The sequence below is a fragment of the Nocardioides sp. genome (assembly GCF_047602075.1).
In the GTDB taxonomy this organism is placed as follows: Bacteria; Actinomycetota; Actinomycetes; order Propionibacteriales; family Nocardioidaceae; genus Nocardioides.
This window is the reverse complement of the sequence record NZ_JASGIF010000001.1, coordinates 1073441-1188783: the sequence shown is the minus strand read 5'-3', so window position 1 is coordinate 1188783 and position 115343 is coordinate 1073441. Positions and strand designations below refer to the sequence as shown.

General features: G+C 69.7%; 99 protein-coding genes, 1 tRNA gene and 2 pseudogenes (2 of these 102 running past the window's edge). 77 read left to right on the top strand and 25 right to left on the bottom strand.

Going from position 1 to position 115343, the window contains the following annotated elements; all coding sequences use genetic code 11:
* Positions 1-68, bottom strand: partial view of an alpha/beta hydrolase gene (locus QM714_RS06030; RefSeq protein WP_415098558.1) — the beginning only. It extends 703 nt beyond the left edge of the window; 68 of the gene's 771 nt are visible here — the first part of the coding sequence; the start codon lies at positions 66-68; its stop codon lies beyond the left edge, outside the window.
* A 178-nt stretch (positions 69-246) separates the two neighbouring features.
* Here QM714_RS06030 and QM714_RS06025 point away from each other — a divergent pair, with 178 nt between their 5' ends.
* From QM714_RS06025 to QM714_RS06005, 5 genes are read left to right on the top strand one after another with little or no spacing between them, the layout of a single operon-like run.
* Complete coding sequence (locus tag QM714_RS06025; protein ID WP_415098556.1) at positions 247-999, top strand: lysophospholipid acyltransferase family protein; 753 nt, start codon at positions 247-249, stop codon at positions 997-999.
* Between the two features lie 14 nt (positions 1000-1013).
* Positions 1014-2183, top strand: coding sequence for a MacS family sensor histidine kinase (gene macS, locus QM714_RS06020; RefSeq protein WP_415098554.1), 1170 nt, complete (start codon positions 1014-1016; stop codon positions 2181-2183).
* Between the two features lie 11 nt (positions 2184-2194).
* On the top strand, positions 2195-2854 hold the full coding sequence (locus QM714_RS06015) for a response regulator (RefSeq protein ID WP_415098552.1): 660 nt from the start codon (positions 2195-2197) through the stop codon (positions 2852-2854).
* The gene (locus QM714_RS06010; protein ID WP_415098550.1) at positions 2851-3726 is read left to right on the top strand and encodes an arylamine N-acetyltransferase family protein; all 876 of its coding nucleotides are present in this window, start codon (positions 2851-2853) and stop codon (positions 3724-3726) included. The genes QM714_RS06015 and QM714_RS06010 overlap by 4 nt, the downstream gene beginning before the upstream one ends.
* On the top strand, positions 3723-4685 hold the full coding sequence (locus QM714_RS06005) for a hypothetical protein (RefSeq protein WP_415098548.1): 963 nt from the start codon (positions 3723-3725) through the stop codon (positions 4683-4685). Before QM714_RS06010 ends, QM714_RS06005 begins: the two co-directional genes overlap by 4 nt.
* A gap of 9 nt (positions 4686-4694) precedes the next feature.
* Here the strand turns inward: QM714_RS06005 and glpK are convergent, their stop codons facing one another.
* Entirely contained in the window at positions 4695-6164 is a 1470-nt protein-coding gene (gene glpK / locus QM714_RS06000) for a glycerol kinase GlpK (protein WP_415098546.1), read from the bottom strand.
* Positions 6165-6281: 117 nt separating this feature from the next.
* On the opposite strand from glpK, the gene QM714_RS05995 reads away from it, so the two are divergent.
* The 5 genes from QM714_RS05995 to QM714_RS05975 all read left to right on the top strand — a co-directional run bounded on the left by QM714_RS05995 (position 6282) and on the right by QM714_RS05975 (position 11064).
* Entirely contained in the window at positions 6282-7193 is a 912-nt protein-coding gene (locus QM714_RS05995; RefSeq protein ID WP_415098544.1) for a hypothetical protein, read from the top strand.
* 158 nt (positions 7194-7351) lie between these two features.
* Positions 7352-8380 (top strand): 6-phosphofructokinase, encoded by a 1029-nt coding sequence (locus tag QM714_RS05990; protein WP_415098541.1) that lies wholly within the window; start codon positions 7352-7354, stop codon positions 8378-8380.
* 65 nt (positions 8381-8445) lie between these two features.
* Entirely contained in the window at positions 8446-9792 is a 1347-nt protein-coding gene (locus QM714_RS05985) for a class II 3-deoxy-7-phosphoheptulonate synthase (RefSeq protein ID WP_415098539.1), read from the top strand.
* 25 nt (positions 9793-9817) lie between these two features.
* On the top strand, positions 9818-10810 hold the full coding sequence (locus QM714_RS05980; protein WP_415098537.1) for a threonine aldolase family protein: 993 nt from the start codon (positions 9818-9820) through the stop codon (positions 10808-10810).
* 101 nt (positions 10811-10911) lie between these two features.
* A complete protein-coding gene (locus QM714_RS05975; protein WP_415098535.1) occupies positions 10912-11064 on the top strand; it encodes a hypothetical protein in 153 nt (50 codons plus the stop codon).
* A 170-nt stretch (positions 11065-11234) separates the two neighbouring features.
* On the opposite strand, the gene QM714_RS05970 is transcribed toward QM714_RS05975, so the two are convergent.
* On the bottom strand, positions 11235-13358 hold the full coding sequence (locus QM714_RS05970; RefSeq protein WP_415098533.1) for a M1 family aminopeptidase: 2124 nt from the start codon (positions 13356-13358) through the stop codon (positions 11235-11237).
* Between the two features lie 167 nt (positions 13359-13525).
* On the opposite strand from QM714_RS05970, the gene QM714_RS05965 reads away from it, so the two are divergent.
* Complete coding sequence (locus tag QM714_RS05965; protein WP_415098531.1) at positions 13526-14887, top strand: helix-turn-helix transcriptional regulator; 1362 nt, start codon at positions 13526-13528, stop codon at positions 14885-14887.
* A gap of 64 nt (positions 14888-14951) precedes the next feature.
* Here QM714_RS05965 and aroF read toward each other — a convergent pair whose 3' ends face one another.
* The 4 genes from aroF to QM714_RS05945 form a co-directional block, all read right to left on the bottom strand.
* The gene (gene aroF, locus QM714_RS05960) at positions 14952-16001 is read right to left on the bottom strand and encodes a 3-deoxy-7-phosphoheptulonate synthase (RefSeq protein ID WP_415098529.1); all 1050 of its coding nucleotides are present in this window, start codon (positions 15999-16001) and stop codon (positions 14952-14954) included.
* Between the two features lie 299 nt (positions 16002-16300).
* Positions 16301-17194 (bottom strand): DMT family transporter, encoded by an 894-nt coding sequence (locus QM714_RS05955; RefSeq protein ID WP_415098527.1) that lies wholly within the window; start codon positions 17192-17194, stop codon positions 16301-16303.
* Positions 17191-18123 carry a deoxyribonuclease IV gene (locus QM714_RS05950; protein ID WP_415098525.1) on the bottom strand — a complete coding sequence of 311 codons (933 nt, stop codon included), beginning with the start codon at positions 18121-18123 and terminating at the stop codon, positions 17191-17193. The genes QM714_RS05955 and QM714_RS05950 overlap by 4 nt, the downstream gene beginning before the upstream one ends.
* Before the next feature lie 63 nt (positions 18124-18186).
* Positions 18187-20676 carry a PASTA domain-containing protein gene (locus QM714_RS05945; RefSeq protein ID WP_415098523.1) on the bottom strand — a complete coding sequence of 830 codons (2490 nt, stop codon included), beginning with the start codon at positions 20674-20676 and terminating at the stop codon, positions 18187-18189.
* Positions 20677-20856: 180 nt separating this feature from the next.
* Here QM714_RS05945 and QM714_RS05940 point away from each other — a divergent pair, with 180 nt between their 5' ends.
* Positions 20857-21225, top strand: coding sequence for an Rv2175c family DNA-binding protein (locus QM714_RS05940; protein WP_415098521.1), 369 nt, complete (start codon positions 20857-20859; stop codon positions 21223-21225).
* A gap of 100 nt (positions 21226-21325) precedes the next feature.
* The gene (locus QM714_RS05935) at positions 21326-21760 is read left to right on the top strand and encodes a barstar family protein (protein ID WP_415098519.1); all 435 of its coding nucleotides are present in this window, start codon (positions 21326-21328) and stop codon (positions 21758-21760) included.
* Between the two features lie 130 nt (positions 21761-21890).
* On the opposite strand, the gene QM714_RS05930 is transcribed toward QM714_RS05935, so the two are convergent.
* A complete protein-coding gene (locus QM714_RS05930; protein WP_415098517.1) occupies positions 21891-22982 on the bottom strand; it encodes a polyprenyl synthetase family protein in 1092 nt (363 codons plus the stop codon).
* A 64-nt stretch (positions 22983-23046) separates the two neighbouring features.
* Here QM714_RS05930 and metF point away from each other — a divergent pair, with 64 nt between their 5' ends.
* Positions 23047-23937: a methylenetetrahydrofolate reductase [NAD(P)H] gene (metF, locus tag QM714_RS05925; RefSeq protein ID WP_415098515.1), complete on the top strand. Its 891-nt coding sequence runs from the start codon at positions 23047-23049 to the stop codon at positions 23935-23937.
* Positions 23938-23976: 39 nt separating this feature from the next.
* Entirely contained in the window at positions 23977-24585 is a 609-nt protein-coding gene (locus tag QM714_RS05920; protein WP_415098513.1) for an SIMPL domain-containing protein, read from the top strand.
* Positions 24586-24832: 247 nt separating this feature from the next.
* Here the strand turns inward: QM714_RS05920 and QM714_RS05915 are convergent, their stop codons facing one another.
* The 3 genes from QM714_RS05915 to QM714_RS05905 form a co-directional block, all read right to left on the bottom strand.
* Positions 24833-26140 carry a phytoene desaturase family protein gene (locus QM714_RS05915; RefSeq protein ID WP_415098511.1) on the bottom strand — a complete coding sequence of 436 codons (1308 nt, stop codon included), beginning with the start codon at positions 26138-26140 and terminating at the stop codon, positions 24833-24835.
* A gap of 81 nt (positions 26141-26221) precedes the next feature.
* Complete coding sequence (locus tag QM714_RS05910) at positions 26222-26812, bottom strand: DUF4126 domain-containing protein (protein ID WP_415098509.1); 591 nt, start codon at positions 26810-26812, stop codon at positions 26222-26224.
* Positions 26813-27017: 205 nt separating this feature from the next.
* Positions 27018-27491 carry a YbaK/EbsC family protein gene (locus tag QM714_RS05905; protein ID WP_415098507.1) on the bottom strand — a complete coding sequence of 158 codons (474 nt, stop codon included), beginning with the start codon at positions 27489-27491 and terminating at the stop codon, positions 27018-27020.
* Positions 27492-27561: 70 nt separating this feature from the next.
* Here QM714_RS05905 and QM714_RS05900 point away from each other — a divergent pair, with 70 nt between their 5' ends.
* From QM714_RS05900 to QM714_RS05890, 3 genes are all read left to right on the top strand, one after another.
* Positions 27562-28068, top strand: coding sequence for a hypothetical protein (locus QM714_RS05900; protein WP_415098505.1), 507 nt, complete (start codon positions 27562-27564; stop codon positions 28066-28068).
* 43 nt (positions 28069-28111) lie between these two features.
* Positions 28112-28876: a methyltransferase domain-containing protein gene (locus tag QM714_RS05895; RefSeq protein WP_415098503.1), complete on the top strand. Its 765-nt coding sequence runs from the start codon at positions 28112-28114 to the stop codon at positions 28874-28876.
* 153 nt (positions 28877-29029) lie between these two features.
* Complete coding sequence (locus tag QM714_RS05890) at positions 29030-29389, top strand: DUF3040 domain-containing protein (protein ID WP_415098501.1); 360 nt, start codon at positions 29030-29032, stop codon at positions 29387-29389.
* Between the two features lie 35 nt (positions 29390-29424).
* On the opposite strand, the gene QM714_RS05885 is transcribed toward QM714_RS05890, so the two are convergent.
* From QM714_RS05885 to QM714_RS05875, 3 genes are read right to left on the bottom strand one after another with little or no spacing between them, the layout of a single operon-like run.
* Positions 29425-31800 (bottom strand): transglutaminaseTgpA domain-containing protein, encoded by a 2376-nt coding sequence (locus tag QM714_RS05885; RefSeq protein WP_415098499.1) that lies wholly within the window; start codon positions 31798-31800, stop codon positions 29425-29427.
* On the bottom strand, positions 31797-33080 hold the full coding sequence (locus QM714_RS05880) for a DUF58 domain-containing protein (protein WP_415098497.1): 1284 nt from the start codon (positions 33078-33080) through the stop codon (positions 31797-31799). Before QM714_RS05880 ends, QM714_RS05885 begins: the two co-directional genes overlap by 4 nt.
* Entirely contained in the window at positions 33073-34059 is a 987-nt protein-coding gene (locus QM714_RS05875; protein ID WP_415100997.1) for an AAA family ATPase, read from the bottom strand. The genes QM714_RS05880 and QM714_RS05875 overlap by 8 nt, the downstream gene beginning before the upstream one ends.
* 411 nt (positions 34060-34470) lie before the next feature.
* Here QM714_RS05875 and mraZ point away from each other — a divergent pair, with 411 nt between their 5' ends.
* The 25 genes and pseudogenes from mraZ (at position 34471) to QM714_RS05750 (ending at position 63212) form a co-directional block, all read left to right on the top strand.
* Positions 34471-34899: a division/cell wall cluster transcriptional repressor MraZ gene (gene mraZ / locus QM714_RS05870; RefSeq protein ID WP_415098495.1), complete on the top strand. Its 429-nt coding sequence runs from the start codon at positions 34471-34473 to the stop codon at positions 34897-34899.
* Between the two features lie 327 nt (positions 34900-35226).
* Positions 35227-35391, top strand: coding sequence for a hypothetical protein (locus QM714_RS05865; protein ID WP_415098493.1), 165 nt, complete (start codon positions 35227-35229; stop codon positions 35389-35391).
* 9 nt (positions 35392-35400) lie between these two features.
* Positions 35401-36393, top strand: coding sequence for a 16S rRNA (cytosine(1402)-N(4))-methyltransferase RsmH (gene rsmH / locus QM714_RS05860; protein ID WP_415098491.1), 993 nt, complete (start codon positions 35401-35403; stop codon positions 36391-36393).
* On the top strand, positions 36393-37013 hold the full coding sequence (locus QM714_RS05855; protein ID WP_415098489.1) for a hypothetical protein: 621 nt from the start codon (positions 36393-36395) through the stop codon (positions 37011-37013). Before rsmH ends, QM714_RS05855 begins: the two co-directional genes overlap by 1 nt.
* 62 nt (positions 37014-37075) lie before the next feature.
* Positions 37076-38896 (top strand): peptidoglycan D,D-transpeptidase FtsI family protein, encoded by a 1821-nt coding sequence (locus QM714_RS05850; protein ID WP_415098487.1) that lies wholly within the window; start codon positions 37076-37078, stop codon positions 38894-38896.
* A gap of 12 nt (positions 38897-38908) precedes the next feature.
* A complete protein-coding gene (locus tag QM714_RS05845; RefSeq protein WP_415098485.1) occupies positions 38909-40450 on the top strand; it encodes a UDP-N-acetylmuramoyl-L-alanyl-D-glutamate--2,6-diaminopimelate ligase in 1542 nt (513 codons plus the stop codon).
* The gene (locus tag QM714_RS05840) at positions 40447-41877 is read left to right on the top strand and encodes a UDP-N-acetylmuramoyl-tripeptide--D-alanyl-D-alanine ligase (RefSeq protein ID WP_415098483.1); all 1431 of its coding nucleotides are present in this window, start codon (positions 40447-40449) and stop codon (positions 41875-41877) included. The genes QM714_RS05845 and QM714_RS05840 overlap by 4 nt, the downstream gene beginning before the upstream one ends.
* Positions 41874-42983 (top strand): phospho-N-acetylmuramoyl-pentapeptide-transferase, encoded by a 1110-nt coding sequence (gene mraY, locus QM714_RS05835; RefSeq protein ID WP_415098481.1) that lies wholly within the window; start codon positions 41874-41876, stop codon positions 42981-42983. Before QM714_RS05840 ends, mraY begins: the two co-directional genes overlap by 4 nt.
* A gap of 7 nt (positions 42984-42990) precedes the next feature.
* Positions 42991-44430, top strand: coding sequence for a UDP-N-acetylmuramoyl-L-alanine--D-glutamate ligase (murD, locus tag QM714_RS05830; protein ID WP_415098479.1), 1440 nt, complete (start codon positions 42991-42993; stop codon positions 44428-44430).
* 303 nt (positions 44431-44733) lie between these two features.
* A complete protein-coding gene (gene ftsW / locus QM714_RS05825) occupies positions 44734-46005 on the top strand; it encodes a putative lipid II flippase FtsW (protein ID WP_415098477.1) in 1272 nt (423 codons plus the stop codon).
* 5 nt (positions 46006-46010) lie between these two features.
* Entirely contained in the window at positions 46011-47078 is a 1068-nt protein-coding gene (gene murG, locus QM714_RS05820) for an undecaprenyldiphospho-muramoylpentapeptide beta-N-acetylglucosaminyltransferase (protein ID WP_415100995.1), read from the top strand.
* Complete coding sequence (gene murC, locus QM714_RS05815) at positions 47075-48508, top strand: UDP-N-acetylmuramate--L-alanine ligase (RefSeq protein ID WP_415098475.1); 1434 nt, start codon at positions 47075-47077, stop codon at positions 48506-48508. The genes murG and murC overlap by 4 nt, the downstream gene beginning before the upstream one ends.
* Complete coding sequence (locus QM714_RS05810) at positions 48495-49235, top strand: cell division protein FtsQ/DivIB (protein WP_415098473.1); 741 nt, start codon at positions 48495-48497, stop codon at positions 49233-49235. The genes murC and QM714_RS05810 overlap by 14 nt, the downstream gene beginning before the upstream one ends.
* A 383-nt stretch (positions 49236-49618) precedes the next feature.
* Positions 49619-50564 (top strand): annotated as a pseudogene (gene ftsZ, locus QM714_RS05805) (cell division protein FtsZ); the annotation flags it as partial.
* Positions 50565-50822: 258 nt separating this feature from the next.
* Positions 50823-51602 (top strand): polyphenol oxidase family protein, encoded by a 780-nt coding sequence (locus QM714_RS05800; protein ID WP_415098471.1) that lies wholly within the window; start codon positions 50823-50825, stop codon positions 51600-51602.
* Positions 51599-52300 carry a YggS family pyridoxal phosphate-dependent enzyme gene (locus tag QM714_RS05795; protein WP_415098469.1) on the top strand — a complete coding sequence of 234 codons (702 nt, stop codon included), beginning with the start codon at positions 51599-51601 and terminating at the stop codon, positions 52298-52300. Before QM714_RS05800 ends, QM714_RS05795 begins: the two co-directional genes overlap by 4 nt.
* A 60-nt stretch (positions 52301-52360) precedes the next feature.
* Complete coding sequence (locus tag QM714_RS05790) at positions 52361-52840, top strand: cell division protein SepF (protein ID WP_415098467.1); 480 nt, start codon at positions 52361-52363, stop codon at positions 52838-52840.
* A gap of 151 nt (positions 52841-52991) precedes the next feature.
* Positions 52992-53759: a DivIVA domain-containing protein gene (locus QM714_RS05785; protein ID WP_415098465.1), complete on the top strand. Its 768-nt coding sequence runs from the start codon at positions 52992-52994 to the stop codon at positions 53757-53759.
* Positions 53760-53927: 168 nt separating this feature from the next.
* On the top strand, positions 53928-54719 hold the full coding sequence (locus QM714_RS05780) for a TraR/DksA family transcriptional regulator (protein WP_415098463.1): 792 nt from the start codon (positions 53928-53930) through the stop codon (positions 54717-54719).
* The gene (lspA, locus tag QM714_RS05775) at positions 54692-55306 is read left to right on the top strand and encodes a signal peptidase II (RefSeq protein ID WP_415098461.1); all 615 of its coding nucleotides are present in this window, start codon (positions 54692-54694) and stop codon (positions 55304-55306) included. Before QM714_RS05780 ends, lspA begins: the two co-directional genes overlap by 28 nt.
* Positions 55303-56235 (top strand): RluA family pseudouridine synthase, encoded by a 933-nt coding sequence (locus QM714_RS05770; protein ID WP_415098459.1) that lies wholly within the window; start codon positions 55303-55305, stop codon positions 56233-56235. Before lspA ends, QM714_RS05770 begins: the two co-directional genes overlap by 4 nt.
* 16 nt (positions 56236-56251) lie before the next feature.
* Positions 56252-56950, top strand: a complete 699-nt coding sequence (locus QM714_RS05765; protein WP_415098457.1) for a GNAT family N-acetyltransferase — start codon at positions 56252-56254, stop codon at positions 56948-56950.
* 404 nt (positions 56951-57354) lie between these two features.
* Positions 57355-60909 carry a DNA polymerase III subunit alpha gene (dnaE, locus tag QM714_RS05760; RefSeq protein ID WP_415098455.1) on the top strand — a complete coding sequence of 1185 codons (3555 nt, stop codon included), beginning with the start codon at positions 57355-57357 and terminating at the stop codon, positions 60907-60909.
* A gap of 38 nt (positions 60910-60947) precedes the next feature.
* A complete protein-coding gene (locus QM714_RS05755) occupies positions 60948-61451 on the top strand; it encodes a hypothetical protein (RefSeq protein ID WP_415098453.1) in 504 nt (167 codons plus the stop codon).
* A 39-nt stretch (positions 61452-61490) separates the two neighbouring features.
* Positions 61491-63212, top strand: a complete 1722-nt coding sequence (locus tag QM714_RS05750; RefSeq protein ID WP_415098451.1) for a DUF3352 domain-containing protein — start codon at positions 61491-61493, stop codon at positions 63210-63212.
* Positions 63213-63322: 110 nt separating this feature from the next.
* Here QM714_RS05750 and QM714_RS05745 read toward each other — a convergent pair whose 3' ends face one another.
* Entirely contained in the window at positions 63323-63988 is a 666-nt protein-coding gene (locus QM714_RS05745; RefSeq protein WP_415098449.1) for an LON peptidase substrate-binding domain-containing protein, read from the bottom strand.
* A 107-nt stretch (positions 63989-64095) separates the two neighbouring features.
* On the opposite strand from QM714_RS05745, the gene hisD reads away from it, so the two are divergent.
* From hisD to hisF, 6 genes are read left to right on the top strand one after another with little or no spacing between them, the layout of a single operon-like run.
* Positions 64096-65394, top strand: a complete 1299-nt coding sequence (gene hisD / locus QM714_RS05740) for a histidinol dehydrogenase (protein WP_415098447.1) — start codon at positions 64096-64098, stop codon at positions 65392-65394.
* Entirely contained in the window at positions 65391-66503 is a 1113-nt protein-coding gene (locus QM714_RS05735) for a histidinol-phosphate transaminase (protein ID WP_415098445.1), read from the top strand. The genes hisD and QM714_RS05735 overlap by 4 nt, the downstream gene beginning before the upstream one ends.
* Positions 66500-67099, top strand: a complete 600-nt coding sequence (gene hisB, locus QM714_RS05730) for an imidazoleglycerol-phosphate dehydratase HisB (protein ID WP_415098443.1) — start codon at positions 66500-66502, stop codon at positions 67097-67099. Before QM714_RS05735 ends, hisB begins: the two co-directional genes overlap by 4 nt.
* Positions 67100-67110: 11 nt before the next feature.
* The gene (gene hisH / locus QM714_RS05725; RefSeq protein WP_415100993.1) at positions 67111-67761 is read left to right on the top strand and encodes an imidazole glycerol phosphate synthase subunit HisH; all 651 of its coding nucleotides are present in this window, start codon (positions 67111-67113) and stop codon (positions 67759-67761) included.
* A complete protein-coding gene (gene priA / locus QM714_RS05720; RefSeq protein WP_415098441.1) occupies positions 67761-68516 on the top strand; it encodes a bifunctional 1-(5-phosphoribosyl)-5-((5-phosphoribosylamino)methylideneamino)imidazole-4-carboxamide isomerase/phosphoribosylanthranilate isomerase PriA in 756 nt (251 codons plus the stop codon). Before hisH ends, priA begins: the two co-directional genes overlap by 1 nt.
* Positions 68513-69274 (top strand): imidazole glycerol phosphate synthase subunit HisF, encoded by a 762-nt coding sequence (gene hisF / locus QM714_RS05715; RefSeq protein WP_415098439.1) that lies wholly within the window; start codon positions 68513-68515, stop codon positions 69272-69274. Before priA ends, hisF begins: the two co-directional genes overlap by 4 nt.
* A 173-nt stretch (positions 69275-69447) precedes the next feature.
* On the opposite strand, the gene QM714_RS05710 is transcribed toward hisF, so the two are convergent.
* Positions 69448-70083 (bottom strand): TIGR03085 family metal-binding protein, encoded by a 636-nt coding sequence (locus QM714_RS05710; protein ID WP_415098437.1) that lies wholly within the window; start codon positions 70081-70083, stop codon positions 69448-69450.
* Between the two features lie 136 nt (positions 70084-70219).
* Between QM714_RS05710 and QM714_RS05705 the strand changes: the two genes are divergently transcribed.
* The 13 genes and pseudogenes from QM714_RS05705 to pyk all read left to right on the top strand — a co-directional run bounded on the left by QM714_RS05705 (position 70220) and on the right by pyk (position 87113).
* Positions 70220-72028 (top strand): ABC transporter ATP-binding protein, encoded by a 1809-nt coding sequence (locus QM714_RS05705; protein WP_415098435.1) that lies wholly within the window; start codon positions 70220-70222, stop codon positions 72026-72028.
* The gene (locus QM714_RS05700; protein ID WP_415098433.1) at positions 72025-73827 is read left to right on the top strand and encodes an ABC transporter ATP-binding protein; all 1803 of its coding nucleotides are present in this window, start codon (positions 72025-72027) and stop codon (positions 73825-73827) included. The genes QM714_RS05705 and QM714_RS05700 overlap by 4 nt, the downstream gene beginning before the upstream one ends.
* Positions 73828-73903: 76 nt before the next feature.
* Complete coding sequence (gene hisI, locus QM714_RS05695; protein WP_415098431.1) at positions 73904-74254, top strand: phosphoribosyl-AMP cyclohydrolase; 351 nt, start codon at positions 73904-73906, stop codon at positions 74252-74254.
* Positions 74244-74846: a Trp biosynthesis-associated membrane protein gene (locus QM714_RS05690; RefSeq protein WP_415098429.1), complete on the top strand. Its 603-nt coding sequence runs from the start codon at positions 74244-74246 to the stop codon at positions 74844-74846. The genes hisI and QM714_RS05690 overlap by 11 nt, the downstream gene beginning before the upstream one ends.
* A gap of 55 nt (positions 74847-74901) precedes the next feature.
* On the top strand, positions 74902-75090 hold the full coding sequence (locus tag QM714_RS05685; RefSeq protein ID WP_415098427.1) for an HGxxPAAW family protein: 189 nt from the start codon (positions 74902-74904) through the stop codon (positions 75088-75090).
* A complete protein-coding gene (locus QM714_RS05680) occupies positions 75090-75530 on the top strand; it encodes a DUF2752 domain-containing protein (RefSeq protein WP_415098425.1) in 441 nt (146 codons plus the stop codon). The genes QM714_RS05685 and QM714_RS05680 overlap by 1 nt, the downstream gene beginning before the upstream one ends.
* A gap of 127 nt (positions 75531-75657) precedes the next feature.
* A complete protein-coding gene (gene trpC / locus QM714_RS05675; protein ID WP_415098424.1) occupies positions 75658-76461 on the top strand; it encodes an indole-3-glycerol phosphate synthase TrpC in 804 nt (267 codons plus the stop codon).
* Positions 76458-77687: a tryptophan synthase subunit beta gene (gene trpB / locus QM714_RS05670; RefSeq protein ID WP_415098422.1), complete on the top strand. Its 1230-nt coding sequence runs from the start codon at positions 76458-76460 to the stop codon at positions 77685-77687. The genes trpC and trpB overlap by 4 nt, the downstream gene beginning before the upstream one ends.
* On the top strand, positions 77684-78490 hold the full coding sequence (gene trpA, locus QM714_RS05665; protein ID WP_415098420.1) for a tryptophan synthase subunit alpha: 807 nt from the start codon (positions 77684-77686) through the stop codon (positions 78488-78490). The genes trpB and trpA overlap by 4 nt, the downstream gene beginning before the upstream one ends.
* Positions 78487-79350: a prolipoprotein diacylglyceryl transferase gene (gene lgt / locus QM714_RS05660; protein ID WP_415098418.1), complete on the top strand. Its 864-nt coding sequence runs from the start codon at positions 78487-78489 to the stop codon at positions 79348-79350. Before trpA ends, lgt begins: the two co-directional genes overlap by 4 nt.
* A 155-nt stretch (positions 79351-79505) precedes the next feature.
* Positions 79506-84057 (top strand): annotated as a pseudogene (gene gltB / locus QM714_RS05655) (glutamate synthase large subunit).
* Positions 84050-85507, top strand: a complete 1458-nt coding sequence (locus tag QM714_RS05650; RefSeq protein WP_415098416.1) for a glutamate synthase subunit beta — start codon at positions 84050-84052, stop codon at positions 85505-85507. The pseudogene gltB and the gene QM714_RS05650 overlap by 8 nt, the downstream one beginning before the upstream one ends.
* Before the next feature lie 154 nt (positions 85508-85661).
* Positions 85662-87113 (top strand): pyruvate kinase, encoded by a 1452-nt coding sequence (pyk, locus tag QM714_RS05645; RefSeq protein ID WP_415098414.1) that lies wholly within the window; start codon positions 85662-85664, stop codon positions 87111-87113.
* Between the two features lie 27 nt (positions 87114-87140).
* On the opposite strand, the gene QM714_RS05640 is transcribed toward pyk, so the two are convergent.
* Positions 87141-87214 (bottom strand) — tRNA-Leu (locus QM714_RS05640).
* 38 nt (positions 87215-87252) lie between these two features.
* Here QM714_RS05640 and QM714_RS05635 point away from each other — a divergent pair.
* From QM714_RS05635 to QM714_RS05605, 7 genes are all read left to right on the top strand, one after another.
* The gene (locus tag QM714_RS05635) at positions 87253-87852 is read left to right on the top strand and encodes an ANTAR domain-containing response regulator (protein WP_415098412.1); all 600 of its coding nucleotides are present in this window, start codon (positions 87253-87255) and stop codon (positions 87850-87852) included.
* A 189-nt stretch (positions 87853-88041) separates the two neighbouring features.
* Entirely contained in the window at positions 88042-89190 is a 1149-nt protein-coding gene (locus tag QM714_RS05630; RefSeq protein WP_415098410.1) for a branched-chain amino acid ABC transporter substrate-binding protein, read from the top strand.
* 85 nt (positions 89191-89275) lie between these two features.
* Positions 89276-90277, top strand: coding sequence for a branched-chain amino acid ABC transporter permease (locus QM714_RS05625; RefSeq protein WP_415098408.1), 1002 nt, complete (start codon positions 89276-89278; stop codon positions 90275-90277).
* On the top strand, positions 90274-90708 hold the full coding sequence (locus tag QM714_RS05620) for an ABC transporter permease subunit (protein ID WP_415098406.1): 435 nt from the start codon (positions 90274-90276) through the stop codon (positions 90706-90708). Before QM714_RS05625 ends, QM714_RS05620 begins: the two co-directional genes overlap by 4 nt.
* Positions 90698-91468 carry a branched-chain amino acid ABC transporter permease gene (locus QM714_RS05615; RefSeq protein ID WP_415098404.1) on the top strand — a complete coding sequence of 257 codons (771 nt, stop codon included), beginning with the start codon at positions 90698-90700 and terminating at the stop codon, positions 91466-91468. Before QM714_RS05620 ends, QM714_RS05615 begins: the two co-directional genes overlap by 11 nt.
* Complete coding sequence (locus QM714_RS05610) at positions 91461-92261, top strand: ABC transporter ATP-binding protein (RefSeq protein WP_415098402.1); 801 nt, start codon at positions 91461-91463, stop codon at positions 92259-92261. Before QM714_RS05615 ends, QM714_RS05610 begins: the two co-directional genes overlap by 8 nt.
* Positions 92251-92970, top strand: coding sequence for an ABC transporter ATP-binding protein (locus QM714_RS05605; protein ID WP_415098400.1), 720 nt, complete (start codon positions 92251-92253; stop codon positions 92968-92970). Before QM714_RS05610 ends, QM714_RS05605 begins: the two co-directional genes overlap by 11 nt.
* 17 nt (positions 92971-92987) lie before the next feature.
* Here QM714_RS05605 and QM714_RS05600 read toward each other — a convergent pair whose 3' ends face one another.
* Positions 92988-93734 carry a DUF554 domain-containing protein gene (locus QM714_RS05600; RefSeq protein ID WP_415098398.1) on the bottom strand — a complete coding sequence of 249 codons (747 nt, stop codon included), beginning with the start codon at positions 93732-93734 and terminating at the stop codon, positions 92988-92990.
* A 115-nt stretch (positions 93735-93849) separates the two neighbouring features.
* On the opposite strand from QM714_RS05600, the gene QM714_RS05595 reads away from it, so the two are divergent.
* Positions 93850-94425 (top strand): GNAT family N-acetyltransferase, encoded by a 576-nt coding sequence (locus QM714_RS05595; protein WP_415098396.1) that lies wholly within the window; start codon positions 93850-93852, stop codon positions 94423-94425.
* A gap of 8 nt (positions 94426-94433) precedes the next feature.
* Here the strand turns inward: QM714_RS05595 and QM714_RS05590 are convergent, their stop codons facing one another.
* Positions 94434-94892: a PaaI family thioesterase gene (locus QM714_RS05590; RefSeq protein WP_415098394.1), complete on the bottom strand. Its 459-nt coding sequence runs from the start codon at positions 94890-94892 to the stop codon at positions 94434-94436.
* Between the two features lie 68 nt (positions 94893-94960).
* Between QM714_RS05590 and polA the strand changes: the two genes are divergently transcribed.
* Positions 94961-97678 (top strand): DNA polymerase I, encoded by a 2718-nt coding sequence (gene polA / locus QM714_RS05585; RefSeq protein WP_415098392.1) that lies wholly within the window; start codon positions 94961-94963, stop codon positions 97676-97678.
* Between the two features lie 10 nt (positions 97679-97688).
* Here the strand turns inward: polA and QM714_RS05580 are convergent, their stop codons facing one another.
* On the bottom strand, positions 97689-98504 hold the full coding sequence (locus QM714_RS05580; RefSeq protein WP_415098390.1) for a hypothetical protein: 816 nt from the start codon (positions 98502-98504) through the stop codon (positions 97689-97691).
* A 522-nt stretch (positions 98505-99026) separates the two neighbouring features.
* On the opposite strand from QM714_RS05580, the gene QM714_RS05575 reads away from it, so the two are divergent.
* Genes QM714_RS05575 through QM714_RS05555 form a run of 5 tightly spaced genes read left to right on the top strand, consistent with a single transcriptional unit; the run spans position 99027 to position 103958 of the window.
* The gene (locus tag QM714_RS05575; protein WP_415098388.1) at positions 99027-99893 is read left to right on the top strand and encodes a decaprenyl-phosphate phosphoribosyltransferase; all 867 of its coding nucleotides are present in this window, start codon (positions 99027-99029) and stop codon (positions 99891-99893) included.
* On the top strand, positions 99886-101226 hold the full coding sequence (locus tag QM714_RS05570) for an FAD-binding protein (protein ID WP_415098386.1): 1341 nt from the start codon (positions 99886-99888) through the stop codon (positions 101224-101226). The genes QM714_RS05575 and QM714_RS05570 overlap by 8 nt, the downstream gene beginning before the upstream one ends.
* 30 nt (positions 101227-101256) lie before the next feature.
* On the top strand, positions 101257-102012 hold the full coding sequence (locus QM714_RS05565; protein ID WP_415098384.1) for a decaprenylphospho-beta-D-erythro-pentofuranosid-2-ulose 2-reductase: 756 nt from the start codon (positions 101257-101259) through the stop codon (positions 102010-102012).
* A 43-nt stretch (positions 102013-102055) separates the two neighbouring features.
* Positions 102056-103753, top strand: a complete 1698-nt coding sequence (locus tag QM714_RS05560; RefSeq protein ID WP_415098382.1) for a hypothetical protein — start codon at positions 102056-102058, stop codon at positions 103751-103753.
* Between the two features lie 37 nt (positions 103754-103790).
* Positions 103791-103958 (top strand): hypothetical protein, encoded by a 168-nt coding sequence (locus QM714_RS05555; protein ID WP_415098380.1) that lies wholly within the window; start codon positions 103791-103793, stop codon positions 103956-103958.
* Here QM714_RS05555 and QM714_RS05550 read toward each other — a convergent pair.
* Both QM714_RS05550 and QM714_RS05545 read right to left on the bottom strand, forming a co-directional pair.
* Positions 103940-105127 (bottom strand): glycosyltransferase family 4 protein, encoded by a 1188-nt coding sequence (locus tag QM714_RS05550; RefSeq protein WP_415098378.1) that lies wholly within the window; start codon positions 105125-105127, stop codon positions 103940-103942. The genes QM714_RS05555 and QM714_RS05550 overlap by 19 nt on opposite strands.
* A 55-nt stretch (positions 105128-105182) precedes the next feature.
* Positions 105183-107096 (bottom strand): CotH kinase family protein, encoded by a 1914-nt coding sequence (locus tag QM714_RS05545; protein ID WP_415098376.1) that lies wholly within the window; start codon positions 107094-107096, stop codon positions 105183-105185.
* Positions 107097-107240: 144 nt separating this feature from the next.
* Here QM714_RS05545 and QM714_RS05540 point away from each other — a divergent pair, with 144 nt between their 5' ends.
* Positions 107241-111422 carry an alpha-(1->3)-arabinofuranosyltransferase family protein gene (locus tag QM714_RS05540; protein WP_415098374.1) on the top strand — a complete coding sequence of 1394 codons (4182 nt, stop codon included), beginning with the start codon at positions 107241-107243 and terminating at the stop codon, positions 111420-111422.
* Here the strand turns inward: QM714_RS05540 and QM714_RS05535 are convergent.
* The 3 genes in view from QM714_RS05535 to QM714_RS05525 are tightly spaced (at most 19 nt apart) and all read right to left on the bottom strand, a layout consistent with a single transcriptional unit that may run on beyond the window.
* The gene (locus QM714_RS05535; RefSeq protein ID WP_415098372.1) at positions 111337-112533 is read right to left on the bottom strand and encodes an acyltransferase family protein; all 1197 of its coding nucleotides are present in this window, start codon (positions 112531-112533) and stop codon (positions 111337-111339) included. The two genes, QM714_RS05540 and QM714_RS05535, sit on opposite strands and share 86 nt — an antisense overlap.
* On the bottom strand, positions 112530-114362 hold the full coding sequence (locus QM714_RS05530; RefSeq protein WP_415098370.1) for a hypothetical protein: 1833 nt from the start codon (positions 114360-114362) through the stop codon (positions 112530-112532). The genes QM714_RS05535 and QM714_RS05530 overlap by 4 nt, the downstream gene beginning before the upstream one ends.
* 19 nt (positions 114363-114381) lie before the next feature.
* Positions 114382-115343 carry the 3' portion of a hypothetical protein gene (locus tag QM714_RS05525; protein WP_415098368.1) on the bottom strand. Its footprint extends 802 nt past the window's final position, so only the last 962 of its 1764 coding nucleotides appear in the window; its start codon lies beyond the right edge, outside the window; its stop codon occupies positions 114382-114384.

Below are 115343 nucleotides of genomic sequence, written 5' to 3'. Positions count from 1 at the left end.
GAGCGTCCGCCGGTGAGGTCGGGCTGCGCCGGTCGGGACAGGGGGGCGGCGTGCGGAGAGACGGCCATGAGGGCATTGTGCCCGCTGGCTGGTCACGAGGCGAGTGGCCGGGCGGTGCCTGCTGCCTCCATCAGGCCGAACGGTCTAGTCTCGTGCCAGAGCGGCCGAACGTGCGACGGCTCGGGTGAGGGTCACCAGCAGAGGAAGGCTTGGCGGGCGTTGTACTGGTTCTTGAAGTGGATCGCGGTGGGCCCCTGGCTCAAGCTGGTGTTCCGGCCGCGAGTCGAGGGCGCCGAGCACGTCCCGGTCGAGGGCCCGGCGATCCTGGCCAGCAACCACCTGTCCTATGCCGACTGGCTCTTCATGCCGCTGACCCTGCCGCGTCGGGTGACCTTCGTAGCCAAGGCGGAGTACTTCACCACCCCAGGGCTCAAGGGCTGGTTCCAGCGGCGCTTCTTCTCCGGCACCGGCCAGGTTCCCATCGACCGGTCCGGGGCCACCGCCGCCGAAGGCGCGCTCACGTCCGCCAAGCGGATCTTGGACCAAGGTGAGCTGTTCGGCATCTATCCCGAGGGCACTCGGTCCCACGACGGGCGGCTCTACCGGGGGCGGACGGGAGTCGCCCGGCTCGCGCTGGAGACCGGGGTGCCGGTGATCCCGATTGCCGTGATCGGCACCGATGTGGTCGCGCCGCCCGGCAAGAAGTTCGGTGCCTGGACCCGGCCGCTGGTGCGCTTCGGGGCGCCGCTGGACTTCTCCCGCTACGAGGGGATGGCCGGCGATCGCTACATCCTCCGCTCGGTCACCGACGAGATCATGTACGAAATCATGCGGCTGTCCGGTCAGGAGTACGTCGACCAGTACGCCTCCAAGGCGAAGGAGGCCGCCAAGGAGTCGGCTGCCAAGGCCAAGAGCGAGCTGCGTCGGGTCGAGCGGGAAGCCGCCGCCGAGAAGGCTGCAGAGAAGGAGGCCGCCGGCGAGGAGAAGAAGGCATCCTGAGCGCTCTATCCGGCGTGGAGGCCGAGTCGGTGTGGCGCTCGCCAGCGGCGGTCGCCGTGGCGGATCGCCTGTTCCGGGCGCTGGCGGTGCTGCGTGTCGTCGTCCTGGTCAATGCGATCGGGCTCAACCTGTGGCGGGCGCAGAACTTCGAGCATCCGACCGCCGGTGTCGTGGTGGTCCTCGCGCTGGTGGCATGGACGGCGTTCGTAGTGTGGGCGTACGGCGCCCCTGCTCGTCGTGCCTCCTGGCTGTTGATCGCCGACCTCGCTGTTGCCGTGGCGGCGATCGCCGCCTCCCCGATCGTCAAGGGCGACGCGATGCGCGCCACCATCCCGGGCTTCTGGGTGATGGGTGCGCTGCTGGCGTGGGCCATCCACTGGCGCTGGCAGGGCGGCCTGATCGCGGCCACGGTGCTCTCGGTGGCCGACTGGTCGGTCCGACCGGAGTTCACCCAGAACAACTACGGCAACACGTTCTTGCTGATGATCGGCGGACCGATCGTCGGCTACATGGCCGGCTCGCTGCAGCAGATGGCCGCCGAGCGCGATCTCGCCGAGCGGCGCGCCGCCGCTGCGGCGGAGCGGGCGCGGCTCGCCCGTGCTGTCCACGACGGTGTGCTCCAGGTGCTCTCCTTGATCCAGCGCCGGGGCGGGGAGCAGGGCGGCGACCTCGCCGACCTGGGCCGACTCGCCGGCGAGCAGGAGGAGGCGCTGCGATCGCTGATCCGCCAGCAGGACGCGGTCGGGGTTCCTGGCGGTGCATCTTCTCGCGATGCTGCTGGTGCGGCGCCGGTGGACCTCGCGGCCGAGCTCGAACGGCTGGCATTGGTGCGGCCGCCGGTGGTCTCGGTTGCCACCCCGGGGGGACCGGTCATGCTCCCGGCCGATCGGGCCCTGGAGCTGGTGGCCGTCGCCCGGGCCTGCCTCGACAACGTCGCCCGACACGTCGGCAACGATGCCGCCGCCTGGCTGCTGCTGGAGGAGGTCGGCGACGAGATCGTGCTCAGTGTGCGTGACGAGGGCCCCGGCATCCCCGAGGGACGCCTCGCCGCCGCGGAAGCCGAAGGTCGGCTCGGGGTGTCCCAGTCGATCCGCGGTCGGATCGTCGACCTCGGCGGCCGCGCCACGCTGAGCACCGGCAGCTATGGCACCGAGTGGGAGCTCACCATCCCCCGCTCCGGGTAGGGTCGGCCGACATGGGAGACGCCGCGATCCGGGTGATGGTGGTCGACGACCACCCCATGTGGCGAGATGCGGTCGAGCGCGACCTGATCGAGGCCGACTTCGACGTCGTGGCGGTCGCGGCGTCCGGGGCGGAGGCGCTGGCTCGGTTCCCCGCGGCCCGACCCCAGGTGGTCGTGCTGGACCTGCAGATCCCTGAGCCCAACGGCGTGCAGGTGACCACCGAGGTGGTCGCCATCGACCCCTCCTCGCGGGTGCTGATCTTGTCCGCGTCGGGGGAGCAGGCCGACGTGCTGGCCGCGGTCAAGGCTGGCGCGACCGGCTATCTGGTCAAGTCGGCCTCCCGCGAGGAGCTGATCAGAGCCGTGCACCGGGTGGCACAGGGCGACACCGTGTTCACCCCCGGCCTGGCCGGCCTGGTGCTAGGCGAATACCGCCGCCTCTCCGAAGGCCCGCCCTCCGACCCGGACACCCCGCGCCTGACCGAGCGCGAGACCGAGGTGCTCAAGATGGTGGCCAAGGGGATGAGCTACAAGCAGATCGCCGAGCGCCTGTTCCTCTCCCACCGCACCGTGCAGAACCACGTGCAGAACACACTGCGCAAGCTGCAGATGCACAACCGGGTGGAGCTGACCAGGTATGCCATCGAGCAGGGTCTCGACCAAGACGAATGACCACCTCGTTCCATCCCGACCGCGCCCCGCGCTTGAGCGCAGGGCTGGCGTCGTACCTCTCGATCCTCGGCTACCAGAGCTCGCCACCACCCACGTGGGAGGTCCTGGTCGCGCTGCATCGCAGGCATCTCGCCACGGTCCCCTACGAGAACCTCGGCATCATGCTGGGGCGGCCGCCTTCGGTGGCGGTCGATGCAACGCTGGATCGCGTGGCGTCGCAGGGTCTGGCCGGCTACTGCTTCCACCACAACGGCGTTTTTGCGGCGCTGCTCGAGGCGTTGGGCTTCTCGATCGAGCTGCGGCACGGACATGTCTACTCCGGCGCCGGCGACCGCGCCGACCACTCGCTCAACCACCTCGTCGTCGTGGTGTCGGACCTGCCCACCGACAGCAACCCGACCGGGCGATGGTGGGCCGATGTCGGCCTCGGTGAGGGTTTCGTCGACCCGCTGCCGCTGGTCGACGGGGAGCACCGGCAGGGCGTCTTCTGCTACCGGCTGAGTGACGTCACCGAGGACGGCTGGTCCTTCCTGCACACCCCGGAGGGGTCGTTCGACGGCGTCGAGATCTCACACCGTCCCCTTGAGATCGAGGCGGCGCACCGCGAGGTCGCCTCCTCCACGTCGTTCACCCGCTTCCTCGTGGTGCAGCGCCGAGACCTGACCGGCTGGGACAGCCTCCGTGGCTGCGTGCTGCAACGGTGCGGGCCCGAACCGGGGAGAACCGAGCTCACGACGTACGACGAATGGCGCGCGACGCTCGCCGACCGATTCGGGCTGCACCTGGACCATGTCGACCAGGACGAGCTCGGCGCCCTGTGGGATCGCACGCTGGCGGGCCACCGCGCCTGGGTCGACGCCAGGCGACCATGACCGGCGCCGGGGGGCCGCCCGAGGGTCTGCTGGAGGAAGCGGACGGCCTCTACGCACTGCCGCTGGGCGAGTTCACCTCGGTCCGCGACGCCCGCGCCAAGGAGGTGAAGGGCACCGATGCCGCGCTGGCGACCGCGGTGAAGGCACTCCGCAAGCCGACCGTCGCCGCTTGGGTGGTGAACCTGCTGGTGCGTCGCGACAGCGACCAGGTGGAGCAGATCCTCACCGTGGGCGCCGCCCTGCGTGAGGCGCAGGCGAGCCTCGACGGCTCGGCGCTGCGTGAGCTGACTCGTCAGCGTCGACTGTTGACGTCGGCGGTGACCGCGCGGGCCAGGACGCTCGCTGCCGAGGACGGGCAGCGGATCACCGACACCGTGGCCGAGCAGGTCGAGGCGACCCTCACTGCGGCGATGCTCGACGAGACTGCGGCGCAGACCCTGCGCAGTGGGCTGTTGGTCGCGCCACTGCGAGCCACCGGCCTAGGGGCAGCCGAGGTCGGGCCGTCGCTTGCCATCCCTGGGTCGCTGGGCTTCACCGCCACTTCCCGCGCGGAGGGGTCAGTCGACGGGGACGGCCGCGGCTCGGCTCCCACGTTGTCCGTCATCGACGGGAGAGCCGGCGACGACGCCGGTGAGGCTCGGGCCGCGCGCCGTGCGCGAGAGCAGTCTCGCCGGGAGGCCAAGGAGGCGCTTCTCGACGCTCGCGCCGCCTTCTCCCGGGCGCAGCGTGCCCGAAAGCGAGCCGTCGCCGAGGTCGACGAGCTCGAGGCGACGGCACTGAGGCTGGCCTCGGAGATCGACGAGCTGCGTCGTCGTACTGCCACGCTCGAAGCAGAGACCGAGGACAACGACGAGCGCTTGGGCGATGCGCGTGAGGCGCTCGCCGGAGCGGACGAGGAGCTCGCCGCTGCCGAGTCGGCTCAAGACGAGGCCGAGGCGCACCTCGACTCACTCGACTGAGAGCCGCCCCTACTGTGCCCAGCCCTTGGAGCGGGCGACGGCGTCGGTCCAGCGGGCATAGGCGGCATCGGCGGCCGCGCGGTCAGTCGAGGGCTCGAAGCGCCGATCCAGGGCCCAGGTCCGGCGCAGGTCGTCGGGAGAGCCCCAGACGCCCACACCGAGCCCGGCCAGGAAGGCGGCCCCCAGGGCGGTGGTCTCCACGATCTTCGGTCGCTCCACCGGCACGCCCAGCTGATCGGCCTGGATCTGGCAGAGCAGGTCGTTGGCGGCGGCGCCACCGTCGACCCGCAACGTGTCGCCGAGCTGCATGGTCGCGAGCACGTCACGCACCTCGAAGGTGATGGCCTCCAAGGTCGCGCGCACCAGGTGGGCTCGGGTGGTGCCGCGGGTCAGCCCGATGATCAGCCCGCGTGCCTGCGGATCCCAGTGCGGTGCACCGAGACCCGTCAGCGCCGGCACGAACACCACGTCGCCGGAGTCGGGCACCGAGGAGGCCAGGGCCTGCGTCTCCCGGGCCGAGCCGATGATCTGCAGTCCGTCCCGCAGCCACTGGACCGCCGCCCCGGTGACGAAGATCGAGCCCTCCTCGGCATAGGTCGGCACCCCGTCGGGCGAACGCCATGCAGCGGTGCTGAGCAGTCCAGCCTGGGAGTGGCGCACGGTCGTGCCGGTGTTGGTCAAGATGAACGATCCGGTGCCGTAGGTGCACTTGGAGTCCCCGGGGTCGAGGCAGGTCTGCCCGAACAGCGCCGACTGCTGGTCGCCGGCGATGCCCGCGATCGGCAGGGAGAGGTCACAGAACGTCGCCGGGTCGGTCGTGGCGATCTCGCCCCAGCTGGGCACGAGCTCGGGGAGCGCGTCGCGCGGCACACCGAACAGCTCACACATCTCGTCGGACCAGTCGCCCGCTGCGAGATCGAACAGCAGCGTGCGTGACGCGTTGGACACATCGGTGACGTGCCAGGTGCCGCGCGACATCCGGGCGATCAGGTAGGAGTCGACGGTGCCGAGCGCATACCTGCCGGACTCCACGAGCGCCCAGGTGTGCGGCTCGTTCTCCCGCAGCCAGGTGAGCTTGGTGGCGGAGAAGTAGGGGTCCAGCCGGAGCCCGGTCACCTCCGCGACCCGCTCCTCGTGACCTGCCTCGCGCAGACCGAGGCAGATGTCAGCCGTGCGCCGGTCCTGCCAGACGATCGCGCGACGCGGCGAGGCCAGCGTCTCGCGATCCCACAGAGCGATCGTCTCGCGCTGGTTGGTGATGCCGACGGCCCGCAGCTGGCTGGCGTCGTACGATGCCAGCGCCTCACGGGTGGCCGCCAGCGTCGCCTGCCAGATCTCCTCGGGCTCGTGCTCGACCCAGCCGGGGCGCGGGAAGTTCTGAGTGAACTCCTGATAGCCCTTGACGGCGATCGTCCCCTCGTCGGTGACGATGACCGCGGTGACACCGGTCGTGCCGGCATCGATGGCCAGGATGCTCATTGCTCCTCCTCAGGTGGTCTCCGCGCAGGATCGGGCGGCCCTGGTCGGAGCGTAGTGGGCTGCCGCCTCCCGCAGGAGTTGGGCTGGCGCCCTCACAAGTCGCCGTCACAATGGGGTGTGGTCGATCACGAGCGAGCGCGGACCCTGTCGCGGCGGGGTGTGCTGCTCGCTGCCGGATCGAGCGTGCTGGTGGGCTGCACGGGGAAGGGGGGTCCGAACTCGACGACATCGCCAGGCGGGAGCGAGTCGTCGGACACTCCGGCCGGATCTCCGTCCTCGGCCGAGTCCTCCCCAGCAGGACCGACGCTGCCAGCTGTCGAGCGCTGGCAGCCGAGCCCGGGGGACCTCGAGCCCGAGTGCAAGCTCGCGGCCGTCCGCCACCTGGAGGAGCTCGGCAACGGGCCGCGCATCGCGACGCAGGTGATCATGGCGCAGTACGGCGGGCTCCTCGCCGACTCAGCCAGTGTGCTGGTCCCGTGCCGGTCCTGGCGGTTGCTGCGCCGACGAGTGGCCGAGGGCGGCCGGACCTACGACGTGAGGCTGACGCGGGTGAGCGCGTCTCGTTGGCGGGTCACCGGGGTGCGCCCGTCCCGGCCCGGACCGCCTTTGGCGAAGCCGTCGACGCTGGCCCAGGAGGTGGTCACCCACGACCGGATCGACCTGCCGCCCGCGGCCCGAGCCGACGTGCTGTCGGGTCAGATCCACGATGCGGTCCTGTCGACCATGCTCGTCCTCGCCAAGCCCTATCGGATCGGGGTGTCGGTGCTGCGGTCGGGGCACCCGACGTACGTCTTCGGCACCGACCGACTCAGCGATCACCCCCAGGGCCTGGCCTTCGACACCTGGCGGATCAACGACCGCGCGGTGGTCGACCCGGACACCCCCGAGCGTCTGGTCACAGCCTTCATGCGGGCCGCGGCCGAGGCGGGCTCCGACAACGTCGGAGGCCCCTACCTGCTCGGCGCTGCGCCGCAGTTCTTCAGCGACGACACCCACCACGACCACGTGCACGCCGGCTTCCCCGGCTGACCTCACCCGGCCAGCCACCACGCGGACCGGGTGACCGGGCCGTCGACGGGGACCACTAGGCTCGTGAGCGGGCCCAGAGAGCAGCCGGACGATCCCGGACGCCCTCGGATTCGCAGGCCCAGATCGATCCCATCGACCTTCATGATCAGGAGCGCACCATGCGAGTGGGAGTCCTCACCGGAGGCGGCGACTGCCCCGGCCTGAACGCGGTGATCCGCGGCGCCGTACGCAAGGGTGTCGACACCCACGGCTTCGAGTTCGTCGGGTTCCGCGACGGCTGGAAGGGCCCGCTGGAGAACCTCACCATGCCGCTCGGCCTCGAGCAGGTGGACGACATCTTGGCCCGTGGTGGCACCATCCTCGGCTCCTCCCGCACGAACCCGTTCAAGCTCGACGGCGGCGTGGAGCGGATCAAGGACAGCCTGGCGGCGAGCGGGGTCGACGCCCTGCTCGCGATCGGCGGCGAGGACACCCTCGGCGTCGCCACCAAGCTGGCCGAGCTGGGCGTCAAGGCCGTCGGCGTCCCGAAGACGATCGACAACGACCTCAGCGGCACCGACTTCACCTTCGGCTTCGACACCGCGGTCAGCATCGCCACCGAGGCGATCGACCGGGTCCGGACCACCGCGGAGTCCCACCACCGCGTCCTGGTCATCGAGGTGATGGGCCGGCACGCGGGCTGGATCGCGCTGCACTCCGGCATGGCCAGTGGCGCCAACGTGGTGCTGATCCCCGAGGTCCCCTTCGACATCGAGGACGTCGCCGGGCTGGTCGAGAGCCGCTTCGCGACCGGGCACGCACCGCTCGTCGTCGTCTCCGAGGGCGCTGTGCCGCGGGAGGGCGGCGCGATGACTCTGCAGTCGGGCGAGGTCGACGCGTTCGGCCACGTTCGCCTCGGCGGGATCGCCGACCGGGTCGCGGAGGAGCTCGAGGCGCGCACTGGTCTGGAGTCCCGCTCCGTGGTGCTGGGCCACCTCCAGCGTGGCGGCACGCCCACCGCGTTCGACCGCTGGCTTGCCACCCGCTTCGGCCTGCACGCCAGCGACGCCATCGCCGAGGGCGACTTCGGCAAGATGATGGCGCTGCGCGGCACCGACATCGCGCGGGTGCCGCTCGCGGAGGGCACCAGCGAGCTCAAGCTGGTCACCCCGGAGAAGTACGCCGAAGCGGCCGTCTTCTTCGGCTGATCGCGTCCTCTGACGCACCGTCGGCGGATGCCGCTCGGAGGGACGCCAGCGCGTACCCTGTTCCGGTGACCATCCCCGACCTCGACACGCTGCATGCGCTCGGTCCCGCCCAGCAGCCGACCTACCCCGACCGCGCCCAGCGGGACGCGGCGGTGGCCAAGCTGCGGACCATGCCGCCGCTGGTGTTTGCGGGGGAGTGCGACGAGCTCACCGAGAAGATCGGCGCCGTCGCTCGGGGGGAGGCGTTCTTGCTCCAGGGCGGCGACTGCGCCGAGACGCTCTCGGGAGTGACCGCGGACAACGTCCGCAACAAGCTCCGGGTCCTGCTGCAGATGGCGGTGGTGCTCACCTATGCCGCGTCGGTGCCGGTGGTCAAGGTCGGCCGGCTCGCGGGCCAATACGCCAAGCCCAGGTCCTCCGACGTCGAGACCCGCAACGGTGTCTCGCTGCCGGCCTACCGCGGCGACGCCGTCAACGGCTTCGAGTTCACCGAGGAGGCGCGCCGCCCCGACCCCCAGCGGCTTCTCGACGTCTACAACGCCTCGGCGGCGACGCTGAACCTGGTGCGCGCCTTCGTCACCGGCGGCTACGCCGACCTGCGCCAGGTGCACACCTGGAACACCGACTTCGTGCGCGAGTCGCCGATCGGTCAGCAGTATGAATCGGTGGCCAACGAGATCGAGCGCGCGCTGACCTTCATGACCGCCATCGGCGCCGACCCGGACGAGTTCCACCGCGTCGACGTGCACTCCTCCCACGAGGCGTTGCTGCTGGAATACGAACACGCGATGACCCGCATCGACTCGCGCACCCAGTTGCCGTACGACGTCTCCGGCCACTTCGTCTGGATCGGTGAGCGCACCCGCCAGATCGACAACGCGCACGTCGAGCTGCTCAGCCACATCCGCAACCCGATCGGCGTCAAACTCGGTCCGGGCGTCTCGCCCGACGACGCGTTGGCGCTCGCCGCCCGGCTCAATCCGGACAACCAGGCGGGCCGGCTCACCTTCGTCACCCGCTTCGGTGCCGGTCGGATCCGCGACCTGCTGCCCGAGCTGGTCGAGAAGGTCACTGCCGCGGGTGTCGAGGTCGCCTGGGTGTGCGACCCGATGCACGGCAACACCTTCGAGGCGTCCTCGGGCTACAAGACCCGTGCGTTCGACGACGTGATCGCCGAGGTGCAGGGCTTCTTCGACGTGCACCGCTCGCTCGGCACCTGGCCGGGCGGTCTGCACGTCGAGCTCACCGGTGACGACGTCACCGAGTGCGTCGGCGGCGGTGAGGAGCTGGCCGAGATCGACCTGGCGAACCGCTACGAGACCGTCTGCGACCCTCGGCTGAACCGAGTCCAGTCGCTGGAGTTGGCCTTCCTGGTCGCGCAGATGCTCCGCTCGGCCGACCGGCGTCCGTGAGACGTTCGACGCTGGCCCGGCTGCGATGATCGACCTCCGCTCCGACACGCTCACCTCTCCTACCGAGGGGATGCGGGCCGCGATGGCCTCTGCCGAGGTCGGCGACGACGTGTACGGCGAAGACCCGACCGTGCGCGCCCTCGAGGAGCGGATCGCCGGGCTCTTCGGCCACGAGGCGGCCCTGTTCACCCCGACCGGGTCGCTGGCCAACCTGCTCGCCGTCCGATCGCTGGTGGCGGCCGGCCAGGAGGTGCTCTGCGAGGCCTCCGCCCACATCGCTCGGGCCGAGCTCGGTGCCCATGGCGCCCTGACCGGGCTGACCATGCGGACCTGGATCCACCCACGGGGCCAGATCGACCTGGACGTCGTAGGTTCCCTGCTTGCCCCCGACATGGGGCCCTTCTTCGTGCGCACCGCCGCGATCTCGGTCGAGAACACCCACAACTTCGCCGGCGGTGCGGTCCTGCCCTTGGTCGAGCTGCAGGAGCTGCGTCGGTTCGCCGACGAGGCCGGCGTGCACGTGCACCTGGACGGCGCCCGGATCTGGAACGCGCACGTGGCCACCGGAGTGCCGCTGGAGCAGTACGGCGCCGTCGCCGACGCGATGGCGGTCTGTCTGTCGAAGGGACTCGGTGCCCCGGTGGGCTCGCTGGTCCTCGGGCCCGCCGACGCGATCGCCGAGGCGCGAGTCTGGCGCAAGCGCCTCGGCGCCGGCATGCGGCAGGTCGGTGTGCTCGCCGCCGCCGGGCTCTACGCCCTCGATCACCACCTGGACCGCCTGGCCGACGACCACGAGCATGCTCGTCTGCTCGCCGAGGCCGTCGGCCTGGATCCCCAGACGGTGGACACCAACATCGTCGTCTTCGAGCGCGCCGACGCTGCCGCGTTCGTCGGCAAGGCCGCAGAGCAGGGTGTCCGGATCGCGACCGTCGGGCCGACCACCGTCCGGCTGGTCACCCACCTCGACATCACCCGCGCCGGCGCCGAGCGGGCCGCCGCGATCCTCGCCGGCCTGTGAGCCACCGTGGCAGCAGCCCGGCTCGGCCTGGATGACCGCCTGGCTCGGCGGCCACTCTGAAGGCGCTTGTCGCCAACTGAGCGTAGACTCGGGATGTGTCCATGAGTGAGTCGGAGGCTCTCGAGGCGGGGATGTCTCTGCCTGCTGACGCGCGCCGGCGGCTGGCGATCCGCCTGCTTGAAACGGTGGACCCGGACGAGGCCTTCGGTGGGGCAGCGGAGGCTTGGCTGCGCACGGAGGTGGTCGCGGCATAGGACGCCATCAAGGCAGACCCCTCGCGCGGGATCCCCGCTGAAGTCGTGCGCGCAGAGTTCGACGCAAAGTGGGCCGCCCGTTCATGACGGGCCGCAGCCCGCATCAACGACGACTCGAGAGTGGGCTTCCGGCAAGACATATGCCTCGCCGGAAGCCCGCCCGAGCGGAGTCAGCGCCGGTGACGCTGCGAGGGTGAGTACACCCCGAGGAGTGCCTTTCCGACGTTGGGCTGCGTGCGTGCCGAGGCCGGTGCCTTGCCGGGGTAGCCGGTGCCGAGCCAGTTCTTGAAGAATCCCTTGAGGTGCTTGCCGGAGATGTGTTCGGCAAGCTTGACGAACTGCGGCGTGGTGACGTTGCCGCCGGCGTGCTGCGCGGGCCAGGTCTTGAGCAGTTTGAGGAACGCCTTGTCACCGATCCGCTCGCGCAGTGCTTGGAGCGTCATGGCGCCTCGCCAGTAGACCTCGCCGTCGAAGAGGTGTGCGGGGCCAGGGGCGCCGATCGCCAGCGTCCAGAACGGATCGTCGGCCGGAATGCCGTCGAGCGAGTTGTGGAAGAGGGCGGAGGGATCCTCCAACCCCTCGTGCTCGAGCCAGAGCCACTCGGCGTAGGTGGCGAAGCCTTCGTTGAGCCAGATGTCTTGCCAGCGACCCAGGGCCAGGCTGTTGCCGAACCACTGGTGGGTGAGCTCGTGGGCAATGGTGTAGTTGGCCTGGACCTCGTCCTCGAACACCCAGGGGGCGTAGAAGGGGCGGGTCTGGTTCTCCAACGCCCAGCCGAGGTCGATGTTGTCGACGATCGCGCCCGCTTCCTTCCACGGGTAGGGCCCGAAGTAGGAGGAGAGGACGGAGATGATCTCGGGTTGGCGTGGCAGTGTGGCGTCGATGGTGGTGCCGAGCGGCTCCGGCCCCCGCTTGGTGGCGATCCAGGTGTTCTCGTTCGTCCCGTCCGGCGGCTTCGGTGTCTTCCAAGCGCCGAGCCCGTGCTCGAAGGAGGTGTCGGCGGCGGTGCCCGGCGCGTTCACCTGGTCGAGGGCGACGCCGTTGAGCTGCCAGCCCGGGTCGGAGGCGTAGGTGATGGCTACCTTGACCGACTGTCCGTTGTAGGCGGAGAGGTCGAAGGACCACTTCTCCCAGCCGTCGCTGGCTCCGCTGGCGGCCCACCACTTGCCGGTCGTCCCCGAAGGCTCGCACTGTGCGTCGTCGCCGGGGTCGGTGAGGTAGTGCTTGAGGAACGGATGGACCACCGAGAGCACGTTCGCGCACGTCTCCAGACTGGTGTCTTGGCTGGTCGCACCGCCGGCCTCTGGCTGCGTGGTCCACTTCTGGGTGCCGACGGGCGCCGCCTCGACGAACACGTAGTCGAAGTCGGGTTCGGTGTCTCGGTTGATCTTGAACGACAGCGTCGAGTCGCCCGGGGTGGGGGTGAGAGTGGTCTGCAGCCGCTTGTAGGACGCGTCGGCCTTCTGGGACCAGGCGAACTTCGAGCCGTGGGTCGCGGTCACGACCGGGTCGTAGAAGGACGGGTCGACCGCGTCGAGGTAGTGGATGCCGCGGACGGTCCGTTGCGAGATGTTGAACTGGCCGATCGCCACGGTCGCCAGGTAGGACGCCATCGGGTCGGTGGCCCGCCACCGCCAGGTGGTCGTCTTCGCAGAGGTTCGCTTTCCGAGCAGGGTGCCGTTGGAGATCGCCTCGACGCCCTTCGGCACGGTGACCGTGATGCCGTACGACGCCTTGTCCAGCGGGTGGTCGTTGACCGGGAACCACGTGGACGCGACGAACGGCTGGCCCGAGGCCAGCGCGCCGTCATCGGTCTGGAAGAAGCCGCCCTCGCCCAGCGCTTCGTTGGTGATCAGGCGGGGTACGCCGTCGTACGTCACGACCGTCGTGAAGCGCTGTCCCCTGCGCAGCGCCGAGCGCGGTGTGACGATGAGCTCGTCCCCGTGTCGCTGGTACGACGCCGGGTGGCCGCCGACGGTCAGTGACCGGATCTTGAGTCCGTGGAAGTCGAGGTTGAACCGGGACAGGCTCTGAGTGGCCTTGGCGCTGATCCTCGCCTTGCCGTGGAGAACTCCGCTCTTCGGTCGGTAGTCGAGCGCCAGGTCGTAGTGCTTGACGTCGTACCCCCCATTGCCCGCAAGCGGGAAGTACGGATCACCGATCCCGGCAGCGCCCGGTCTGGGTTTCGCATCGTGCGCCGACGCGTCACCGGCGGCCACCAGTGGTGCGGTGGCAGCGAGGACGGCGGTGGCGGCAAGAACGGTGAACGACCGAGCAGTAGACCCACCGGACATGACCCCTCCTCTGGGTTACGGGTTCGCTGACCAGCAAACCCAGGGCCACCTGCTCGTCGCATCCGTGGTTTCCCTTAACTTCTCGCAGATGTTTCTCGGCGACGAGACGTTGCGGATCCGTTGGATGAGAGCGGCCTGGATCCGGTTGCGGCCACTATCCTCATGCCATGGAGGGCTCTGACGCGGCCGGCGTGCTGGCCGCTGCCTTTCTGCGTGAGCAGCTCACGCTGAGACCCGACCAGGCCGAGCGGGTTTGCGCGGCGGCCGCGTCGCTGCTCAAGCGGTCTGCACCCGAGGAGCGGACCGAGGCAGCGTTCGTCGCCGACGCCGTGGCAGGTGTGGTAGGTATCCGCAGCGGGGTGCCTGGTGCGGTCGATCAACTGGAGCGCGCAGCGGCGGCGCATCGCGACGAGGTCCGGCTGCACGAGGACGTGCGCCTGTCTGCCCTGGCGGCACTGGTGGCCCTCGGTCTGACCCGCCCCCAGGACGTGCGCCCTGCGCTGGGGAGCCATATCGACCTCCCCGACGATGAAGGAGCCGCGGACGACCCGGGGGTGCCGCTGGCCGAGCTGGCGTGGCTCGTCGGGGTCGCCGATGTCTGGATCGGCGATATCCCGCGCGGGATTCCGATGCTGGAACGGGCCACGGCTCTCTCGACGGATCAGCCGGTGGTCGCCGCGCTCTCTCACATGCTGCTCGGCAAGGCGCTGGCCTGGCGGGGCGATGTCGTGGGTGCGCGGCTTCACCTGGTGGCGGCGCGTGAGCTTGCCGCCGGCAGCGACGCTGTCGAGCTCGGCAACGGTCATCTCGAGTGTTCTGTCTATGTGCCGCTCGTGGTCGGCGACGACGAGGGCTTCGTGGCGATCCTCGAACTGCTGGCCACACCGGGGCGTGGACGCTTGTCCGGGCTGGGTCCGGAGTATCGGCTCGAACTGGCCACCGCCGTTGCCGTGGCCGGAGATCACACCCGGGCGAGGCAGCTGGTCGCCGATCTGCACGATCCTCTCTTCGCCGGTCGCCCTGTCCCCGCGCTGGTTCGCGCGTGGGCCGATTGGGTCGGCGACCTGGACTCTGCCCAGGCGGCCGCGGAAGCGGAACTCCTCGCCAGCTCCGCGACGCTGCCCGCAGAGCGGTCCACCGCAGCCCGGCTCGCCTGGCTCCTCGGCAGTCACGCTGCCCGGCAGGGTCGCCGCCGCGACGCGATCCGACTCCTCGAGTCGGCCGGGGAGCGGTTCACGGCGATGGGCGCGCTCGGCTATGTCCGACGCATCGAGCGCGAGATCGCGCAACTGGAGCATCCGTGCACGGCGCCGATCGACCGACCCGACGGCGTGACGGTCCGGCGCGGCGACCTGGCGACGCTCACTCCTGCCGAGCGACGAGTCGCCGAAGCCGTCAGTGGCGGGCTCTCCAACCGCGAGGTCGCCGAGCTGCTGGTGCTGTCCGAGCGCACGGTCGAGGCTCATCTGTCCTCGATCTTTCGCAAGCTCGGTGTCCGGAACCGCACCCAGCTGGCTGTCCGCATCTGACGAGACGAGGGCGGGCGTGCTGGCGCCAGGCCCTCAGGTCACCTTGTCACGCCACCCTGTCACGTCACCGCGCCGGCACTGGCCACTGCGAGGCGTCCACCCGGCCGACCATGCCGGGCAGCTGCCGGACGGCCTGGGCGAGGGCGCGAAGGTCGCTGTCGACGAGCGCTTGGGCGCCGTCCACCAGGGCGGTCTCCGGGTGCGGGTGCACGTCGACGATGACACCGTCGGCGCCGACCGCGATCCCGGCCCGAGACAGCGGCACGATCAGGTCCTTGCGACCGGCAGCGTGGGAGGGATCGATGATCACGGGCAGATGACTGGTCGCCTGGACGACCGGGACGGCCGAGATGTCGAGCGTGTTGCGGGTGGCCGGCTCGAAGGTCCGGATCCCGCGTTCGCACAGCACCACGTCGAGATTGCCGCGCTGGGCGATGTACTCCGCCGCCATCAGCCACTCCTCGATGGTCGCGGTCATCCCGCGCTTGAGGAGCACCGGCTTGCCGGCCCGCCCGACCGCCTGCAGGAGGCCGAAGTTCGCCATGTTGCGGGTGCCGACCTGCAGCATGTCGGCGTGCTCGGCCACCACCTCGACGTCGCGCGCGTCGACCACCTCGGTGACGACCGGCAGGCCGGTCTGCCGCCGAGCCTCGACAAGGATCTCCAGGCCGGCGACCCCGAGGCCCTGGAAGGCGTACGGCGACGTGCGCGGCTTGTAGGCACCGCCCCGGATCAACGTCGCGCCGGCCGCCTGAGCCATCCGCGCTGCCTCGAGGGTCTGGTCGAGCGTCTCGACCGCGCAGGGGCCGGCGATGAAGGTGAAGGTGTCCGGACCGATCGGCACCGGCCGATCGGTGCCGACCCACACGGTCGACCGCTCCGGATGGTGTTGACGGCTGACCAGCTTGTAGGGGTCGGAGATCCGATGGACATCGGCCACGCCGGGCAGCGCGCGCAGGTTGAGCCCGTGGAAGGAGTCGATGTCACCGACCAGGCCGATGATGGTGCGCACCACCCCGGCGGAGACGAACGCTTCGCCTCCCACTTCTTCCACGCGGGCGACGACCCGCGCAACATCCTCCTCGGTGGCCCCGGGGGCCATCACGACGACCATGGTTCTCCTCTTTCATCGACGGCCGCTGCCGAGTCGGACATGACGAACGCCCCGGACCGGCGGCCGGGGCGTTGGGTGAAGGGTGTGGTCAGCGACCGCCCTGCCCGGAAGCTTCCCGGCAGGCGGCCAAAGTAGTCCTTGCGACGCACACCAGAGACGGTAGCCACTCCGTGGTTGCCGCCGGCCTCGGCGTCCACGATCCGGTCGACGATCCGGACCATTCTGGGGGTCTGGCAAGGGACTGAAGCCCCCAAGTGGTCCGAATCGGCGGCGGACAGGACCTAGCCGGGTAGGGAGCGTCAGACGGTGAGGTGGGTGACCTCGGCCTCCACCCGGCGACGAGGAAGCAGCTCGACGAGCAGCATGGCGGCGAGGACTAGGACGCCACCGACGAGCATCCGTCTCGTGGCGTGCTCGCCGCCGAACAGGACGGCGAAGAGGGCCGCGAAGACGGGCTCCATGGCCATGATGATCGCGCTCCGGGTGGCGGGCAGATGCGCCTGTGCCCAGGTCTGTCCGAGGAGGGCGAGCGCTCCGGCGAAGACGGCCATGTAGATCAGCCGCGCCCAGTCGGCGGCGTGGGTCGGCATCGCGACGCCGTCGGGGACGGTTGCCACCCAAGCAACCACCGCGATCACGGCGAGCTGCACGACGGACATCCCGATCGCCAGCTCCGGCTTGGACCATGCGCCCAGCCCGACGATGTGACCGGCGTACAGCACCGCCGAGACCAGGACCAGCGCCTCGCCGTAGCCGATGGAGAACCCGTCGAGCGTGAGCACCGCAAGGCCGACCATGGCCAGGGCTACCGCGAACCAGGTCCAGCCGCCGATCCGCGTGCGCAGGATGAGCGCTGCCAGCACCGGGGTGAGCACGACGTACATCCCCGTGATGAACCCAGCCACGCTCGCCGGGGTCAGGTCGAGACCGGCGGTCTGGATGATCTGGGCAACCCCGTAGAGCAGCCCCAGCACCACCGCGTGACGAAGCGACTCCCGAGACAGCCTGGTCAACGACCGGGGCGCCAACGCTGCGACGAAGAAGGCACCGATGGTGAAGCGCACGGCGAGGTAGTCCAGCAGGGACATCCGCTCGAGCAGGTCCTTGGTCATGAAGAACGTCGACCCCCACGCGGCGGTCACGCCGAGCAGGGTGAGGGTCGCGAGCAGCGCCATCCGTCGCTCGCGGGTCAACGCGGTGTCTCTGCGGTTCTGCCGGTGGCACCGCGCCGGGCTCGCGCCCGCAGTCGCTTGAGCACCGGGATGTCGCCGTCGTCGCGGCCCCGCGATCCCGGTGTCTCCAAGATGAACGGAACCCCGTCGGTGGCCGGGTGGGCGAACAGCTCGATGAACGCACCGGTGCCGATGTGGCCGGCGCCGATCCGCTCGTGCCGGTCGCGTGCAGACCCGCGCACGTCGAGTGAGTCGTTGGCGTGGATGAGGCGCAGTCGGCCGGCGCCGGCGACCTCGTCCAGCTGATCGAGTGCGGCGGTTGCGCCGCCCGGCTCGTCCAGCGGTGCCCCCGCGGCGAAGGCGTGGCAGGTGTCCAGGCAGATGCCGACCTTGGGGTGGTGGTCGAGGGCGGCGAGATAGGGCTCGAGGTCTGTGATGCCTGCGCACAGGGAGCGGCCCTGTCCGGCCGTGGGCTCGAGAAGCAGCCAAGGGTCGCCCTCGGCCAGTCCGTCCAGGATCGGCAGAAGCCCCTCGCGCACGCGCAGCAGCGCCGCGAGGCGACCTTCGTCCCCGGGCGACGGATCGACGTACGAACCTGTGTGCACGACGACGCCCTCGGCTCCGAGGGCAGCGGCCCTGGTCAGGTTGTGCGCGACGCTTGCGACGGACCGGCGGTAGGTGTCCGGAGTGGGCGAGCCGGGATTGACGAGGTACGGCGCGTGCACGAAGACTCGCCAACCTCGCCGGGAGCAGGCATCCCGGAATGCCTGATCCTGCCGTGGGTCACCGGCCGTCAGCGCCCAGCCCCGCGGATTGCCGGCGAAGATCTGGAGCGTTTCGCAGTCGAGCTCCTCAGCCTGCGCCACGGCGCCGGCGACCAGTCCGCGGCCGACCAGGACATGGGTGCCGATCGGGTTGCGACCAGCGGCAGGGCTGACCCGTCCGGCCATCAGACCTGGTCCGGCCACACAGCGGCAACGACGACGACAGAACTGATCTCCACAGGACAGGAGTCAGATCTTGTAGAGGGTGATCGTGCTGCCCTTGGGAGCGGACGAGCCGGCAGGCGGGTCGGTGCTCTTGACCAGATCCCAGCCGAGATAGTCGTCGGCCTTCTTCACCTTGACCTCGAAGCCGAGATCGATCAGCGTCTGCTTGGCCTGGTCCACCGGGGTCGCCAGCACGCCGCGGCGAGGGATCTCGATCATCTCCGGGCCCTTGGAGACGACCAGGGTGACCTTGTCGCCGAGGTGGAGCGGGCCGCTGGTGGGGGACTGCGAGATCACGTAGCCCTCCGGGATCGTGTCGGAGTATTCCTCCGCGCTGTCGTCGACCTTCAGCCCCTTCTCGGTCAGTGCCGCCTTGGCGTCAGAGGCCGGCTTGCCGGTCCAGTCGATGAAGTTGATCGGCCGGCGTCCCTTCGAGACGACCAGGTCGACCTCGCTGTCCGTCTTGAGCTTGACGCCTCGCTTCGGTGTGCTCGAGATGACGCGACCCTTCGAGACCGTCTCGCTGAAGACGAACTTGCTCTTGCCGAACGTGAGGTGACTCTCGGCGATCCGGTCCTGGGCCTTGTCCTCGGTCAACCCGATCAGCTTCGGCACGCGGTAGCGCTCCTTGCCCAACGAGATCGTCAAGGTGATCGTGCTGCCGCGCAGGATCTTGGCGCCAGCCTTCGGGTCGCTCTCGACCACCTGCCCCTTGGGCACCTCCTCGGAGTAGACCGGGTCGGTCTGCTCGACGTCGAGTCCGGCCTTCTCGAGCTTCGCGATCGCCTCTGCCTCCGGCAGGTTCAACACTCCGGGGGCGGTGGTGTAGCGCCCGATGCCGAACCACCAGGCGCCGGTCGCCGCGCCCGCGATGAGCAGGACCGCGAGTGCGACCAGGAGTGGCCCGCGCCAGCGGTGCTTGCGGCGCTGCTTGGGAGGAGCCGGTGGTCCGGTCGGCGGGGGCGGGCGCACCCCGGTCGCTGCGGGCGTTGCACTGGCCCAGGTGTCCGGGTCGGGGTGCGCACCGAAGTTGCTGATCGGCGTGGTCGCCTCGGCGTGGCCGGTGCTCGGGTCCCACGTCTCGGGCCTCGGCCCGCCCCACTGGGCCAGGTCGTCACGTGGTCGGGTCATGCCCTCCTCGTCGGCGAACAACGGATAGTTGCCGCTGGCGCCGTCCCCCACCGGGTAGGCCCCCGCCTGCGCGCCCGCCTGCTCGACCGGGACGAAGGCGGCAGCCAGCTCGTCGTCGGGGATGTCGTCGGCTGAGAAGGAGAAGGAGAACGGTGCGTCGTCTCCGTGATCGCTCTCCTGGTCGTAGGGCACGTCCGGGTTGTACGCCGCCGCCGCTGCCGCGACGGCCGCGCCCGTGGCGACGCCACCGAGCGCCGACCCGCCGCGAGCCACGTCGTGCCCGTCGTCTTCGGGCTCCTCGTCCGCCCAGGCGTCCTGCGGGTCATCGCTATCGCCGGAGACGTCGCCAGGGATGTCGTCAGTCTCCGGCACGATCGGCAGGGAGGGCTGGGTGTCGTCGGGTGTGGGCGCCTCGTCGGACACGGCGCGGCTCTTGATCGGCGTCAGGTCGGCGACCAACTCGGGATCGTCCACCACACCTTCCGCCAGCGCCTGAGCCACCCGACGCACCTGGTGCAGCAGCACCGTGGCATCGGCGGGGCGCAGGGTCCGCACGCGGCTGGTGGCGCGCGCGACCAGCGCGTCGACGTACGCCGGAACTCGAGGAGCCAGCTCCGACGGCGGGGGAACGTCTTCGTGGACGTGCTTGTAGGCCACCTGGATCGGGGTCTCGCCGTCATGCGGCTTCACCCCGGTGAGCATTTCGTAGAGCATCACGCCCGCGGCGTACACGTCGGCACGAGCGTCGGCTCGCCCGTCGACCACCAGCTCGGGGGCGAGGTAGGACACGGTGCCGATCAGGACGCCGCCGGTCGCGGTGTGCTGGGTGTCGGCGGAGACGGCCTTGGCCAAGCCGAAGTCGGCGACCTTGATCCGACCGTCCTCGGCGATCAGGACGTTCTCCGGCTTGATGTCGCGGTGGATCAGGCCCGCCCGATGCGCGGCGGCCAGCGCGGCCACGATCGGTTCGAAGAATGCCAGCGACCGGGCCGGAGAGAGAGGCGCCTCCTCACGGATCACGTCGCGCAGCGTGTGCCCCTCGATGAGTTCCATCGCCAAGAAGACCACGCCATTGTCGTCGCCCTGGTCGTAGACGGCGACCACGTTGGGGTGCGAGATCCGGGCGGCGGCATGGGCCTCGCGGACGAAGCGCTCCGCGAACTCGCCGTTGTCGCCGAGTCCGGCATGCATCACCTTGACGGCCACGGTGCGGTCCAACCGCAGGTCGGCAGCCTCGTAGACGCTGGCCATCCCACCCCGGGCGATGCGCGTGCCGATCCGATAGCGCCCGTCCAGGATGCGCCCGATCAGGGGGTCGTTGAAGTCACCACCGAGCGGCCCAGCGCCGCCGTGTGGCGGCTGGGCTCCGTCGTCTCGTTGCACGCTGTCGACCTCCGGGCTCCGGACCGGGGAGGGTTCCGGACCCCTCATGGTACGGATCGGGGCGCTTTTCGGCCCAGCCAGCGTCTCGGCGTGGCGCGATGTGGTCCTCGTGGGCTGCGGCCCGTGTCCGACTCGCGAGGCTGCCGATGGTGCCTGGCCTGAGAGTGTCACAGTGGGGCCATGACCACGTATTCACCTCAATCGCCTGACCTGGCGGCCCTGGTCGAGGACTGGCTGGACTGGTCCGAGGCAGCGGCGCTGCTCGGGGTGACCCCCGCCAAGGTGCGGACCATGATCCGCGACCACGAGCTCGCTGCAGCCGCGCCCCACTCCGACAGCGGGCTGAGAGTGCCGGCCGCCTTCCTGCAGGACGGACTGGTGGTCAAGGGGCTCCCGGGCCTGCTCACCGTGCTTCACGATGGCGGGTACGACGACCGCGAGGCGATCGAGTGGATCTTCACCGACGCCGACCTCCCCGGTCGGCCGATCGATGCCCTGCGGGAGAACCGCGGCTCCGAGGTCAAGCGTCGAGCCCAGGCGCTCGCGTAGGGGTCGTCAAGCCCGACTGGACCGTCCATATCCAGAGTGCCGAGTGTGCTCTAGTGTCGGACGTGAGAGATCACGAGCAGCCGTGGGAGGGGATCGACCGATGAGTGGACTCGCTGCACTCCTGGCCGGACGCAAGGATGCCGGCATCTACACCTGGCACGGCGCCTTCGGCGCCGCCGACGTCAAGCACACGGTGGAGCATGCCGGCTGGCACTTCGCCTACGTCGACGGGTGGCATGGCGACACCAAGCGTGAGTTCATGGAGGACATCGGCGAGGCCCTGCACTTCCCTGATCACTTCGGCAAGAACTTCGATGCGCTGGCCGACTGTCTGCGTGGTGTGAGCTGCGGCGAGGGCCACGGCACGCTGCTCCTCTGGGATGGCTGGGGCCCGTTCGCCCGCCACGAGGAGGACTCCTTCGACAAGATCGTGAAGGTCCTCGGCGAGCGGGTGGCGATCGCCGACGGCGGCGCCTTCGCCGTCCTGATGCGCGGCGAGGGCCCCGAGATCTCGGGGCTGCAAAGCCTCGACTGAGACCCGCTAGCGCCGCGCAGCTGTGGTGGCGCTGACCCGTCTGCCGCGGTGCTGTAGTGGGTTAGGACCCAGTATTCAGGGCACTTTGCCACCATAGGACCGCGGGAGACGCACGAAGACCGCGGCAGTCTCACCCGGCGCGCTGGGTGGTGGCGGCGGCGAGGTCGCGGAGGACGGAGCGGGCGCCGTCGTCGATGCGAGCGCGGTCGAGGGCGGAGAGGGCGAGGGCGCTCAGCCGGTCGATGACCTGCTCGACCTGGGCACGGGCGCCCGAGGAGTCGATGATGTCGCGCAGTCTGGCGACGGCGGCGTCGTCGAGGGGGTGGCCGAGGGAGTCGTCCAGCAACCGGGCCGCCGCCGGGGGAGCAGCGTCCAGAGCCAACGCCACCAACACAGTCCGCTTGCCCTCGACCAGGTCGTCGCCGGCCGGCTTGCCGGTGGTGGTCGGATCGCCGAACACACCGAGCAGGTCGTCTCGGAGTTGGAACGCCTCTCCGAGCGGCAGCCCGAAGGCGGCCAGGTCGGCAACCACCTCGGGGCTTGCGCCGGCAAGGGCGGCGCCGACGTGGAGGGGACGCTCGACGGAGTACTTCGCCGACTTGTAGCGCAGCACCGTCATCGCCGCATCGACGTCCGCGGCTCCGCGCGCCTGGACCGAGACGTCCATGAACTGCCCGGCGATGACCTCGGAGCGGGTCAGGTCGAAGACCGCGAGCGCCGGCTCGACTCGATCCAGCGGGAGGCCGCAGCGGCGCAGCAGTTCGTCGGCCCACGAGAGCACCAGATCACCGAGCAGGATCGCCGCCGCGGCGCCGTACTGCTCGGACCTGCCGGACCAGGCGCTCCCGCGGTGTCGTGCGGCGAAGGTCCGATGGGTGGTGGGGCGGCCACGTCGGGTGTCGGAGGCGTCCATGTAGTCGTCATGCACGAGTGCGCTCGCGTGCAAGAGCTCCAGCGAGGCACACGCGCGCAGGAGCGCCCGCGCCTCGTCGCCTCCCGGGGTGGGGTCGACGGCGCGATAGCCCCACTGGCAGAACGCCGCCCGCAGCCGCTTGCCTCCCTTGACCGAGACCCGCGCCTCCTCCAGCAGCCTGGCCGCGTCATCGCCGAGCGGAGCCAGTCGCTGCTGCTGTTCGTCGACGAACTCATCGAGGGCTCGCTGCACCCGCTCGCGGAAATCGGCCTGGTCCCAGGAGGCCGCGTGCGACGCAGGGATGCTCACTCGCGTGAGCCTATCCAGTGGACACCGAGGGTCCGTCGGGAGTACGCCGCCTACTCTCGTGGCCATGACGGCGGGGCACGGCGACCGGATCGGCGAGCTGGTCCGTGGGCCTGACCTCTCCATCTCCTTCGAGTTCATGCCGCCACGCGACCAAGCGGGCGCGGAGCAGCTCTGGCAGGCGATCCAGGAGCTCGAGCGGGTGCAGCCGACGTTCGTCTCGGTGACGTACGGCGCGGGCGGGACCACCCGGGACACCACCGTCGAGATCACCGGGCGGATCGCGCGGGAGACCTCGCTGCGCGCGATGGGTCATCTGACCTGTGTCGGCCACACTCGAGCCGAGCTGATCGACGTGCTCGACGCCTATACCGCTGTCGGCGTCGACAACATCCTGGCGCTACGCGGCGACCCGAAGGAGGGGCCGCGGGCGCCGTGGACGTCCACCGAGGGAGGCCTGACCCGCGCCTGTGAGCTGGTCGAGCTGGTTCGGGAGGTGGGGGACTTCAGCGTGGGCGTTGCGGCCTTCCCCGAGGGACATCCCTCGGCGGAGTCCCTCGACGCGGATGCTCGGGTGCTCGCTGCGAAGGCCGCTGCGGGTGCGGAGTTCGCGGTGACCCAACTGTTCTTCCGGGTCGAGGACTACCTCACCCTGGTGGGGAGGGTGCATGCCCTCGGCGTGGACATCCCGATCCTGCCGGGCATCATGCCCATCACGAATCTCGGCTCGATCAACCGGATGGCCGAGCTGTCCGGTGCTGTGATCCCGGCCGAGGTGCTGGCTCGGTTCGACGGGCTGTCGGAACCCGCCGACGTACGCCGTGTCGGTGTCTCGGTGGCCACCGAGCTGTGCCGCCGCCTCCTTGACGCCGGTGCCCCCGGTCTGCACTTCTTCACCCTCAATCGCTCCCGCGCGACGCTCGAGATCTTCGAGGGACTGCAGCTCAGACCCGGCTGATCGGGTCTCGGTTCGGCCAGCCTCTCTATCGTGGCCGCCGTGAAGAGAACAGTGACGGTGACAGGACATGGGGCTGCGACCGCTACCCCGGACACGGCGGTGGTGAGCGTCTCGGCCAGCTATCGCGCCGCGGGGGTGTCGCAGGCGGTAGCCGGCGTCGCGTCGGCAACGGAGGCGATGGTGGCCGTGGCCCGCGAGCACACCGAGTTGCGACGCACCACCTCGTCCGGCTTCAGCGTGTGGCCGGCGCATGACCAGCAGGGCCGGCCGGACGGCTTCGAGGCCCGGCACGGCCTGCGCGTCGTGCTGCCGGACCTGGACACCGCTGGCGAGTTTCTCGGCGCCTTGGCCGAGGCCGTCGGTGATCGGCTCATCGTCGAGTCGGTCGCTCTGGAGGTCGCGGAGACCGGTGCCGCCCTGACAGCGGCGCGCGAGGCGGCGTACGCCGATGCCCGCGACCGGGCCGCCCACCTTGCCAGTCTGGGCGGCAAGACGCTGGGGGAGTTGCGCGCAGTCGAGGAGAGCGGAGCCACGCCGGGTGTGCCGGTCGGCGTGGCACGGATGGCTGCTGCCAAGGACACGTCCTTCGCGCCTGGCGAGGCATCGATCACCACGTCGGTCACCGCCACCTGGCTCCTCGAGGACTGAGCCCCGACGCCCTGGACGGTCAGCGCGACACGCCGTGACTTGTGACGGGTGTGACCGGCAGCGTCGCGATGGCCCAACTGCTGCTGCGCGCCCACCCTGACCTGACCATCCGCAACAGGTACGGCAGGTGTCGCTGAATCCGGCCAGCGAACGCGGGCAGAGAGCCTACCTGCGCCGGGCCGCCCACTCGGGCATCGACGCCAACCATGTCTGCGATCTCCGGTCCGAGCGCAGGCTCCGCGGTGGGTCAGTCGGCCGGACCCACCACCTGGGCGACCAGCGCTGCGGACAGCCCGACGAAGGGGACGCCGGCTCCGGGAGTGGCATGTGCCCCAGCGCAGTAGACCCCAGTGATCGGGGTGCGTGGCCCGAGCCGATGCCGCACCGTCTCGCGACCCTGCCACCGGACTCCCCACGGTGAGCCGGACCAGCGCTCGCGCTGCTCTCCAGGAGTGACCTCGATGCGGGTGAGCACACGGTCGCGCAGCTCGAGGCCACGCTCGGCCAGCAACGCCAGCGGGTCGGCCACGTTGCCTCCGCGCAGCTCGATCGTCACGGCCGCCTGCCCCGATGCTGCCGCGAGCCCCTGCCCCAGGGAGACCATCGGGTCGCCGTGCCAGACGGTGACGCCTGTCGCGGCCTCCGCTAGCTCGGAGGCCTCTGCCAGACCGAGGTGAACCAGGTGGGCCGGATCGACCGGCCGGGTCCGGGCGACGTACGACGACAGTGCAGGTAGCCGGCCGGGGTCGACGGCGCAGACCACCACGTCGGCGTCCAGCAGTCCAGCGCTCGTCGCCACCGCAGCTGCCCGACCGTTCCGCACCACGATGTCGGTCGCCGTCGTGGACAGATGGACGCCGACGCGGCGGGTCTGCAGGCGCGCGACAAGAGCGTCGGCAAGGGCGGGGAATCCGCCAGCCACGCGCCAGCCGCCGAAGCGCTGCTCGACGAAGGGCCAGATCGCCATCCAGGCGGGCACCCGGCGCGGATCCTGCCCGGCCTCCACCAGGGGATAGGCGGCCAGCGCCCGCAGCCGAGGGTCGCCGAGTTCACGGAGCCGGGCGTGCATGCTTCGTCGGGTGGCGAGTCGTCGTCGCAACGCCGGCGGGCCGCTGGTCACGTCCCAGGGACGCTCCAGATAGTCGCGACGCACCAGTTCCCAGTCGTCGCCCAGCTCGTCGACGTGACGGAGCCAGCGCTCACCGAGACCCGTCCCCAACTCCTCGACGGCGCGCAACTGCGCCGCCCGGGAGCCACCGGGCAACCGCACCGTCGACCCGTCAGGGAAGTGGTGCTCCCGGATCACCTCGAGCGGAACCAGCTCGATCTCACGCTCCAGTGGCCGTCCGGTCTTGCGGAAGAGATCGCGCAGCACCGCAGGCAGCAGGGTCGTCGACGGTCCCCAGCGGAAGCCTCCGCTCACGACCGCCGCGGTCAGAGCGCCGCCCAACTGATCGCTGGCCTCGACCAGCTCGACGGCGTGGCCGAGCTTGGCCAGTCGCGCGGCGCTGGCCAAGCCACCCAGGCCGCCGCCGATCACCACCACACGAGCCACCCGGGTGACCTTACGGCGCGTCGGCCGATCGTCGCGCGAAGGGCTGGCGAGGGCTCAGTGCCGATCCGCGCGCCGGAGCGGTCAGCCCGTCGGCTGGGGGGTGCTCCTGCCCTTCCAACGCCGCCAGCCGCGTCGCACCACCTTGGCGAGGAAGTAGAGCACCACCAGGCCCGCGACGAGGAGGACAGCTGCGATGGCAGCCGCTGCCTGCGGGTGCTCGATCGCGAAGGCCACCACCCCCACCACCGCTACGTCCTCGGCGACGCTCGCGCCGACGTTGGTGACCGGCTCCGGCGAGGAGTTGATGGCGAGCCTGCTGCCGGACTTCACCAGGTGCGAGAGCAACGCCGTACCACCCCCGACGACGCCGAGGACCGCCTGCTGCAGCGTGGAGGCGTCGCCGGCGAGGAGGACGCCGATGACGGCGCCCGCGGTCGGCCGGATCGCCGTAGAGATCGCGTCCCAGGTGGAGTCGATGAACGGGATCTTGTCGGCCACGAACTCCATCACGTAGAGGAAGGCGGCTGCCGCCAGCACATCCCATCGGCCGAGCACGTCGGGGATCTCCGCGGAGGGCTGGACCCGCTCGGCGATCCCGAGCACGAGCACGACCAGGTAGGCATTGATGCCGCTTGCCCATCCGCTCGAGAAGACCATGGGGAGCGCGTCCACGGCTTCAGCATAGAGATCGGTGTCCGCGCAGTGGGGGATCCATCGGACGCCAAGCGGGGGACGGGCTAAGTACCTGTACGGATGCCGCACCCGGGCGAGTGTTGGCAAGGTAATGCGCGGCGGTCATCGCACCGCTTGCGCAAGGCCCGGTTCCGATGTCACGGGGGTGGTCGGAACCGGGCCTCGGCGCGTCTGGGCCATCGACCTAGGTGACGTCGATCTCGGTGGCGCCGGTGAGGGAGACCAGTTCGTCGAAGGTGGTGGAGAAGACGGCGGCTGGGTGACCTGCAGCGGCCCAGACCACGTCGTACTTCCGCAGCCAGGAGTCGATGTAGGTCGGCACCGGTGCGGGATGCCCGATCGGGGAGACACCACCGATGACCTGTCCGGTGTGCTCGCGGACGAACTCCGGGTCGGCCCGCCGAAGCGCGTCCACGCCGACCAGTGCCGCAGTCTTGGCTACGTCGACGCGGTGCCCGCCGGAGGTGAGGATCAGCACCGGGGCTCCGTCCGCGTCGAAGAGCAGGCTGTTGGCGATGGCGCCGACCTCACAGCCCAGCGCTTCGGCGGCCAGTGCCGCGGTGTGAACCGAATCTGGCAGGATCACGATGTCACCGGTGCCGCCCCGGGTGGAGTGCTCAGCGCGGAACCTGGCGATGGCGGGGTGTTCGCTCGTCATGGCAGGGACCCTAGACGAGGCGGCGGCACGGCCAACTGGCCCCACCGGTGGTGTGTTGAAGAGAGGACAGGTGACGGCAGTGGTGCCCGCGTCGGTGGTCCGAGCGGTCTGGTTGGTCTGGGCATTGATCGCCTGGTCGGGTCTGATCGCCCTGCTGACCGTGGTGTTCGACGACCGGCTGGTCTCGACTTGGGCCAAGGGGAACCCGACCGCAGCCCCGATCCTGAAGGAGCGTGGGCTCGACGGTCTCAAGGAGAGCTCGATCAACATCCCGCACTTCGCGGCGGTGGCGATCGTGCTGTTCGTGGTGTTCGCTGCCCTGGCCGGGGTGTTGGTGGCCTTCTTCCGGGCCGGCCACCGGTGGGCGCGGGTCGTGCTCACCGCCACGGTGGTGTTGATGGCCTTCTCGACCCTGGTCGGCATCCGCCGCGACCTGCCGGCGCTCTTCGTCGTCTTGTCCATGGGCGCGCTCCTGCTCTCCGTCGCACTGCTGGTGATGCTGTGGCACCGAGACACCAGCGCCTTCTTGCGGGCCGCGCTGCCACCTCCTCCCGAGCCCGCTTCCCATCCGGAATAGGCGGTCTACTCGGCGCGGGCCGCCCCTCAACTAGGGTTGCGACATGGCGACGGGAACCGACCGGCCGGCCGAGCGCCGCGGGGCAGTGCGCACCGGCGTGGTCTGGGCTGCCGTCTCGGCTGCACTCGGCGAGCCGGGCGCCTTCGCGGGTGACCGGGCCCGCGTGGTCGACATCGGCGGCGGCACCGGTGGGTTCGCCGTCTCGCTGGCCGAGCTCGGTCATCGGGTGCTCGTGGTCGACCCGAGCCCGGATGCGCTCGCTGCGCTGTCGCGGCGCGCCTCGGAGAGCGGGGTCACCGACCTGGTCACCGGGGTGCAAGGCGATCTCGCCGGCCTGGGGGAGCTGGTTCAGGGTGAGGCGGACTTCCGAACCGGCGCGGATCTGGTCCTGTGTCACGGCGTCCTCGGCGTCGTCGACGACCCGGCTGCGGCACTGGCGACCACCTATGCCGCGTTGCGCCCGGGCGGGCTGCTGTCGCTGCTCGTCGCCCAGCGGTACGCCGCCGTCGTGGCCCGCGCCATGGCCGGCCACTTCCAGGCCGCCCGCGACCTGCTCGACGCCGGCGACGACTCGATTCGGACGGGCCATCGCTACACCGTCGACGAGATCCGTGCGCAGGTGACCGCCGCCGGTTTGGAGGTCACCGCGATCCACGGCATCAGGGTCTTCGCCGATCTGGTTCCCGGCTCGCTGCTGGATCTCGAGCCTGGGGCGGCCCCCGCCCTGGTCGACTTGGAGCGGGCGGTGGCCGAGCGGCCGGAGTTCCTTCCGCTGGCCACCCAGCTGCACCTGGTGGCTCGACGCTGACCTGTTCGGACGGGCCGACAGGGTAGGGGTGGTCACGGCTGTGTCAAAGACAACCCGACGAATTTCGCCGAGGCCGCTACCGAGTTGGGTCGTCGCTGCCTAGACTGGCCCTGAAGGTCGTGCCCATGGGCTGGACCACCTGGGGAGGGAACCGTGCCACTCTCGGAAGAGGAGTTGCGACTGCTTGAGCAGATGGAGCGCGCCCTCGTCCGAGACGACCCGAAGTTGGCCTCCACTCTGCGCGGCACCGCGATGCGGCGCGCCGCCCGCCGTCGGGTGGTCGTGGCGGTCCTCGGGTTCGTGATCGGCGTCGCCGTGCTGATGTCCGGTGCCATCTTGCGGATGACGGTGGTCGGGATCCTCGGCTTCGTGGTGATGCTGGCGACCGCCACGGTGGCGGTGAGCTCGTGGCACGGCGGCTCCACCGAGGGCGGTGACCCCGCCCCCCGCGTCAGCCTGCGTGACCGTCTCGAGGAGCGCTGGCGTCGTCACCACGACGACCATGACTCCTGACCCGGAGCCCGCGCACCAGCGCGGTTGTCCACAGGTCAGTTGACGTGGTCGACCAGATCGCCGCGGCCGACGACCTCGACGGTGGTGGTCACCGGAGGGTGGCGGCGGAGCACGGAGCGGGGGAGCCAGCGGGCGCGTCGGCGGGCAGCGGCGGTGGCGCCGTCGGCCAGTGCTGCAGCGCAGGCCTCGGCTTCTTCGCGAAGTGAGTCTCGGTAGGGCGTGCCGGGTGGGGCGTAGCGCGAGAGTTCCACGGCCTCGACGATCTGGTGCAGAGCCTCCCTGGCCTGCGGTGCCTGGCCGGGGCCGCGGCGAGGTCGCTCTGCAGCCGTCGATCCGCGGGGACTGCCGAAGTAGTCGAGGAGCCGCTCAGCGGCAGCGCGGGGCGAGAGCCCGCCCGGCCAGGGGCGGCCGAGATCGACCATGGTGTCGGCGAGTTCCGCCCAGGCTGCCTCGGGTGCGGTCCAGGAGCTCCAACGGTGATTGCGACGGAGCCGCCGCACGAGTCGTGGCAGGAGGCCGACGAAGCCGAGCACCAAGGCGGCAAGCAGACCGACCATGATCGTTCGCCACGGGATCTTGGTTGTGGCGGTCGACGTGTCGGCGTCCGCCTCCTGGTCACGGTCGGGCCTGGCTGACACGGAGGGGTCTCGCGAGGGCAGCTCGTCGCTCGGCTGATCCGTCGCGGAGCTGGCCGAGGGTCCGATCGACGGGTCGGGCAGTGGCACCGTGGTGTAGGCCGGCGCAGCGCCGCTGCGGGCGGCCGGCGTGGGGTCGAACACCACCCAGCCCGAGCCCGCGAAGTAGAGCTCCACCCAGGCATGCAGATCGTGGGAGGAGTACTCCCACAACCGCGTCCCGATCGAGTCGGGTCGCAAGAAGCCGACCGCCACCCGAGCGGGAATGCCCTCCACCCTGGCCATCACGGCCATCGCGGACGCGAACTGCTCGCAGTAGCCGTGCTTGTCGTCGAGGAACTGGACCAGCTCGTCGGTGCCGTTGCCTGCCCGGGTGGTGAGGTCGTAGGTGAAGCCGCCGTCCTCGCGGAACCAGCGCTGCAACGCCACCGCCTTCAAGAACTTGTTGCTCTGTGCCCCCGCAACCTGATCGGCCAGCTGGCTCACCTCGATGGGCAGGTCCTCGGGCAGCTTGGTGTAGGTCGTCGACAGGCTGGCGGGCGGCGTGGGCGCGGCTTCGAGCTGCTTGGGGGAGTAGTCCAAGGTGAGCGCTGAGAGGGCGTAGTCGAGGCCCGCGGTGTTGGTGTCGTCGTTGGCCGACAAGAAGTCCATCGTGGTGTCGTCGTAGCGCCAGTCGCCGGCCGCTTCGACGGAGGTCGCCGGCACCATGGTCGGCAGCCAGATGGAGTCGAAGTTGTGGAACGCGGAGACCTGGTAGTCGTACTGCTTCCCCGCGGAGAGGTCCGCAACGCCCTCGGGCGGCGGCAGCTTGCCATCCGCGCGTTGGTCGACCGGCACCTGCCGATCACCGGTGCTCCACTCGTTGTTGGTGAATCGGGTGAGTGCGGAGATCCGAAGGTACGCCGGGTGCGGGTCGTCGGTCGTGATCCGCATCAAGGGGACGTCGCGGCCCTGTCGGAGATCCCGGCGCAGGTCGGTCATCGGGTTGGCGACGTGGACATCGCTGCCACCGGCGCCCACGCCGCCTGAGAAGATCGCGAGCTGCAGGGTCGGCACCGCTGCCGGCAGGATCAGCGCGGCCGCGGCTGCGGCGCTGCCGATCCCCAGGGCGGTCGCCTGACTGGTGCCTGTCCGGACACTGAAGCCGGGCGGGTTGGCGCCGCTCTCGGTGCGTCCGAACAGCCGACCCCATCGAGACACCTGGTCCTGCTCGTCGACGAACAGCATGGCCAAGAAGCCCGTGGCGGCGAACAGGAAGACGATCCAGGAGACGCCGCCCTCGAGCAGGCTGACGGGGATCGTGTAGGCGACCAGCAGGGCGAGCCCCGCCAGCGGCACCCTCCGCAGGGTGCCGGCGAGCGCGTCCACGGCGAGCAGGAGGGCTAGGCCGAGGGGCACCAGCAGTGGGGTGATGCTCGGCGCCAGCAGCGGGATCGGTGCTGGGTAGGTGCGTGCGCTCTCGACGGCGAGGCGCAGCGACTCGGCCAGCTCCTGCCAGCCCTCGCCCCAGGGCAACGGTGAGCCGACCAGCACCAGGTTGGCGTAGGCGATCAGCAGCACCGCCTGGACGACCACCACGACCACGCCGGCCAAGCGGCTCCAGCGCAGCAGGGCCCCCGAAGCGGCGACTAGGAGGCCGCCCACGAACAGCGGCACCAGGTAGCCGGCGGAGTCGAGGCTCAGCCCGCGCCACGACAGCATCGTGAGCCAACAGGTCAGCGCTGCCAGACCGGCGGCGCGCATCCCTCGGCCGAGGGCCTCGCGATCCGCGCTCATCGTGAGCCCACCTCTGCCGATTGACTCTCGCCGCCTCCGGAAGCGCCACGACCACTGAGCCGACCCAGCTCCTGCCAGGCGTTCTCGAAGCGGTCACCTGGCCGCAGTGCCACCGCTCGCCAGCCTTGCCGGGTGAGAAGGGGTGTGGCGTCCGAGGCTGGGGCCAGCGGTGCCGTCCACGCCGCGACGTCGAGATCCACCGCCAGCGCGGACACCGCGTGGTGGCGCATCCGGCGCAGGACGTCGACATCGGCCTCCTCGACCGCCCCGAGCACGGCCACGAGAAGGCCACCCTGGGTGGCCTCGGACAGCCAGGCGGTGTCCAGCACAGTGGTGACGGTGGGCTGGATCACGGCCAGCGCCTCCAGGAGGGGCCCGGTGTTGAGCTCGGCCTCGCGGAAGTGCCACGCCGTCCCGGGCTCCTCGCCCTTCGCCGTGACCAGGCGAACGGTGAAGCCGCGCTGGCTCAGATGCAACGCGATCGAGGCAGCGAACGAGACCGCTGCTTCGAGCGAGGAGGCGACGCCTTGGCCGCGGTGGGCGACCACTCGGTTGTCGATGAACAAGGTGGCGCGCGACTGCCAGGGCTGCTCCTCCCGACGCACCATCAACTCACCCATCCGCGCCGAGCTCGGCCAGTGCACCCGGCGCAGTTCGTCACCGTGGCGGTACTCCCGCACGGTCACGTCCTCGGCGCTGCCGATCGCGAAGGCCCGTGGTCGGTTGTCGCCGGAGCCGGTCCAGGCTCCGCCCAGGGGGATCGTGGGCAGTCGCACCGTGCGGGGCGTGACCGTCAACGACGAGGTGGTGCGGAAGGCCCGCCCGAGCTCGACCATCCCGAACGGGTCGCCGACCCGCACCGTCATCGGCCCGATCTCGAACCGGCCACGCACGTCGGAGCGGACCTGGTAGGTCACCTGGCGCCGCCAACCGTGCCCGACACCCTCCAGCACGAACCGCGGCCGAGTGCCCAGCACGTAGGGCACCTGCTCCTCGAGCATCAGCGCTCCGGTGGGGGTGCGGCCGTCGTTGGTGAGATTCAGCTCCACTCGGGCCGGCTGGCCGGCTGAGACCAGCTCGGGAGACACGACGCGGACCAGCGCCAGCCGGTAGCGCCCGCGGCCGACCACCAAGGCAGTGATCAGGGGAACGGCGACCACCAGCACGCCGACCCTGGTCAACATCGGCTGGCCGAGCACCACCGCGCAGGCGACCGCGGTGATCCCGGCGGCCAGGAAGGCCCGGCCCCGCAGGGTCAGTGACGCGAGGGCCTCACGCACCGGTGATCACGGGGTCACCCTGCTGGCCGTCGGGGACGGGCACGGCACTCAGCACGCTGTCGAGGATCGCGCCGCTGGAGCGCCCGTTCATGGTGGCCTCGACGCTGGGCAGCAGTCGGTGCGCGAGGACCGGGGTGGCGAGCAGGCGTACGTCGTCAGGCAGCACGTAGTCGCGGCCCTGCATCGCGGCCCTGGCCTTCGCCGCACGGACCAGGTGCAGGGTAGCCCGCGGCGATGCGCCGAGCCGGAGCTCGCTGGAGCGACGGGTTGCGGTGGTGAGAGCGACGGCGTAGCGCTGGACCGCGGCGGAGACGTAGACCTGACCGACGATGCCGATCAGCTTGCGCACCTCGGCCGCATCGGTGACCGCCTCGAGGTCCTCCAACGGTCGACCGCCCGTGTGGGAGTCGAGCATGGCGATCTCCGCGGCCTCGACCGGGTAGCCGATCGACACCCGCGCCATGAACCGGTCTCTTTGTGCCTCGGGGAGCGCGTAGGTGCCCTCCATCTCGATCGGGTTCTGGGTCGCGATGACCATGAACGGCGCGTCCAGCGGATAGGTGGTGTTGTCGACGGTGACCTGACGCTCCTCCATGCACTCCAACAACGCCGACTGGGTCTTGGGGGAGGCACGGTTGATCTCGTCGCCGACGACCACGTTGGCGAACACGCCACCGGGACGGAACTCGAACACGCGAGTGTCCTGGTTGAAGACCGAGACACCGGTCACGTCCGAGGGCAGCAGGTCGGGGGTGAACTGGATCCGGCGCACCGTGCAGTCGATGCTGCGGGCCAGCGCCTTGCTCAGCATGGTCTTGCCCACCCCGGGCACGTCCTCGATGAGGAGGTGCCCCTCGGCCAACATCACCACGAGCGCTGCCGACACGACGTCCGGTTTGCCCTCGATCACCTGCTCGACGTTGTGCCTGACGCGCTCGGTGACGCGGGCAAGCGTCTCCAGATCAGCGGCTCCCGACATGGGGGTTCCCACCTGTGGTCCTCCTCCAACACACCTGCCCGCACACGGATGATGCACACCACCGTATGCGGTCTCGTCAACCCGTGCGCGGGGTGTGCCAGGTGTGACGGTGGCCTCGGGACGCGTCGGGTGCGGTTGCCAGCGGGTTGCGGCCCGGTCGGCAAGGGGGCGCCGGCTGCGCCGCCGTCGGGCGCAGCCGACCCAGCCGACGCGCAACTGACCGACCACCACGCCGATGCATGGGCGCTCCACTTCGCCCCACTCGGCAACGCCGCAGGTCAGCGGAGGGTACGGGCGCGAAATCTGGCGAAAGAGTGCGGCGATTTCGATTGACGGTGGGGAATAGTGGAGTATGGTGGGGCAAAGTGGAGGAGATCCACCGCGGGTCGGCCGGCCAGGGAGGTGCCGAGGGTGTTCGTCGGCACCTACACACCGAAGCTGGACGACAAGGGGCGGCTCTTCCTCCCGGCGAAGTTCAGGGATGACCTCGAGGAGGGGCTGATGGTGACCAGAGGGCAGGAGCGCTGCCTCACCGTCTACTCCCTTGCCGAGTTCTCCGTGATCACCGATCGACTCCGCGAGGCCTCGCTGACCGAGAAGAACACCCGGGACTACGTCCGGCTGCTCGCCTCGGGGGCCTTCCAGGAGACGCCGGACAAGCAGGGCCGGATCACTCTCGCGCCGCTGCTGCGTCAATACGCGTCGCTGGAGAAGGACGTCGTGGTGATCGGCTCCATCAACCGGGTGGAGATCTGGGAGCCGAGGGCCTGGGAGACCTACCTGGCCCAGCAGGAGCAGCGGTTCGCCGATCTGTCCGAGGAGATCATCCCGGGGATCTGATCCCCACCGCGCACCACCGCACCGAACGCAACGACCGAACACACAACTCAACACCGATCACAACGCCGTACCGATCACAACGCCGTACCGATCACAACGCCGTACCGATCACAACGCCGTACCGAACACAACTACACAGCGAACTCGTCAGGCGAGGTCTCGTGCCCGCGCTGTCACGCCGTCTGGGGCAACTTCCCCGGCGCCAGAAGGCAGTCCCCGGCAGGAGCGGGCAGGGGACCTGGCCGGACGAGTTCGAGGCACAGCAGTCGATGTGCCACCCGTCCACCCGATGTCCACCGCACGCCTGATGTCACCCCTGGGGTCGAGATGAGCAGCACCACCCATGCCGTCCACGGCGCCGCCCATGACGGGGCGGCCACCGTGCGGGTCCGCCACCTGGCCAAGGAGGCTGCCGCGGTGATGGTGGTGTCCGCGGCCACCTCGGGTGGCCTGGCACTGACCTTCCTGGTGCTGACCAGCCTGGGGCGTTAGGCCGACCTGATGACCAGCCCCCGACATGACCCGGTGCTTCTGGACCGGGTCGTGGCCTTGTTGCACCCGGCGCTCTCCCGCGCCGACGCCGTCCTGGTCGACGCGACCCTCGGTCTCGGCGGGCACACCGAAGCGGTGCTCACCCGCTGCGAGCTGGCCCGCGTCGTCGGGATCGACCGCGACCCGGAGGCGCTTCGCCTGGCCGGCGAGCGTCTCGCCGGTTTCGGCGACCGGTTCGAGGGCGTGCATGCGGTCTACGACGAGATCCCCGAGGTGCTCGCCGACCTCGGCCTGGACCAGGTGGACGCCGTGCTGTTCGACCTCGGTGTCTCCTCCATGCAACTGGACGTGCGGGAGCGAGGCTTCGCCTACGCCGAGGACGCCGCGCTGGACATGCGGATGGATCAAGGCTCCGGCCGCACCGCCGCCGACGTGCTCAACATCTACTCGGCCGCCGAGTTGGCCCGGGTGCTGCGGGAGTACGGCGAGGAGAGGTTCGCGCGTCGGATCGCCGCCGCCGTCGTGCGGGAGCGAGCCGATCGGCCGTTCACCACGTCGCGTCAGCTCGTCGACCTGCTCTACCGAGAGATCCCTGCCCCGGCGCGACGCACCGGAGGCCATCCGGCCAAGCGCACCTTCCAGGCGCTGCGGATGGAGGTCAACGACGAGCTCGCCGTGCTCCGGAGGGCGCTGCCGGCCGCGATCGACGCGATCAGCGTGGGTGGGCGCGTGGTGGTCGAGTCCTACCACTCCCTGGAGGACCGGGTGGTCAAGCGCACGTTCGCGGCCGCCACCCGCAGTGATGTCCCCGACGACCTGCCGGTGGTGGAGGCCGAGCGGGCGCCCGCCCTCCGGCTGGTGACCCGGGGCGCCGAGCGCGCCGACGAGGACGAGATCCGGCTCAACCCGCGAGCCGCCTCGGTCCGGCTGCGCGCCATCGAGCGAGTCCGTCCCGATCGATCCCGCACGTTCTCGAACCGCGCCGACAAGGGAGTCGCCTGATGAGCAGTGCCGCACCTGCCCCGGAGAGCCGCCAGCCGGTTGCCGGCGCCGCCCGCACCCGCATGTCGCGGATGGCCGAGTCCGCAGTCGCGCGGGCCCGGCTCAGCGTCGTCCCGCGACGTCGTACCCCCACCTCTCGGGTCCCGTTCCTGGCGCTGGTGACGGCAGTCCTGGTCGCCGGTGTGGTCGGCCTGTTGCTGTTCAACACCTCGATGCAGCAGGCATCGTTCCGGGCCAGCAGTCTCGAAGATCGAGCAGCGGCTCTGACCGCTCAGGAGGAGGGGCTCTCGCTCAAGCTGGAGCGATTGCGCGACCCGCAGCGGGTCGCCGAGCGGGCCCAGGCGCTCGGCATGGTGTTGCCGACCACCTGGTGCACGCTCGAGCTGACGAAGCAGTCGCCGACGTGCACGGCCCCGGCGGCCACCGCGGGCAGCCCCCTGCGCCTCGAGGAGCTGCCCCCGGTCAAGCCGGCTTCCCTAGATCCCAAGCCCGTGGTGAAGCACACCTCTCGCGACACGGACCGCACCTCACCGAACCGGACCCACCACCAGGGTAGGAATGGGCACCAGGACGACTCGACCGGACACCGTGACGACGGTGGCCGCCGGGCCACCCGCTGAACCAGCCCATCGAGCCAGCTACCGACCCAGCTACCGACCCAGCTACCGACCCAGGAGTGCCGTTGTCGTCGCCCCGCACCCGCCGCCCGCCACGGGCGTCTCGTCGCGGCTCCGCGCAGTTCCGGCTGCGCGTCGGCTTCTTGACGATCGCGATGGTGCTGTCCTTGTTCGCCGCTCGTCTGGTGCAGCTGCAGGGCGTGGACGCCAAGTCCTATGCCGCCCAGGCGATGGCGCACAGCCTGGTCACCGTCGTGCTGCCCGCCGAGCGCGGCGACATCCTCGACCGCAACGGCAAGCCGTTGGCCGAGTCGGTCGACGGGCTGATGATCGTGGCGGATCCGCAGCAGACCCGTGACAAGGCGCCCGAGATCGCGACCTTCTTGGCGCGACGGCTCGGGTTGGACTACTTCGACACCCTCACCCGGCTCCGTCAGACCAGCTGCGGGGCCGGGGACGAGTGCCGCTTCCAATACCTCGCCCGGCGGATCCCGGCCGCGGTCGCCACCCGGGTCGTCGATCGGGCCGAGAAGCTGGGCTTCGAGGGCCTCGACACTCGGCGCGACCCTGCCCGCGACTATCCCGCCCACGACATCGGCGCCAACGTGGTCGGCTTCCTCGGCACGCCCGACCCCCGCAAGGGCGTCCGGCCGCTGGCCGGCTTCGAGCGCAGCTTCGACAATCGGCTCGCCGGCACCGACGGCACCTCGTCCTACCAGGTCGGCAAGGGAGTCCGGATCCCGCTTGCCGACAGCACCCTGACCAAGCCGGTCGACGGTAAGGACCTGCACACCACCTTGGACCTCGACCTGGACTGGTACACCTCGCGGGTGCTGCGTCAGACCGTGGAGGATGCCAAGGCTGCCTCGGGTGTCGCCGTGGTGATGGACTCCCGGACGGGAGAGATCCTGGCGCTCGCCGACTACCCGACATACGACGCCAGCGACCCGCAGGACGCCTCGAAACAGGACTTGGGCTCGCGTGCCCTGAGCGACATCTACGAGCCGGGCTCGGTCGAGAAGGTGCTCACCGTCGCGTCCCTGATGGATGCCGGACTGGTCACGCCCCGGACCAAGATCCTGGTCCCCGGCGAGCTGACCGATGGGCAGGTCCACCCGATCCACGACTGGTTCCCGCACGGAGACCTACCACTGACCCTGACGGGTGTGATCGCCAAGTCCTCCAACATCGGCACCGTGCTGGCGTCGCGGAAGATGCCGCCTCGCGAGCTGGTCCGCTATCTGCACGGCTTCGGGCTCGGTGACCAGAAGACCGACCTCGGCCTCGCCGGCGAGTCGGCGGGGATTATCCCGAGCGGCTCCGCGCTGACTCCGCAGACCAAGGACCGGATCACCTTCGGCCAATCGCTCTCGGTCAATGCCGTCCAGATGGCCGCAGCCGTGAACACCATCGCCAACGGCGGCGTCTACGTCTCGCCGAGCCTGGTCGAGGGAAGCGCGACCACCAACCGGGGTGAGCAGGTGGGCACCGACCACACCGTCGAACGACGGGTCGTCTCCAAGAAGGCCGCCCACGACACCATGCTGATGATGGAGCGTGTTCTCGACCCCGAGGTCGGTGTCGCCCCGGGCGCTGCCGTCCCGGGCTACCGAGTGGCCGGCAAGACCGGAACCGCCCAGCGGGTCTCCTCGGACTGCCAGTGCTACGACGGCTCGACCACGGTCTCCTTCGCCGGCTTCGCCCCGGCGGACAACCCACGGTTCACTGTCTACGTCGTCGTCCAGGACCCCGGCATCAGCGGCGCCGGAGGTGGGTCGGTGGGCGGCCCCGCGTTCAGCAAGATCATGAGCTTCGCCCTCAACCGCTACGGCATCGCGCCGACCGGCACGAAGCCGTCCACGCTGCCGGTCGAGTGGGCCCGATAGCCTCGCGTGGTGGTGAGTGACTCGCTGGCGGCCACCCGGCCCCGGCACCCGAAGCTCAGCCTGCTGTCCGATCTGGCCGGCTGGCTGGCCGCCGGCGGCGTCGCCGTCGAGCTGACGGGCGACGGGTCCGCGGCCATCTCCGGCATCACGTTGACCTCGCGACGAGTTCTCTCCGGCGACCTCTACGTCGCTCTGCCGGGCTCCCGCGCCCACGGCATCTCCTTCCTCGACCAGGCGCGCGCAGCCGGTGCTTGCGCGGTCCTCACCGATCCCGAGGGGGCGGCATCGGCCACCGGGTTGCCCGTGCTGGTGGTGCCGAAGCCACGGGTGGTGCTCGGCGCCCTCTCCGCCCGGGTGTACGACGACCCCGCGCGACGGCTGACCATGATCGGAGTGACCGGCACCCAGGGCAAGACCACCACCACGCGGCTCGCCGACGGTGCCCTGCTCGCGGCGGGCATCCGGTCGGCGGTCGTCGGCACCGTCGGCACCCGGATCGACGGCCACGACGTGCCGACCGCGCTGACTACCCCGGAGGCGCCGGACCTGCACGGCCTCTTCGCCCGGATGGTCGAGGACGGCGTGACCGCCTGCTCCTTGGAGGTGTCCAGTCATGCGCTGGTGATGGGACGCGTCGACGGTGTCTTCTTCGACGTAGCGGTTTTCACCAACCTGGGCCGCGACCACCTCGACTTCCATGTCGACCTGGAGGACTACTACTCCGCCAAGGCCCGGCTGTTCACCCCCGACCGGACCCGGCGCGCGCTGGTCAGCATCGACGACGAGCACGGCCGTCGGTTGGCCGGCGAGGCCGAGATCCCGGTGCGGACGTTCTCGGTGCACGGTGCCGAGGCCGACTGGCGCGCGGAGGACGTGACGCTGGGACCCGCGGGCTCCGAGTTCACCGTCGTCGCGCCCGACGGCTCGACCCACCCGGCCGCGGTCGCGCTCCCCGGTGACTTCAACGTCGCCAACGGGCTGGCCGCGGTCGCTGCCGCCGCGGAGGCGGGGCTCGACCTCGACGCAGTCGCGCGTGGGCTGGCCGAGGCCGGTGGCGTCCCGGGCCGGCTCGAGCGGATCGGGCTCGCCCCGGGGGTCGATCGGGGCGCCGGCCAGGACATCGCGGTGATCGTCGACTATGCCCACAAGCCCGACGCCCTGGTGGCGGCGCTGAGGACGCTGCGTCCGCTGACCGAGGGACGGATCCTGGTCGTGCTGGGTGCTGGCGGCGATCGTGACTCCGGCAAGCGGCCGCTGATGGGTCAGGTTGTCGCGGAGGCGGCCGACGTCCTCGTGGTCACCGACGACAATCCACGCTCGGAGGATCCGGCAGCGATCCGCGCCGCCGTCCTCCAGGGTGCGGCCGGTGGCCGCGCCGAGGTGCTGGAGGTCGGCGACCGACGCCAGGCCATCCGCGAGGCGATCCGCCGTGCGGGCGCCGGGGATCTGGTGCTGATCGCAGGGAAGGGGCACGAGACGGGCCAGGAGGTCGCCGGCGTGGTGCACCCCTTCGATGACCGGCTGGTGGCGGCCGAGGAACTGGCGGCCCGATGATCGCGATGTCTCTGGCCGAGATCGCACACCTGGTGGGTGGCCGGGTCGACGGGCAGCCCGCCGAGGGGCCTGAGGTCGTGGTGACCGGCCCTGCGTTCGTGGACAGCCGTGCGCCGGAGCCGGGTGGCCTGTTCGTGGCCGTCGCGGGGGAGCGGGTCGACGGCCACGACTTCGCCGTCGCGGCGGTGGAGGCGGGTGCCGCCGCAGTGCTCGGCCAGCGGTCAACCGGTGTGCCGACGATCGTCGTGGAGGACTCGGTGGCTGCCTTCGGCCGACTGGCGCGGGCGGTGATCGACCGGCTCCCTGATCTGACCGTGCTCGCGCTCACCGGCTCGCAGGGCAAGACCGGGACCAAGGACTATCTGGCCCAGCTGTTGGCCCCTTCCGGATCGACCGTGGCCACCCGTGGCAACCACAACAACGAGCTGGGCGTCCCACTCACTGTGCTGTGTGTCACCCCCGAGACGTCGTACCTCGTCGTAGAGATGGGTGCCCGGGGCGTCGGTCACATCTCCTACCTGTGCGAGGTCGCGCCACCGCAGGTGGCCGCGGTGCTCAACGTCGGCACTGCTCACCTCGGCGAGTTCGGCTCGCGAGCGGCAATCGCGACGGCCAAGGGCGAGATCATCGAGGCCCTACCCGCCACCGGAACGGCGGTCCTCAACGCCGACGACCCGCTGACCGCATCGATGGCCGACCGCGCCGCGGCGCGCGTGGTCACCTTCGGCCGGTCCGGCGACGTCGCCTGGCGAGCCGTGGAGCAGGACCCGCTGGGCAGGCCGTCCTTCGAGCTCGGCCACGCCGGTGAGTGGCAGCCCGTCCGGCTCCGCCAGATCGGTGCGCATCAGGTCGCAAACGCCGCTGCCTCCGCCGCGATGGCGCTGGCGGTGGGGATCCCCCTGGCCGACGTGGCGACCCGGCTCGGCCAGGCCGAGGCCACGTCTCGGTGGCGGATGGAACCGGTCACCCGGTCCGACGGCCTGCTCGTTGTCAACGACGCCTACAATGCCAATCGCGACTCCATGGCCGCGGCGATCGACGCGCTGGCCACGATCGGCTCCCGAAGCGGCCGACGGACCGTCGCCGTGCTCGGCGAGATGCTGGAGCTCGGCGCCAGCGCCGAAGCCGATCACCTGGCCGTGGGCGAGGCCGTCGCCGGCGCCGGGATCGACCTGTTGGTGACGGTCGGTCCGGGGGCCGACCCGATCGTTTCCGGAGCGCGTCGGGTGCCACAGTGGCGGGGCGTTGCTCGGACCACGGCGGGGCGCGACGACGCGCTGGAGTTCGTGCGGAACAATGTCACGGGCGACGACGTCGTCTTGGTCAAGGCCTCGCGGGGCGCCGCACTCGAGCACCTCGTCGCCGGGCTGCTGGCCGAGACAGAGCAGGGATCCGACCGGATCGGCGAAGGAGCAACGGGGCAATGAGAGCGATTCTGCTCAGCGGGGGTCTGGCGCTGCTGATCTCGCTGCTCGGCACCCGGTTCGCCATCTCGGCGCTGTCGGCCCGCGGCTACGGCCAAGAGGTGCGTGACGACGGCCCCACCAGCCACCACACCAAGCGTGGCACGCCGACGATGGGCGGGCTGGTCATCACCTTGTCCACGTTGCTCGGCTACTTCCTCGCCAAGCTGATCACCGAGTCGCGTCCGTCCGCCTCGGCGCTGCTGCTGCTGTTCTTGTTCGTCGGGATGGGCTTCGTCGGCTTCCTCGACGACTTCATCAAGATCGTCAAGCAACGCTCGCTGGGGCTGCGCAGCAAGGCCAAGATGATCGGACAGACCGTTGTCGCGTTGGTCTTCGGCCTGCTCGCCCTCTCACCGATGCTCGAGGACGAGGACGGCCGCACACCGGCCTCCGCCCACCTGTCCTTCCTCCGTGACTTCGGCTGGACCCTCCCGACGGTGGTGGTGCTGCTGCTGATCTGGTTCCTGGTCACCGGCTTCAGCAACGCGGTCAACCTCACCGACGGCCTCGACGGCCTCGCCACCGGGTGCTCGATCCTGGTCTTCGCGGCCTACACCCTGGTCAACATCTGGCAGCGCAACCAGGCCTGCGGCGGCGACCTTGCGGTCGGCAAGTGCTACGACGTGCGAGATCCGCTCGACTTGGCCGTCGTCTCCGCGGCGATCACCGGCGCCTGCTTCGGATTCTTGTGGTGGAACGCCTCTCCCGCCGCGATCTTCATGGGGGACACCGGCTCCCTGGCTCTCGGCGGGGCACTGGGCGGACTGGCCATCCTCACCCGCACCGAACTGCTGCTGCTGATCCTCGGCGGCCTGTTCGTGATGGTCACGCTCTCGGTGATGATCCAGGTCAGCGTGTTCAAGGCCAGCCGTGGGAGTGCGCTGTTCCGACGAGTGTTCCGCGTCGAGCCCGGGCACCGGGTCTTCCGGATGACGCCGCTCCACCATCACTTCGAGATGCTCGGCTGGGAGCAGGTCACCGTGGTGATCCGATTCTGGCTCATCACGGGCCTGTTCGTCGCCGCCGGGCTCGGCATCTTCTACGCCGAGTGGGTGGCCGGCTCGTGATCACCCGATGAGCCCCGAGGGCCTCGGCCAACGCGACTCCTGGGAGGGGGTGCAGGCCGTGGTCGCCGGCTTCGGCGTCTCTGGCTTCGCCGCCGCTGACAACCTGACGCACCTCGGCGCCCACGTCGTCGCACTCGACGACGTCTCGACCGAGGAGAAGGCCGAGCGAGCCGAGCTGCTCGGCATCCTCGGCGCGGACGTCCGGCTCGGCCCGGGCAGCACCGCGGCACTGCCGGATCAGCCGGTCGACGTCGTCGTCACCTCGCCGGGCTGGCGCCCAGACGCACCTCTGCTCGCCGAGGCGCGGCACCGAGGCATCCCGGTCTGGGGCGAGGTCGAGCTGGCCTGGCGGCTCCGCGACCCCGAGCACCCCGCGCCATGGCTCGCCGTCACCGGCACCAACGGCAAGACCACCACCGTGCAGATGCTCGACGCCATCTTGCGGGCGGCCGGGCTGCGCAGCGCCGCCGTCGGCAACGTGGGCCGGCCGATCGTGGAAGCGGTGATGGACCCCGCGCCGTACGACGTCTTCGCCGTCGAGCTCTCCAGCTTCCAACTGCACTACACCCGGTCGATGACCGCGGAGTCCGCCGCAGTGCTCAATGTCGCCGAGGACCACCTGGACTGGTACTCCTCGATGCAGGACTACGCCGCCGACAAGGGTCGGATCTACTCCGGCGTGCAGCGCGCCTGCGTCTACAACGTCGCCGACCCCGTCACCGAACAGCTCGTCCGGGACGCCGAGGTGGTCGACGGCGCCCGGGCGATCGGCTTCACGCTCGAGGTTCCGGCCGTGGGGATGATGGGTGTGGTCGACGACATCCTGGTCGACCGCGCGTTCATCACCGAGCGGCAGACCTCTGCCGCGGAGTTGTGCACGCTGGGTGACCTGGCCTCGCCGGCCCCGCATGTGGTCGCCAACGCGCTCGCGGCCGCGGCCTTGGCGCGGGCGCACGGGGTGAGTCAGGCCGCGGTGCGCGACGGCCTGCGTGGCTTCCAACCGGACGGCCACCGGATCGCATCGGTCGGCACGGTCGACGAGGTCGCCTATGTCGACGACTCCAAGGCGACCAACCCGCACGCTGCGCTCTCTTCCCTGCTGGCCTACGACCCGGTCGTCTGGGTCGCCGGCGGGCTGGCCAAGGGAGCTCGCTTCGACGACCTCGTCTCGGCGGTCGCCGACCGATTGCGCGGGGTCGTCTTGTTGGGCCAGGACCGTCACGTGATCGCCGACGCGTTGCAGCGCCTCGCGCCCGCCGTGCCGGTGATCGACATCGGCGACTCGGTCGACGACGAGCCCATGTTGCGCGCCGCCCGCGCCGCGGCGAGCCTGGCCAGGCCGGGTGACACCGTCCTGCTCGCGCCGGGCTGCGCGTCGATGGACATGTTCCGTGACTACGCCGACCGCGGTGACGCCTTCGCCGCCGCCGTGCAACGCCTGCCCTGAGGGTGGAGCCCGCGGCTGGTCCGGCGCTTCAGGACGGTTGTCTGCTGCGGTCTTTGTGCGTCTGCCGCGGTCCTATGGTGGCAAAGTGGCCCGCATACCGGGTCCCAAGCCACTACAGCACCGCGGGAGATGGGTCAGGGCCACCACAGCACCGCGGGAGACGGGTGGGCCTGCCAACCCCGCCAACCCGGAGCCGAGTTCGGCGACACGCACCGGATCTGCCCGGCCGGACCCCTAGGGCCGGGGAGACTTGGCCGGACAGGCGCCCGAGTCGCGGGCGCCACCGGGAGTGGGAGGGACGCGATGACGGCGGTTCGCCCGGAGGCGCCGCCCGCTGCCACCGAGGCCGGCACCGACCGCGCGGTCGGCCGCCGCTTGGCATGGTTCTCCGCCGTCCGTGACGCCCTCGGCCGCCCGCTGGCGTCGTACTACCTTCTGCTCGGTGCGTCGGCCCTGCTGCTGACCATCGGCTTGATCATGGTGCTGAGCTCCTCCAGCGTCTACTCCTACCGGACCTTCGACGACTCCTACGCCATCGTCCGCAAGCAGCTGCTCTGGGTGGCGATCGGTCTGCCTGCCGCGTGGGTCGCCTCCCGACTTCCGCATCGGTGGATCCGGCGGCTGGTCTGGCCCGGCTACTTCGTGACGATCGGGCTGCTCCTGCTGACGGCCATCAGCGGCCATGCGGTCAACGGCAACCAGAACTGGCTGATCCTGGGTCCCCTGGCGATCCAGCCGTCCGAGTTGGCCAAGCTTGCGTTGGTGCTGTGGGCCGCCCACATCTACGCCCTCAAGGACCGTCGCCTCGGCAGCATGCACGAGGTGTTCTTCCCGGTGGTGGCCGGGCTGCTGCTCGCCACCGCCCTGGTGGTGGCGGGCCACGATCTCGGCACCGGCCTGGTCCTCTTCGCGATCTTGATGGCGATGCTGTGGGTGATCGGCGTCCCGGGACGCTTCTTCTTCCTCAGCATGCTGATGGTCGGCGTGCTGGTCACCTTCCTGGCCGCCACCAGTCCCGAGCGGCTGGCCCGGATCACCAACTTCACCGACCCGTTCCGCGACTACTACGGCCACGGCTGGCAGCCGGCGCACGGCCTCTACGCCCTCTCCAGCGGCGGGATCCTCGGTGAGGGGATCGGCGCGAGCAGGCAGAAGTGGGCGGACTTCGCCGGTGCGCATACCGACTTCATCTTCGCGGTGCTGGGGGAGGAGTTGGGCCTGGTCGGCACCTTGCTGGTCGTCGTACTGTTCCTCGCCATCGCGTTCGCCGCGCTCCGGGTCGCCGCGCACACCTCCGACGCGTTCACCCGCTATGCCTCCTTCGGCATCGTGGTCTGGCTGCTCGGCCAGATGATGATCAACGTCGGCATGGTGCTCACCCTGCTGCCCGTGATCGGGATCCCGCTGCCGTTGGTGTCCTATGGCGGCTCCTCCCTGGTGCCCACGATGATGGCGCTCGGGCTGCTGGTCGGCTTCGCCCGGCGCGAGCCCGAAGCGGCCCGGGCGCTGGCCGCTCGCCGACAGCAGCGAGCGGTCGGCCTCTCAGCCGGGAAGCTCGACTCCGAAGGCCTGTGACCACGATGCGCGTCCTGCTTGCCGGCGGAGGGACCGCCGGCCACACCTCGCCCCTGCTGGCCACCGCCGACGCACTGTGTCGGCTCGACCCCGACGTCGAGATCGTCTGCGTCGGCACCCCCCGCGGCCTGGAGAACACCGTGGTCCCCGCCGCCGGGTATCCCTTGGAGCACATCTCGCCCGTGCCGCTGCCTCGGCGCCCCTCCGGGGAGCTGGCCCGCGTCCCCGGACGGCTGCGTGGCGCCGTGCGGGAGGCGCGCGCCGTGCTGGAGCGGACCCAGCCCGACGTGGTGGTCGGCTACGGCGGCTACGTCTCCGTCCCGGTCTACCTGGCTGCTCGCCGGCGTGTGCCGATCGTGGTCCACGAGCAGAACGCCCTGCCTGGGCTGGCCAACCGAGTCGGCGCCCGGTTCGCCCGGCGGGTGGCGGTCAGCTTCCCGGACACTCGGCTCCCGCACGCGGAGTACGTCGGTCTGCCGCTCCGCCGGATGATCTCCACCCTCGACCGCGCCGCGCTGCGAGGCGAGGCACGGGAGTTCTTCGGCCTCGACCCGGACCGCCCCACGCTGCTGGTGACCGGCGGCTCCCAGGGCGCCCGCAACCTCAACAACGCGGTCTCCGGCGCAGCCGCGGCGCTCGGTGAGGCCGGCGTGCAGGTGCTGCACGTGGTCGGCCCCCAGGGCGAGGCCGCCCCGACCAACACCGACGTGCCCTACGTCGTGGTGCCGTTCGTGGATCGGATGGACCTCGCCTATGCCGCCGCGGATGTCGTGGTGTGTCGGGCGGGCGCGTCGTCGGTCAGCGAGGCTGCGGCGGTCGGGCTGCCCGCGGTGTTCGTGCCGCTGCCCATCGGCAACGGCGAGCAGGAGCACAACGCCGCACCGGTCGTGGCCGCCGGTGGTGGCCTGCTGGTGTCCGACTCCGCGCTGACCGCGGAGTGGGTGGCTGCCAGCATCCCGGAGCTGGCCACCGACGAGCCGCGACTGGCCGCCATGGGGGCCGCCGCTGCGGCGCTGATCCCGCGGGACGCGGATGACCGGCTCGCGGCAATCGTCCGGGAGACCGCCGGATGAGGATCCCGGTCCCCGAAGTGCTGCTGCCCGCGGAGGCCCTCGGCAAGGTCCACTTCATCGGGATCGGCGGCGCCGCGCTCTCCGGGATCGCGCGGATCATGGCGCGCCGTGGCGTGCCGGTCAGCGGCAGCGACGACAACGACACCCCCTTCCTGCCCTCCCTGCGCGAGCTCGGGGTGGTGTGTCATCTCGGCTATTCGCCCGACCACCTCGACGATGCCGACACGGTCGTCGTGACGACGGCGGCGCGAGAAGACAACCCGGAGGTGGTCGAGGCGCGTCGCCGCGGCCTGCGAATCCTGCCGCGCTCGGCCGGGCTGGCGGCGGTGATGGATCGGCAACGCGTGGTCGCCGTGACCGGCACCCACGGCAAGACCACGACCACCGCCCTGCTCACGGTCGCCCTGCGGGCCGCGGGCGGCGACCCGACCTATGCGGTCGGCGGCGTGCTGTCGTCCACCGGGCGCAACGCCGACCTCGGCGCGGGCGAGGTGTTCGTCGCCGAGGCCGACGAGAGCGACGGCGCCTTCCTCGTCTATTCGCCGCATGCCGCGATCGTGACCAACGTCGAGGCCGACCACCTGGACATCTGGGGGACCGAGGAGGCCTACGCCGCCGCATTCGTGGACTTTCTCGATCGCCTCGACCCGGCCGGCTTCGTCGTCTGCTGCGTCGACGATCCTGGCGCCGCTCGCCTTGCTGTCGCCGCCCGGACCCGTGGGCTCGACGTGGTCACCGTCGGTGAGGGGGAGGACGCCGACCTACGCCTCACCCAGGTGCTGTTGCCTGGCCGCGATGGATTCGCCTCGAGCACCACGCTGGTGTCCGCGGACGGCGAAGTGAGCCTCGATCTGCGGATCCCGGGTCGGCACTACCTCGTCGATGCGGCGGCGGCCTTTGCCGCGGGACGTCGGCTGGACTATCCGGTGGACACGCTGGTCGCCGGGCTGCGCGACTTCACCGGCACGCAGCGCCGGATGGAGTTCAAGGGAGAGGCCGGGGGAGTACGGGTCTACGACTCCTATGCCCACCACCCTCGCGAGATCGTGGGTGACCTGGAGGCCGCCCGCTCCATGGTCGGAGCCGGCCGGCTGATCGTGGCCTTCCAACCGCACCTGGTCTCTCGGACCCGTCTGTTCGGCCGGGAGATGGGGGAGGCGCTGGGCGCCGCCGACGAGGTTGTGGTGCTCGATGTCTACCTCGCCCGAGAGGATCCCGACCCCGACGTCACCGGGGTGTTGGTCGCAGCGGCGGTGCCGCTGGCCGCGGACCGGGTGCAGTATGTCCCCGAGTTGATGGCGGTGCCGTCAGCGCTCTCAACCCTGGCCGCGCCCGGCGACGTCGTACTCACCCTCGGTGCGGGCTCGGTGACCAGCGTCGGCCCCGACCTGCTTGCGCTGCTGGAGGAGCGGTCCCATGGCCGTGCGTGAGCGGACCTCACCCGAGGAGCGCACCCGACGTCGGTTCGCCCGCCGGCAGTGGGCGCGTCGCTGGGGGCTGTGGCGCCGGGTGCTCGTCGTGGTGCTGGGTGTCGCGCTGGTGGCGACCGGCGTCTGGCTGGTCTTCTTCAGCTCGGTCCTCGCCGTCGACGAGGTGAGCGTGACCGGGACCGATCACCTCACCGACGCGCAGGTCGAGCGGGCCGCCGACGTGCCGACCGGACACCCGTTGGCCACCGTCGACCTGGACGCCATCCAGGCGCGCGTCGAGGCGCTCGCCCCGGTCGCAGCGGTGGACGTGACTCGACAGTGGCCCCACGCCGTTGCGATCGCAGTGACCGAGCGCGAGGCGGTGGCCGTCGTAGAGGTGGACGGTGGACTGGAAGGGATGGACGCCGACGGTGTCTTCTTCCGGACCTACGCCAACCGCCCACGGACGCTGCCGCAGGTGGACCTCTCCGCGGACGCGGACGTGGACACCCGTCGCGAGGTCGCCGGCGTGCTGGCGGCCATGCCGGACACCCTGGTCAATCGGATCGACCACCTCGAGGCGCGCAGTGTCGACCAGATCTCGCTGGTCCTGCGCGATGGCCGCACCGTGTTGTGGGGGAGTGCGGACGACTCCACGGAGAAGGCGGAGGTGCTGGCGTCGTTGCTGACCTACCACGCGCAGCAGTACGACGTCAGCGTGCCCAGCCGGCCGACCACCCGCGGCTGACCTCCCCTCGCGCTCTGGCTCGCTGGGTCTGTGGGCCCGGACCCCGTCTGGTGCGGTGTTGTGGTGGCTTGGTGGCCGGTATGCGGGGCTCCTTGCCACGACAAGACCGCGGCAGACGCAGTAACACCGCGGCAGACAGGCCCCGCCAAGCTGGAAATCCTCGGCCGCCTCCGCGTGTCTCCACCAGGTCGGCGACGCGGCTGCCTATGTTCGTGGGACATCACGAGGTTGACATAACTATAACCCTCAGGTTCAGGGTTAAGGTCTCCGACACACCGCGACGGCGACCTCGCGAGCCAGGGCCACAGAACAAGGCCTCAACGCAACACCCACAGACCAACGGCACAGACAGCGCCACCGACCAAGCAGGAGAGGCACCTGACATGGCAGCAGCCCAGAACTACCTGGCCATCATCAAGGTCGTCGGCATCGGCGGCGGCGGCGTCAACGCCGTCAACCGGATGATCGAGGTCGGCCTCAAGGGGGTGGAGTTCATCGCGATCAACACCGACGCTCAGGCGCTGTTGATGAGCGACGCCGACGTCAAGCTCGACATCGGCCGCGAGCTCACCCGGGGTCTCGGCGCCGGAGCCAACCCCGAGGTCGGCACCAAGGCCGCGGAGGACCACGCCGACGAGATCGAGGAGGTCATCAAGGGCGCCGACATGGTGTTCGTGACCGCTGGCGAGGGCGGTGGCACCGGCACCGGTGGCGCTCCGGTGGTGGCGCGGATCGCGCGCTCGCTCGGAGCCCTCACTATCGGCGTGGTGACCCGTCCGTTCGCCTTCGAGGGCAAGCGCCGCGCGACCTCCGCGGACGAGGGCATCGAGGCGCTCCGCGAAGAGGTCGACACCCTGATCGTGATCCCGAACGACCGACTGCTCTCCATCAGCGACCGGAGCGTGTCCGTGCTCGATGCCTTCAAGCAGGCCGACCAGGTGCTGCTGCAAGGCGTCTCCGGAATTACGGATCTGATCACCACTCCCGGCCTGATCAACCTCGACTTCGCCGACGTGAAGTCGGTGATGGCCAACGCCGGCTCGGCGCTGATGGGGATCGGCTCGGCTCGGGGCGAGGACCGCGCGGTCGCCGCCGCGGAGATGGCGGTCTCCAGCCCGTTGCTGGAGGCCTCGATCGACGGTGCGCACGGCGTGCTGCTCTCGATCGCCGGCGGCTCCGACCTGGGCCTGTTCGAGATCAACGAGGCGGCGGCCCTGGTCTCCCAGTCCGCACACGACGAGGCCAACATCATCTTCGGCGCGACCATCGACGACGCCCTCGGTGACGAGGTCCGGGTGACCGTCATCGCGGCGGGCTTCGACGGAGGCATGCCCAAGCGGCGCGACGCTGGATCCACTCTGCGTCGGCCGGCTCAGCAGCAGACCCAGGCCGAGACCCGGGCGGCGGCGCAGTCGATCGCGGGCCACGGCGAGACGGCGCCCGCCACGACCTCCGGCGAGGTGCGGGCGCCCGCCGTTCCGACCCCGGCGGGCGCGGCGAGCGAGACTGGAGCGAAGACGGCGAGCGGTGACGGCGCTGTGGCCACCAAGACCCGTGTCGCGACGGTGCAGGGAGACGACGACCTGGATGTGCCCGACTTCCTCAAGTGACCGGCTGCCGGGGCATCCGACCCCGGCAGGGACAGACCCGGTCTTCGGCTTCCGGGACGCTCGGACAGGGGCCGCGGTTCGGGTGCAGGTCGGCTTCACCGACCGACGACTCGACCTGGGTGATCACGCACCCGAGGCCGTCCGCTCCGCTGGCCTGCGAGCGATCACCGAGGTCACGGCGGCCTCCCCGGTGCTCATGCGCCAGGTTCACGGGGCCGATGTGGTCGTGGTCGACGATTGGCGGTCCACCTCCGCTCCCGTCGCGGACGCACTGGTGACCACGCAGCCCGGAGTAGCGCTGCTGACCCGGGCCGCGGACTGTGTGCCCGTCCTCCTGGCCGATCCCGACGTCGGCGTGATGGCCGCGGTCCACGCCGGCCGGCCCGGCGTGGCAGCAGGCGTGGTCCCGGCCGCAGTCGAGGCGATGCGGAGCCTTGGCGCCAGCGCGATCACCGCGTGGGTAGGCCCGCACGTGTGCGGGCGCTGCTACGAGGTGCCGACCGAGATGCGCGCGGACGTCGCTGCCCAGGTGCCGGCCACCTATGCCGAGACCCGACGGGGCACGCCCGCACTCGATCTCGGGGCCGGGGTGACGGCTCAGCTGCGGGCGGCCGACTGCGACGTGGTCGACGTGGGCGGCTGCACCCGAGAGGATCGCAGCCTGCACTCCTTCCGTCGGGACGGCGAAGCGGCCGGTCGCCTCGCGGGTGTGGTGTGGGCGACTAGGGAGATGCCGGGTAGGGGAGAGGACCCATGACACGTCGCAGCGACGAGATCGCCGAAGGTCTGAGCCGAGTCCGCGACCGGATCGAGGTCGCCAGCTCGTCCTGCGGGCGCAACCCCGCCGAGGTCACGCTGGTGGTCGTCACGAAGTTCTTCCCGTCCTCCGACGTCGCCATCCTCGCCGACCTGGGAGTGACCGATGTCGGTGAGAACCGCCACCAAGAGGCGCAGGCGAAGGCTGCCGAATGCGCGGGGCTCCGGCTCACCTGGCACTTCATCGGCGGCCTGCAGAGCAACAAGGCCGCCGCCGTGGCGTCGTACGCCGATGTGGTCGAGTCCGTTGACCGGGCCAAACTGGTCGCAGGGCTCAGCCGCGGTGCCCATGCCCGCAGCCACGCGATCGACTGCCTGCTCCAGATCAGTCTCGACCCGTCCGGGACCAGCGGTCGCAGCGGTGCGCTGCCTGCCGAGATCCCCGCGCTCGCGGACGCGGTGTCTGGAGCCGGGATGCTCCGACTGCGTGGGCTGATGGCGGTCGCGCCCCTGGGTGAGGACCCGGCAGAGGCCTTCGCACGGCTGGGGCCGGTGCGGGCCGGGCTGCTGGCCGAGCACCCCGACGCCACCTGGCTGTCGGCAGGGATGAGCGGCGATCTCGAGCAGGGCATTGCGGCCGGTGCGACACACGTGCGTGTCGGCTCCGCGATCCTCGGTCCGAGGCCCCCGATCAAGTAATGTCACGAGCACAGCACGACCCCGTCGTGGGGACGTGAACCTAGCGGAGGTCGACAGGGCATGAGCGCCATGCGCAAGATCGGTGAGTACCTCGGCCTGCTCGAGGACACCGGGCGGTACGACGACTACGACGACGCCTATGACACCGACGCCGAGGCCAGTGTCCCCGACCGCGCCCCGGCCAAGCGTCCCCGCGAGGCTTCGGTCTCCGACCTGTCCGAGCGTCGGCAGCGCCCCGTCGCCGGAGTCGTGGCCGAGCTGTCCCGGATCACCACGGTCCACCCCCGGACCTACAACGAGGCGCGCACCGTCGGCGAGCAGTACCGCGACGGCACGCCGGTGATCATGAACCTCTCCGAGATGGAGGATGCCGACGCCAAGCGTCTGGTCGACTTCGCGGCCGGGCTGATCTTCGCCACCCGTGGCACCATCGAGCGGGTCACCAACAAGGTCTTCTTGCTGTCGCCCCCCAACGTCACGGTCGCCGCCGAGGACAAGCAGCGGATCGCTGCCGACAGCGGATTCTTCAACCAGAGTTGAGGTCGGTGGCTGGGACCCGAGTGACTAGCGGTGACGCTGTGTCGCGAGGTGTGGCTGGTTCAATCTGACCGTCTTGTGCGCCACGGGGGCTCGCAGGCGCTATTGTTTCGCAAAGAACTACTTCCCAACTCAGAAACGAATGGGTGACGTCATGCCGTTGACTCCTGAGGACGTGAGCAACAAGCGGTTCACTCCCGTCCGCCTTCGCGAGGGCTACGACATGGGCGAGGTCGACCAGTTCCTCGACGAGGTCGAGGCTGAACTGGCCCGACTGAACAAGGAGAACGAGGACCTACGGGCCAAGCTCGTGGCCGCCCAGTCGGCCAGCGTGAGCGTGGCACCTGCCCCTGTGGTGGAGCCCGCCCCGGTCGTGGAGGAGGCTGTTCCCGAGCCTCCCGCCCCCGAGCCTGTGGCGCCCGCTCCTGTCCCGGTCGCACCCGTCGCGCCGCCGGTGGAGACACTGCGTGTCGAGACCGTCCCGGACGCCTCCAACGCCGCTGCGCGACTCCTCGAGATCGCCACCCGCAACGCCGACGAGTTGGTGGAGTCGGCCAAGGACGAGGCCGACCGCATCGTGGGCGAGGCCCGCACCAAGGCCGAGCGCCTGGAGAACGAAGCCAAGGGCAAGTCCGACCGGCTCGAGGCCGACGCTCGCACCCGGTCCCAGATGCTGGACTCCGAGACCGCCGAGCGTCGCAAGCAGCTCTTCGGCGAACTGGAGCGTGAGCGGGACAAGCTCAACACCGAGGTGGAGCGGTTGCGTCAGTTCGAGCGGGAGTACCGCTCCCGGCTGCGCTCCTACTTCACCCAGCAGCTCGACGCGCTCAACGACACCAACGAGGCCGGTCCGACTCCGACCGCTGATGCGACCGCGGCGCCCAAGCGCCTGCGTTCCATCCTCGGCGAGGAAGAGGGCTAAGAGGCCCCGCGCCACCCGATCGTCACGCTGCGGCCGGCTCCGGATTCACGGAGCCGGCCGCAGATGTTTCTCACCCACTGCGCGGCGGTTTGAGTCGGTGTCGGGCATTCGTTACCCTGCACGCCCGTGGCGACCCCATCGCTGCAGTGCCCCGCCAAGGAGGCCCCGATGACCCGCAGCACCCCGAAGTCGCTTGCGACCTCCGCGGCGACCGTGGCGAAGCGTGTCATCAGTCGACGTTCCACGACGTCCGGCGACGGCGTGCCGGCCCAGCGGACAGCCAAGAAGGCCGCGCCCGCCAAGAAAGCGGCGGCGAAGAAGGCCGCGCCCGCCAAGAAGACCACCGCAAAGAAGGCCGCGCCCGCCAAGAAGGCCGCGCCCGCCAAGAAAGCGGCGGCGAAGAAGGCCGCGCCGGCCAAGAAGACCACCGCCAAGAAGGCCGCGCCCGCCAAGAAGACCACGCCCGCCAAGAAGACCACCGCGAAGAAGGCCGCGCCTTCGGCTAGAAAGGCCCCCGTGCGCTCCTCATCGATGACGACCTCGACCCGAAGGACTGCTGCGCGCGCCGGTGCGCTGGCCGTCAAACCGGGCGAGGAGAAGTGGACCAAGGCCGAGCTCGGCGAGGTCCTCGCCGAGCTCCACGAGCACCGGGACCGACTGGTCAGGCTGCTCGCCGACCAGGAGTCGGAGTTGGCGGGCCTGATGCGCGACGCCGGAGACGGTGCCGGGCAGGACCAGGCGGACCTCGGGGCGACCAGCTTCGAGCGCGATCAGGAGCTGACCGTGGTCAACAACGAGCGCGACATGATCGCCCAGATCGATCGCGCCCTTGCCCGCATCGAGGACGGCAGCTATGGCATCTGCGAGTCCTGCGGAGAACCGATCGGCAAGCTTCGTGTGATGGCTTTCCCCCGGGCAACCCTGTGCATGGCGTGCAAGCAGCGCGAGGAACGTCGCTGACCGGCGACGACCCCGAAGTCGACCGGCCGACGAACGGGCGTCACCATCTCTTGTTCGTCGGCGTCGCCGCGACGGCGTACGTCGTCGACGTGGCCACCAAGGTCTGGGCGATGAACCATCTCGCCGACCGCGGACCGGTGCCGCTGATCGGTGACCTCCTGCGGTTCAACCTGGTCCGCAACCCGGGGGCCGCCTTCAGCACCGGCACCCGATTCACTCTGGCGTTCAGCCTGCTGGCGATCGTCGCGGCGATCGTCGTTCTGGTGTTGGTGCGCAAGGTCGGCGACTGGCTCTGGGCGGTGGCGTTCGGCCTCCTCTTCGCCGGCATCGTCGGCAACCTCACCGACCGGATCTTCCGTGATCCTGGCCCCTTCCGGGGCCACGTGGTCGACTTCTTGGAGTTGCCACACTGGCCGGTGTTCAACGTCGCCGACATGTGCATCAACGTCGCCGCCGCCCTGATTGTGATTCAGAGCGTCCGAGGGGTGGGCCTGGACGGACGCCGCACCCACCGAACAGGGCCATCGCCCCACGACGATGGCGCGGCGGACGGCACTGCTGAGGACACCGCCCGGGAGACACCGTGACGGGCGAGCATCGTGTGCTGCTGGTGCCCGACGGGCTCGCCGGCGAGCGGGTCGATGCCGCGATCGCCCGGCTGTTCGGGCTCTCCCGCACCCGCGCCGCCCACCTGATCAGCGAGGGGCACGTGCAGGTCGACGGCGCCGCCGTCGCAAAGAGCGACCGGGTCGTCCCCGGGGCGCTGCTGGAGATCGAAATCCCCTCGGTCGCCGACCCACTCGAGGTGGTCCCCGAGATGGTCGAAGGGATCTCGATCATCCACGACGACGACGCGATCGTGGTCGTCGACAAGCCCGTCGGCGTCGCCGTACACCCCTCCCCGGGATGGTCCGGACCGACCGTCGTCGGCCACCTCCGCGCCGCCGGGTTCCGAATCGCCACCAGCGGGGCGGCGGAGCGGCAAGGCATCGTGCAGCGCCTCGACGTCGGCACCTCCGGGGTGATGGTGATCTGCAAGTCCGAGCACGGCTACTCCGTGCTCAAGAACGCCTTCCGACAACGCACGGTCGACAAGACCTACCACGCCTTGGTGCAGGGGCATCCCGATCCCTTGGAGGGGACCGTCGATGCGCCGATCGGGCGGCATCCGCGTCACGACCACAAGTTCGCTGTCATGGCTGACGGCCGCCACAGCGTGACGCACTACCGCACCTTGGAGGCGCATCGGTTCGCGAGCCTGCTCGAAGTGGAGCTGGAGACCGGCCGGACCCACCAGATCCGGGTGCACATGGCAGCGCTGAAGCACCCGTGCGTCGCCGACTTCCACTACGGAGCGGACCCCGTGTTGGCGCAACGGGTCGGCCTGTCGAGGCAATGGCTGCACGCCGTCAAGCTCGGCTTCACCCACCCCGAGACGGGGGAGTACGTCGAGTTCGAGTCGCCCTATCCCGCCGACCTCGCGCACGCGCTGGAGGTCATCCGTGCCTCGGACTGACCCCCGGGATGACTCGATGACGCTGCGACCAGCCGTCGCAGCCGACCTGCCAGACATCGCGGAGCTGTACCTTCGCGTCCGCACGGCCGTTGTGCCCGCGATGCCGCCGCAGATTCACACGGCCGAGGAGGTGCACGCCTACGTCGGCGGCTGGCAGCTCGACCAGCGGGATGTGTGGGTGGCCGAGCTACGCGGCACCGCTGTGGCCTTCATGGTGGTCGACCCGGGCTGGCTGGAGTCCCTCTACGTGCTCCCCGAGGCGGCCGGCCAGGGCATCGGCAGTGCATTGCTGGATGTCGCGAAGAGACTGCGCACCGAGGGCTTCTGCCTGTGGGTCTTCGAGAGCAACCGGCCAGCCAGGAACTTCTACACCCACCGAGGGCTGCTCGAGCTCGAGCGCACCGACGGTTCGGGCAATGAGGAGCGGGCGCCCGACATCAAGATGGCCTGGCCGGGTCGTGATCCGCTCACCTTCCTGCGGCGGCTTGTCGATGACGTCGACGACCGTCTCGGCGACTTGCTGGCCGAGCGGGTCGCACTGACTACAGCGGTCCAACGCGTCAAGGCCACCAGCGGCATCGGCACCGACCGAGACCCCGAGCGAGAGCATGAGATCGCCCGCCGCCTGGCCGAGCGCGCCCCCGCCCTCGGCGAGGATCGCCTCGCCCGGATCGCGCACGCGATCATCACCGAGAGCCTCGACGCCGGCTCCTGAGCAGACCCGAGCGACCGCGTGCTTCGCTGCCCGGGCTTGCGGCTCGGCGGGGCTGACCGCGGCGGCTGGGCCGGGAGGGAGGCCCCGCAGGGCGTGGATGGGTCTGGCCCCCCGGAGCGAGCGCCAGCGAGCGGAGGGGTGGTTGCCCAAGGGGCCTCCCTCCCGGGCCGGACGCCGCTACCAGCCCCAGAGAGCCGCCTCGACCGCCGCCTCGACCGCCGCCCCAACCGCCGCCCCAACCGCATCGGTCCACCGGTCTCGGGCGATCCAGGATGTGTCGGTGCGCCACGGCAGGATTGGGGTCGGCCCGGGGTTAGGCTGGTCGCCTTCCCCGGGTAGTCCCACGGTCGTCATGGCCGTGGACTGATCGTGTCCGGATCGAGCCGTTGGGAGCCCCGCTGCAGATGTCGTCCGATGACTTCGTCCATCTGCACGTCCACACCGAGTACTCCATGCTTGACGGCGCCTCACTCTTGGACGGGCTCTTCCAGCGGGTGACCGAGCTGGGCATGTCCTCGATCGCGATGACCGACCACGGCAACCTGCACGGTGCCTACGACTTCTGGTCCAAGGCCCGTCGCCACGGGGTCAGGCCGATCATCGGCCTGGAGGCCTACATCACCCCGCAGACCCACCGCAGTGACCGGCGCCGGGTCCGCTGGGGCAGTGGCGACGCCGCCGAGGAGGGCGGCGACGATGTCGCCGGCGGTGGCGCCTACACCCACATGACGATCTGGGCCGAGACCACCGAGGGCATGCACAACCTGTTCCGGCTCTCGTCGCGGTCGAGCCTCGAGGGCCAGTACTACAAGCCTCGCGCCGACCGGGAGCTGCTCACCGAATACGCTCCCGGGCTGATCGCGACCACGGGCTGCCCCTCGGGTGAGGTGCAGACCCGGCTCCGCCTCGGACAGTACGACCAGGCCCGTCAGGCCGCGGCGGAGATGCGGGAGATCTTCGGCCCGGACAACTACTTCCTCGAGTTGATGGACCATGACATCGATGTCGAGAAGCGGGTGCGAGACGACCTGCTTCGGCTGGGCCGCGATCTGGGTCTGCCTCCCATTGCGACCAACGACTCCCACTACAACAACCCCGGCGACGCCGATGCCCACGACGCGTTGATCTGTGTGGCCTCGGGGAAGCGGCTCTCCGACACCAAGCGACTGAAGTTCGACGGTGGCGGCTACTACATCAAGTCTGCGGCCGAGATGCGGGGGTTGTGGGCCGACCGGCACGGCATGCCCGAGGCGTGCGACAACACCCTCCTGGTCGCCGAGCGCTGCCACGTCGAGTTCACCGAGTCGACCGGCGGCTACATGGCCCGCGCCGACGTGCCCTCGGGGGAGACCGAGGATTCCTGGTTCCGCAAGGAGGTCTGGCGCGGCATCGAGCAGCGCTACCCCGGTGATCGACTCACCGCCGAGGTGCGGGCCCGGGTCGACATGGAGCTCGAGGTCGTCGCCAGCAAGGGCTACTGCGGCTACTACCTGGTGGTCGCCGACTTCATCGGCTGGGCGAAGGCCAACGGCATCCGGGTCGGGCCGGGGCGTGGGTCGGGTGCGGGCTCCATTGCGGCGTACGCCTTGCGCATCACCGACCTCTGCCCCCTCGAGCACGGCCTGATCTTCGAGCGCTTCCTCAACCCCGAGCGACCCTCGATGCCTGACTTCGACCTCGACTTCGACGAGCGTCGGCGTGGTGAGGTGATCCGCTACGTCACCGAGAAGTACGGCAGCGACCGGGTCGCCCAGATCGCGACCTTCGGCCGGCTCAAGGCGAAGGCGGCCATCAAGGACGCCGCCCGGGTGCTCGACCTCAGCTTCGCCGAGAGCGACCAGATCACCAAGGCGCTGCCGGCGGACGTGATGGGCAAGGGCGTGCCTCTGCCCGAGCTGTTCAACCCGGAGCACAAGCGCTACGGCGAGGGCGGCGAGTTCCGTGCGCTGCACGATCGTGACCCGATGGTCCGCAAGGTCTACGACACCGCCTGCGGTCTGGAGGGCCAGATCCGCCAGTGGGGCGTGCACGCCGCGGGCGTGATCATGTCGAGCAAGCCGTTGGTCGACATCGTCCCGATCATGCGCCGTGAGCAGGACGGCGCCATCATCACCCAGTTCGACTACCCGATGTGCGAGGCGCTCGGGCTGGTCAAGATGGACTTCCTCGGTCTGCGCAACCTCACCGTCCTCGACGACACCCTGGCCAACATCGCTGCCAACCGTGGCGAGGAGGTCGTCCTCGAGGAGCTGCCCTTCGACGACCCGGCCACCTATGAGCTGCTGTCGCGTGGCGACACGCTGGGTGTCTTCCAGTTGGACGGCGGGCCGATGCGGGCGCTGCTGCGCAGCATGCGCCCCGACACCTTCGAGGACATCTCCGCGGTCGGTGCCCTCTATCGTCCCGGTCCGATGGGTGCGGACTCCCACAACAAGTACGCCCGCCGCAAGAACGGCCGAGAGCCGATCGAGGCGATCCACCCCGAGCTCGCCGAGGCACTCGAGCCGGTGCTCGGGGAGACCTACGGCCTGATCGTCTATCAGGAGCAGGTGATGGCGATCGCCCAGGTCCTGGCGGGCTTCACGCTCGGACAAGCAGACAATCTGCGCCGGGCGATGGGCAAGAAGAAGAAGGAGGAGCTCGACAAGCAGTACTCCGGCTTCCAGGCCGGGATGCTCGAGCGCGGCTTCTCGCAGCGCGCCATCGACACGCTCTGGGAGATCCTGGTCCCGTTCTCCGACTACGCCTTCAACAAGGCCCACTCGGCGGCGTACGGCGTGGTGTCCTACTGGACCGCCTACCTCAAGGCCAACTACCCCGCCGAGTACATGGCCGCCCTGCTCACCTCGGTCAAGGACGACAAGGACAAGTCGGCGATCTACCTCAACGAGTGCCGTCGGATGAAGATCCATGTGCTCCCGCCCGACGTCAACGAGTCGGCGGCCACTTTCACCCCGGTCGGCCACGACATCCGGTTCGGCCTCACCGCCGTCCGCAACGTCGGCGCCAACGTGGTCGGCGAGGTCGTCCGTGCCCGCCAGGAGCACGGTCGATTCGTCGACTTCAACGACTTCCTGCAAAAGGTGCCCGCCTTGGTCTGCAACAAGCGGGTGATCGAGTCGCTGATCAAGGCCGGTGCGTTCGACGAGATGAAGCACCGGCGTCGTGCCTTGATCGCCATCCACGAGACGGCCGTCGATCAATACGTCGACATCAAGCGCAACGAGGCGATCGGACAGGACTCGCTGTTCGCCGGCCTCGACGACCTGGACGGCGACGGCGTGTTCGGGGTGACGGTGGCGATCCCCGACCTGGATGAGTGGGACAAGATGACCCTGCTGGGTCACGAGCGGGACATGCTCGGCCTCTACGTCTCCGACCACCCGCTGCTCGGGCTTGAGCATGTGCTGTCCGCCGGCACCGACTGCACGATCGGCCAGTTGATGCTGGACGAGGAGCGTGCAGACGGCTCGATGGTCACGGTCAGCGGCCTGGTCACCTCGGTGCAACGCAAGATCACCAAGCGCGGCGACACCTGGGCGATGATCTCGTTGGAGGACCTGGACGGCGGCATCGAGGTGTTGCTGTTCCCCAGTGCCTACCAGCTCGCCTCGACCTACCTCACCGAGGACGCCATCATCACCGTGCGCGGCCGGCTCTCGCGCAGCAAGGACCAGCCGGAGTTGCATGCTCAGGAGGTGACGGTCCCCGACCTGAGCGACGGTCCGAGTGGTCCGGTCGAGATCAGCCTCCCCTCGACGCGCTGCACGGGACCTGTGGTGGAGCAGCTCCGCGAGGTGCTGCGCACTCATCCTGGGGTGACGGAGGTGCGATTGCGTCTGCTTGCCCGTAGCGCCACTACGGTGATGCGTCTTGACGATCGACTCCGAGTGACACCCGGGCCGGCGCTCTACGCAGACCTCAAACAGCTGCTGGGGCCAGGGTGCCTGGCCGGCTGACCTCCCGTCCGCTCCGGATCCTCGTCCTGTTCGCGTTCGTGCTGGCCGTGTCCGCACTGGCTGGTGTGATCGGTGGGTGGCTGTGGGAACGGGCTTGGACGGCACCGACTGGCGTTGCCTACCAACACCAGTTCGTGCTGGTCGGCAGCGGCCCGGGCGACGACTTCTCCGGCACCGGCGTCTATGCATTGCTGGGTATTCCGATCGGACTCCTCCTCGGCCTGGCCGTGGCGCTGATCGTGCGGGGGCACGAGTGGGCGACCCTGACGGCTCTGGTGATCGGTTCGTTGCTCGCGGCATGGCTGATGGCGTCCGTCGGGCACCGGCTCGGGCCGCCCGATCCGCAGCTCCTCGCTGCCCGTGCCGACGACTTGACGAAGCTAACTCAGCAGCTCCGGGTCAACGGTTCGAGCGCTTATCTCGCCCTGCCAGCCGGAGGCCTGGCAGGCCTCTGCGCGGGCTATCTGTTGCTCTTTGCTTTCCAGCGGTTACGCGAGGCGTCGGGTCCCTCCACTAGGCTGGGCGACGAGACGATGCAGTGAGGGCTCATCGGGAGCCCTCCCGCGCGATGGGGGAGTTCTATGTCGACACCAAACCCGGGTGAGGGTCAACCGCAGGGCGGTCAGCCGCCCCTGCCTCCTGAGCCGGGTGCCCCGCAGCCCGAGTACCTCTCCTTTGGCGAGGGCCAGCCGTTGCTGCCGGCGACGAAGCCTGCGGGTGGCCGTGGCCGACGGATCGGACTGATCGGTGGTGCGGTGGTCGGCCTTGGCGCCCTCGCAGCGGCCGGCACCTGGGCGTTCGTCGCCTTGTCCGGCGGTGGCGCGCAGCCGGCAGCCGTCCTGCCGTCTTCCGCCGTGGCCTACGCCAGCATCGACCTGGACCCCTCGGCCGGCCAGAAGATCGAGGCGCTGAAGACGCTGAAGAAGTTCCCCGCGCTCGACGACGCCTTGAACCTCGACGCCGACGACGATCTGCGCCGCGCCTTCTTCGACCGGATGCAGGACGAGGGTGCCTGCGACAACCTGGACTACGACAAGGACATCGAGCCTTGGCTGGGAGACCGTGCTGCCGTGGCCGTCGTCGACGACTCCGGCGACCCGGCTCCGGTTCTGGTCGTGCAGGTGAGCGACGAGAAGGCCGCCGAGGAGGGGCTGACCAGCATCGCCCACTGTGCGGCCAGCGGCAACGCCGACGATGCCGGTGACGTCGCCGCCGAGGTCGGTTGGAAGATCTCGGATGGCTGGGCGATCATCGCGGAGAGCGACGAGACGGCCGCAGATGTCGTCGCGGACGCCGCGAAGGCTTCGCTGGTCGACGACGAGACCTACGCCAACTGGGTCGACCGACTCGGCAACCCGGGCGTCGTGAATCTCTACCTCGCCCCCTCCGCCGGCAAGATGCTTGCCGACCACCTCGATGACCTGACCGGACTGGGCTCCGGGCTGTCGCCGATGGACCTGGGCGTGGAGTCCTCGGGCAACGAGCCCGCGGCCTATCACACCGACTCCGCAACAGACGACGAGCTCGGCGAGGCGCGCGCGATGCTCAAGGACTTCGCCGGGATGGCCGCCACCGTCCGGTTCAAGGACGGCGGCCTCGAGTTCGAGGCCGTCAGCGACGCCAAGCAGACCGACGGCATCTACGGCACCGACGGCGTGGACGTCATCTCGACCCTGCCCGAGGACACCGCTGCTGCGGTCGGGATGCGGTTCGCCGACGGGTGGGTCGGGACTCTGCTCGACCAGGTCAAGACCACCGAGCCCGGGGTCGACGACATGATCAGTGAGATCGAGTCCGGGTGGGGGCTGCAGATCCCCGAGGACATCGAGACGCTGTTCGGCGACTCCGCTGTGCTGGCCCTGGGCAGCGACTTCGACGTGAACACACTGCAGCAGAGCACGGACGGCAGCGGCGTGCCGATCGGGATCAAGATCCACGGCGACACCGACGGGATCGAGTCGGTGCTGGACAAGTTGCGCGGGAACCTGCCGCCCGACATGCCCGTGCTGGATAGCGAGGTCTCCGGCGACATGGTGGCGGTCGGCCCGGACGACGACTACCGAAGCGAGCTGGTCGGTGACGGCGGCCTCGGCAAGAGCGCTACGTTCCGCGACGTGGTTCCTCAGGCCGAGGACGCGGTGGCAGTCTTCTACGTCAACTTCGACGCCAACGACTGGTTGACCAACCTCGCCGAGTCCGACGCCGAGGCGCAGGAGAACCTCGAGCCACTCGCCGGCCTGGGTCTGTCCTCCTGGGTCGACGGCGACACCACCCACGCGCTGTTCCGACTGACGACCAACTGACCCTCTGCCGCGGTGTTTGTGCGTCTCCTGCGGTCCTGTGGCGGCGAAGTGCCCCGTATGCCCGGCCCGGACCCACGACAGCACCGCGGCAGACAGGCACACGGCCCACGTTAGTTGGGAGACCAGCGGGTGCGGGCGACCTCGGTGGCGGGCAGGGACGGCAACACTCGCATTGCGCGCACCTCGCCACGCAACAGATCCGTGACCAGGGCGAGCCGCTCGGTGGCGCTGTCGGCCTCGAGCAAGGATTGCCGGTCCGGCAACGGGAGTGGTGCGGCTGCCGCGAGTGTCCAGGAGAGGTACGTCGGGTCGCGCGGCAGCGAGCCTTCGAACGGGTCCTCGGCGATCTCGGAGATGGTGCGGCGGTAGGCGTCGAAAGCGGTCAGAGCAGCCTCGACCTGGGTCGCGTCCACGTCCTCGTCCTCGGTCGGCAGGTCGACCACCTCGCCGACCGGGAAGTCCCCGTCGCCGTCGAGCCGGTCCAGGCGGATCCGGTCGCGGGCCACGACCTCGATGGTGAAAGTCCCATCGTCGTCCGCCTCGACCTCGACCAGCTGCAGCAGGCAGCCGACGCGGTAGAGCGACTGGGCGCCGTGGTCGCCGACCTCGTAGCCCTCGCGGATCGCCACCGTGCCGAAGAGGCGCCGGCTCGGGTCGGTCTGCTCCAAGAGAGACTGCACCAGGGCGCGGTAGCGCGGCTCGAAGACATGCAGCGGGAGCACGGCCCCGGGGAACAAGACGGTGTTCAGCGGGAACATCGGCAGCCGCGTGGTCACACCCTCGACACTAGCGACCAAGGACCGCTAGCCGGGCTCCAGGCCCAGGCATCCCACGCCACGTCCACGTGCTCGGCGTGGGCTCCCCGGCTTCTAGACTTGCGGCCATGATCCGTCGTATCGACCTCCGTGGCGCGACCGGGCCCGTCGACACCCGGTTCGTCGTGCCGCGGGCCGATCTCGACGTGGAGGCGGCGACCCATCAGGTGCAGCCGATCTGCGAGGCGGTGCGCGATCGTGGCGTCGAGGCGGTCGAGGAGTTCTCGGCCCGCTTCGACGGAGTCGTCCCGGAGCAGTTGCGGGTGCCGGTGGAGGCGCTGCGCCGGGCGTTGGACCAGCTCGACGCCGGTGTGCGGGCCGGGCTGGAGGAGTCGATCCGGCGCCTGCGGGCCACCTGCGCGGCCGAGCTCGAGGCGGATGTCACCACGACCCTTGCCGACGGCGCCACCGTGAGCCATCGCCTGGTCCCGGTGGACCGGGTCGGGCTCTACGTCCCGGGCGGTCTGGCGCCGCTCGTGTCCAGCGTGGTGATGAATGTGGTGCCCGCGCAGGTGGCCGGGGTCGGCTCGATCGCGCTGGCGAGCTCGCCCCAGAAGGCGCGCGGTGGCCTGCCCGAGCCGACCATCCTGGCGGCCTGTGCCCTGCTCGGGGTCGAGGAGGTGTACGCCGTCGGCGGTGCCCAGGCGATCGCGATGTTCGCCTACGGAGCGGGGGAGTGTCGGCCGGTCGACCTGGTCACTGGGCCGGGCAACATCTACGTGGTGGCGGCCAAGCGGCTGCTTCGAGGAGTGGTGGGGATCGACTCCGAGGCCGGGCCTACCGAGATCGCGATCCTTGCCGACGACACCGCCGATCCGGCGTATGTCGCCGCGGACCTGATCAGCCAAGCCGAGCACGACCCGATGGCGGCCTCGGTGCTGGTCACCACGAGCGACCGTCTCGCCGACCAGGTCGAGACCGAGCTGGAGGAGCAGGTCGCCGCCACCAAGCACACCGAGCGGATCCGCACCGCCCTGGGCGGCCGGCAGTCGGCGATCGTCCTGGTTGACGACGTCGGCCAAGGCCTCGACGTCGTCAACGGGTACGCCGCCGAGCACCTGGAGATCCACACCGCCGGCGCGTCGGCCGTGGCGGCGCGGGTGCGCAACGCCGGCGCGGTCTTCGTCGGACCATATGCCCCGGTCTCGCTCGGCGACTACGCCGCGGGCTCGAACCACGTCCTGCCCACGGCCGGGTGCGCCTGCCACTCCTCGGGGTTGTCGGTGCGGTCCTTCCGCAAGGCCATGCACGTCGTCGACTACACCCGAGAGGCACTGACCGAGGTTGCCGAGCACGTGATGACCCTGGCCGATGCCGAGGATCTCCCGGGCCACGGGGCCGCCGTCCGGATCCGGCTCGACCGATGATCTTCCCGCCGCTGCGGGAGGAGCTTCGCGGCATCGAGCCGTACGGCGCCCCGCAGCTCGACGTGCCCGTCCAGCTCAACGTCAACGAGAACCCCTATCCGCCCTCGTCAGCGTGCGCCGCCGATATCGCCGCGGCCGCGGGACGGGCCGCGGCCGGGCTGAATCGCTATCCGGATCGAGAGTTCGTGGCTCTCCGAGAGGGGCTGGCCGGCTATCTCGGCAAGGACGCAGGTCGAGAGATCGCTCCGGCGCAGGTGTGGGCCGCCAACGGCTCGAACGAGGTGATGCTCCATCTGTTGCAGGCATTCGGTGGTCCGGGCCGGACGGCGGTCTCCTTCGCGCCGACGTACTCCATGTATCCCGAGTACGCCCGCGACACCCACACGGCCTGGTTGACGGGTCGGCGCGAGGAGGACTTCGGCCTCGACCTGGACCACGCCTTCGAGCTGATCGCGCGGGAGCGGCCGAGCGTGGTGATCTTGCCGTCACCGAACAACCCGACCGGCACGGCGTTGCCGACGGAGGCCATCGTCGTGATCGCGGAGGCGCTCGGCGACGAGGGCCTGCTGATTGTCGACGAGGCCTACGCCGAGTTCCGTCGCAGCGGAACGCCGAGCGCGCTGGAGCTGCTGCCGAGCCATCGCAACCTGGTAGTGACCCGGACGATGAGCAAGGCCTTCGCGGCCGCCGGCGTCCGGCTGGGCTATCTGGCCGCGGATCCGGCGATCTGTGACGCGCTCCGGGTGGTTCGGCTGCCCTACCATCTCTCGGCGGTCACCCAGGCGGTCGCGCTCACCGCGCTGGCCCATGCCGACGAGCTGCTCGCCAACGTCGACCGGCTTCGGGACGAACGGGACGACCTGGTGGCCTGGTTGCGCGGGGCTGGCTTCGCGGTGGCCGACAGCGACGCGAACTTCGTGCTGTTCGGAACCTTCGTCGATCGGCACGCGATCTGGCAGGGTCTGCTCGACCGCGGCGTGCTGATCCGCGAGACCGGCCCGGACGGTTGGCTGCGGGTCTCGGTCGGGACACCCGAAGAGATGGCAGCATTCAGGCAGGCACTCACCGACGTGACCGCGTCGGTGCCGCACGAGAAGGGGCAACGATGAGCCGCAGCGCGATCTGTGACCGGGAGACCCGGGAGTCCAAGGTCCACGTCGAGGTCGACCTGGACGGGACCGGCCGGGCCGAGGTGTCCACCGGCGTCGGGTTCTACGACCACATGCTCACCGCGTTCGCACGCCACTCTCTGGTCGACCTGACCGTCGAGACGGTGGGTGACACCCACATCGACGCCCACCACACCGTCGAGGACACCGCCATCGTCCTGGGCCAGGCGCTCCGCGAGGCGCTGGGCGACAAGAGCGGCATCCGACGGTTCGGTGACGCGCTGGTGCCCCTCGACGAGGCGCTGGTGCAGTGTGCGGTCGACGTGTCCGGGCGACCCTACTGCGTGCACGTGGGCGAGCCCGAGGGGCAGGAGTACGTCGTGGTCGGCGGCGACTACGCCGGCTCGTTGACCCGGCACGTCTTCGAGACGCTGGCCTTCCACGCCCACCTTGCCGTGCACATCCGGGTGCTGTCCGGTCGTGATCCGCACCACGTCGTGGAGACGCAGTTCAAGGCCTTCGCCCGCGCCTTCCGTGACGCCGTGGCGATCGACCCGCGGGAGACCGGTGTGCCCTCGACCAAGGGGGCGCTCTGAGCGGCCGGCAGATCGCTGTCCTCGACTACGGCTCCGGCAACCTCCGCTCCGCCATCCGCGCGCTGCAGCGCGCTGCGGAGGGTCGTGCCGAGGTGGTGCTGACTGCCGATCGGGACACCGTCGAAGACTCCGACGCGTTGGTCGTGCCGGGCGTCGGAGCGTTCGCGGCCTGCATGGCTGGCCTGCGTCAGGTCCACGGACCCGAGCTGATCGGCCGGTTCCTGGCCGGTGGGCGGCCGGTGCTGGGGATCTGTGTGGGCATGCAGATCCTCTTCGAGCGCGGAGTGGAGCACGGGGTGGAGACCGCCGGCTGCGCGGAGTGGCCGGGAGTGGTCGAGCGGCTGCGCGCCCCTGTCGTCCCGCACATGGGCTGGAACACCGTCGCCGTTCCCTCGGGCTCGCGGCTCTTCGCGGGGATCGAGGACCAGCGCTTCTACTTCGTGCACTCCTACGGCGTCCGCGACTGGACCTTGGTGACCAACGACCGCACCCGCGCCCCACTGGTCACCTGGGCCGAGCACGGCGGGGATCGGTTCGTCGCGGCGGTCGAGAACGGCCCGTTAACGGCCACCCAGTTCCACCCCGAGAAGTCCGGTGACGCCGGCGCCGCGCTGCTCCGCAACTGGGTCGAGACCGTGATCGCACCGACGAGAGGCCGCTGATGACCGCACGTGTGACGCCGTACCTCGAGCTGCTGCCAGCCGTCGACATCGCCGACGGCCAGGCCGTCCAGCTGGTCCAGGGCGTGGCCGGCTCGGAGAAGCGCTTCGGCGACCCGGTCGAGGCTGCGCTGCGCTGGCAGGAGGCCGGCGCCGAGTGGATCCACCTGGTCGACCTCGACGCCGCCTTCGGCCGCGGACACAACCGCGAGCTGCAAGCCCGGATCGTCGGCACGCTGGACATCGACGTCGAGATGAGCGGCGGCATCCGCGACGACGAGTCGCTGCACGCCGCGATGGCCACGGGCTGCCGCCGCGTCAACATCGGCACCGCCGCCCTTGAGCAGCCGGAGTGGTGTGCCGCGGCCATCGCCGAATACGGCGACCGGGTGGCGGTCGGCCTCGACGTCCGTGGCCGGACCCTCGCCGCGCGCGGCTGGACCCGCGAGGGCGGCGACCTGTTCGAGGTGCTGGCCCGCCTCGACGGTGAGGGCTGCGCCCGCTACGTGGTCACCGATGTCAACAAGGACGGCATGCTGCAAGGTCCCAACCTCGACCTGCTCTCCTCGGTGTGCGCCGCCACCGACCGGCCAGTGGTCGCCTCGGGCGGGATCACCGAGCTGGCCGACCTGGCCGCGTTGCAGGCACTCGTCTCAGACGGTGTCGAGGGCGCCATCATCGGGACTGCCCTCTACGAGGGGCGCTTCACGCTCGCCGAGGCGCTCGCACTGACCCTGCCTGCGGAGCGCGCCCGGTGAGCCTCGCCGTGCGGGTCATCCCATGCCTGGACGTCGACGGCGGTCGGGTGGTCAAGGGCGTCAACTTCAAGCAGCTGCGTGATGCCGGCGACCCCGTCGAGCTGGCCCGGGCCTACGACGCCGAGGGCGCCGACGAGCTGACCTTCTTAGACATCTCCGCCTCCCACGAGGGTCGGGCCACCACGATGGAGATCGTGTCGCGCACCGCCGAGGAGGTCTTCATCCCGCTCACCGTCGGTGGCGGTGTCTCCTCGGTCGATGACGTCGACCGACTGCTGCGGGCGGGTGCGGACAAGGTGGCGATCAACACGGCCGCCATCCATCGGCCGGCCCTGGTCGCCGAGATCGCCGACCGGTTCGGCAACCAGGTCTTGGTGCTGTCGGTGGACGCGCGCCGTGCGGCCGGCACCGACTCGGGCTTCGAGGTGACCACCCACGGGGGGCGCAAGTCCGCCGGTCTCGACGCGCTGGCGTGGGCCGCGGAGGCATGCCGGCTGGGGGCGGGGGAGATCCTGCTCAACGCGATGGACGCCGACGGCACTCAAGGCGGCTTCGATCTGGAGCTGATCCGGGCGGTCCGCCGCGAGGTGACCGTGCCTGTGATCGCCTCCGGCGGCGCGGGGGCCGCCGACCACTTCCCACCCGCCGTCGACGCCGGTGCGGACGCCGTCCTCGCCGCCAGCATCTTCCACTTCGGCACCGTGCGGATCGCCGAGGTCAAGGCGGCCCTCGCTGCGGCCGGGCACCCCGTGCGCTGACTCTGCGCTCGCCGACCCTTCCCCGACCCTTCGCCATCTGAGTCGCGGTGTTACTGCGTCTGCCGCGGTTCTATGGTGGCAAAGTGGCCCGTATACCGGGTCCCCAGCCACCACAGCACCGCGGCAGATGGGTCCGGGTGACTATCACACCGCGTCGAAGAGCCGATGACGGCTCAGAAGCCGAGCTTGGCTTGACGCAGGGCGGCCACCGCGTCGTCGGGGCCGGTGAGGTCGAGGTCGCGATACCGGTCGCGCCCGAAGAGGAACATGGTGACCTCGACCGGGAGACCCGAGACCACCACCGGGTCGGCGCCGCCGACGAGCACGGCCCTCAAGTCGATGTCGCTGCGGCGGATGACGACCGGGACTCCGATCCGCTTGACCAGACCCTTGCCGGCCGCTCGGAGCCCCGACCAGATCGTCGCCAGATCCCGCTCGTCGAGGGTGCGGGGCACCCAGTCCGGCTGGGCGCGGCGGATGTCCTCGTGGTGGACGACGTACTCCATGGTGTTGGCCAGCTTGTCGATCGGTGGCAGCGCCATCGGGGTGAGACCACGGCCGCGCAGTTGACGGACGAGGGTGTCGAAGTCGCGCCTGGCCAGTCGATCCATGGCGCGGTCGGTGAGCCCGGACAGCGCGGGGAACACGATGCCCGGCGCGGCCCACGGGGTCCGCTCGCGGACCAGCAGGTGAGTCACCAGATCCACGACCGTCCAGCCCTCGCACAGCGTGGGGGCATCCGGCCCGACCTCCAGCGCCAGGTCGCACAGTGCCTCTCGCTCCCGGCGCGCCAGGTAGGTTCCGCTCACTCGATCAACCTATCCGGCCGCCCTACGGGCGGCGTCTACGGCCGGCAGCCGATTCGCACTTGTCGGACCCGCGGCATAGCCTGACGGGGCGATCGGATCGGCGATCGGATCGGACGGGCGAGGAGAGACAGACCAGGTGGCGCGGGCGGAGCAGCGGGTCGGCAGATCCACCACCCTCGAAGGCTTCGCCGTCCTGCTGGTCGCCATCCGACGGGAGCCGTGGATCTTCATGTGGTCCACGCTCGGGAGTGTGCTCTTCGGGGCGCTGACCGTCGCCGACGCCTGGGTCCTCGGCTGGTCCACCGACCACGCCGTGCTGCCGGCCTTCCGTCACGGAGAGATCCGACCCGGGCTGCTCTGGGCGGTGGTGGCGCTGTTCGTCGGGGTCGCCCTGCTTCGAGCCGTCGGCATCGTGGCCCGCAGGTTGGGCGCTGGCATCATGCAGTACCGCATGCAGGCGCACTACCGACGCGCCGTCACCCGGCAGTACCTCTCCCTGCCCCTGGAGTGGCACCAGCGGCATCCCACCGGCCAGCTGCTCTCCAACGCCAACTCCGATGTCGAGGCCGCGTGGGCGCCGATCGCGCCGCTGCCGATGGCGGTGGGCACCGCGGCCATGATGATCATCGCCATCGTCCAGATGCTGCTGGCCGACCTGGTGATGGCGGTCGTCGGCCTGCTGGTCTTCCCGGCGGTGGTCGTCGCCAACCTGGCCTACCAGCGGCTCGCCTCGCCGTTGATGACGCGGGCGCAGGCCCTGCGCGCCGAGGTCAGCGAGATCGCGCACGAGTCCTTCGACGGCGCGATGGTGGTCAAGACGCTGGGCCGGGAGAGCGAGGAGACCGCACGGTTCGCGGCCGGCGCATGCGAGCTGCGCGACGTCAACATCCGGGCCGGCCGGATCCGGGCCGCCTTCGACCCCGTGCTCGCGGCGCTGCCCAACATCGGCGTGCTCGCCGTGCTGGCAGTGGGAGTCGGGCGGGTGCTTCATGGCCAGACGGCTGCCGGCGACGTCGTGACCATCGCCTACCTCCTCACGGTGGTGGCTTTTCCGATCCGATCCTTCGGCTGGCTGCTGGGCGAGTTTCCGCGCAGCGTCGTCGGCTTCCGACGGGTGCAGCACGTGCTGGATGCCACCGGTGAGATGGAGTTCGGCGAGGGCCAGCTCCCGGCCGAGGAGCCCGGCGCCTGGCTCGAGGTGGACCGGTTGACCTACTCCTACGAGCCCGAGCAGGCGGTGCTCGCGGGGCTCAGCTTCAGTGTCGCGCCGGGCAGCACGGTGGCGGTGGTCGGCGCCACCGCGTCAGGCAAGAGCACCCTCACCACCCTGCTCACCCGGTTGGTCGACCCCGACGGTGGCGCCATCCGCATCGACGGGGTCGACCTGCGTGAGCTGCGCAAGGGCGGGCTAGCGGAGGCGGTCGCGGTCGTGCCGCAGACGGCGTTCCTCTTCGACGACACCGTCCGCGGCAATGTCGCTCTCGGGGCGGATGTCTCCGACGAGGAGGTGTGGGAGGCGCTGCGGGTGGCTCAGGCCGACGGCTTCGTGGCTGCGTTGCCGCACGGCCTCGACACTCGACTGGGTGAGCGCGGCACCTCGCTGTCCGGTGGCCAGCGCCAGCGGATCTCGCTGGCGCGAGCGTTGGTACGCCGCCCGCGGCTGCTGATCCTCGACGACGCCACCTCCGCGGTGGACCCCGAGGTCGAGGCTCGGATCCTGGCGGGGCTGCGCCGAGCCGGTGGCGGCACCACCTTGGTCGTGGTGGCCTACCGCAAGGCCACCATCGCGCTGGCCGACGAGGTGGTCCTGCTCGCGGACGGCAGGATCGTCGATCGCGGCCCCCACCAGGAGTTGCTGGTCAGCAACCCTGACTACGCCCGGCTCGTGAACGCCTACGAGCAGGATGCCGAGCCGGTCTCCGAGTCACCAGGGGAGCGCCGATGACGACGATCACGGGGACCGGCACCCGGATGGACTCCGGCGAGGACATCCGTGCGCTCGACACGATCCGGCGTGGGGTGGCGCTCTCCCCGGAGCTCAAGGAGGGCTTCGCCGGCACCCTTGCCCTCGCCGTGCTGGCCTCGGTCGGCCAGGTCGTCGTCCCCGTGGCCGTGCAGCAGACCCTCGACCGCGGGCTGCGCTCCTCCGGCGGGCCGGACGTCGGCTTCACGGTCTGGATGGGCGCACTCGCGGCTGCGGCGATTGCGCTGACCAGCCTGGCGTCGTACTTCATGACCAAGCGGCTCTTCACCTGCTCCGAGCGTGGACTGGCGACGTTGCGGATCAAGGCGTTCCGCCACGTGCACGACCTGCCGCTGCTCACCCAGAACACCGAGCGCAGGGGCGCCCTGGTCTCCCGGGTGACCAGCGACGTCGACCAGGTCAGCCAGTTCCTCGTCTTCGGTGGTCTGCTGATGATCGTCAGCATCGGTCAGGTGATCATCGCGACGATCGTGATGGCGATCTACAGTTGGCAGCTGGCGATCGTGGTGTGGGTCTGCTTCGCGCCGCTCTTCTTGTCACTGCGCTTCTTCCAGCGCCGGCTCTCGGCTGCCTACGGCGTGGTGCGACGGCAGGTCGGGGTGATGCTCTCGGCCATCTCCGAGCCGGTGGTCGGAGCGGCCGTGGTGCGGTCGTACGCCGTCGAGGCCCGCACCCAGGACCGCATCGACGAGGCGGTCGGCGCCTATCAGGCCGCGAGCACCCGCGCCCAGGGGCTGACCGCCTTCTCGTTCTCGCTGGGCGGTGTGTCCGCGGGCCTCGCGAACGCCGGAGTGCTGGTGATCGGCATCTGGCTCGGCCTGGCTGGTGAGATCACCGCTGGCCGCGTGCTCGCGTTCGCATTCCTGGTCAGCCTCTTCGTCGGCCCGGTGCAGATGGGCACCCAGATCCTCACCGACGCGCAGAACGCGATCGCCGGCTGGCGACGAGTGATCGGCATCTTGGACACGCCGGCGGACCTGGTTGATCCCGGCGAGGACGGGGTGGATCTGCCGCGGGGCCCGATCGACGTGCAGTTCGACGATGTCACCTTCGCCTACCCTGACGGCCCGCCGGTCCTGCATGACGTGTCGCTGGACATCGCCGCTGGCACCCGGGTCGCGATCGTCGGAGAGACCGGCTCAGGCAAGTCGACCTTCGCCAAGCTGCTGACTCGACTGATGGATCCCACCCGTGGAGTGGTGCGGCTGGACGGCATCGACGTGCGCTCGATCGCGACCGACACGCTACGGCGCTCGGTGGTGCTCGTGCCTCAGGAGGGCTTCCTGTTCGACGACACCCTGGCGGCGAACGCACGCTACGGGCGACTCGACGCCAGCGACGCCGACATCGAGCTGGCCGCCGAGCAGCTCGGCCTCGGGGACTGGCTGGCGGCGCTGCCGCACGGGCTCGCCACCCGGGTCGGCCAGCGCGGTGAGTCGATGTCGGCGGGGGAGCGGCAGCTGATCGCGCTGCTGCGCGCCCAACTGGCCGACCCCGACCTGCTCGTGCTCGACGAGGCCACGAGCGCGGTGGACCCGGCCCTGGAGATGCGGATCGGCCGGGCGCTGGAGCGACTGATGACAGGCCGCACCTCGGTCACCATCGCGCACCGGCTCTCCACCGCGGAGAACGCCGACGAGGTGATCGTCGTCGACCGCGGCCGGATCGTGCAGCGCGGGCCGCACGCGCGGCTGCTGACCGAGGACGGCGTCTACGCCTTGCTGCACGCCTCCTGGGTTGCCCAGCACGGCGCCCAGTAGCCCGAGCCCAGAAGCCGGCAGCACGCTGAGTGAAGGGGGAGGACCGGTCGTGCTCGTCATCGGGGATACTCGCACGGTGAGCGACCTCGCCCCCGACATCGCGGCACGCCTGCGGCGCAACCCTGACGGACTGGTCCCAGCGGTCGTGCAGCAGCACGACACCGGTGAGGTGCTCATGCTCGGCTGGATGGACGACGAAGCGCTGGCGCGCACTCTCGCTGGAGGCCGAGTGACCTACTGGAGCCGCTCTCGGCGGGAGTACTGGCGCAAGGGCGACACCTCCGGCCACCGCCAGTGGGTCAAGGAGGTCCGACTCGACTGTGACGGCGACACACTGCTGGTCCGGGTCGACCAAGAGGGCCCCGCCTGTCACACCGGTGACCGCACCTGCTTCGACGCCGACGTGCTGTTCGCCGATGGTCGCTGACCACGAGCCCGGTGCAGCGGCCCGATCGAGCCGTCGCACGTTCCTTCCGACCGCTCTCACCGGAGCCGTGGCGGCAGGTGTCGGCGTGCTGGCGGGCTCCCGGCCGTGGTTGACGGCACCCAGCCGGGCGGGATCGGAGGTGGCGCTGGTGCTCGGCCGAGGCAGCCAGGTGCCGCTCGCCGTCTCGCTGGGCCTGGTCGCGCTGGCCGCCTGGGGAGTCCTCCTGGTCACCCGGGGAAAGGTGCGTCGGTTGGCGGCAGTGCTCGGTGTCCTCGCTGCCGTCGGCGTCCTCGCTCTCACGGTCCGGGCCTGGTGGTCGGTGCGTGAGGTCGTACGCGATGATCTGGCGGGTCGCGGCCTCGACGACGTCTCCGTGCACCCGACCTGGTGGTACGCCGTCGCGGTGGTCGCCGCCGGTCTCTCACTTGCTGCGTTCAGCCTGGCCTGGCGGTGGCTTCCGACCTGGCCGGAGATGGGCAGACGCTACGACGCGCCCGGCGTACCTGCTGATAGCGCCGTCCTTGGCGATGCCGACAGCCTCGACCTTTGGAAAGCGCTCGACGAGGGTCGCGATCCCACCGAGGGCTCGTGACCAATATGCTGTCGACAGCATCGATCCCAGACGACGGCGACCCCAGGAGCGATCCATGGCACACCACGGCAACACCCCGGCGGCCTGGACGGGCGTGGCCCTCTCGATGCTGGGGTTCGTGCTCGGCGGGATCGCGCTGATGATCCACCCGTTCGCCTGGCCGCTGTTCTGGATCGGCGTCGTTCTGGTGCTGGGCGGCTGGGTCGTCTACCTGGTCATGGCGAAGCTCGGCTACAACACCTGATGACCTCGGCCGCGCAGTCCTCTCTCACCGACCTGCGTGGCCGTCGGCAGCGGCTGTCGGTGCCGCTCACCACGCTGGGCGCACTCGGTGCGGCCACGGCAGCGCTGCGGCTGCGGGACCCCCACGAGTCAGGCAGCTGGGGCTATTGCCCGTCGTACCTGCTGTTCGGCGTCTACTGCCCGGGCTGCGGCGGCCTGCGCGCGGTCAACGACCTCACCCATGGCGACCTGATCGGCGCCGCGTCGTCCAACCTGCTGTTCGTGCTCGCGCTGCCACTCATCGCCTGGGTTTTCGGGGTCTGGCTGTGGTCGGCCTGGACCGGTCGACCAGCGAGGTGGACGTGGTGGAACACGCGAGCGTTTCGGATGACGTCTCTGACCGCGATCGTCGTCTTCACCGTGCTGCGCAACCTGTCGATCGGCAGTTGGCTGGCGCCCTGATTCGACCAAGCGCGGGCGTCCGGCCCTGATCTCGCCGCTGAGGGACGTGGCAGCGCCGCTGGGCGACCGTGAGAGGCTTGGCGAGCACTGTCCCGACCAGCCACCTGACCCGACCAGCGGAGGCCCCGTGTCCGTCCTCGACGACATCATCGCGGGCGTCCGGATCGACCTGGCGGCGCGTCAGGAGGCGGTCTCGGAAACTGACCTACGTGCTCAGCTCGCCGACGTCGACCCGGCCCGCGACCCGATGCCGCACCTGCGCGCCAGCGGGTCGAGCGTCATCGCCGAGGTGAAGCGCCGCTCGCCCAGCAAGGGCGACCTGTCCGAGATCCCCGACCCAGCAGCGCTGGCGCAGGCCTACGTGCGCGGCGGTGCCGCAGCCATCAGTGTGCTGACCGAGGAGCGGCGCTTCGGCGGCAGCCTGACGGATCTGCGCCGGGTGCGGGCTGCGGTGGGTGTGCCGCTGCTGCGCAAGGACTTCGTCGTCACCGACTACCAGGTGCTCGAGGCGCGGGCAGCCGGGGCCGACCTAGTGCTGCTCATCGTGGCCGCCCTGGACGGTGACGCGCTCGTCCGGCTCCACGATCTGATCCGTGACCTGGGCATGACCGCGCTGGTCGAGGTCCACGACGAGGCCGAGACCGAACGGGCGGTCGACCTGGGCGCCGAGCTGGTCGGCGTCAACGCCCGCAACCTCAAGACGCTCGAGGTCGACCCCGGCTCCTTCGGACGGCTGGCCCCGCTGCTGCCGGTCGACCGGGTGCTGGTTGCCGAGTCCGGCATCACCGGTCCCGCCGACGTGGCCCGCTTCGTCGACGAGGGTGCCCGTGCCGTCCTGGTGGGTGAGGCGCTGGTCCGCGACGGCGACCCGGAAGCGGCGGTGCGGGGGATGACTGGTTTGGTGGGACCGCTGGTGAGGGAGAGACCATGAGTCGGTACGACGCCGATCCGCTCGGCTACTACGGCGACTTCGGGGGGCGCTTCATGCCCGAAGCGCTGGTCGCCGCTCTCGACGAGCTGACCGCGGCCTGGCAGGAAGCGATGGCCGACCCCAGTTTCGTCGAGGAGTTCGCCGACATCCTGCGTGACTACGCAGGCGTCCCGAGCCGGCTCTACGACGCTCGTCGACTCTCCGAGGTCGCCGGGGTCCGGATCCTGCTCAAGCGCGAGGACCTCAATCACACTGGCGCCCACAAGATCCGCAACGTGATGGGTCAGGCGCTGCTGACCAAGCGGATGGGCAAGTCCCGGGTGATCGCGGAGACGGGTGCTGGCCAGCATGGTGTCGCGAGCGCAACGGCAGCGGCGTACTTCGGCCTCGACTGCACCGTCTACATGGGATCGGTAGACACCCGCCGGCAGGCGCTCAACGTCGCCCGGATGAACCTGCTCGGAGCCACGGTGGTCCCGGTCGACTCCGGGTCGGCAACGCTCAAGGACGCCATCAACGAGGCGCTGCGTGACTGGGTCGCCTCGGTCGACTACACCGCGTATCTCTTCGGCACCGCGGCTGGCCCGCACCCCTTCCCGAGCTTGGTACGCGACTTCACCCGGGGGATCGGCGACGAGGCTCGGGCCCAATGCCTGGAGCTCACCGGTCGGCTGCCGGACGCGGTCGCAGCATGTGTGGGCGGGGGGTCGAATGCGATCGGCCTGTTCACGGCGTTCCTCGAGGACGACGACGTGGCCATCTACGGCTTCGAGGCGGGTGGCGACGGCGTGGAGACCGGCCGGCACGCCGCCACTATCGTGGCGGGCGAGCGCGGCGTCCTGCATGGCGCCCGCACCTATGTCCTGCAGGACGAGGACGGCCAGACCATCGAGTCACACTCCATCTCGGCGGGCCTGGACTATCCCGGCGTCGGGCCGCAGCACGCCCACCTGGCCAAGACCGGCCGGGCGACCTACCAGGCGGTGACCGACGCCGAGGCGATGGACGCGCTTGAGCTGCTGAGCCGCACGGAAGGGATCATCCCTGCCATCGAGTCCGCGCACGCCGTGGCCGGCGCGCTGCGGGTGGCGCGCGAGCTGGCCGAGACACGGGGTCCGGAAGCCGTGATGCTGGTCAACCTCAGCGGCCGCGGCGACAAGGACATGGACACCGCGATCGAATGGTTCGGACTCGGCGGCGAGCAGACCGGGGGGGACACCCAGTGAGCGTGGCACCCGCATTCGCGACCGCCCGGGCCGAGGGTCGGGCGGCCCTGGTCGGCTACCTGCCGGCCGGCTTCCCCGACGTTGCCGGCGGCATCGAGGCGATCCGCACGCTGGTCGATGCTGGCTGCGACGTCATCGAGATCGGCCTGCCCTACACCGACCCGGTCATGGACGGCCCGACCATCCAGGCCGCCGCGCAGCTCGCCCTCGAGGGGGGAGTCCGCACCCACGACGTGCTGCGGACCGTCGAGGCGGTGGCGGCCACCGGCGTCCCGGTCCTGGTGATGACCTACTGGAACCCGATCGAGAGGTACGGCGTCGACCGGTTCGCCGCCGACCTGGCGGCGGCGGGAGGCTCGGGTCTGATCACCCCCGACCTCACCCCGGACAGCGCCGCCGAGTGGATCGCCGCCGCTGACGAGCGCGGGCTGGACAAGATCTTCCTGGTGGCGCCGTCCTCCACCGACGAGCGGATCGCGCTCACCACGACAGCGTGTCGGGGCTTCGTCTACGCTGCGGCCGTGATGGGTGTGACCGGCGCCCGGTCGACCTCGAGCAATCTGGCCGAGCCGCTGGTCGCCAGGACCCGGCGCACCACCGATCTGCCGATCGGCGTCGGCCTGGGCGTCAGCACGCGGGCCCAGGCCGCCGAGGTGGCGACGTACGCCGACGCGGTGATCGTGGGCTCGGCGTTCGTCCGCCCGCTGCTCGACCACCTGGACGACTCGGGCGCCGGTCTGCGCAGCCTGGCCCAGCTCACCACCGAGTTGGCCAAGGGAGTGCGCGGCGAGGTGGACGGATGATCCTGCCGCTGAGCATCCCCAGTCCCGCCCAGGGCGTCTGGCACCTCGGCCCCCTCCCGATCCGCGGCTACGCGCTGTGCATCATCCTCGGCATCATCGTGGCCATCTGGATCGGCGAGCGTCGCTGGGTGGCGCGCGGCGGACGACCGAACCAGGTGACCGACCTGGCCCTGTGGGCGGTTCCGTTCGGAGTGATCGGTGGCCGGCTATACCACGTGGCGACCGACTGGAAGCTCTACTTCGGCGACGTCGGCAACCCGTGGGCGGCGCTCTATATCTGGCGTGGTGGGCTCGGCATCTGGGGCGCCGTCGCGCTCGGCGCCGTCGGTGTCTTCATTGGCGCCCGCCGCCAGGGCATCCGCTTCCCACCGATGCTCGACGCGCTGGCGCCGGGAGTGCTGGTGGCCCAGGCGATCGGACGGTGGGGCAACTGGTTCAACCAGGAGCTGTTCGGCAAGCCGACCACGCTGCCCTGGGGACTGCGCATCGACGAAGAGCATCGCCCACTCGGCTACGAGCAGTACTCCACCTTCCACCCGACCTTCCTGTACGAATGCCTGTGGAACCTGGGCGGCTTCGCCATCTTGATCTGGGCCGACCGCCGCTTCCGGCTGGGCCACGGCCGGGTCTTCGCGCTCTACGTGATGGTCTACACGCTCGGCCGAGGCTGGATCGAGGACCTCCGCATCGATCCGGTCCAGCTCAGCGACGTCGACGGACTCAGGTTCAACGTCTGGGTCTCGATCGTCGCGTTCGTCGCCGCGACGGCGTACTTCGTCTGGGCCGGCCGCACCAAACCCGGTCGGGAGACCGACGTCTACCTGCCCGGCCGCGAGCCCGCGTCCGCTCCCCAGTCATGACCGAGCGGGCATGGGCCTCGGTGGTAGCCTGATCGCTCTGCTGCGGGCCAACGTCGTCCCCTGCTTGTCACCAGCACCAGCCAGACCCGTCCCGAAAGGCGTGATAGGTCCTCGACCTCGTCGCCGCTCGGGACAACGACGACGGGAGCACGCCGATGGCACCGCTGCACGCATTCCCGGCGCCGCAGGGGCTCTACGACCCGGCGCACGAGCACGACGCTTGCGGGGTGGCCTTCGTCGCGACTCTGACGGGTGAGGCGAGCCACCGGATCGTGGAGCAGGGGCTGACGGCGCTCCGCAACCTCGACCACCGCGGCGCCGCCGGCGCCGAGGTCAACTCCGGCGACGGTGCCGGAATCCTGCTCCAGGTCCCCGACGCCTTCCTGCGTGAGGTGGTCGACTTCGAGCTCCCGCCGCCGGGGAGCTATGCCGCAGGCATCGCCTTTCTGCCCGGTGACTTAGAGCAGGTCGAGAAGACCCGACGACGCATCGAGGAGCTCGCGGCCGAGGAGGGCCTGTCGGTGCTCGGCTGGCGGGAGGTGCCGACCGACCCGTCGGAGCTGGGTGCGACCGCCCGCTCGGTGATGCCGACGTTCGGCCAGTTGTTCGTGGCCGGCGCCGGGGCACGCGTGGCCGGGATGGCCTTGGAGCGGCTGGCGTTCTGCCTGCGCAAGCGCGCGGAGAAGGAGACCGAGGTCTACTTCCCCTCACTCTCCTCGCGGACCCTGGTCTACAAGGGCATGCTCACCACCGCCCAGCTCGACCACGTCTTCACCGACCTGACCGACCCCCGAGTCACCTCGGCGCTCGCCGTGGTGCACTCCCGCTTCTCCACCAACACCTTCCCGAGCTGGCCGCTGGCCCACCCGTTCCGGTTCATCGCCCACAACGGCGAGATCAACACCGTGATGGGCAATCGCAACTGGATGCGTGCCCGAGAAGCGCTGCTCAAGTCGGACCTGATCCCCGGCGACCTCGACCGACTCTTCCCGATCTGCACCCCGGGCGCGTCCGACTCGGCGAGCTTCGACGAGGTGCTCGAGCTGTTGCACCTCGGCGGCCGGTCGCTACCCCACGCCGTGCTGATGATGATCCCGGAGGCGTGGGAGAACCACACCGAGATGGACGAGAAGCGGCGCGCCTTCTACGGCTTCCACGCCGCGATGATGGAGCCTTGGGACGGACCTGCCGCGGTCGTCTTCACAGACGGCACCCAGATCGGTGCCGTGCTCGATCGCAACGGGCTGCGGCCCTCGCGCTACTGGGTCACCGACGACGGCCTGGTCGTGCTCGCCTCCGAGGTCGGCGTCCTCGACCTCGACCCGACCACCGTGGTCCGCAAGGGACGCCTGCAGCCCGGCCGGATGTTCCTCGTCGACACCGACGAGCATCGGATCATCGAGGACGAGGAGATCAAGGCCGAGCTCGCCGCCGAGCATCCCTACGACGAGTGGCTGCACGCGGGCATGATCCGGCTCGGCGACCTGCCCGAGCGTGAGCACGTGATCCACACGCACGCGTCGGTGACCCGCCGGCAGCAGATCTTCGGCTACTCCGAGGAGGAGCTGCGGGTCATCTTGACCCCGATGGCCAACTCCGGTGCGGAGCCGATCGGCTCGATGGGCACCGACACTCCGATCGCCGCGCTGTCGGACCGGCCACGCCTCCTCTTCGACTACTTCAGCCAGCTCTTCGCCCAGGTCACCAACCCACCGCTGGACGCGATCCGCGAGGAGTTGGTGACCTCGCTGTCCGGCTCGATCGGCCCCGAGGCCAATCTGCTCGACCCCGGTCCGGCGGCCTGTCGTCAGGTGGTGCTGCCGTTCCCGGTGATCTCGAACGACGACCTCACCAAGATCAGGCACGTCAACCGGGACGGCGACATGCCCGGGTTCATTACCCACGTCTCTCGGGGGCTGTACGACGTCGAGGGCGGCGGCCCGGCCATGGCAGAGCGGATCGAGGAGATCTGCGCAGAGGTGTCCGAGGCCATCGCCGGAGGCGCCCGGATCATCGTGCTCTCCGACCGGCACTCCACGGCCGAGCTGGCACCGATCCCGTCGCTGCTCCTCACCGGCGCGATCCACCACCACCTGGTGCGGGAGAAGACCCGCACGCAGGTCGGTCTGGTGGTCGAGGCGGGCGATGTGCGGGAGGTGCACCACGTCGCCCTGCTGATCGGCCACGGCGCCGCTGCGGTCAACCCCTACCTCGCCACGGAGAGTGTCGAGGACCTCGCCCGGAACGGCTTCTACGTGAAGACCGACCCCGAGGTGGCGGTCGCGAACCTGATCAAGGCACTCGGCAAGGGTGTGCTCAAGGTGATGTCCAAGATGGGCGTCTCGACGGTGGCGTCCTACACCGGGGCCCAGATCTTCGAGGCCATCGGCCTGTCCCAGGCGGTGGTGGACAAGTACTTCACCGGCACGACCTCCAAGCTCGGTGGCATCGAGCTGGACACGATCGCCGAGGAGGTGGCCCGGCGCCACGCGACGGCGTACCCCCGCGGCGGCATCCTGCCCGCGCACCGCGAACTGACCATCGGCGGTGAGTATCAGTGGCGTCGGGACGGCGAACCGCACCTCTTCGATCCCGAAACCGTCTTCCGGCTGCAGCACTCGACCCGCAACCAGCGCTACGACATCTTCAAGCAGTACACCTCCCGCATCGACCAGCAGGCCGAGCGGCTGATGACACTGCGCGGGCTGTTCGCCTTCCGCGACGCCGAGAGCCTCGGCCGCACCCCGATCGACATCGACGAGGTCGAGCCCGCCGAGGAGATCTTGAAGCGCTTCTCGACCGGGGCGATGTCCTACGGCTCGATCAGCCTGGAGGCACACCAGACCCTGGCTATCGCGATGAACAGCATCGGCGCCAAGTCCAACACCGGCGAGGGCGGCGAGGAGCCGGATCGCCTGCACGACCCGGCCCGGCGCTCGGCCATCAAGCAGGTCGCCTCGGGTCGCTTCGGGGTGACCTCTGAATACCTCACCAACGCCGACGACATCCAGATCAAGATGGCCCAGGGGGCCAAGCCGGGGGAGGGTGGCCAGCTGCCCGGCAACAAGGTCTATCCGTGGATCGCCCGGACCCGCCACTCGACGCCGGGCGTCGGCCTGATCAGTCCGCCGCCCCACCACGACATCTACTCGATCGAGGATCTGGCCCAACTGATCCACGACCTCAAGAACGCCAATCCGGACGCACGCATCCACGTCAAGCTCGTCTCCGAGGTGGGCGTCGGCACGGTGGCCGCCGGAGTGTCCAAGGCGCATGCCGACGTGGTGCTCATCTCCGGTCACGATGGTGGCACCGGTGCCTCACCGCTGACCTCGCTCAAGCACGCGGGCGGCCCGTGGGAAGCTCGGCCTCGCCGAGACCCAGCAGACGCTGCTGCTCAACGGGCTGCGCGACCGGATCGTGGTGCAGACCGACGGCCAGCTCAAGACCGGTCGTGATGTGGTTGTGGCGGCGCTGCTGGGTGCGGAGGAGTTCGGCTTCGCGACCGCTCCGCTGGTCGTCTCGGGGTGTGTGCTGATGCGGGTCTGTCACCTGGACACCTGCCCGGTCGGGGTGGCGACGCAGAACCCGGTGCTCCGCGAGCGGTTCTCCGGGAAGCCTGAGTTCGTGGTCACGTTCTTCGAGTACATCGCCGAGGAGGTCCGCGAGATCCTGGCGAGCCTGGGCTTCCGAACGCTGGCCGAGGCGGTTGGCCATGCGGAGGCGCTCGATGTCACCAGGGCGGTGGAGCACTGGAAGACCGCCGGCCTCGACCTGCAGCCGATCTTGCACCGACCCGAGTCGGACGGCCAGTTCGCCGACCAGGACCTGCGCTGCACCAAGTCGCAGGACCATGGTCTGGACAAGGCGCTGGACAACCAGCTGATCGAGCTGGCGCAACCGGCGCTCGAGCACGGGGAGCCGGTGCACATCCAGCTCCCGGTCCGCAACGTGAACCGCACGGTGGGCACCATGCTGGGTCACGAGGTCACCAAACGTTATCGCGGTGCGGGTCTGCCCGACGGCACCATCGACGTCGGCCTCACCGGCTCCGCCGGGCAGTCCTTCGGTGCGTTCCTCCCGCGCGGGATCACCTTGCGGCTGCACGGCGACGCCAACGACTACGTCGGCAAGGGCCTGTCCGGGGGCCGGCTCGTCGTCGTCCCGCCGGCCGGAGTGGGCTTCCGCTCGCACGAACAGATCATCGCCGGCAACACCACGGCGTACGGCGCCACCGGCGGCGAGATCTTCCTCCGCGGTGGTGTCGGCGAGCGGTGCTGCGTGCGTAACTCCGGCGCGACCGTCGTCACCGAAGGCGTCGGCGACCACGGCTGCGAGTACATGACCGGTGGCCGGGTCGTCGTGCTCGGCAAGACGGGCCGCAACTTCGCGGCCGGGATGAGCGGAGGCTACGCCTTCGTGCTCGATCTCAAGCAGCATCGTGTGAACGGTGAGCTCGTCGAGCTCGGGCCCGTCGAGGGCGGCCGCGCCGAGGAGCTGTTCGACCTGGTCACCCGCTTCGCCGAGGAGACCGGTTCGGAGGTGGCGACCGGTCTGTTGGACCACTGGCCCGAAGCACTGGCCAGGTTCACCCTGGTGATGCCCACCGACTACCGCCGAGTGCTCGAGGTGCGTGCCGACGCCACCGCTGCCGGGCTCGACGACGACCAGGCCGAGGCCCGCATCATGGAGGTGCTCTATGGCTGATCCGAAGGGCTTCCTCGAGCACGGCCGCGAGTTGGCCGGCCGCCGTCCGGTGGCGGAGCGGGTCCACGACTGGCAGGAGGTCTACCCGGGCGGTGTCGGGCGCGCGCTGCTGCCCATCGTCACCACTCAGGCGAGCCGCTGCATGGACTGCGGCATCCCCTTCTGCCACCAGGGCTGCCCGTTGGGGAACCTCATCCCGGAGTGGAACGACCTGGTCTGGCGTGACGACTGGTCCGAGGCGACCGAGCGACTGCACGCCACGAACAACTTCCCCGAGTTCACCGGGCGGCTGTGCCCGGCACCCTGCGAGACCGCCTGCGTGCTCGGCATCAACGCCGATCCGGTGACCATCAAGAACGTCGAGGTGTCGATCATCGACCGGGCCTGGGAGTCCGGCCAGGTGCGTCCTCAACCGCCGGAGTGGCTGTCGGGTCGGACCGTCGCTGTCATCGGGTCCGGTCCGTCCGGGCTGGCCGCGGCCCAGCAGCTCACCAGGGCCGGTCACACCGTCGCCGTCTACGAGCGCGCCGACAAGCTCGGTGGGTTGCTCCGCTACGGCATCCCCGAGTTCAAGATGGAGAAGCAGCATCTGGATCGTCGGATCGACCAGATGCGTCGGGAGGGCACCGTCTTCCGCACTGGCGTCCAGGTCGGCGACGAGTTGCGCGGTGACCAGCTGCGGGAGCGGTACGACGCCGTCGTGCTGGCCATCGGTTCCACGGTGCCGCGCGACCTTCCGGTGTCCGGTCGCGAACTGGACGGCATCCACCAGGCGATGGAGTACCTTCCGCAGGCCAACCGAGTGGCACTGGGCGTGGAGGTGCCCGATCAGATCCATGCCGGCGGCAAGGACGTCGTGATCATCGGCGGTGGCGACACCGGGGCCGACTGCCTCGGCACCGCGCTTCGCCAGGGGGCCGCCTCGGTGACGCAGCTTGAGATCATGCCTCGACCGCCGCAGGACCGGCCGGCGGGTCAGCCGTGGCCGACCTATCCGATGACGTTCCGGATCTCCTCGGCCCACGAGGAGGGCGGCGATCGGGTCTATGCCGTCTCGACCCGGGAGTTCCTCGGGGACGACGCGGGCCGTGTGCGGGCGCTCCGCCTGAGCGAGGTGGACGGTTCGTTCCAGCCGGTGCCCGGCACCGAGCGGGAGATCCCCGCGCAGTTGGTGCTCTTCGCGATGGGCTTCGTCGGGCCACAACAGCCCGGTCTGGTCGAGCAGCTGGGCGTCGCCCTGGACGAGCGCGGAAACATCGTCCGGGACGCGTCCTACGCCACCTCGATCGAGGGCGTCTTCGTCGCCGGCGACGCCGGCCGTGGCCAGTCGCTGATCGTCTGGGCGATCGCCGAGGGCCGGTCGGCTGCCTCGGCCGTCGACCGCTACCTGACCGGATCCACCACTCTCCCCGCGCCGATCCCACCCACCGCTCGGCCGGTGGTCGTGTAGGCGGCCCCGCGTCTGCCGCGGTCTTCTTGCCTCTGCCGCGGCCCTATGGTGGCAAAGTGCCCTGTAGACCGGGCCCTGACCCACTACAGCACCGCGGGAGATGGGTCAGCCAGGGGGCTTGGTTGGATCGATCAAAAGAGGTAGGTTCAGGCAAGTGCGTAGAGCCAAGATCGTCAGCACGCTAGGGCCTGCCGTCGACAGCCCGGAGATGATCCGGGCTCTGGTGGACGCCGGCATGGATGTCGCCCGGCTCAATATGAGCCACGGGACCTACGAGGACCACCAGCGCTACTACACGATGGTCCGCGAGGCGGGCGACACGAGTGGCCGTGGCGTCGGTATCTTCGCCGATCTGCAAGGCCCCAAGATCCGATTGGGTCTCTTCGAGAAGGGCTCGGCCCGCCTGACGGGTGGCCAATCTTGGACAATCACCACCCGAGACGTGTTGGGCGACGACCAGGTGGCGAGCACGACGTACGCCGGGCTGCCGAACGATGTCGCAGCCGGCGATCCGATCCTCGTTGACGACGGCAAGATCCGGCTCGAGGTTATCTCGGTCGACGGGCCGGATGTGCACACTCGCGTTCTCGTCGGTGGGAAGGTGAGCAACCACAAGGGGATCAACCTCCCCGGCGTCGCTGTCTCGGTGCCAGCGCTCTCGGAGAAGGACGTGGAGGATCTGCGCTTCGCCCTTGAGCTGACCGTCGACTTCATCGCGCTCAGCTTCGTGCGCAGTGCGCGAGACATCGAGGACGTCCATCGGGTGATGGACGAGGCCGGGGTGCGCCTTCCGGTCATCGCCAAGATCGAGAAGCCGCAGGCGCTCGACGAGCTCGAGGCGATCGTCGACGCCTTCGACGGGATCATGGTCGCCCGCGGCGACCTGGGCGTGGAATGCCCGCTGGAGGACGTGCCGGTGCACCAGAAGCGGATCATCGACGTCGCGCGCCGCAACGCGAAGCCGGTGATCGTGGCGACGCAGATGCTTGAGTCGATGATCTCGGCGCCCGCGCCCACTCGCGCCGAGGCCTCCGACGTCGCCAACGCGGTGCTCGACGGCTCGGACGCGGTGATGCTCTCCGGTGAGACCAGCGTGGGGGAGTACCCCATCCAGGCCGTCGCCACGATGGCCCGGATCGTCTCCTCGACCGAGGCCCACGGCCTTCAGCACATGACCGCGCTGGATTGGAACCCGCTGACCCGAGGCGGGATCATCGCCAAGGCGGCCGCGGAGGTCGCCCAACGTGTCGAGGCGAAGTACGTCGTCGCTTTCACCTCCAGCGGAGACTCCGCTCGTCGACTCTCGCGCTATCGGGGTCCGATCCCGATCCTCGCCTTCACGACGACCGACACGACCCGTTCCCAGCTCTCGATCAGTTGGGGGATCGAGGCCTTCAAGACTGCCGACGTCGAGCACACTGACGAGATGGTCCGCCAGGTCGACGAGTCTCTGCTCGCGCTCGGTCGCGTCGAGGAGGGCGACCAGGTCGTGATCATTGCAGGCAGCCCCCCAGGCATCCCCGGCTCCACCAACGCCCTGCGCATCCACCAGATGGGCGACGCGATCAACGAAGTGGCCCCGGCCTACCATCGCGCGGACGGCTGACGGGTCGACGACGCGGGCTTCCGCGGGTGCCCCGGGTGGGATTCGAACCCACACTGGACGGTGTTTGAGACCGCTTCCTCTGCCGGTTGGGATACCGGGGCCGCGAGGAGCCAGCCTAGTGGACCGCTAATCTTTGCCCGTGACCGAGGCCAGCACTTCCTCACGCCGTGTCGTGATCGCCGAGGACGAGGCCCTCATCCGGATGGATCTCGCCGAGATGCTCGCCGAGGAGGGGTACGACGTCGTCGGGCAGGCAGGAGACGGGGCCGAGGCGCTCCGACTGGCCGAGGAGCTTGGCCCCGATCTGGTGGTGATGGATGTGCAGATGCCGGTCCTGGACGGCATCACTGCCGCCGAGCGGATCGCTGCCAAGCGGATCGCGCCGGTGGTCATCTTGACGGCCTACTCCCAGCGCGACCTGGTCGAGCGGGCCCGGGATGCGGGGGCGATGGCTTACGTCGTCAAGCCCTTCTCCGTCTCCGACCTGATGCCCGCCATCGAGATGGCGCTCAGCCGCTTCGCCGAGATCGTCGCGCTCGAGGCCGAGGTGGCCGATCTGGCCGAGCGCCTGGACACCCGTCGCGTGGTCGACCGTGCCAAGGGGATCCTGCAAGAGCGCCTCGGCCTCACCGAGGCCGACGCGTTCCGGTGGATCCAGAAGACCGCGATGGATCTGCGGCTCTCCATGCGGGAGGTGGCCGAAGGCGTCCTCCAACACGGACCGCCGGATCAGGCCTGACGCCGCTCGGCCGGTGAGCGCCGGATCTGCGGGTCGGCGAAGGGCGCGTGTAAACGGCCGATTCGGAGCAGGTTACAAATTGGCAACTCACAGGGGTTGGCTCTCGGCATGTCCCGCAAAGAGGCGTTAGGTTGTGCCGGAGCCGGCGGCGCTGCCGGTGTTCGTCAGCAGTTAGGAACCCGATTACCGATGAAGCACCCACACACTCTTGCCCGGCTCGCTGCGGCGACCGCGGCCACCGCGCTGGCCCTCTCGGCCTGCGGCACGACCGAAGACACCAAATCAGAAGGCGGGGAGACCGCGAAGTGCGGGAACTACAACCTGGCATTCCTCGGTGCGACCACCGGTGACTACGGTGCGCTCGGCCAGAACATGGTCGGTGGCATCAAGCTCGCCCTGGACGAGTACAACAAGGACCACTCCGACTGCGAGGTCGGCCTGAAGGAGTTCGACTCTCAGGGCAACCCGGAGAAGGCGACGCCGCTGGCGACACAGATTGTGGGTGACGACTCCATCGTCGGCCTGATCGGTCCGGGTTTCTCCGGTGAGTCGCTCGCGACCGGCAAGACCTTCTTCGCCGCCGGTCTGCCGTCGATCTCTCCCTCGGCGACCAACGTGACCATCACTCAGCAGGGCTGGACCACGTGGCACCGCGTCATCGGCAACGACTCGGCGCAGGGTGCGGCCGCGGCTCGCTACATCACCGACACTGCGGGAGCCTCGAAGGTGTTCGTCGTCGACGACGGCTCCGACTACGGCAAGGGCCTGGCCAGCTTCGTCACCGACGGACTCGGGGACGCGGTCGTCGGCTCCGACACGGTGCAGACCGGTCAGACCGACTTCTCGGCCACGGTCACCAAGGTGACCGCCGCCAACGCCGACGCGCTGTTCTACGGCGGCTACTACGCAGAGGCTGGACTGCTGGTCAAGCAGTTGCGCCAGGCTGGCTACAAGGGCCTGTTCATGTCCGGTGACGGGTCTGAGGACCCGGCGTTCGTCAAGGCTGCCGGCGCCCAGGCCGCCGAGGGGGCCATTCTGACCGCCCCGGCAGGCCCGGCACCCGCGGACTTCAACGAGAAGTACAAGGCAGTGAACGGGAGCGACTCGGGGCTGTACTCGACCCAGTCCTACGACGCGGCGAACATCTTCCTTGACGGTCTGAAGGATGGGAAGACCAGCCACGAGGACCTCAACGAGTTCGTGAACTCCTACACCGGCGATGGGGTCAGCGGACCGATCGAGTTCGACGAGCACGGTGACATTACCTCTTCGGTGATCTTCGCCTACGAGGTCAAGAACGGCGAACTCGACGTGGACAACCCGACCGCGATCGACTGATTTCGGCAGGATAGATCCAACTCCGGGGCGGCGGTGGCCAGGACTCCTGGCCACTGCTGCTCCGCCGGGCTCGAAAGGGCGTCTCTTGGATTTCAGCTTCCTGTTCCAGAATTTCGCGCAGTTGACGATCACCGGACTGACTCTCGGGGCCGTCTACGCTCTCGTCGCCCTCGGCTACACGATGGTGTACGGCGTCCTCCAGCTCATCAACTTCGCCCACTCCGAGGTCTTCATGTACGGGACCTTCGCGGTGGCGTGGGTGGTGGTCTTCTTCCACGGCACTTCCTCAGCGACCCAGAGCCTCGGCAGCACCCTGGGCTTGATGGGCATCGCGCTGGTGGCGGCCATGATCACCTCCGCTCTGGTGGCTCTGCTGTTGGAGCGGGTCGCCTATCGACCGCTCATCAAGCGCGGTGCGCCGAAGCTCATCATCTTGATCGCGGCGATCGGTGCGTCGTTCAGCCTTGCCGAGATCATGGGCCTGCGCGACAAGATCGCCGGGTGGTTCGGCTTGGACGACAAGCTGTCGGACTACGTGGCGCAGGCACGCAACGTCTATTCGAGCCCGGTCACGATCGATCCGCGGGGGCTCTTCAACATCGGCGGCTACCGGGTCACCGATGTCGACCTGCTGATCTTGGGCTCGGCCCTGGTGATGATGTTCGCCCTCGACCAGTTCGTGCGCCGCACGCGGCTGGGTCGCGGCATCCGGGCGGTCGCTCAGGACCCCGAGTCGGCCGCACTGATGGGCGTGAACTCGACCCGGGTGATCCAGCTCACGTTCTTGTTGGGCGGCATCATGGCAGGTGCCGCCGCCACCTTGTACATGATCCGGATCGGATCCACCAGGCAGAACGCGGGATTCATCTTCGGCGTCAAGGCCTTCACTGCTGCCGTGATGGGCGGCATCGGCAACCTGCGGGGGGCGTTGCTGGGCGGCTTGGTCCTCGGCGTCGTGGAGAACTGGGGATCGGCGGTGTTCGGCACCGAGTGGAAGGATGTGGTGGCGTTCGTTCTGCTGGTCCTGATCCTGCTCGTCCGACCACAGGGCCTCCTGGGTGAGGCTCTCGGAAAGGCTCGCGCATGACGACCTCGCCGGTGAGTTCGACTGCGGTCACGCACCAATCTGGCGCCTGGTTCAGCCAGATCACGAGGTGGTCGGTGTTCCGGAAGCGCTGGTTCCGGCTGCTGCTCGTCGTCGGCGGCATCCTGCTGGCCTACGCGCTGCCGCTGCTGCGGCCGCCGATCATCACTACGACCGACTCCGACTTCGGCGGAGTCATGGTGACCGCCGCGTCGTACGCCTTGGTGGCGGTCGGGCTGAACATCGTGATCGGCTACGCCGGCCTGCTCGACCTTGGTTACGTCGGCTTCTACGCCACTGGCGCGTATACGACCGGTGTGTTGACGTCTCAACATTGGCACTGGCCGTTCTTCTTCGCGTTGCCGGTCGCCATCGCGGTCACCATGGTGACCGGTGTGATTCTGGGAAGCTCCGACGCTGCGGGTGCGCGGTGACTACCTGGCGATCGTGACTCTCGGTTTCGGCGAGATTATCCGGATCACCGTGACTAACACCGAGTGGCTCGGCGCATCTGCGGGCATCAAGGACATTCCGCCGCCGCCCAGCATTGGGCCGGACAACATGGGCACCAGCAACGACGGTCTCTTCCAGATCCCGCACCTGGCATGGGACGGACTGGTGCCCCTGATCGACACCGATCGCAGCACGGCGTTCTTGACCTTCGGCGTCCTCGACGCCATCCCGTACTACTGGCTGATCTTGACCGCTCTCTTCGTCGTGCTGCTCGGTGACTTCCTGGTGAAGCGGAGCCGGGTCGGTCGGGCCTGGGAGGCGACCCGTGAGGACGAGGACGCGGCCGAGTTGATGGGGGTGCCGACGTTCCGCTACAAGCTGCTTGCGTTCGCCCTCGGCGCCGCGATCGGCGGTCTGGCCGGCTCCATGCTGGCGTCGGGTCAGGGTGGCTACATCAACCCGAACAACTTCCCCTTGCTGCTATCGATGCTCTTCGTCGCCGCAGTGATCATCGGTGGCGCGGGGAACCGCTGGGGCGCCGTGTTCGGTGGCGCGTTGGTCGCCTACCTGCCCGAGCGGTTCCGCGGCCTGAGCGACTGGCGGCTGCTTGTCTTCGGTCTGGCGCTGATGCTTATCGTCACCTTCAGACCACAAGGGATCCTGCCGCCGCGTCGCACCAAGCGGGCTCTCGAGGCCGAGGCCCAGATCGAGGCATTGGAAGGTGAGGCTGTCGATGTCTGAGGCCCCAGCCGACACCCGCAAGGCGCTGCTTGAGGTCGACAATGTGACCATCAGGTTCGGCGGTGTGACCGCGCTCAACGAGGTTGACTTCTCCATCATGGAGGGCGAGATCCTCGGCCTGATCGGCCCCAACGGAGCCGGCAAGACGACCTGCTTCAACGTGATGACCGGGGTCTACCAGCCCACTAGCGGAGAGATCCGCTTCGACGGGACCAAGCTGGGCAAGCTCAAGCGCCACCAGATCACCAAACTGGGCATGGCCCGCACCTTCCAGAACATCCGTCTCTTCCGGTCGATGACCGCGCTGGAGAACGTCATGGTCGGTGCGGACGCCAACAGCAAGGTGGGCCTGCTCAACGCGCTGTTCCGCACGCCGTTGCATCGCCGTACCGAGGCGCAAGCGGAGGAATCGGCCCACGAGTTGCTGGACTTCGTCGGGGTCTCCGGCCGTGCCGACGAGCTGGCGCAGAACCTGTCGTACGGCGACCAGCGCCGATTGGAAATCGCCCGGGCGATGGCGACCAAGCCGAAGCTCCTGTGTCTCGACGAGCCCGCGGCCGGCTTCAACCCGGCCGAGAAGCAGCGCCTGATGGAGTTGATCCGCAAGGTGCGCGACCAAGGAATCACCGTGCTCCTGATCGAGCACGACATGCGGCTGGTGATGGGCGTGACCGACCGCATCGTGGTGCTGGAGTTCGGGCGCAAGATCGCCGAAGGCAGCCCGACCGAGATCCGCGACAATCCGGCGGTCATTGCCGCGTACCTGGGAGTGGACGAAGAAGATGCTTCTTGAGGTCAAGGGCCTGTGCGTCAACTACGGCCACATCGAGGCCGTGCGCGACATCACTTTCGACGTGCCGGAGGGCTCGATCACGACCCTGATCGGCGCCAACGGCGCCGGCAAGTCGACCACGCTCAAGACACTCTCGGGCCTGCGCAAGGTGCGCGCGGGGCAGGTGATCTTCGACGGCACGGACATCACCCACGCCGCGCCGTACGACCGGGTGAAGATGGGCATCTCGCAGTCGCCCGAGGGCCGCGGGTGCTTTCCTGGTATGACGGTGCGGGAGAACCTCGACATGGGTGCCTACGTGCGCACCGATCGCAAGTCTGCGGCGTACAACCAGGACATGGAGCGTGTGCTCGAACTTTTCCCTCGTCTCGAGGAGCGCATCGAGCAGGCCGCTGGCACGCTGTCTGGCGGCGAGCAGCAGATGCTGGCCATCGGGCGTGCCCTGATGGCCCGGCCGCGGTTGATCCTGCTCGATGAGCCGTCCATGGGCCTGGCGCCGAAGCTGATCCAGCAGATCTTCTCGATCATCGACGAGATCAACGACCAGGGCACTACCGTGCTCTTGGTCGAGCAGAACGCCGCCCAAGCCCTCAAGCGTGCCGATGACGCCCACATCCTGGAGACCGGCGAGATCGTCCGTTCCGGCACGGGCGCCGAACTTGCCGGTGACGAGTCGGTCAAGGCGGCCTATCTCGGCGGCAATATCTGATCCGACCGGAGGAAACGCTACCGGAACGCCGCCACGGCGCTGACCAGGAATGGCGCGACCAGCAGCGCGGGCAGCAGGTCGGCCACCGGGATCTCCCGGATGCGTAGCAGCCGGAGGCCTACCCCGACCAGCAGCAGCCCGCCGACAGCGGTGATCGCGGCGAGGTGAGGGGCGGGGAGGACGTCGCCCAGCGCCAGCCCGACCAGGGTGAGCGAGCCTTGGACCACCAAGACGGTGATGGCGCTCGCGGCGACCCCCCAGCCGAACGAGGCGGCGAAGGCGATCGCGGCGAAGCCGTCCAAGGTCGCCTTGAGGAAGAGTTGGTCGGCGCCGTGGCCCAAGCCGTCGCTCAGCGCGCCGAGGATGGTGAGCGGGCCGGTGCAGAACACCAGCGAGGAGGTCACGAAGCCCTCGATGAAGCGGTGCCGCTCCTCGGAGTCGGCTTCACCGGCCAAGCGTCGCTGCAGCCAACCGCCGAACCCCTCGACGCGACGCTCCAGGCTCACCAGCGAGCCGAGGATGCCACCGATCAGGAGTGAGCCGAGCACGATGAGCATGGGCGCACTGCTGCCGACGTGGGCGGCCAGGTCCGGATCGAGCACCGACCAGGCGGAGGTGGCCGCGATGAGCAGGGTCACCAGGCCGAGGGCGTCGGTCACCAGGTCGCGGGTGCGCGCCGGCAACCGGTTGCCCAGGAGCAGACCGATCGCCGCACCGACCAGGACCGTCGCCATGTTGACGACGGTGCCGATTCCTGGGAACACCTGACCTCCTTCGGGTGCGCCCCCTGGAGGGGGCGCGGACCCTTGAGCGTAGTCTCGTCCGAGAGGCCGCTGCCGGGGGGAGTGGCGTTGAGCGTCCACCCTTCGAAAGGCACCGATGATCCGCGCAGCAGTGACGGTGCGTGATGCCACCCCGGCAGATGTCGACAGGCTGGTGGAGTTGTGGCGAGATGGTCTCCGCAAGGCCGAGCCGGCCGCTCAGGAGGCCGATGTGCGCCGCATCATCGACGATGTTGCCGACGATGCAAGTTCGCGCATCGTGGTGGCCGCGTTCGACGGCGAGGTCGGCGGTGCGGTCCTCCTCAAGGTCGGCACGGTCAGCCCGCTCAACCTCGAGCCGGTCGTGCAGGCAATCTCGCTCCAGGTCTTCTCGCACCTGCGTCGCCACGGCCTCGGCGGTGCGCTGATCGAGGCGGCCACCAGCTTTGCCGAAGAGCGTGCGGTCGCATTCGTCGGCTGCGGCACGCTGAGCCCCTCTCGGGAGGCCAGCCGATTCCTCGCTCGGCTCGGGTTCGGACCCCATGCGGTGCTGCGGCTCGGCAGCACGGCAGCGGTGCGCGCTCGGCTCGAGTCCCAGCGTGCCCGACCTCGCGCCGGCGGGCGTCAGCTTGCCCAAGTGCTCGCCTCGCGGCGCGCCCAACGGCAGCGGGACTCGACCGGGACCGGGGTCTGACGCTCTGGTCAGGCCGGGGGAGCGACCCGCTCGCGAGGCACCAGAGCGCAGGTGATCCGTGAGGTGCACACGCGCTTGCCGCGCTCGTCGGTGATCGCCACGTCGTACGACGCCATCGTCCGCCCGAGGTGGATGGCCGTCGCCACTCCGGTCACCACCCCGGAGGTGGCGGAGCGGTGGTGGGTGGCGTTGATGTCGACGCCGACCGAGAAACGGTCGGGGTAGCCGTGCAGGCCCGAGCCGACCGACCCCAGGGTCTCCGCCAGCACCACCGACGCACCGCCATGCAGCAACCCGTAGGGCTGGGTGTTGCCGTCCACCGGCATGGTGGCCACCACCCGTTCGGGAGAGATCTCGGTGATCTCGATGCCCATCTTGTCGTTCAGTGCCCCCATGCCTTGGGGCATGGCGGCCAGGAACTCCTCGACCGACGGGGTCGGTGCGGCGGTGTCGTCGGGTGCAGTCATGGGCACCATTGTCAGGGGTCGAGGTTCGGGGGTCAGGGGTTGGGGGTGGTGACGGATAGGCTCACAGGGTGCCCGAGACCACCACCAGCACCGCTGCCAGCACCACCGCCGTCGCCCCCGAGCGGCTGTTGCTACTCGACGGCCACTCGTTGGCCTACCGCGCGTTCTTCGCCCTGCCGGTGGAGAACTTCTCGACCACGACGGGGCAGCACACCAACGCGGTCTACGGCTTCACCTCGATGCTGATCAACGTGCTGCGCGACGAGCAGCCGACCCACGTCGCGGTCGCCTTCGACAAGTCACGGCAGACCTTCCGGCTCGAGCAGTACTCCGACTACAAGGCCGGGCGCAACAAGACCCCGGTCGAGTTCAGCAGCCAGCTCCCGCTGATCCAGGAGGTGCTGGGGGCGCTCCGCATCCCCTACCTGGAGAAGGAGGGCTACGAGGCCGACGACATCATCGCGACGCTGGCCACTGCTGCGGCCGCCGCCGGGCAGGACGTGCTGATCCTGACCGGCGACCGCGACTCACTCCAACTCGTGTCGGACCGGGTCACCGTGCTCTACCCGATGCGGGGGGTCTCCGAGTTGGCTCGGATGACTCCAGCCGCGGTCGAGGAGAAGTACGGCGTTCCGCCCGCGCGCTATCCCGAGCTCGCTGCCCTGGTCGGTGAGTCCAGCGACAACCTGCCCGGGGTCCCGCTGGTCGGCCCGGGCGTGGCGGCCAAGTGGCTCACCCAGTTCGACGGTCTCGACAACGTGATTGCCCATGCCGACCAGATCACCGGCAAGCGCGGCGACAACCTGCGTGCACACCTCGGCGATGTGATCCGCAACCGACAGCTCAACGCGTTGGTGTGCGACCTCGACCTCGGTCTGGGCCCAGCCGACCTGGCGTCCCAGCCCTGGGATCGCCAGGAGGTGCACATCCTCTTCGACGGCCTCGAGTTCCGGGTGCTGCGGGACCGGCTGTTCGAGACCCTGGAGTCGGAGGAGGAGATCGACGACTCGGGCTTCGAGCTGGCGGGCAGCCGGTTGGCTGCAGGAGAGGTGGGCGGCTGGTTGGCAGCCCACGGCCGCGCGGAGGGCCGGCGCGTCGGGATGGCCGTCCAGGGCAGCTGGCGGGCGGGGACCGGCGAGGTCCACTCGCTCGCGCTGGCCGCCGACGACGGCACCGCCGCCTGGCTGGACAGCGCGGAGGTCACCCCCGAGGACGACGCCGCGCTCGCTGCGTGGCTGGCCGATCCCGATGCGGCCAAGGTGATGCATGACGCCAAGGGCCCGATCCTCGCCCTCGCCGCGCGCGGCTGGCCCCTGCACGGTCTCGTCAGCGACACCGCGCTGGCGGCCTATCTGGTCCGTCCAGACCAGCGCTCTTACGACCTCGCGGACCTCACCTTGCGCTACCTCAAGCGTGAGCTCAAGCAGGGTGACCACGATGACGGACAGCTCAGCTTCGACACGGTCGGCGACTCGGCGGCGGCCGACACCGACATGCTGCATGCCCGTGCGGTGCTCGACCTCGCCGAGGCGCTCGACCAGGCTGTGGAGGAGCATGGCGGCACCGCGCTGCTGGCCGATGTCGAGCTGCCGCTGGTCGACCTGCTCGCCACCATGGAGCAGACCGGCATCGCCGTCGACGTCGAACACCTGGAGAGCCTGGAGCGCCACTTCGCCGGTGAGGTGCAGCGGGCCGCGACCGAGGCGTTCAGCGTGATCGGCAAGGAGATCAACCTCGGCTCGCCCAAGCAGCTGCAGACGGTGCTGTTCGACGAGTTGGGCATGCCCAAGACCAAGCGCACCAAGACCGGCTACACCACCGACGCCGACGCTCTACAGCAGCTCTTCGACAAGACCGAGCATCCGTTCCTGCTGGCCCTGCTGCGCCATCGTGACGTCAGTCGGCTGCGACAGACCCTGGAGGGCCTGCTCAAGACGGTGGCCCCGGACGGCCGGATCCACACCACCTTCAACCAGACGATCGCGGCCACCGGGCGGCTGTCCAGCACCGACCCCAACCTCCAGAACATCCCCATCCGCACCGAGGAGGGCAGACGCATCCGGGAGGCGTTCGTCGTCGGCACGGGCTACGAGTCGCTGATGACTGCCGACTACAGCCAGGTCGAGATGCGGATCATGGCCCACCTCTCGGAGGACCAGGGCCTCGTCGAGGCGTTCCGGTCCGGTCGTGACTTCCACTCGATCACCGCTTCCCGGGTGTTCGAGGTCGCTCCGGACGACGTCACCGGCGGCATGAGAGCCAAGATCAAGGCGATGAACTACGGCCTGGCCTACGGTCTGTCCGCCTACGGACTGGCCCAGCAGTTGCGCATCGAGCCTGCGGAGGCGCGCGAACTGATGGACGACTACTTCTTGACCTTCGGCGGAGTCCGTGACTACCTCGCCGGTGTCGTCGACGAGGCGCGCCACACCGGCTACACGGAGACCATCTTGGGTCGTCGCCGCTACCTGCCCGACCTCACCTCCGACAACCGGCAGCGTCGCGAGATGGCCGAGCGGATGGCGCTGAATGCGCCTATCCAGGGGTCGGCCGCCGACCTGATCAAGGTCGCCATGCTGCGAGTCGACCAGGCGCTGGCCGCTGAGGGCCTCGCCTCGCGGATGCTGCTCCAGGTGCACGACGAGCTCGTCTTCGAGGTCGCCCCGGGCGAACGCACCGCACTAGAGGCGCTGGTCCGCGAAGCGATGGGTGGCGCCGCCGAGCTCACCGTCCCCCTCGACGTCTCCGTCGGCACCGGCCACAGCTGGCACGAGGCCGCCCACTGACGTCGAGACGTCATGCCCTCCGGTCGCCCCGGCCAGCGGAGGGGACCACGTTGTCCCGGTCTCGCCGATCGACGAGGGTGAGACTCACCCCGAGGAGCAGGACCAGCACGGTGGCGTCGACGGCGAGCACCACCACCAGCAGCTCGCCGATGGTGTCCACGACGACGAGGCCGAGCAGGGTGAGCGTGACCAGAGCTGCCCAGATGGCATAGACCGAGCGACGACCACGTCGTGCGATCACGGCATAGACCAGCAGCTGCAGCAGCGAGAGCACGGTGCCCAGCACGGCGAACATCCACAGGTGACCGGCGATGTCGGCGTACTGCCTGCCGCCGACGAAGGTGAGCGCGAGGCTCGGTAGGGCCATCGCACCGAGCATCGCCAGCAGGCCGAGAACGGCCACCACCACGAGGCTGCGCAGCAGCGTGCTGCGCCGATCTTCGGCGTTCGCCAGATCGGGGAAGACGAGCACGACGACGAACTGCGGGAGGAAGAGGACTGCCTTGGTCAAGATCACGCCCGCGGCGTAGAGCCCTGCGTCGTGAGGATCGAGCACTCTGCGAGCCACGATCACGTCGATGTTGGAGAGCGCGAAGAAGGCGAACAGGGCGCTGACGTTCTGGATCGTCTCGACCAGGATCCGCCGTGCGGCGTGGTCGCCGCTCGACGAGTCGGGTGCCCGGTGACGCAGGGCCCGCCACCCGATCGCCACCGGCACCAGAGCGGCGACGGCAACGGCCAGCATCGCGCCGGTCTCGGTGGGCCAGAAGGCAAGGGTGACGACCCCGATCAGGAACCGTGGCACGCCGGCAGCGATGTAGACCAAGGAGAAGCTCGGTCCAACGCCGTTCGCCCTGCAAGATGCCGGCCTGGCCACCCATCACGGTGATCGGCGCGGCGGCGACACCCACCAGGGTGGCTGCGCCCCAACTGTCCAGCCGCAACACGACGTTGATCAGTGGTGTCAACGCCATCAGGACGACGCCGAGCACCAGGGCGCCCCGGTAGGTCACCCCGAGGATGGCGCGCTCGATCTGGTGGACGTGATCCGGATCCGCCGAGATCCGGCGAGCGGCCGTCGCCTGCAGGCCGAGCTGGAGGACCGAGATCACCAACAAGGCCGCCATCAGCGGCGCGAACGCGCCGTACGCCCGCGGCCCGAGACGGTAGGCCGCCAGCATCTGGAAGCCGTAGGTCGCGACGTTCATCACGCCCATCGCCGCCGCAATGCCGGCACCGCTGCGCAGGAGCGAGCGGTAGCGACCGGTCGTAGGCGTTGTCACGCGCAGAGCCTAGATGACTCATCTAGATGAGCCTCCCTGGCCAAACCTCCTACAATCGTGCCGCGATGACGACGACGCGGGCGCTGGTGCGCACCATGCGACCCCGGCAGTGGGTCAAGAACCTCCTGGTTCTTGCGGCCCCGTTCGCGGCCGGAGCGTTGACCGACCCCCAGGTGGTGCGGAGCACGGCGGTCGCCTTCGTGGCGTTCTGCCTGGCCTCGGCCGCGGTGTACTTCGTCAACGACTGTGTCGACGCGGAGTCGGATCGGCTGCATCCCACGAAGCGGAGCCGTCCGCTGGCCTCCGGTGAGCTCTCCCGGAGGCAGGGTGTGTCAGCCGGCGTGGTCCTGGCGGCCGCCGCCGTGGCGGTGAGCCTGCTGGCCACCTGGTCGTTGACCGCGGTCCTGGTCAGCTACCTGGTGATCAACCTGGCCTACGCACTCTGGCTCAAGCACCAGCCGGTCTTCGACATCGCCGTGGTGTCGTTCGGCTTCCTGCTGCGCGCCATCGCGGGGGGTCTGGCCGCGAGTCTGCCGATCTCCCAGTGGCTTCTCCTAGTGGCAGGGTTCGGGTCACTCTTCATCGTGAGCGGCAAGCGGTACTCCGAGCTGCACACACTCGGGTCGGACACCGGCACCCGACGCTCCCTGGTCGACTACAGCCCGACCTATCTCCGTTTCGTGTGGAGCATGGCGGCAGCAGCGACGGTGATGTCCTACAGCCTGTGGGCTTTCGAGGTCGGCGGCGGAACATCGATCCCGTGGCACACGATCTCGATCGCGCCGTTCCTCCTCGGCATGCTGAGATACGCGGTGGACATCGACGCGGGCACCGCGGCAGAGCCGGAAGACATCGTGTGGGGTGATCGAGTCCTCCAGGTGGTAGGCGTGTGCTGGTTGGCCGTGGTCGCCCTGGGGGTGCTGGGTGTCTGAACGGGAGCTGCTGACCGGCTGGGGTCGGACGGCGCCGACCGCGGCGCAGGTGAGCAGGCTGTCCGCTGACCAGATTCCAACGGCGGTCTCGGCGGCTGGCCCACGCGGGGTGATCGCGCGCGGCCTGGGCCGGTCCTACGGTGACGTGGCCCAGAACGCCGGTGGAGGCGTGCTGGTCACTGAGCCCGGTGGAGTCGACGTCGATCACGACCGGAGAACTGCCCGGATCGGTGCGGGCACCAGCCTGCACGACGTGCTGCGCACGCTGTTGCCGCTGGGCTACTTCGTGCCGGTCACCCCGGGCACCCGGTTCGTGACGCTCGGCGGAGCCGTGGCGTGCGATGTGCACGGCAAGAACCACCACCGCGTCGGCAGCCTCGGCAACCACATCGTGGAGCTCGACCTGGTGACCGCCGACGGCGCCCAGCGAACGATCTCGCCAACCCAGGAGCCGGAGCTGTTCTGGGCCACGGTCGGTGGCCTCGGGCTTACCGGGGTGATCACCTCGGTCGTGCTGGAGCTGGTGCCGGTCGAGTCGGGCTACATGCGGGTGGACACCGAGCGCCTGGCCGACCTGGATGCGGTGATGGACCGGATCCAAGCAGCCGACCGCACGGCGACGCACTCCGTTGCCTGGATCGACACCATGGCCAAGGGACGGTCGCTCGGCCGCTCGGTCCTCAGCCTCGGCGAGCACGCCACGCGCGCCGATCTGACCGGCCGGTTGCGTGATGAGCCCCTGCCCTCGCCCGGGCAACCACGCCTGGCTGCGCCGGCGCTGATGCCGCCGGGAGTGGTGTCTCGGGCGACCGTGCGGGCGTTCAACGAGCTGTGGTTTCGCAAGGCGCCACGGCACCGGGTCGGTGAGGTGCAGCCGATCGCCCCGTTCTTCTACCCCCTCGATGGCGTGGATCACTGGAGCCGGCTGTACGGCGCCCGCGGGTGTGTGCAGTATCAGTTCGTCTTGCCCGACCCCGAGTCCGGCCGCCTGGCCGTGCTGCTCGAACGGGTGTCGGCCGACCCCGCTGTGACGTTCCTGGCCGTCTTGAAGCGGTTCGGACCCGGGAATCGGGGCTTGCTCTCCTTTCCGACGGCCGGGTGGACGCTGGCCGTGGACATTCCCGTGCGCTCGGGGCTGGCGCCGATGCTCCAGGAGTGGGACCGCGAGGTTGCCGACGCCGGTGGCCGGGTCTACCTCGCCAAGGACTCCCGGCTCAGCCAGTCGATGTTCGACCAGATGTATCCGCGAGCCGCAGAGTTTCGCGCGGTCCGACGCGCCATCGATCCCCACTGGCGCTTCCGCTCCGATCTCTCGCGGCGCTTGGATCTGTGAGACTGATCGAGCCATGGAACTGGAGGTCACGTGATCGACTCACTCGGACAGCCGCAGTCTGTGCTCGTCCTCGGCGGCACCAGCGACATCGGTCTCGCCGCGGTCCGGCGATGGGCGTCCACCGGCCGCCCCCACGTGACGCTGGCGGCCAGGCCGGGGCCGCGTCGCGACGCCGCCCGCGCAGAGCTTGAGAGCCTCGGCCTGACGGTCGAGGTCGTCGACTTCGAGGCGGCACAGACCGCCTCACACCCGGATCTGATCGCCGGCGTCGCAGCGCAGCGAGACATCGATGTCGCCGTCGTTGCGTTCGGGGTGCTGGGTGACGAGGAGCGTGCCTGGACCGACCACGCCGAGGCTGTGCGCCATGCCGAGGTCAACTACGTGGGCGCGGTGAGCGTCGGCGTGTGCCTGGCCGACGTGATGCGCCAGCAGGGGCATGGCGTGATCGTGGCCCTTTCGTCGGTCGCGGGCGAGCGCGTGCGACGATCCAATTTCGTCTACGGGTCGACCAAGGCAGGCATGGACGGCTTCTATCTCGGGTTGGGGGAGGCACTGCGGGGGAGCGGGGTCCGGGTCCTTGTCGTCCGCCCCGGCTTCGTGCACACGAAGATGACGAACGGCCGAGAGGCTGCCCCGCTATCGGTCGACCCGGATGAGGTGGCCGCCGCGATCGTCGGCGGCGTCGCCTCCGGCAAGGAGCTGATCTGGGTCCCCACGGCCCTCCGGCCGGTGATGTCGGGGCTGCGGCACGTGCCTCGGGCCCTGTTCCGCCGGCTGCCGCTCTAACGTGACCGTGCCCGCCGTTCCATCGCCTCCCGACGACTTGCGCGTGGCCCGGAGGATCGGCGTCCTGCCGCGATTGTGGGGGATCGCGCTCATCATCCTGCTGCTCGGTCCGGCGCTCGGGCGAGGCTACGTCCTCACCTATGACATGGTCTTCGTCCCTCACCTGGCCATGCGCAGCGACTTCCTCGGCCTCGGCACCGGCCTCCCACGCGCTGTGCCCTCCGACGCGGTCGTTGCGATCCTCGACAACCTGATTCCCGGGATGCTCCTGCAGAAGCTGGTCCTGACCGGCTCCCTCTTCTCAGCCGCCGAGGGCATGCTCCGCCTGGTTCCGGAGAGCCGGGCGGCGCGGCTCACGGCGGTCACCGTCACCATCTGGAATCCCTACACGGTCGAGCGGCTCGGGATCGGCCACTGGACGATGCTGATGGCCTATGCGGCGGTGCCCTGGCTGGTGCTCGTCGCGACCCGAGCTCGATGTGAGGGCACCCTGCCCCTCACCGGCTGGTTGATCGCTCCGCTCGGCGCGCTGAGCGCGAGTGCCGGTGTCGTCGTCGCCGCGACGCTCCTGGTCGTAGGAGTCCGCGGTGCTCGTGGCGCGTGGCGGAGCAATCTCCAGCTCGTCTGCCTGGCGGTCGCCGCGAACGCACCCTGGTTGGTCGCGGGGATGCTCCATGCCTCCGCGGCGCTCCGCGACGAGGGCACCAGTTGGTTCGGACTGCATGCCGAGGGCGGGCTCCCCGCCCCCCTCGCGGCCCTGTCGATGGGCGGCATCTGGAACCGCGAGGTGGTGCCCGCTTCGCGAACCGGAGCCCTGGCCTGGGTGGCGTTGGCCACCCTGGGGGCGCTGGCCGTCTGCGGAGCGCGCCGCTGGTGGCGGTGGGGCGGCGCCGCCGCCCCCCGTCTGGTCGCACTGTGGGCCGTCGGGTTGGGTCTGACCCTGCTCACCTGGGCGTCGCCCGAGGCGGTGGCGTGGTTGGCCGGGCACCTCCCTGGTGGTGGTCTGCTGCGCGACGCTCCACGTCTGCTGGCCCTGTGCCTGCCTGTGTACGCCGGCACTATCGCGGCCGGAGTCGAGGTCCTTGTCGACGGGCTCCGACATCCGGATCTGGCGGTGCCTCGTTCGGTGCTCGCCGTCGCCTGTGTGGTGCTTCCTCTCGCCTTGATGCCGGATGCCAGATGGGGTCTCGGTGGCGCGCTCACCCCGTCCACCTTTCCCGCGTCGTGGGACCGAGCTCGTGAGCTCGCTGCACCTGGACATGGGGACGTGTTGTTGCTGCCGCTGAGCGCCTATCGCGCACCGCCGTGGACTCAGGGGCGCACGATCATCGACCCGCTGGGCCGGTTCCTGCGCCCCAACTTTCTGGCGAGTGATGATCTCGTGGTGTCCGGAACGGTGGTGTCCGGTGAGGACCCGCGGCTGCCCGCGGTGCGGGCTGCCCTCGCCCGCGGCGACGCCGTCGGCCGCGCCGCGGCCCTCGGCAGTCTCGGGGTCGGCTATGTTGCCGAGGACCTGGACAGCGGGCTTCCGCCGTCACCACGAATCGCGGGGACCGTAGTCCTCACGACGACCGAGCTTCGGCTCGTCCGGCTCGATGCGGTGCAGCCCCGTCGGGCCGCTACCACCGATCGGCTCTTGCTTGCCGGGGCGTGGTTGGCTTATCTTGCCTGCTACGTGACGCGTCTGGCAGTCGGGATCAGGCGAGTGGGGATTCGCCGGATCCGGCATCGCTCGGGGTAGCCTTGCTCGGGAACGCCACAGAGAGGGCTCGACAGACATGGCAACTCCGCTGGTCAGGAACCTCGTCGGTTCCATCGTGATGCTGATCGTCGGCGCGGTCGTCGCGTCGGTGACAGTCGTCGGCCTCATCTCCGGCCAGGTCAACGCCACCGGCAACTCTGCGGATTCGGCGAACTCCACCGTCAACTACGGTTCGACCGAATAGTCCCGATCCAGCTGCTCGTCGAGAGTGGCGACCCGCTGTCCCCGCGCCACCCGAGCTACGACGTCGGCGAATCGCTCACGAGTGTGTGCCCAGGTGAATCTCTTTCCGGCCTCGAGCGCACCGGCACTCAGTTGCGCCCGCAACGCCTCGTCGGTGAGGACGCGGCGCAGCGCTGCGACGAAGGCGGGGTAGCCGCCGTCGACCAGCAGTCCCGAGACCCCGTCGAGGATGGACTCGCGGGTGCCGCCCGCCGCGGAGTAGGCCACGGCCGGGGTCCCGGCCAACGCAGCCTCCCCGACCACCAGGCCCCAGCCCTCCTTCAGCGACGGTAGGGCAAGAACCCACGATCGCTCGTAGATCTCCTCGCGGTGAGCCTCGTCGATGTGACCGGTGAACTCCACGAAGTCGGAGTAGCCGCGCTCCTCGACGTAGGCGTGCAGGGTGCCCTCCCACCACCCGCTGCCGACGACGGTGAGGGTCAGCCCGGGGAGCTCGCGGCGCAGGTCGGCGGCGGCGTCGATGGCGTGCTCCACCTGCTTGTGCGGCACGAGACGCCCCACCACGCAGATGCTGGGGTGGGTCGTCTTTGCCACCCCCAACTGCGGCTGTCGTTCTGCGCCGTAGTGGACCACCGCGATCCGGTTGACGTCGACACCGAGGCGGCCGAGCTCATCTCGGGTTGCCCGGGATCCGGTGACGTACTGCTGTGCTCGGTAGAGCCGAGGGGCGAACCTGCTCTCCACCCACCAGCCGACTCGACCGGTCACCCCGGGGTACACCACCGGCCACTGCTCGCGATGGACGTGATGCACCAACACGATGATCGGCTTGCGGCTGACCAGGCGGCTGAAGAAGGGCATCCCGTTCTGGACGTCGACCACGACATCTGCCTTGCCCAACAGCCCGCGCAGGAGCGACGACATGCCCTGGGGATAGACCGTCAGCTTCGAGCCGCGCCGGACGAATCGGACGCCGTCGATCACCTCTTCCGGAGGCGCCCCGGCGTGCGAGGCGCAGAAGATGGTCGCCTGCGCGCCCCGCTCGACCAGACCGCGCGCCACCTCCTCGAGCGCGCGCTCGGCCCCGCCGCCTTCCGGGTTGCGGGTGTCGCGCCAACTGAGAAAGACCACCCGCAGACCCCGCAGCGCTGCGTCATCCGCCTGGTCCATGGGCAGAGACTCTAGACGGCAGGCTCCGAGACGCTATGGCGGGCTAGGCCAGCCACTACGGCGTCGAGAGTTGGTCGTCCATCCAGGTGATCCGCTGATCCAGCCAGGCTGAGAGGTGACTGGCCTCGGCGCTCCAGCTGCCCCAGAAGACGTGGGTCGGGCCCTCGAGGAACGTGGCACCGATCGGCATGCCCGCACCACCCTCGGCAAGAGGCGCGAAGTTCCTGGCAGCGGCAGGCGCGATCAGCGCTGCCTGGGCATCGACGTATGCCGAGATGCTGGTCAGCGAGTCGCGAACCGCGGCCCACCGAGCCTCGACCTGATCGACGAACCACGGGTCGGTGAACATCCGGTTGATCCAATGACCCTCCGGTCCGGGCATCATCGTCGGGCCCCACCAGGTGCCGTCGGGATCCTGCACGGACTGGTTGGCCCTCAGGAACCACCCGACCGGAGAATCGGTTCCCGAATCCGTCCGATTGCCCGAGGACTGGTCGAAGTCCCAGACCGGGCCCATGTGCAGCACTCCGCTGTCATCGAGGTACATCCAGCAGCTGTTGAGGTAGGACGAGTCGACGTTCTTGGTGATCTCGTTCACGAGGTACCAGTCGATGAAGCTCGAGACGTCGATGTAGGAGCGGTAGCCGGTCTCGGCGTCGGTGTAGTCGTCGGAGTAGAGCACGTCCTCGAACTGTTGGATGCTCGCGGCAATGGTGTCGACGTCTGCCTGGCTGGGCTCGTCCGGCTCCTTGACGAACACCTGCAGCCCACGACTCGTGACGAACGAAGGCGTGCCGGGGTCGGCCCATGAATCAGCCTCGAGCAGAGCCGCCACACCGTCGTCGGTGTCGATATCGACTCGGTCGGGCTCCGCCGCGATGCCCTCGTCGAGCTCGTAGAGACCCTGGAACACGCCGTTCTGCCACACCTCGACCGGAACGGCTCCCGGTGTCCAGGGCAGGCCCACCCGGCGACTCAGCTCGAAGGCGGTCCGATTGCGCAGCATCGACCGATCGTAGAAGTCGGCCAGCAGGACCCAGTTCTTCGAGGGCGGCATCTCGAGGATCGACGCCTTCTTGTCGAGCTTGATCTTGTAGGACAGCTTCATGCGGATCCACGAGGTCGAGTTCCCCCGCACCCGCAGCCTGGCGGGAGTGGACGAAGCCGCCAGCCCAGAACCACGTGGACTCACCTCGACTACGCCATGGCTGTAGATCTCGCCGTCGGTGATCTCGGCCCCGTTGTCGGTGGTGATGTCAACTCTGGGCACCGACGCCACGGTGGCGAGCGTTCTCGTGTGGGAGTCGAGGGCGGGCGTGCGCCGGACCTTGGCGGCGTGCAGGCGATAGTCCGCGACGCTGGCGCTAGGGGCCGTCAAGGTGAACGTCACTCGTCCGTGGGCATCCTCGGTCCCGTGCGCGACGGTCGACCACTGATCGCCAGAGGCGACCTGCAGGGCGACTGGTCGGCCTAGTCGTGCCGGAGAGAGGGAGGCCTGCGCGGTCATGGGCTGCCCCTCGACCGCACTGCTCGGCAGCCTCAGCCTTGCTGATTGCGCAACCGGACGAACCCGGAGGCTGGTTGAGCGTGCTGCGGATCGAAGCGGTCGCGTGGTCTTCAGAGCCACCGTGCGTAGTCGAGCCGGCCCATCGGCGAGAACGATGAACCGATAGGCGCCGGTCTGCTTGGTGACGGTGCGGTCGATCACCGCCCACGTCGAGCCCACCTTGCGTTGCAGGACGACGGGACGGACACCCTTGTTGTGGAGGACCCGTCCGGAGACTCGATAGCGGGTGCCGAGCACGGGGACCTGGGGGGATGCTTCGAGTGTGCCCGACGGAGTCGCCCAACCCGCGCCGACCGGCGTCGGTCGCGGCTCAGTGTGCGCTGCGACCCCCGTCGGTGAGGCCAGCAGGCCGAGCGCCACCACGGCGGAGGTCAAACTCAGGCGGATCAGAGGTGCCCTCACTCGATCCCTCCATCCGAGAGCGGAACAACAGATTCTCACGCTACAGGCGGCCTCGGTGGATGTGCGCACACTTGCCGAATCCCGAGCAATCCGATCGCGGCCGTCGCCGCAGCCGCCGCAGCAGTCCCGGTCTAGGGTGTGCGCATGTCGTCCCCAGCCCTGGCGCGGGCACGCGCCCGGACCGGGGATGTGGACCCGCCGGCGCGCGCCTCGCTGACCAGCCCGTTGCGACAGGCGGGCTACGCCGCGATCCTGACAGCGCTGTGCTTCATCCAGGATCCCGGCCGGATGGTGGCCGACACCAAGTTCGACCTGCTGACTGATCCGTGGCACTTCTTGGCACGTGGGATTCAGCTGTGGGATCCCAGCCAGTCCTTCGGGCAGATTCCCGACCAGAGCTACGGATATGCCTGGCCGATGGGTCCGTTCTTCTTGCTGGGGGATCTGATCCAGCTGCCACCTTGGGTGACCCAACGGCTGTGGTGGGCGCTGCTGCTCTGCCTGGCGTTCTTCGGGATGCTGCGCCTCTTGGACCGGCTGTCCGTGGGCACCGAGCTGACCCGGGTGGCTGCCGCGTTCGCGTTCGTGTTCACGCCCAGGATCACCACCTTGATGGGCTTGGTGTCCGTCGAGATCTGGCCGATGGCGCTCGCGCCCTGGGTGTTGTTGCCACTGGTGCGCGGCTCGCGATCCGGGTCGGTACGGCGTGCGGCAGCGCTGAGTGCCTTGGCGGTCGCCTCCGCCGGGGGAGTGAACGCGGTCGCGGTGGCGGCTGTGCTCCCGCTCGGCGTGATCTGGATCGTCACCCGTTCACCCGGTCCGCGCCGGTGGCCCTTGTTGGGCTGGTGGACGGCGTTCACCATCGCCGCGACCCTGTGGTGGAGCGGCCCACTGCTGCTGATGGGGCGCTACTCACCCCCGTTCCTCGACTACATCGAGAACGCCAACATCACCACCCTCCCTACCGACCTCACCCGGAGCCTGCTCGGACTCTCTGACTGGGTGGCCTACTTCAGCGGTCACGAGTTCCAGGCCGGGCTGCACATCGTCGGCACGCCGTACCTGGTCATCGATGCAGCGCTGATAGCGGCGTTGGGTCTAGCCGGGATGGGCCTACGTGGCGCGCCGGAGCGCCGCTTCTTGATCATCGGGCTGCTGGTCGGCCTGCTCCTGGTCGGCATCGGCTACGCCGGTGATCTCGGCGGATTCTTCGCCGAGGACCGCCGCCGCTGGCTGGATCTGGGCCTGGCCCCGCTCCGCAACGTGCACAAGTTCGACGTGGTGCTCCGGATCCCGCTGATCATCGGCCTGGCCCACGCGTTGACCGAACTTCCCAAGCTGCTGCAGGGGTCCGGCTCGATCATCGCCACACGAGTGTTCCGCGTCGCGACGGCGCTGGCGCTGGTCGCCCTGGCCAGCCCCTGGCTCTACACCCTCATCCCCGCACAGGACGGCGTCGAAGCCGTGCCGGCCTACTGGCAGCAGACGGCGGACTACCTCGCCGAGCACGACGACGGCTCTGTCGCACTCGAGCTGCCCGCCAGCTCGTTCGGGATCTACCAGTGGGGGAACGTCCACGACGACGTGCTCCAAGGCCTCGCCCGAAGCCCCTGGGCGGTGCGCAGCGTCGTCCCTCTGGCCCAGCCTGGCAACGTCGTCTTCCTCGACGCGGTCACCACGGTCGTGGAATCGGGCCGGCCCAGTAGCGCGCTGGCGCCCTACCTCGCTGCCAACGGGGTGGGCACCCTGGTCGTCCGCAACGACCTTGACCGCGTGCTGACGGGCGCACCGGATCCGGCGTACGTCCGCGCCGTGCTCGCAGAGTCGCCAGGCATCGAGCTGGTCAAGTCATTCGGTCCCTGGGTCGGCACGGCGGCCTACACGCACGCGCCGGACGAGAAGCACACCCGGCTGGTGACCGGAAGCGGCGTATCGGCCATCACCAGGTCGATCGACATCTATCGAGTGACCGACCCACAGACAGCGACGCTCTCCGAGTCCGGTCAGATTCTCGTGGGTGATCCCGGGTCGCCGTTGGACCTGGGCATGGCGACGGTGCCGATGGTGCCGAGATCGTTGGCCGCCGACCATGATGACCGTCGCGCCGGCCCGGTGACGGGACAGGTCCTGACCGATGACCTCAAGCGGCGCGAGGTGAACTTCCCTGCCGTGCGCTGGAACCGGTCGGCGACGATGACGGCCGGCGACGGCTACCGCCTGAGCGGGAAGGAGCAGTCGCATCGCCTGGTGGACGACGACCGGCGGTGGAACACCGTGGTCACCTGGCGCGGGGGTGTCGACGAAGTCACGGCCAGCTCGTCCCAGGCGTACGCCGACGCGACCCCGCCCCTGGCCATCGGATCGGCTCCCGGAGCGGTGTTCGACCATGACCGTGCCACCTCGTGGGAGTCAGCCCGCGACGCCGACCCCAACGGTCAGTGGTGGCAGGCCGACTTCTCCCGGTCCCGCACCGTCGGCCGAGTAGCCGTAGCACTCAGCCGCGACTCGGTTCCCCTCCGATCGCTCAAGATATCTGGCGGTGGTCAGTCCCGTGTCGTCCGAGCACCCAAGCCAGGCAGCGCTGTCACCTACTCGGTCGGCCTGCCGACGACAGACAGCCTGCGGATCACCGCGGTCTACGACGGCCCGCTGCTCACGGGGACCGTGGCGTTCAGCGAGGTAGGCATCGACGACCTGCTGCCTCGGCGGTTCCTCCGGCTGCCGCAGCCAAAGGCAACCTCACCGGTCGACGTCGTCGCCCTCTCCCGCGACCCCGGCCGATTCCCGTGCGTCCAGGTGGAGTCGGCGTTCACCTGCGACCCGCTGCTCGGCGCGCCCGGTGAGGACGGCGACACGCTGGCTCGCGAGTTCACTCTGCCGCGATCCGTCGGCGAGGACTCTGTCTACACCGTCGAGGCGATGGCCTCGTTGCGTCGCAAGGGCGCCAGCTGGCGGACCCTGCTGCACGGCACCGGAGTCCGGATCCGCACCGTTCCCCACGGCTACGGGGATCCGGCCCGCCGGCCCGGCGCCATGGTCGACGGAGATCCGTCGACGACCTGGGTCGCACACGGCCCGCGGCCGACGATCAGGCTTCGTCTGCCCCACCCGACTCGCGTGTCGAGGATCGCGGTGACCCTCAACCCAGCAGCACCGGCGTCGGCGCCCGATCGGATCCTGGTCCGAGCAGGAAGCCACCAGCGGGTGGTCGACCTCGGAGCCGACGGGCGGGCCAAACTTCCGGGCTGGCGCACACGACATCTGGAGATCGGCGTCGAGTCGACGCTGCCGGCCTTTTCCGCGCAAGGCACTGGGTACGTCGAGCTGCCGCCGGGCGTGACCGAGCTCAAGATCAACGGCCGACCCTTGACCCACGCCGTCTTCAGCACGGTGGTGGTCCCGTGTGGGAAGGGGCCCCGGATCGACGTCGGAGGCACCATCTTCGATACCACGCTCCAGGCGAATGCGCGGACCCTGCTCCGCGGCACCTCGGTGCCGCTGCAACTGTGTGGCACCGAGCGCGTTCGGCTCGGTGGCGCTGAGCAGGTGATCGGGGCACCGACGGAAGCAGTGCGGGTCGACTCGCTGACGCTGACCCGACCGGGGGCCGACCTCGGCACGGCCTCGTCGCTCGAGGTGGATCGCGACGAGGACGGCGTCCCCACGGCGGTGCGGGTGCCTGCGCGCGACGTCGACTCTGTCGTGACGCTGCCGCAGAACATCAACGCCGGATGGCGGGCGACCCTGGCGGGCAAGCAGCTCGACGTGCAGCGGATGGACGGCTGGAAAGAGGGTTGGGTGGTGCCACCGGGCGCAGCCGGGACCATCCGCCTCCACTTCGTCCCTGCTCGGTCGTTCGACCTGCTGCTGATCCTCGGAGCGCTGCTGTTCGCCGGGGTGGTGGTCGCGGCCAGCCCGTTGAGCCTTGGCCGGTTCGGGCTGCGTTGGAACGCTCGTTCTCAGGCGGAGGAACCGCCCCCGCTGCAACCCGGGGCCTCGAGATCGATCGACGTCGTGGTGGTCACGGTCGCGGCTGGACTCCTCGCCGGTTGGCTGGGCCTGGCCCTGCTCGGCGGCGCCGTTCTGGTGGCGCGCCGCATCCCCGGGTTCCGAGCCTGGAGCCTGGTGTCCGCGGTGGCCTTGATGATCGCTGGGGCTGGGCTGACCTGGGGGCCACTCAAGGGTGAAGGCTGGGGAGCGGACTGGGCCCAGGCCTGGGCGATGGCCGCGGTCGCGTGCCTCAGTGTCTCTCTGCTTGCTCGAACTCCAGCTGATCGGCACGAGTCGCGGGAGGTTCCCGACGCATCATCCACGAGACGTTCTTGAACCTGAGGATGGGCCGCTCGAAGTATCGGTAGGACAGCGTCGCCAGCGCGGCGGTCAGCACGAAGTCGCTGATCAGAATGGTGAAGAAGCGGCCGGTGAACGGAACGATGTCGAGCGTGCGGAACAGCCAGCCCATCACGAACAAGTGGATCGCGAACACGCCGTAGGAGATCTCTCCCAGCCAGACCGGGATCCGACCGGCCATCGCCTGACGCACCCGGCCTTGCAGCTCGGGGCCGAAGACCAGCGGAAGCAGGAAGAAGGCGCCCGCCAGCGTGTAGAGGACCGTCTTGGTGCCGGCCTCCCAGGCCAGCGGCATCGCGATGATCCGGGGACCTGCGACGGGTGTGCAGGCGATGGCGAACAAGGCGGTCGCCAACATCCAACAGCCGGTCAGGTCGTGTCCGAGCCGCTCCAGGACGTGGTCTCGCGGGCGCACGCTGAGGGAGGCGCTGACGGCTGCGAAGACCATTCCGGCCAGGAACCAGGGGAGGTAGCCCGGGAGCCACTGCAGATAGTGACCCTCGCTGCCGGGGATGTGAGCGAACCACATCTGCCAGGCGACACCCAGGACAGCGATCACCGAGGCTCGCCACCACAGGGTCGGCAGGTGCAACCCGTCGTGACGCCGGGTCCGCGTCAACAGCCAGCACAGCCAGGGCAGCACCAGATAGAACGCCACCTCGGTGGCCAGGCTCCACATCTGGGTCAGTGACTGTGGGAGCAGGGTGGGGAAGTAGAGCTGGGTCAAGGTGAAGTGGCGGACCCAGACCTCCCAGCCAAGCCCCTGGTTGGCTGGGTCGAACAGCAGCGCGACGGTGACCATGAGCCAGTAGAGCGGCAAGACCCGCAGCGCGCGCTTCCACAGATAGTGCCGCGTCGACGGGGACCGATCCCCGCGCGCCGTGGCGAGGAAGAACGGTCGGGCGAGCAGGAAGCCGGAGAGGATGAAGAAGATGGTCACGCCGAAGTCCAGCCTGGTGAGCACGCCGCCGGTCCAACCGCGCAGGATCTGGCCGGTGTTGTAGGCGGCGTGGGTGGTCAACACCATCACCGCACCGATGCCTCGCACGGCAGTGAGGGCCGGGAAGCGGCGGTCGTGCTGCGTCATGACGCCATCCTCGCTCGTGGAGGTCCGATGATGACATCGCCGACGCACATGGTCGCACCGCCGATCAGGCCGCCGAGCTCGACGGCGTCGAAGGGCTGGTCGCCTGCCTGGAAGAAGAGGTGGTGCAGACCACCGCTCACGCTGGCGTGCTGCGTCTTTCCGCCGGCGGTGACGGTGATGGCGCTGTCGGCCGTGGCGAGGTAGCCCACCTCGACCCACCAGCCGGGGTAGACCACCTCGCGATCGAGGTTGATCACGGTCGTGGCGGACGAGACCGGGTAGCCGCAGGCGGGTTGGTCGCCGGGTGGCGCGGCGGACTCTGAGGGAACCTCGGCCGGCCGGATCCGGCCGTCGAGGGCGACCACGTTCAACTGATCGGTCGACCAGGTCACGAAGTCCAGACCATGGTCGATCGGGGCGAGGAGGTGGCTCACGGTGTTGTTGGGGCGGGCGATCTCCCAGATGAGGGTGTTGGGAACGGGGCCGTCCACGACCGGGGTCCCAGCCGGGGCCCGCTGAGCATCGGCGATGAGGTTGCCGAAGAAGGTCTTGGCCGGCTGGTCGATGTGCCACTGGTGGATGTAGCGGGAGGTCGAGAGGGTTCCCAGCGCAGCGACCACGATGCAGGCTACGACGGCTGGTCCGCGGCGATCCAGCAGCGCACTGGGACGACGAACCTTCACGGGCTCCGCCGCGCCGATCACCGGCATGGTCGCAAACGCGAGGGCCGCCGCGGTGACCGCGGACATCTCGGTGAGATAGCGGAGCTCGAAACCGATCACCGGCCCGATCATGGTTGCCCTGGTGGCGGCCACGAGCAGCACGTCGCAGATCAAGAAATACGCCGGCAAGACGAGCGCTCGCAGGGACCGTTCTCGGGAGCGGGCCACCTCGCGAAGGAGCAATACCAGCGCGATTCCGGCTGCGAGCACGACGGGTGACGGCGGTGCCGCGAAGGAGATCGGTGCGCCATCGGTGTGCGACCAGCGCAGCGGGCCGCCGAAGACTCCGGTGAGCCAGCTGCGCAGCAGCAGCGTGTCGGCCGTCGGTCCGATCGGGACCTCCGCGACGGCGCCTGGATCGTAGTTGAGGCCGTAGCGGATGTAGATCGCGAGATAGGCCAGGCCGAGCAGGGTGTTGGCCACCACGGAGAGGCGGTAGTCGCGCCATGTCTGGGCGATGCGGTCTCGAGCTCGACCGGTGGTGAAGTAGGTGACCGTGACGATCGCCAGGGCACCGATCACCAGGAGCGCCTTCTCGTAGAAGAGCAGGCCGAACAGCACCCACGCGCAGGCGGCCAGGCCGGCGGCGGGCCGCCGTGTCCTGGCGTACTGGATCTGGCTGGCGAGTGCCCAGCACAGGCTGATCACGAAGGGGAGCGCCTGGATCCCGCTGGCCCACCACACGGAGCCCTGCACGGTGAACGAGGTGGCGAGGAAAACCACCAGCGGCGGCACGATGCCCCAGCGACGGCCGAAAGCGACCAACATCAGCCTCAGGAAGCCGATGTTGGCGACGAGCTGGAGCACGGTCAGCGTGATCGCCGCGAGGGTGAAGTCGTACGGCGATATCCGGGTCAGCAGGCCGGTGACGTAGAAGTCGGCCGGGAGCAGGTGTCCCGCATAGCTGGTCATCAGGTGCTGGAGCGAGTTGCCGCCGGGGGCGACCGAACCAATCACATACAAGAAGTCGTCGCCGGTCCACCACGAGCCGAAGGAGGCCCACGCTCGGTAGCCGACCTGCGCAGCGAGCAGAGCGAGGGCCACAGGGACCACCCAGGCGTTGGCCGGGTCGTCTCCGCGTAGCCAGCGGTGCAGTGTCTGCCTCACGAGGAGCTTTCGACGGGACTCACTGCTGCGCGCCCGGATCGCCGAGAACGAGCTTGGTGACACAGGCGTCGGTCCCGGGAGCGCTGTTGTCGAGCGTGACCTCGGAGAAGCTGCCGTCTGCTCGGAAGTAGGCGGTGTGCATGCCCGCCGGAAGCTTCATCGTCGTGGAGGAGGTGCCTAGACCGATGCGGACCGAGAACGGCTCAGGGGCGGCATAGTCCATGGCGATCCACCAACCGCCGCCGATGACGGGGCCGTCCAGCGGGATGGTCGTGGGGGAGTGCCCCAGGATGTACCCGCAGCCGGTGCCACCGATCATCGTGCGGGCCGGCGGGATCGTCACCGGTCTCACCGTTCCGGTGTCGTCCAGCACGAAGAGGTCGTCGACAGCGGTCTCGGGAAAGGTCATCTGGTCGGCGAGGTGGCGGAACACGTGGCTGTAGGTGTTCTCCGGGTAGCCGAAGGCCCAGAGCAGGTTCTGCGGAAGGCTCAGGTCTACCAGTGGCACCGGTGTGACCGGGGAACGGGCCAGGGAGGCCTTCAGGTTGTCGAAGTAGGGGCGGGTCGGGTTGGACTGCTGCCAGTTCTGCACATAGCCCAGCGTGGAGACCACCGCTGCCGCCACGACCGCGACGGTGAGCACCTTGATGACTGCGGGGCGCTCCTTGTCGACATCGGCTCCGGGACGGAGCTGGTTGACCTCGACCGCGCCGATCAGCGGCAGGAAGGCCAGCCCTGCCGCCAGCACGAGAATCGCCGCAGACTCGGTCTGGTAGCGGTACTCGAGACCGATGTCCGCCCCGACCAGGTTGGCCCGCGCCGAGGACAGCAGGTAGACGTTGGCGAGCAGTGTGAACCCCGTCAGTGTCCACGCACGACGGCTGATCGTGCGCGTGGTGGCGGCGTACCAGACCAGGGAGCCCAGGGCTACCCAGGAGCCCAGGCTGATCAGGTCGGTAGGGCTGGCCAACGCGTTGGCCG

Coding starts and splice junctions, on each gene's coding strand:
- QM714_RS06015 (WP_415098552.1), top strand. CDS start 2,195: ATGGGAGACGCCGCGATCCGGGTGATGGTGGTCGACGACCACCCCATG.
- QM714_RS06010 (WP_415098550.1), top strand. CDS start 2,851: ATGACCACCTCGTTCCATCCCGACCGCGCCCCGCGCTTGAGCGCAGGG.
- QM714_RS06005 (WP_415098548.1), top strand. CDS start 3,723: ATGACCGGCGCCGGGGGGCCGCCCGAGGGTCTGCTGGAGGAAGCGGAC.
- glpK (WP_415098546.1), bottom strand. CDS start 6,164: ATGAGCATCCTGGCCATCGATGCCGGCACGACCGGTGTCACCGCGGTC.
- QM714_RS05990 (WP_415098541.1), top strand. CDS start 7,352: ATGCGAGTGGGAGTCCTCACCGGAGGCGGCGACTGCCCCGGCCTGAAC.
- QM714_RS05980 (WP_415098537.1), top strand. CDS start 9,818: ATGATCGACCTCCGCTCCGACACGCTCACCTCTCCTACCGAGGGGATG.
- QM714_RS05975 (WP_415098535.1), top strand. CDS start 10,912: ATGAGTGAGTCGGAGGCTCTCGAGGCGGGGATGTCTCTGCCTGCTGAC.
- QM714_RS05970 (WP_415098533.1), bottom strand. CDS start 13,358: ATGTCCGGTGGGTCTACTGCTCGGTCGTTCACCGTTCTTGCCGCCACC.
- QM714_RS05965 (WP_415098531.1), top strand. CDS start 13,526: ATGGAGGGCTCTGACGCGGCCGGCGTGCTGGCCGCTGCCTTTCTGCGT.
- aroF (WP_415098529.1), bottom strand. CDS start 16,001: ATGGTCGTCGTGATGGCCCCCGGGGCCACCGAGGAGGATGTTGCGCGG.
- QM714_RS05950 (WP_415098525.1), bottom strand. CDS start 18,123: ATGGCCGGACGGGTCAGCCCTGCCGCTGGTCGCAACCCGATCGGCACC.
- QM714_RS05940 (WP_415098521.1), top strand. CDS start 20,857: ATGACCACGTATTCACCTCAATCGCCTGACCTGGCGGCCCTGGTCGAG.
- QM714_RS05935 (WP_415098519.1), top strand. CDS start 21,326: ATGAGTGGACTCGCTGCACTCCTGGCCGGACGCAAGGATGCCGGCATC.
- metF (WP_415098515.1), top strand. CDS start 23,047: ATGACGGCGGGGCACGGCGACCGGATCGGCGAGCTGGTCCGTGGGCCT.
- QM714_RS05905 (WP_415098507.1), bottom strand. CDS start 27,491: ATGACGAGCGAACACCCCGCCATCGCCAGGTTCCGCGCTGAGCACTCC.
- QM714_RS05895 (WP_415098503.1), top strand. CDS start 28,112: ATGGCGACGGGAACCGACCGGCCGGCCGAGCGCCGCGGGGCAGTGCGC.
- QM714_RS05885 (WP_415098499.1), bottom strand. CDS start 31,800: ATGAGCGCGGATCGCGAGGCCCTCGGCCGAGGGATGCGCGCCGCCGGT.
- QM714_RS05875 (WP_415100997.1), bottom strand. CDS start 34,059: ATGTCGGGAGCCGCTGATCTGGAGACGCTTGCCCGCGTCACCGAGCGC.
- QM714_RS05865 (WP_415098493.1), top strand. CDS start 35,227: ATGAGCAGCACCACCCATGCCGTCCACGGCGCCGCCCATGACGGGGCG.
- rsmH (WP_415098491.1), top strand. CDS start 35,401: ATGACCAGCCCCCGACATGACCCGGTGCTTCTGGACCGGGTCGTGGCC.
- QM714_RS05855 (WP_415098489.1), top strand. CDS start 36,393: ATGAGCAGTGCCGCACCTGCCCCGGAGAGCCGCCAGCCGGTTGCCGGC.
- QM714_RS05840 (WP_415098483.1), top strand. CDS start 40,447: ATGATCGCGATGTCTCTGGCCGAGATCGCACACCTGGTGGGTGGCCGG.
- mraY (WP_415098481.1), top strand. CDS start 41,874: ATGAGAGCGATTCTGCTCAGCGGGGGTCTGGCGCTGCTGATCTCGCTG.
- murD (WP_415098479.1), top strand. CDS start 42,991: ATGAGCCCCGAGGGCCTCGGCCAACGCGACTCCTGGGAGGGGGTGCAG.
- ftsW (WP_415098477.1), top strand. CDS start 44,734: ATGACGGCGGTTCGCCCGGAGGCGCCGCCCGCTGCCACCGAGGCCGGC.
- murG (WP_415100995.1), top strand. CDS start 46,011: ATGCGCGTCCTGCTTGCCGGCGGAGGGACCGCCGGCCACACCTCGCCC.
- murC (WP_415098475.1), top strand. CDS start 47,075: ATGAGGATCCCGGTCCCCGAAGTGCTGCTGCCCGCGGAGGCCCTCGGC.
- QM714_RS05810 (WP_415098473.1), top strand. CDS start 48,495: ATGGCCGTGCGTGAGCGGACCTCACCCGAGGAGCGCACCCGACGTCGG.
- QM714_RS05800 (WP_415098471.1), top strand. CDS start 50,823: ATGTGCCCGACTTCCTCAAGTGACCGGCTGCCGGGGCATCCGACCCCG.
- QM714_RS05795 (WP_415098469.1), top strand. CDS start 51,599: ATGACACGTCGCAGCGACGAGATCGCCGAAGGTCTGAGCCGAGTCCGC.
- QM714_RS05790 (WP_415098467.1), top strand. CDS start 52,361: ATGAGCGCCATGCGCAAGATCGGTGAGTACCTCGGCCTGCTCGAGGAC.
- QM714_RS05785 (WP_415098465.1), top strand. CDS start 52,992: ATGCCGTTGACTCCTGAGGACGTGAGCAACAAGCGGTTCACTCCCGTC.
- QM714_RS05780 (WP_415098463.1), top strand. CDS start 53,928: ATGACCCGCAGCACCCCGAAGTCGCTTGCGACCTCCGCGGCGACCGTG.
- QM714_RS05765 (WP_415098457.1), top strand. CDS start 56,252: ATGACGCTGCGACCAGCCGTCGCAGCCGACCTGCCAGACATCGCGGAG.
- dnaE (WP_415098455.1), top strand. CDS start 57,355: ATGTCGTCCGATGACTTCGTCCATCTGCACGTCCACACCGAGTACTCC.
- QM714_RS05750 (WP_415098451.1), top strand. CDS start 61,491: ATGTCGACACCAAACCCGGGTGAGGGTCAACCGCAGGGCGGTCAGCCG.
- hisD (WP_415098447.1), top strand. CDS start 64,096: ATGATCCGTCGTATCGACCTCCGTGGCGCGACCGGGCCCGTCGACACC.
- QM714_RS05735 (WP_415098445.1), top strand. CDS start 65,391: ATGATCTTCCCGCCGCTGCGGGAGGAGCTTCGCGGCATCGAGCCGTAC.
- hisB (WP_415098443.1), top strand. CDS start 66,500: ATGAGCCGCAGCGCGATCTGTGACCGGGAGACCCGGGAGTCCAAGGTC.
- priA (WP_415098441.1), top strand. CDS start 67,761: ATGACCGCACGTGTGACGCCGTACCTCGAGCTGCTGCCAGCCGTCGAC.
- QM714_RS05700 (WP_415098433.1), top strand. CDS start 72,025: ATGACGACGATCACGGGGACCGGCACCCGGATGGACTCCGGCGAGGAC.
- QM714_RS05690 (WP_415098429.1), top strand. CDS start 74,244: ATGGTCGCTGACCACGAGCCCGGTGCAGCGGCCCGATCGAGCCGTCGC.
- QM714_RS05685 (WP_415098427.1), top strand. CDS start 74,902: ATGGCACACCACGGCAACACCCCGGCGGCCTGGACGGGCGTGGCCCTC.
- QM714_RS05680 (WP_415098425.1), top strand. CDS start 75,090: ATGACCTCGGCCGCGCAGTCCTCTCTCACCGACCTGCGTGGCCGTCGG.
- trpB (WP_415098422.1), top strand. CDS start 76,458: ATGAGTCGGTACGACGCCGATCCGCTCGGCTACTACGGCGACTTCGGG.
- lgt (WP_415098418.1), top strand. CDS start 78,487: ATGATCCTGCCGCTGAGCATCCCCAGTCCCGCCCAGGGCGTCTGGCAC.
- QM714_RS05650 (WP_415098416.1), top strand. CDS start 84,050: ATGGCTGATCCGAAGGGCTTCCTCGAGCACGGCCGCGAGTTGGCCGGC.
- QM714_RS05630 (WP_415098410.1), top strand. CDS start 88,042: ATGAAGCACCCACACACTCTTGCCCGGCTCGCTGCGGCGACCGCGGCC.
- QM714_RS05620 (WP_415098406.1), top strand. CDS start 90,274: ATGACGACCTCGCCGGTGAGTTCGACTGCGGTCACGCACCAATCTGGC.
- QM714_RS05610 (WP_415098402.1), top strand. CDS start 91,461: ATGTCTGAGGCCCCAGCCGACACCCGCAAGGCGCTGCTTGAGGTCGAC.
- QM714_RS05605 (WP_415098400.1), top strand. CDS start 92,251: ATGCTTCTTGAGGTCAAGGGCCTGTGCGTCAACTACGGCCACATCGAG.
- QM714_RS05595 (WP_415098396.1), top strand. CDS start 93,850: ATGATCCGCGCAGCAGTGACGGTGCGTGATGCCACCCCGGCAGATGTC.
- QM714_RS05590 (WP_415098394.1), bottom strand. CDS start 94,892: ATGACTGCACCCGACGACACCGCCGCACCGACCCCGTCGGTCGAGGAG.
- QM714_RS05575 (WP_415098388.1), top strand. CDS start 99,027: ATGACGACGACGCGGGCGCTGGTGCGCACCATGCGACCCCGGCAGTGG.
- QM714_RS05555 (WP_415098380.1), top strand. CDS start 103,791: ATGGCAACTCCGCTGGTCAGGAACCTCGTCGGTTCCATCGTGATGCTG.
- QM714_RS05550 (WP_415098378.1), bottom strand. CDS start 105,127: ATGGACCAGGCGGATGACGCAGCGCTGCGGGGTCTGCGGGTGGTCTTT.
- QM714_RS05540 (WP_415098374.1), top strand. CDS start 107,241: ATGTCGTCCCCAGCCCTGGCGCGGGCACGCGCCCGGACCGGGGATGTG.
- QM714_RS05535 (WP_415098372.1), bottom strand. CDS start 112,533: ATGACGCAGCACGACCGCCGCTTCCCGGCCCTCACTGCCGTGCGAGGC.